The organism is Exiguobacterium sp. s7 (assembly GCF_018618195.1).
Taxonomy (GTDB): domain Bacteria; phylum Bacillota; class Bacilli; order Exiguobacteriales; family Exiguobacteriaceae; genus Exiguobacterium; species Exiguobacterium mexicanum_A.
The window spans coordinates 1-115,343 of sequence record NZ_JACSLO010000002.1; the positions used below are offsets into that span (position 1 = coordinate 1).

The following is a 115,343-nucleotide window of genomic DNA, read 5'->3' on the forward strand; positions in this document are numbered from 1 at the left end:
ACGCATGCGTTGTCGAAACACTAAAACCCAGCTGGCAAAGTTCTGTACTTTTCGTTGCATTATTGTGCACATTTGTATTGCAAAATACACCAAGTATCAAGACGGTAAAAAACCGGCTGTTTCGAACAAAAAAGATAAGCTCAATCAGCTTCGAGAAGCATATTTGCAGAAGAAAAATGAGAAGAAACAAGCTGGTGAATGCTAAGGATCATTGTAGAGAAAGGATTATTGAGTGTTTGCTCAATAATCCTTTCTTTGTGAATGTACGATTCCATTATTTGGTTTTTTGAATGGTGTCAAAGGATTGAATATTACTTTGTTGAATATAAACTATGAGCTATTTTAAAAATTGTCACGAGAATATATAACCATCATAGGAGGAATCATCATGTCAAAAAAATCTACGGAATTAATTATAAATGGAGTCAAGAAGTATGGTCCGGCAGTAGGAAAGTTTGCACTTGAACATAAAAAAGAAATTGTTGGAGCAATTGGTGCACTCGGTGTAAAGGAACGACTTAGTAAGCGTACGAATAAAGAATCAAATCCTAAAAAACCAAAAGACAAAATCATGCATCCTCGAAAGAAGAGATATCAATATTATTTAGCTGAGGTTGTTCCCGCATTAAACACTCAAAATCGAGATGAACTGTTCCAGTATAAGATGGAAGTGGAGCAATGCATTCAACAAATCAAATTCGAGCAGGCGCAGGACATCGTCATCAAAAAACAGATTCATGAGAGTCGGATAAAAGAGTGGGATGCAATCCTGTCTCAAATCGTGAGCCAGATGACCGTGAAAGATTATATGGAATATCTGAAGCTCTTTAACAACCCGGAATATCAAAGCGAGTACTTCAAAGGCTTTGAAGGCGATGTTGAGAAATTTAAAAAGCTAAATACTGTGGAACAGCATGATACGTTAGTCAATTATATTCATGAAAAAACAAATATCGATATAGAACAAATCAAAAAAGAGTTTTCGGCTCCTGTTTGATTCACCTTGATCCGTTCTTGTTCCTCATTCGTTATAATCGATGATGTAACGAATGAGTGGGGTGAGGTCATTGGGGTGGGATTTAAGTGTTGCTGAGGCAAAAGACGTCTACTTAACAGAAACTGACTTATGGCGCTATACACAACAATTTTTAATGAATGCGACACATACGACGACGTACAAGCATATGCTTATGAAGGCGTTGCTCGAATGTACGACCGAACTAAGTGATTCCGGTGTAGTGACGTTCGAGCAAATTTCAAGACACGTGACGAAGATGTATTGGAATTTGATTGTGAAACACGGATTGCGACAAGTGAATCAACTTGAGAAATTGAGCTCGGTCGAAAAAACGATGCTCACGTTTCAAGCGACACATGAAATTCCGTCCACTTGGAACTTTGATTGTCTGCCGGTTCAGCAGCAACAACAATTGATTCGAAACGTGAATCAGTTCTATAAGAAGTACGTGTACGGATCGTTCTATGCCTCGTTCGAGGGGACCGTCTATTCATTCAATCGGAAAGAAGAGTGGGTCAAACTTGTGCCGAGCTACGTCATCTTTTTTGAAAAATATAAACGGGTATTGATGAATGTTACGAATTATCAACTCGCCGTCTTTCTGGAAAAATACAATACACGCGAAGCGATGGAGCGAATCTTGAACAAAATCGAATTCGTCTCGGCTCGTCAATCGCTCGACGAGTTCAAACAGATTTTACTGAGTCACGGTCATTCCGTCTGTTTTTATTGCATGAAGCCGCTCAAACAGATCCATGTCGACCATTTTATCCCGTGGTCTTACATACAGAATGATGTTCTATGGAATTTTGTCCTCGCTTGTCCGACTTGTAATACGAGCAAGAACAATCGGATGGCGAAGGTTGATTATCTTTACGCGCTCGTGGAACGAAACCATGAGTTGCGAGTGGCAGAGCAGATGGAGACATACAAAGACGAAATTAATTCACCTGTATGACTATGCGGTGCAAAATGGGTTTGAAGCCAATTGGATGCCGAAGTAATTAACATGAGTCGAACCTGATGAGTAAGGTTCGATTCATGTTAATTTTTTGATTATTCCTTCTTACATAAATCTTTTTCAGAACACGTCGAAAAGGATACAGAGATTGGATGAGTATTTAATCCGATAAATTTCCCATAAATTGTATGATAAACTGAAGAGAAGAAGATTGTGAGGGGAAGCTGATGGCTATTCACTTTGAAAAGATGGACGAAAGAGAACTTACTTCTTATTTGACGTGGTTGATTGATGATTATGCGAACGACGTCGCCTGCAATTATCAATTACCTGCTACACTGGCGCAAGAAGAGTCGACGCAATTGATTCGTAGCCTGTTTCCAGACAATCAACCGACTGAGGGACAAACAGTCGTCCATGTGATGGACGGTGCGACGCGAGTCGGAATTTTATGGTACGCCTTTCAGGAAGAATCAAAACGTGTCTTCATTTATCATGTTTGGATGCACGAAGCCTATCGCGGACGCGGATATGCGACGGCGGCATTGCAACTACTTGAGACGATTACAGCGCACGAACTTGGGGCGACTTCGATTGGGCTGAGTGTATTTGGCTCAAATCCGGATGCTCAGCGACTTTATGCACGCCTCGGATTCCAACAAGCTTCGATTGCGATGAATAAGCGTTTGGGAGAGGTGTCGAGGTGAGGCGCTTTTGGAAATGGACATTAATTGCGATTGGGGTGCTTGCCGTAGGGATGGGAGGACTCGCTTTTATGTTCAATCAGTCGATGCAGTCCGATCCCGATGAAGAAGCAAAAGCAATCCAACTCGCTGAGCCGTATGTAGCGGAGCGTTTCGACAATGCCGAATTGACGACAGAGGTCACGTTCGACAACATGGGAAATTTCCCGTTCGAATATGCGGCGACTGCAGTTGATTCCGTGACTGGGACCGAGTTTTTCGTCTATGCGGATGAGACGACAGGGGAAGTCGTCGACACGTTTCTCGCATCGAAATGGGAAGACGACGTGACGGATGCCATCGAAGATTCGGTCATGACGGCGTTTGGTCACGACGTCACGTACGACGTTTTTTACGATGAAGTAGCCGTGCGACAACTCGACGCCTCGGCGGCGAACCCGCTCGCCTATAAAACAGCCGACGTCGTACCGACAATCTTGGTGACGATTCATCGGGAGCCAGCATCAGGAGACGAGGCACTCGTTCGGACTTGGATGGCGGCGCTAAAAGAGAGCGACATGTTACGCCATGCGGAAGTTCATGTCGACTATGTCGCTAAAAACGGAGAAATCCTCAATGACGGGACCCCGTTAATTCTATCGTTCTAATGAAAAAACACTTTCTGCGAGCAGGAAGTGTTTTTTGTTCAGTTCATAGTCACCATAAGTTAAACAAATCCGCCACAATCGCATCACTGCCGTCTTGGAACATGAACAAGCCGAGTGCGATCAACATCCCTCCAATGACGAGTGTGCCGAACCGCATCAGTCCGCTCGTGTTCTTTTTGAATAGGCCGCGAATCACGAGCCCTCCACCGATCAATAGCATCAAGAAATACCAAAACCCCATAGCCATTCCTCCTCTGCCTGTAGTTGAGTCTAGTTTACATATATTTTCCAATACATACTGTAGGACGTGAGACTGATTTAATCTAAGCCCAAGACGGGTACAGTACCTTTATGTGCAAATAAAGGGGAGAGTGACCACTATGCGGAAAACCATCGTCATCGCGGGCGCGAGCGGCTATATCGGCTCGAACGTGATGGACCATTTAAAAGAAGAGTATGACATCATCGCCTTATCCCGCTCGACGAAAAACAAGGAAGACGAGGACCACATCACGTGGCGGTCGTGCGATTTGTTCTCGTATGAACAGACGCGTGAGGCGTGCGAGGGGGCGGACTACGCCATGTTCCTCGTCCACTCGATGATTCCGGACGGTGGGTTGACGCAGGCAACGTTCGAAGACATGGACGCGCTCATCGCCGACAACTTCGCCCGGGCGACGAAAGCGAACGACATCGAACAAATCGTCTACTTGAGCGGCATCATTCCGAAAGAGTCGAAGACGTTGTCACGTCACTTGAAGAGCCGGCTCGAAGTCGAACGGATTCTCGGCGGGCAAGGCGTGCCGGTGACGACGATTCGAGCCGGGCTCATCATCGGTCCAGAAGGCTCGTCGTTCCCGATTCTCGCGAAGCTCGTCAAACGGTTGCCGGTCATGATTCTCCCGAACTGGACGAAGACGGAGACGCATCCGATCGATTTGCGCGAAGCGGTGCAGGCGCTCATCTCGGTCGTTGGGGCCGAGGCGCTGTACGACCATCATATCGATATTGGTGGACCGGAAGTGATGACGTATCGGAAGATGATTGAAGATACGGCTGACGTCATGGGCAAACGCCGCGTCATGATCGACTTCCCGTTCCCGACGATCAAATTGTCCCGCCTTTGGGTCATGGCCGTGACGGGTGAACCGAAAGACACGGTCTATCCGCTCGTCGAGAGCATGGGCCACGCCATGGTCGCGAAAGACACGACCGGCGTCAAACAAGGGGAGATTCCGTTCAAGGAAGCGGTCGAGCACGCGCTCGAGGAAGAAGAGAAACAGAAGTCGGGCGGCAACAAGAAGAAAAAAGCACCGCAACAGTACACCGTCCGCTCGATTCAACGCTTCGGTCTGCCAGATGACAAATCGGCAGCCTGGATGGCCGACGAATACTTCGAATGGCTCGGGCGGGTCGCGTATCCGCTCATCCAGACGACAAAAGAAAACGATGACTGGGAGATTTCGTTGCTTCGTCCGTCATTCGTCGCGCTTCATCTGTCGCTCGAAGACGAGGCGACGGACGATATGGCCTCTTATGAAATCGATGGCGGCTTGTTCGCGAAGTTGAGTGAAGACGACAAGACAGGCCGACTCGAGTTCAGACGGCTCCCCGAGTCGGACGAAGGGCTCGTCGCCATCCATGAGTTCGTACCGGCGCTGCCGTGGTGGTTCTATACGAAGACGCAGGCGAAAGCCCACCTCGTCGTCATGTGGCTGTTCGGCCGTCACGTCCGTCTGCTCGGGGAAGATGCGGACGAGGGCGACCAAGTCGTCGAAGCACCAGCGAACTAACGAAGACGCATCCATCGCGATGCGTCTTTTTGTTTTGTCGATTATGTTAACGTTTCGCCAGAGTCGTTTACAAAGGGCAGGGACAGGCGTACACTGAACTCGTTTTCGACTGAATAGAAAGAAGGAATGCAAGAATGGACAACCTCATGACATCACGCCAAGGATGGCAAAAAGACATCTCGGCCGGGATCACCGTTGGGGTCGTCGCCGTGCCACTCGCGATGGCGTTCGCGATCGCCTCCGGTGTCGGACCGGTGTACGGTCTGTACACGGCCATCATCGCCGGGATTATCGTCAGCCTGTTCGGGGGCTCGACGTTCCAAATCGCCGGACCGACCGGCGCCTTCATCCCGATCGTCTCGGGCGTCATGCTCGCGCATGGCTATGAAGGGTTGCTCGTGACGACGTTCCTCGCCGGGGTCCTGTTGTTCCTCATGAGCGTGCTCCGTGTCGGACGACTGATCCGCTTCATGCCGCGCGCTGTCACGATTGGGTTCACGGCCGGGATCGCCGTCGTCATCTTCGTCGACCAACTCGACGAACTGTTCGGCATCACGTTTGAGAAGGCGCCGCACTTCCACGAGAACTTCCTTCAGCTCGTGACGTCGTTACATGAAGCGAGCTTATGGCCTGTCTTCATTGCCGCCATCGGTTTCTTGACGCTCTGGCTCGTACCGAAACTGCCCGTGAAATTGCCGCTGTTATTGATGGCGATGCTCGTGCCGACGTTCGTCAGTCTCGTCGTCCCAGGAGAAGTCGCGACAATCGGCAGCGCCTATGGCGGTATCCCGAGCGGACTGCCTGAGTTCAACTGGCTCGCAATCGACCTCGATTTGATTGCGACGCTGCTCCCGTCGGCGTTCGCGATCGCTTTCCTCGGGGCGCTCGAATCGCTGTTGTCGGGTGCGGTCGCGGATGGCATGGCCGGCACGAAGATGAACCCCGACAAGGAACTGTTCGGGCAAGGACTCGCCAACGTCGTCGTTCCGTTCTTCGGCGGCATTCCGGCGACCGGCGCCATCGCCCGGACGGCGACGAACATTCAAGCCGGGGCCGTCAGCCGCCGTTCCGGTGTCATCCACGGGTTGACGGTGCTCCTCGCCGTGCTCGTGTTGGCACCGCTCGCGAGTTACGTCCCACTGGCCGCACTCGCCCCGATCTTGATGCGCGTCGCCTGGAACATGTCGGAGCGGCACCACGTCTTCGAGATGCTCAAACATCGGTCGGCCGAATCGCTCGTCCTGCTGATCACGCTCGGGCTGACCGTGTTCGTCGACCTCGTCGTCGCCGTCGAAGTTGGGGTCATCTGTGCGCTCGCCTTGTTCGCGAAACGGATGGCCGATACGATCGACGTCCGCGAACAGACGGAGCGGTACGTGACACGGGACGGCCAAGTCGTCTTCAGCGTCGAGGGGCCGCTCTTCTTCGGGGCAATCGAGATGTTCGAGCACGTTCTGCATCATATCCATGACGAGCCTGACGTGTTCATCTTCAACTTCCATCGCTGTCCGGTCATCGATGTGACGGCCGTCGAAGAGATTCGTCGCGTCGTCCGGGAATTGAAAGCGGCCGACCGCCGTGTCGTCTTCGCGCACTTGTCGACGCCCGTGCGCCAGACGCTCACGCATTACGGCGTGCTCGACCACGTCGACACGTTCGAGACGACGCAGGAAGCGATTGACGCGTCTTAACGGACGGACAGAATCTGACCGAACGGGATGCGGCGCACGTCCGTATCGAACAACTCGACTTCACGCTCGGCGTAATAGATGGCGTGGACATAACCGCGCATGACGTGGGTCATACCGTTGTCGAACAGCGTCAGCTCGACGGCATCACCTTCCCGGATGGCGCGTTCGAGCTCGGTCTGCCACAGATAGAGCAACTGCTCATCCAAGTCAGGCAGCTCGATTTTTTGGACGTGGGCGTAATATTTCTTTAGCAGCGCCACGTGCTCGGGCATGAGGAACGGGATCCATTTCAATTCACCGCGGTCTTTGTAGCGGGTTTGGCTCATGACGATTCACCTCCTTGTTTATGTCCGCCGATGAGGCGTTGCCGCGTCCGGAGCGGACTGTCTTTCAGTAAACTCGACGCCGGCCGGATCGTCCCGCGGCCGAAGCGGACGTTCAAGCGATCGACGAGGTCGAGGAAGTCGAACCGGCGCGCCCGGGCCCACTCGTCCTCGAAGAAGGAGAGCTGAACGTGGTCGCTCCTTGGCTCGAGCTTGCCGAGGGCGACCGAGACGTAACGGACGGCCTCCGTCTCGTCCCAGGCGTCGAGGAAGAGCGTCAACAATACCGGCAAGAACTCGCGCTCGTCCGCTGTGAAGCGGGCGAGTTTTTTTTGTTTGCTGAACCCGCGCCGCTCGCTCGTCCGGGTGTAACGGACACCAAGATGGACGCTCCCGCCGACGAGACCGGCCTGCCGCGTCCGCATGCCGACCTCGACGGCAATCGCCTGCAGGACGAGCCGGATGGCCGCGTACGTCGCATAGTCCTTCATGAGCGTGATGCCGTGGCCAATCGTCCGGGGCCGCTGCCGTTTCGCCCCGAACAGGGAGCTCGGCGGGAGGATCGTCGGCGATTCGTCGATGCCCCAGGCGTGATGCCACAGCTCGGCGCCGATGACGCCGAACTTCTCATGGAGCGTCTCGAGCGGATAGCGGGCGAGGTCACCGATCGTCTCGATGCCGAGCCGCCGGAGATGGACTTCCATCTTCGCCCCGACGCCCCACATCTTGCCGATCGGGGCCGGGTGGATCAACTTCTCGACGTCGTGGAGGAAACAGCTGGCGACACCCGTCTTTTTCCCATGTAGGTCGAGGACGAGCTTGGCGAGGACATTGTTCGGCCCGATGCCGATTGTGACCGGGATGCCGGTATAGCGGAACACGGTCGAGCGGATGAGGCGGGCGACGTGCGCATCGTTCCCGAACAGCCGCTCCGTCCCGGTCAAGTCGACGAGCGTCTCGTCGACCGAGTAGACGCGGATCGCCTCAGGCGGTGCGAACTGATGCAAGATGTGGACGATTTGGACGGACACGTTCAAATAATGACTCATCCGGGCCTCGGCGTAGATGACGTGCCGTCGCTCGTGCCACGGCAACCGATCGATGTGGAACCGTCTAGAGCCGGTCTTGATGCCGAGCTGCTTCATCGGCGGCGTCGCGGCGAGGACGAGGGCACCGTGGTCCTGCAGGTTCGATAAGACGACGAGCTTTGTCTTGTATGGGTTTAACTTGCGGGCGGCGCACTCGCAACTGGCGTAGAACGAGACGCTGTCGATACAAAAAATCCGACGTCGCATAGCCACCTCTCCTTTTTTACGAACAAGCGTTCTGTTTTTTCTCATCGTATCACGGTCTCACGCCGTCTCAAATAGAAAAATGAAAACAAATTTTGAAAAGAGTTAAAAAAAGGATAGATGGTGAATGAAATTCCATCTTTTTGGAATTTACCGAAATAATAAAGCGAGGCGGAAACAAAATCCGTTATAATGAGAGGGTAGCTAGACAAATATGGTTTCGGACGATGGAGGCTATCCTGTGATTGATTTTGTGAAGCAATTGACCAATGATCAGGCACGACGATTGAAAACCTATAAGAAACAAGTCGAACGCATCAACGCGTACGAAGAAACGATGCGCGCCTTAGACGATGAGGCGCTTCGCCAGTACGCGCTCGAACTGAAACAGCGGCTCACGGACGGTGCGGACGTCCGCGCCATCACGGAGGAAGGGTTCGCCCTCGTCCGTGAGGCATCCGTCCGGACGATCGGGCTCCGTCATTATGACGTCCAGCTCATCGGCGGTCTCGCGCTGCTCGAAGGAAATATCGCCGAGATGCCGACCGGGGAAGGGAAGACGCTCGTCGCGGCTCTCCCGGCGTTCGTCAAGGCGCTCGAAGGGAAAGGCGTCCATGTCATCACGGTAAACGACTATTTGGCGATGCGTGACGCCGAACAGATCGGCAAGATCCATACGTTTCTCGGGCTCACGGTCGGACTGAACGTCCCGGAGATGGAGCTTGCTGACAAACAGGCGGCGTATGCGGCCGACATTACATACGGGGTCGGGACCGAGTTCGGGTTCGACTATCTTCGGGACCACTTGGTCGGCTCGCCGGAAGAACGGGTCCAGCGTCCGTTCCATTTCGCGCTGCTCGATGAAGTCGACAGCGTCTTGATCGACGAGGCGAAGACGCCGCTCATCATCGCCCAGAAGGACGAGTCGCACGTCCGCTTGAAACGTCTCGCCCAAACCGTGTTCGGCCAATTGACGGAAGACGACTATACGGTCGACCTCGAGGCGCGCGCCGTCATGTTCTCGGACAAAGGTATCGAGAGAATCGAGGCGTTGTTCTCGGTCGATAACTTGTTTTCCGCCGAGCACCACGTCCTGTATCACTACATGATGCAGGCGCTCCGGGCGAACGTGTTGTTCGAGCGGGACGTCGACTATATCGTCCAAGAAGGCAAAATCGAGTTGATCGACTTGTTCACGGGTCGGGTCATGGAAGGCAGGAGCTTGTCGGAAGGCCTCCATCAGGCGCTCGAGGCGAAAGAACAGATCGACATCACCGAAGAGAACAAGACGACGGCCGAGATCACGATTCAACACTATTTCCGGATGTACCCGCTCCTCGGCGGCATGACCGGGACGGCGCAGACGTCACGTGAAGAGTTCATGAAGACGTATCAGATGGACGTCGTTCAAGTGCCGACGAACCGGCCGAAGCAGCGCCAAGACCTGCCGGACCGCGTCTTTGATACGATTGCCCATAAATATGCGGCGGTCGGCCAAGAAGTCGCGGCCATCCACGCGACGGGACAGCCAATCTTGATCGGGACGACCTCGATCGCCCAGTCGGAGGCCGTCAGTGAACAGCTCGAGCGACAAGGCATCGCGCACGAACTGTTGAACGCGAAGACGGTCGCCCAAGAAGCCGAGATTATCGCTGAGGCGGGACGGCTCGGTCACGTGACGATCGCGACGAACATGGCCGGACGCGGGACCGACATCGTCTTAGACGAGACGGCACGCGAACTGGGCGGCTTGTATGTCATCGGGACGGAACGGCATGAGTCGCTCCGCGTCGACAATCAGCTCCGCGGACGGTCGGGCCGTCAAGGCGACCCGGGCATGTCACGTTTCTTCGTCTCGCTCGAGGATGATCTCGTCAAACGTTACGCCGCCGAGCGGTTGAAACGTGTCGAGCACAAACTGACGCCGGACGAACACGGGGAAGTCCGCCATAAAGAAGCGGGCGACATCATCGAATACGCCCAGACGACGATCGAAGGCGTCGGCGTGTCGGTCCGCGACTACATGTTCAAGCTCGACGACGTCTTGAACGAGCAGCGCCGCATCATCTATACGATTCGCGACGAGGCGGTCGACGCCAATGCGACGGCCATCTTGAACAACGTGCTCGCGATGATGCGCCTCGCGCTCAACGAGACGCTCGACCGTCATATCGCGGCCGATCTCGTCCCGGAAGAGTGGGCGACGGACGCGCTCATCGAGGACTATCTCTATTTGACGCAACAGGCGCCGACGTGGGATGACACGGTCGGGGACAAAGAAGAGTTGAAACAAGCGGTCGCGCCATGGATCGACGGAATCGTCGCGACGGCAGAACAGCGCATCGAGGGCTACCCGGAAGTCATCGCCTTCGCGCGGCAACAACTGCTCAACCATCTCGATATTCGCTGGACGAACCATTTGACGACGATGAACGCCTTGAAGGAAGGCATCGGGCTCCGCAGTTATGGCCAGGAAGACCCGAGCCGTCAGTTCGGCAAGGAAGGGCTCGAGATTTTCCAAGAGACGTATCTCGATATCGCCCGCGACGTGACGATTCAACTGTGCCAGCTAGATTTATACTTTGCGCAACGGGAAGAGGAGGGGCTGTGACATGTTCGGACTGTTGAAACGAAAGAAAGTCGAGACGATCATCCGCCAAGACGACGAGCGGGCGCTCCGCCTCGTGTTCGATGAAGGGATGGACATCTCGAAAGAAGATGAGTACGTGTTCCGCTATCATGCGACGACGTTGCCGCCGCTCGCGGACAACCAGTTGTCGATCGAATTGCTCAGTGCGACGAAGAACCCGGGCGGCCTGTCCGTGGTCGCCTTGTTCCGCAACACGGTCGCGACCGAGTTCTCGCTCGACGAGATCCCGGTGCTCTTGTTGAACGAGCGCCGCGAACCGCTCGGCCAGAAGATGCTGAGCCGGATGGATTTGCCGTCGTTCGAGGCGATGACGAGTAAGCCCGTCTATCTCGACTTCTTCGAGGAGGAACTGTTCACCGATGTCGACGCTCTCGACACCGAGTCGCTCCAACTCGCCTTCCAAATGAACCCGACGGCACCGCTCCAAGACATCTCCGACGCCGAACGGGACGCGTTCCCTGACGTGGCGTGGCACCGCCTGAAGCGGATGAACGTCCTCAGCCGTCCGGTCGCCGAAGGCCAGTTTGATCTATTGCTCGTCCATCTCGACGTGACCGACACGGAAATCGGTGCCTCGCTCCTCGTCCGGAACGGGTACCTCGAGCAGGCTCTCCAAATCCCGCGCCTCCCGCTCGAGTTGATGCAGCGGGACGAGGTCGTCGGCCGAGCCGACGCAACGCTCAACGAACCGATTTTACCGAAACATGATTATCCGCTCCACGTCCGCTTCAAGCGGCCGGAAGGAGACAGCGACGGACCGATCTCGATTCGCATCCGTTCGTGACGAAATGACCATCCCTGACACGCGTCGGGGATGGTTTTTTAGGTCTAATGGACTGCTTGTGCGAAGTCTAGCCACTGAACAAGTCGGGCTAAAAAACCGCTTGAAGTGAAGTCGTCTGTTCCGGTAAATCATACCGTTTCATACCTTTTCCATGTTCTCGGAAAGTCGTCTACAACCAGACCTTTCTTTACCAAATTTTTAAGGAAATAGGACATAGGATTCATTAAAATGAGAGTCCGGCTATGGTATATTTAGTCCGCAATGCACACCACATGAATGGGGAGAAAAATCATGTCTAAATTTACGAAGATGGCCATTGCTACGTCGCTCATCGTCCCAACGCTCATCCCGCTCCAACACGCATCAGCTGCTGACGAGGATGTCGTCAAACTGCGCTTCTTGGAGACGACCGACTTACATACGAACATCACGAACTACGACTACTTCCAGGACAAGATTGACAACACGATCGGCTTGACGAAAGTGGCGACGTTGATTCAGCAACATCGCATGGAAGCCGGCAAACCGAACACGTTCCTATTCGATAACGGGGATACGATTCAAGGGACACCGTTCGGGGATTACGTCCGTGAACAGCATCAACAAACACCGGGCACGTTCGAGCATCCGATGTACAAAGCGATGTCGGCGCTCGAGTTCGATGCGGTCACACTCGGGAACCACGAGTTCAACTTCGGGCTCCAATTCTTGTATGACGCGATGCAAGGCTCAAAAGGCAAGCTCCGCTTCGTCAACTCAAACGTGAAAGACTTGTCGGGTGAGCCGATCGTCTCGAAATATAACGAGGACGGACAAGAAGTCCAAATCATCGAACGCCAAGTCGTCGACGCGGACGGCGAGACGCACACGATCAAAGTCGGTGTCTTCGGGGTCGTCCCGCCGAAAATCATGTCGTGGGACTCAGGCAACCTCCAAGGCAAGGTGACAGCGGATGATATCATCCCGTCGGCACGTGAGGCGGTCGCGAAATTGAAAGAGCAAGGCGCGGACGTCGTTGTCGCGCTCGCGCACTCAGGCATCGGGGAAAGTGCGAAGCTCGCCGATCAACAAGAAGACGGGGAAGAGAACGTCGGCTACGCGCTCACGAAAATCGAAGGGCTCGACATGGTCATGACCGGTCACCAACACGGCCGCTTCCCGGACGCGAAAGGCATGTTCGCCACGTTCCCGAACGTGAACATGGATAAAGGGACGATCAACGGCAAGCCGGTAGTCATGGCGAACAATCAAGGGAAAGACCTCGGGGTCATCGACCTCGACCTCGAGCTCGTCGATGGCAACTGGCAAGTACTCGATGCGAACGCGAAACTCGATACGGTCACGGCCGACACACCGGTCGATGCGACGATTCAGGCGCTCATCGATACGGAGCATAAGGCGACGATCGAATACATCAATCGTTCGGTCGGGGAGATTCAAGACGATATCCAAAGCTACTTCGCGCTCGTCCGTGACGATTCGTCGGTCCAGTTCGTGACGAACGCGCAGAAATGGTACGTCGAGAAAGAACTCGCGACAAACCCGGAACTCGCGGCGTATAAAGAACTCCCGCTTCTCTCGGCCGGAGCACCGTTCAAAGCCGGTAACCGTCAATTGACGGACGCCAGCTATTACACGAACATCCCGAAAGGCTCGATCGCGTTGAAAAACGTGGCCGACTTGTACGTCTATCCGAACACGCTCGAAGTCGTCAAAGTGACGGGCGCGGACGTGATGGACTGGCTCGAGATGTCAGCCGGGGCGTACAAACAAGTCTCAGACGAGAACGACGAGTTGCTCAACTTGGAGTTCCGCAGCTATAACTTCGATATCCTTGACGGCCTCACGTATGAGATCGATGTCACGGGTCCGGCCAAGTTCGATGCGGGCGGTACGGTGATCAACGACAAGGCGAACCGCGTCAAGAACGTCGAGTATAACGGCAAACCGATCACGCTCGACCAGGAGTTCCTCGTCGCGACGAACAACTATCGCGCCGGCTCGACGTCGTTCCCGGGTCTCGGTGGTGGGAAGAACATCGTCTACCGTTCGGCGTACGAGACACGGAACGTGATCTCGGACTATATCGTCAACAGCGCTGGCAGCGTCGACTACAAAGCGGACGACAACTGGAAGATTGTCGCCGATGCGAAACGAATCGCGAAATTCGAGACGGCCGACGCCGGCAAACAGTACGTCGACTTGTATGAAGGCATCGAAGCGACCGAGACGACACGTCCGGACGCGGCGAACCGCTTATTCCGCACGTACACGATCGAGCTCGATCAAGCGGCAGTTGAGATCGCTCTCACGGTGAACACGATCAAACCGGGTGCGAAAGTAGTGACTGGTACGACGACACCGAACGCGACGGTCACGTTGAAAGACGGTGACAAAGTGCTCGCGACAGCGAAAGCGGACAAAGACGGCGCGTATACGCTCGTGACGAAACCGCTCAAACTTCGTCAGTCACTTACCATCGTCTCTGAACTCGATGGTGCGACCGTGACGGAAACGAAAGTCGTCGGAGCTGGCTTCGTCGGCACACCGGCCCTCGCCTCGAAGTTGACGTACGCCAACACGAACGTCATCTCTGGGAAAGTGACACCGGAGACGAAGTTGACGCTCAAGCGTGATGGCAAGACGATCGCCTACGCGACGTCGGACAAAAACGGATCGTTCGAATTCACGAAACGCGCCGGCTTCATCTACGGGGACTATGAAGTCATCGCTAAAGATGTGACCGGAAAAGTCGTCAAAGCGAAGACGTTCACGTTCAAGAAAGCGGCCATCGCGACACCGAAGAACACGAAAGGCGTGAAGGTCGGAACGAAAGCGCTCATCGGGAAAACGACACCGGGTGCCGTCGTCGTCTTGAAAGACGCGAAAGGCAAACAAGTCGCCAAAGTGAAAGCGAGCTGGGCCGGAACGTATACGTTCACATTCAAAAAAGGTCTTGCTAAAGGAAGCTACGCGGTCATCGCGAGCGACTACACAGGCGCAGGTGCGAAACAAGCGAAGTTCGCATTGAAATAAGCGATTCAACCGAGACGGCGTCCCAACAGGGCGCCGTTTTTGCGCGCTCGAAAAAGTGTCAAAAAAGTGAACGAAACCTCTTACGAAAAAAGGGGAACTGCTGTATAATCAATCACGTAAGCGTTTACATTATATGTGTAAAACAACGGGATTCATTTTTTCGGGGCCGGTGGGGACCGGCTACATACGTTCAAAAGGGGACAGCACACATGATTACATTCTTTATCGCCTTGGCGATTCTATTCGTCGGGTACAAAGTGTACGGCAGCTACGTCGAGAAGACGTTCGGCATCAAGGAAGAGCGGACGACACCTGCCTACGCGTCACAGGACGGCATCGACTACGTGCCGATGGGGAAAAAACGGAACTCGATGATTCAACTGTTGAACATCGCCGGAGTCGGCCCGATCTTTGGCCCGATCATGGGGGCGCTCTACGGACCGGTCGCGTTCCTGTGGATCGTCTTCGGATCGATTTTCGCGGGCGCTGTGCACGACTATTTGACGGGCATGATCTCACTTCGGAACAACGGGGCGCACTTGCCGCAACTCGCCGAGAAGTTCCTCGGCCGCTCGCTCCGCCACGTCGTCAACGGTTTTGCCCTGCTTCTTTTGCTCTTGGTCGGGACGGTGTTCGTCACGTCGCCGAGTAACATGATCAACAACTTGTTCGACGGCAACGCGACGACGCTCACGATCGTCATCTTCGCCGTGTTCGCCTACTACATCTTGGCGACATTGCTCCCGGTCGATAAAATCATCGGGCGCATCTACCCGTTCTTTGGGGCGCTTCTCATGATCAGCGCCATCGGGATCGCCGTCAGCCTGTTCGCGCAAGGCTACAAGATTCCAGAGATGACACTCACGAACATGCATCCGGACGGCTTGCCGATCTGGCCGCTCCTCTTCTTCACGATCTCGTGTGGAGCGCTCTCAGGCTTCCACGCCACGCAGTCGCCAATCATCTCGCGGACGACGATGAAAGAGAGCAACGGCCGTGAAATCTTCTACGGCATGATGATTGTCGAAGCGGTCATCGCCATGATTTGGGCCGGGGCCGCCATGGCCATCTTCGAGCCAGGCGAATTGCTCGGATTGATTCAAACGGGTACGCCGGCACTTGTCGTCCAAGAAGTGGCGACACTCATGCTCGGCAGCATCGGCGGCACGCTCGCCATCCTCGGCGTCATCGTCTTGCCGATCACGTCAGGCGACACGGCGTTCCGTAGCGCTCGGATGATCATCGCCGACTATATGAAAGTCGCGCAGAAGAAGTTCTCGTCACGCCTGTGGATCGCGCTCCCGCTCTTCGCGATCTCATACGTGCTCACGAACATGGACTTCCAGATGCTCTGGCAATACTTCAACTGGGCCAACCAGACGACGGCTGTCATCGCCTTGTTCGTCGGGGCGATGTACCTCTACATCAAAGGGCGCAACCACTATATCGCGCTCATCCCGGGCACGTTCATGTTGTACGCCGTCTGGTTCTACATTTTGACGGCACCGATCGGCTTCAAGATGGATGGGGTCATCCCGTACGTCATCGCCACGATTGGGACGATCACGCTGCTCGTCTTGTTCCACATGCGCGCCAAAGCGATGCGGGCACAAAATATGGAATGTGACGTTCCAGTGAAGGAAGTCGCATAATCCACAGACATGGGTCGCTTCGGCCCATGTTTTTGTTTGCAACAAAATCGGGAAATGACCATACTAGAGGAATAGATTTGAAAGGTGGGACCTGAATGGATCAAGAGAAGCTAAAAGACATGCTCCATGCCGACACGCTCGGGGAAGAGATTGCGAGCGCCATCACCCATGGCCTCGGGGTCATCTTCAGCATCGTCGCGCTCGTCTTGCTCGTGAACACGGCGACCGAGACGGGGAGCACGTGGAACGTCATCGCCGTGAGCGTGTTCGGGGTATCGATGATTTTGCTGTACCTCTTCTCGACGCTCATGCATGCGATTCCGCATCCACGGGCGAAGCGCGTGCTCCAAGTGTTCGACCATGCCGGGATCTACTTCTTGATTGCGGGTAGCTATACGCCGTTCGCGCTCGTATCACTCCACGGGAAGCTCGGCTGGATGTTGTTCGGAATCGTCTGGGGTGTCGCGATTCTCGGTATCATCTGGAAGCTGTTCTCGACCGGGAAGTACATGTGGGTATCGAACGTGACGTATCTCGCGCTAGGCTGGATTTGTATCATCGTCGTGCGCCCGCTGTACGAATCCATCGGACATAACGGGTTCATGTTGCTCCTCGCCGGAGGAATCGCCTATTCGGTCGGGATCGTCTTTTACATGTGGCAGAAACTGCCGTTCAACCACGCGATTTGGCATATGTTCGTCCTAGCTGGAAGTGTGCTCGTTTTCCTCAGTATTTTGCTCTATGTGGCACCGAATACGAGCCTGTAAAACAGACGTCCCACGGGGCGTCTGTTTTTTTCTAAATCTAAGGAAATGAATCGGTGAAAACGATTACAAAATTACAGACGAATGGACGTTTGTATGTCATAATAATTTCAGACATCGTCATAGAGATAGATGGGTGTAAACGTAAGGGGGAAAATCAGATGGAAAAAGTGTTGCGCGATGGATTTATCTACATGTCTCAAAACAAAACACTCAACAGTTTGGCTAAAAAATACGGGCTTCGATTCGGGGCTTCGCGCTTTGTGGCGGGGGAAGATTTCAAGACGTCGGTGCCGACGATTCGTGAGTTGAACGCGAAAGGATTATCGGTCACGGTCGACCACTTAGGGGAATTCATCACGACGGTCGCAGAAGCGAACGAAAACCGGGATGAAATCGTTCGTGCCATCGAAATCATGGCGGAAGAGAAGCTTGACGCGTACATGTCGCTCAAGCTGACGTCGCTCGGATTCGATATCTCGGACGAGTTGATCGAAGACAATATGCGTCAAATCTTGACGACGGCGAAAGAAGTCGGTGTGTTCGTTGCCATCGATATGGAAGACGAGGCACGCTGCGAGAAAACGCTCGACTTGTTCAAGAAATTGAAAACGGACTTTGAGGGCCTGGGGACGGTCATCCAGTCATACTTGTACCGCTCGGAAGATGACATCAATCATCTCGCGCCGCTCAAACCGAATCTTCGTATCGTCAAAGGGGCTTACAAGGAACCGGCGACGGTCGCTTTCCCGGAGAAAGAAGACGTCGACCACAACTACTTGAAGCTCGTCAAACTCCATCTGGCGAACGGGAACTACGCCTCTATCGCAACACATGACGACCACATGATCGATGCGGTCATCGAACATGTGAAACTGAACAACATCCCACTCGACCAGTTCGAGTTCCAAATGCTGTACGGCATCCGGGTCGAGCGTCAACTCGAGCTCGTCCGTCAAGGCTATAAAGTCCGTGTCTACGTGCCATACGGCCGTGACTGGTACGGCTACTTCATGCGCCGCCTCGCAGAACGTCCGGCGAACGTCGCGTTCGTCTTAAAAGGGATGGTCAAGAAATGAAACAAGCACACGAGTTCAACGTGAACTCGTGTGCTTTTCTGTGTTCATATGTTTGTCGAGGATTCGCTCGATTTCACTTTGTTCGACTTCCGTGACTCCGTCTTTCACCTTCGGGATGATTAACGCCTCATCCTCTTCGTAATAGAGGAAGCGATGCGTCTCGTTCTCGTTCACTTTGAGAATGGATGTCCATGGGACTTGCGTCGTTCGGTGGACGTTGCCACGAACGGCCTGCATCTCGACGGTCGTGTCAGAAAGCTGGAGCGTGACGTCTTTTGGCCAAGTGTCCTGTTTGTTGAGGGCACGACGGGTTTGCCAAAGGGCGAGCGGGGCATGCAAGTCCTTTAGCAGCGGTCTAAGTAATAGCGCGAACAATAGCCCGATTCCGACTGTGATGAGTAAAGATAAGCCGATCGACTCGGGGTGCGGTACGAGGAAGAATGCAGCCGCATACCCGAGAGCGAATAGCGGGAGATTCATATATTTCAACCATACGCCGCGAGCTCGTTTATATTGATTGGAATGGTGAATCATGTCGTTTTGGAAAGCTAAAAAATCGTCAAGCGTCAGTTGATAGGTGGTGACCATTGCATCCACTCCTTTGAGATTCGTCATAAATACGTGCTGATTGAAGAAGAACTTTGTCGCTTAGAGTGTGATGCCTAAGTGTTTTTGTAGCAGATCATTCATTCGAATTCGCTCCGTCTCGTTGAGCATCTGGTTTTGTTTCGGGACGATAATCGCTTCCGCCGCTTCAATAAATATATAGTGATGGGTCTCGTCCTCGTTCACTCGTTCAATCGCTTCCCACGCGACTTGAACCCGTTTGTTGACGGCATTGTGGAGCGAATTGACTTCAATCCCGTTCTCATGGATTGACAAAGTGACATCACGTGGCCATTTCGAGTCCTGTCGAAGTATGGATCGCAACTGTCTCAACCTCATCGTGAAATACACTTTCTTGAAGAGCGGGAATAAGAGCAGCGCCGGGACCACAGCGGCACTGGCGGCGAGTGCGAGGATGACAGGGACGGAGAGCGTTTGCGGTAACAAGACAATCGCGAGGGCAAATCCGTAAAAGGCGGTCAGTAACATGAGTATGAGCGTGACAAGTATAGATTTTCGTTTATCGGGAACCGAGTTTTTGATGAAGTTCTTTTGTAACGTGAAAAAATCATCTTGTGTCAATCGATAATGAATCATCCATCATTGGCTCCTTTCTTTCGTCTAAATGACAGGTTGACGCATGCAATAACGCTAGCATAGGATGGATTATTTTTCCAACAAAAAGACCCAGTGACTGAACACTGGGCCATCTTACAAAATCATCCGTTGATGACCGTCCCACCGTTGACGTGCATGACCTGTCCGCTGACGTACGTCGAGTCGTCACTTGCGAGATAGACGTAAGCCGGGGCGAGTTCCGCTGGTTGGCCCGGACGTTTCATCTCAGCCGAGTCACCGAACGAGGCGACTTTTTCCGCTGAGAACGTCGCTGGGATGAGCGGTGTCCAAATCGGACCTGGTGCGACGCCATTGACGCGAATCTTCTTCTCGGCCAAATTCTTGGCGAGCGAACGCGTGAACGCTGTGATTGCACCTTTCGTCGATGCGTAGTCGATCAATTGATCGTTACCTTCGTACGCTGTGATCGACGTCGTGTTGATGATGCTTGCGCCTTCGTTCAAGTATGGAAGGGCGGCTTTCGTCAAATAGAACATGCTGAAGATGTTCGTCCGGAACGTCTGCTCGAGCTGGTCGTCCGAGATATCGAGGAGCGACTCCTGCGGATGTTGCTCGGCTGCGTTATTGACGAGGATGTCCAAATGGCCGAACGTCTCGAGCGTCTGTTTGACGACGTCTTGGCAGAAAGCCGAGTCGCCGAGGTCACCTTGCAGCAATAGACAAGCTTGACCGAGTTCTTCGATGCGTTCTTTCGTCGCCTCGGCGTCCTCGAGCTCGTTTTGGTCTTTATAGACGATGACCGTATTCGCGCCTTCGTGGGCGAAGAAGATGGCGACCGATTTCCCGATGCCGGAGTCACCGCCCGTGATGATGGCGACTTTATCTTTCAGTTTATCGCTTCCTTTATATCCTTTACGTTCATAGATCGGGTACGGCTCCATCTTCGAATCGATTCCCGGTTGATGGGCTTGTTCTTGGCCGTCTTTCTTGAACGATTCAAAATCCTGTCGGTTCCCCATTGTGTTTAAACGATTGTCACTCATGAATACATTCCCCTTTCTAAAATTGACTCTTTGTGTCTATACCACAGTCACCGAAAAATAAATCGTCCTCGGTGAAATTGGAACGAATTTGAAAAATGAACGCTTGCGAATGAATTGTCATTCATTTATGATAGAAGAGTAAACACGATGGTGATTGCGATTTTTTTTACGCTTGAAATGAATCACTATTCATTCTCATTGAGGGGGGAACAATATGACGAGTCACATCGAACAATCAGCCGACCTCCGTTTGACGAGCAACATTCGTTTTGCGGTCGTCATCGGTTCAGGAGTAATGGGGGCGGGGATTGCGGCTCACTTGGCGAACGCGGGGATTCGTTCGCTCATGCTCGACATCGTACCACGTGAATTGACGGCGAAAGAAGAAGCGAAAGGGCTCACGCTCGAGTCGCCACAAGTACGGAACCGCATCGCTTCTGAGAACCGTCAAAGGCTATTGAAACAAAACCCGGCACCGCTCGCGACAGCGGAGCACTTGAACTTCATCGACGTGGGGAACTTAGAAGATGATCTCGAGCGCTTGAAGGAAGCGGACTGGGTCATCGAAGTCGTCGTCGAACGGCTCGATGTGAAGCAGCAACTGTTCGAAAAAATCGCACCTTACATCCGTGAAGACGCGATTCTCAGCTCGAACACGTCGGGTATCTCGATCGAGGCGATGGCGAGCGTATTGCCGGAAGGCTTGAAGGCACGTTTCCTCGGGACACACTTCTTCAACCCGCCGCGCTATTTGAAACTGCTCGAACTTATCCCGACGGAGAAGACGGCACGCCCGGTCATCGATTTCATGGCCCGCTTTGCTGAGGACCGTCTCGGGAAAGGCGTCGTCGAAGCGAAAGACACACCGAACTTCATCGGGAACCGCATCGGCACGTACGGACTCCTCGTCACGTTCGAAGAGATGCTCAAGCAGAACGCCTCGATCGGCGAGATGGACTCGATCACCGGACCGCTCATCGGCCGGCCAAAATCGGCGACATTCCGCACGCTCGACGTCGTCGGCATCGACACGTTCGTCCACGTCGCCGGAAACGTCTATGAGACGCTCGACGCAGGTGAAGAGAAGGATACGTTCGACGTCCCTGCTGAAATGAAGACGCTCGTCGAGAAGGGTTGGATTGGTCAAAAGGCCGGACAAGGCTTCTATAAGAAAGACGGAAAAGTCATCCAGGAACTGAATCTCGAGACGTTCGAATACGAACAATTGAAAGCGATTACAGGACCGGAGCTCGACCAAATCAAATCGCTCCCAGGCTCAAAAGCGAAGCTGAAAGGTGCCATCTTGAACAAGGGACGCGTCGGACAATTGCTCTGGCCGGTCACGGCGAAGACGCTCGTCTACTCGGCTCGTCTCACAGGCGAGATCAGTGACTCGATCGTCGCCATCGATGACGCGATGAAGTGGGGCTTCGGCTGGAAGTTCGGACCGTTCGAGACATGGGACGCACTCGGTGTCGAGAAATCGGTCGCCCGCATGAAAGCGGAAGGCTATGACGTCCCGGCGTGGATCGATGAGATGCTCGCTGCCGGACACACATCCTTCTATAAGGGAGACCAGTATTACGACCAAGCGTCACAGACGTACGTTGAGAAGACCGTCAACCCGAAAGAAGTGAAACTCGCCCCGCTCGCCAAGTCGAACGGGATCGTGCTCGAGAACGGTGGGGCCCGCCTCATCGATATCGGAGACGACGTCGTCGCCCTCGAGTTCACGTCACCGAACAATGCGATCGGTGTCGACATCATGCAGATGATTGAACAGTCGATCGACCTCGTCGAGACCGACTTCAAAGGACTCGTCCTCGCCAACGATGGTAAGAACTTCTGTGTCGGTGCCAACCTCGCGATGATGCTCATGGAAGCGGAAGACGAGAACTGGTACGAGCTCGATTGGATCATCAACAAGTTCCAACAAGTCGTCCAGAAGATTCGCTACGCGGGTCGCCCGGTCGTCGTCGCACCTTACGGCATGACGCTCGGCGGCGGGACAGAAATCAGCTTGCCGGCCGCACGCATGCAGGCGGCGCTCGAGACGTATATGGGTCTCGTCGAAGTCGGCGTCGGCCTCATCCCAGGTGGGGGCGGAAACCTCAACACGTACCGTCGTCTCCTCGAGCAGACACCGAAGTCGATGCAAAACATCGAGAAAGCGGCGCAACAGACGTTCGAGAATATCGCCATGGCGAAAGTATCGAAGTCGGCCTATGACGCGAAAGCGCTCGGCTATCACCGTCCGGTCGACGGCATCTCGATGAACCGCGACCACTTGACGTTCGACGCGAAACAGACGGTGCTCGGTCTCGCTGACGGCTACACAGCACCGGTTCGTGAGAAGTTGCCGGTCGTCGGTCAAACGGGGAAAGCGACACTCGAACTCGCGGCGTACGAGATGTTCTACGGTGGCTATATCTCTGAACACGATTTGAAGATTGCGAAAAAACTTGCCCACGTCATCAGCGGCGGCGATTTGGCATACGGCACGATGGTCGACGAGCAGTACTTCCTCGACATCGAGCGCGAGGCGTTCCTAAGCCTCATCGGGGAACCGAAATCGCAGCAACGGATGCAACATATGCTCGTCAAAGGCAAGCCACTTCGGAACTGACAAAAGGGGGACTTAACAGATGAGAGAAGCAGTCATCGTGGCCGGCGCACGGACGCCGGTCGGAAAAGCAAAACGCGGTTCGTTCCGAAACGTTCGCTCGGACGAACTCGCGGGTCACGCGATTAAAGCGACGCTCGAGCGGTCTGGCTACACGGGACCAATCGACGACGTCATCATGGGGTGCGCCATGCCGGAAGCGGAACAAGGGATGAACATCGCCCGCTACGCGGCCGTACGAGGTGGCTTGTCGCACGAAGTACCGGCCATCACGATCAACCGATATTGCTCGTCCGGCCTTCAAGCGATCGCCGACGCGGCAGCGAAAATCATGATCGGTCAAGCGACGGCGGTCATCGCCGGCGGTATGGAATCGATGAGCCTCGTCCCAATGGGCGGCCACGTCATCCGTCCGAACCCGACAATCATGGAGACGGCTCCGGAATACTATATGAGCATGGGCCACACGGCAGAACGTGTCGCGGCCGAATATAACATCTCGCGCGAAGACCAAGACCTGTTCGCCATCGACAGCCACCAAAAAGCGGCGGCAGCGATCGCGGGCGGCAAGTTCGAAGAAGAGATCGTCCCGGTCACGGTCGTCGAGCACGTGCTCGGCGAGGACGGGAAAGTCGCGGAACGTGAACTCGTCGTCAAACATGACGAAGGCGTCCGTGCCGACTCGACACTCGAGGCGCTCGGTAAACTGCGCCCGGCATTCAAAATCAAGGGCTCGGTGACGGCGGGGAACGCGTCACAAGTGTCCGATGGCGCGGCAGCCGTGCTCGTCATGGAGCGTGAAGAAGCCGAACGCCAAGGCTTGAAACCGATGGCAAAATTCCTCTCGTTCGCGGTCGGCGGTGTCCGTCCGGAAGTGATGGGCATCGGCCCGGTCGTCGCCATCCCGAAAGCGCTCGAGATGGCCGGCGTGAAGTTGGAAGAAGTCGGATTGTTCGAACTGAACGAGGCGTTCGCGAGCCAATCGCTCGGCGTCATCCGTGAACTCGGCATCGACCCGTCGAGAGTGAACGTCAACGGCGGCGCGATCGCTCTCGGGCATCCGCTCGGTTGCACGGGCGCGAAACTCGCGGTCTCGATCTTGCATGAGATGAAACGACGCAATGAAAAGTATGGGGTTGTGACGATGTGCATCGGTGGCGGTATGGGTGCTGCTGGCGTCTTCGAATTACTATAAGGGGGAATTGACAATGGAACGTACAGAACATGAATTGATTAAAGGCGGTAGCTTCGTCATCGACGCACTCGACGCGGATCGTTTGTTCACACCGGAAGACTTCTCGGACGAGCACAAGATGATTGGCGACACGACGGCGAGCTTCGTCGACGACCGTGTCATGCCAGTCCTTGGACGCATCGAGAAACATGAGTTCGATCTCTCGGTCGAACTGTTGAAAGAAGCGGGCGAGCTCGGCCTCCTCGGCGCGGACGTACCGGAAGAGTACGGCGGTTATCAGCTTGATAAGATCTCGTCATCGATCATCACGGAGCGGTTCGCCAAGGCACGTTCATTCGCCCTCAGCTACGGCGCCCACGTTGGGATCGGGACACTCCCGATCGTCTTCTTCGGAACGGAAGAGCAAAAGCATAAGTACTTGCCGAAGCTCGCGACCGGCGAATGGATCGCGGCGTACGCCCTCACAGAGCCAGGCTCAGGCTCGGACGCGCTCGGTGCGAAAGCGACGGCCGTCTTGAACGAGGCCGGCACGCACTACGTGTTGAACGGCGAGAAGCAATGGATCACGAACGCCGGTTTCGCGAACGTGTTCGTCGTCTACGCGAAAATCGACGGCGACAAGTTCAGCGCCTTCATCGTCGAGCGTGACTTCAACGGGGTCTCGACAGGGGCCGAAGAACAGAAGATGGGCATCAAAGGCTCATCGACACGGACGCTCATCTTAGAAGACGTCGAAGTCCCAGTCGACAACCTCCTCGGAGAAATCGGCAAAGGGCACGTCATCGCCTTCAACATCTTGAACGTCGGTCGTTACAAACTCGCGGTCGGTGCGGTCGGTTCGTCGAAACGTGCGTTCGATCTCTCGGTCCAGTACGCGAACGAACGTAAACAGTTCAAGACGCCGATCAGCCAGTTCCCGCTCATCCAAGAAAAACTCGCGACGATGGCTGCGAACATCTATGCGATGGAGAGCTCGGTCTACCGGACGGGCGGTCTGTTCCAAGACAGCCTCGACGCCCTCGGCGACGACAACATGCGTGACGGCTCGAAAGTCGCCCAAGCGATCGCTGAGTATGCGATTGAATGTTCATTGAACAAGGTGTTCGCCTCGGAGACGTTCGACTACGTCGTCGACGAAGCGGTCCAAATCCACGGCGGCTACGGCTTCATGACCGAATATGAAGTCGAGAACTTGTACCGTGACTCACGCATCAACCGGATCTTCGAAGGAACGAACGAGATCAACCGCTTGATCGTGCCGGGCACGCTCCTCAAGAAAGCGATGAAAGGCGACTTGCCACTCCTCGCCGAAGCACAGAAACTCCAAAAAGAGCTCATGAGCTACATGCCGCAAGAGCTCGACGGCTCACCGCTCGCACGCGAGAAGATGCTTCTGTCGAACATGAAGAAAATCAACTTGATGATCGCCGGAACGGCCGTCCAGAAATATCAGCAAGACCTTCAGAATGAGCAAGAGATTCTCGCGAAGATCGCCGACATCATCAGCGCCATCTACGCGCTTGAAGCGGCCATCGCGCGGACGGATAAAGCCATCGCCCGCACAGGCGCTGAGAAGAACGGACAGAAAGTCCGCTACACCGAAATCTTCGCCGAACAAGTGTTCAAGCAAGTCGAACTCATGGCGAAAGAAGTCTTGTACGCGGCCGCATCGGGCGACGAGCAGCGCATGCTCTTATCGGCGATGAAGAAGTTCAGCCGTTATCAGCCAATCAACGTCATCGGCACGAAACGCGAAGTCGCAGCGAGTCTCATCAAAGCGAACAAGTTTATCGTGTAAGCAAGCGAGAGAAAGGGTGGGCCGGACGCGGTCGGCCCTTTCTTTTTGCCTTGCCGACACCGTACAATGGACGGGAGGAGGCGAAGTAGATGAGACGTAAGGCATTGTTAGAACGGATGGGTGCGATTGGCCGCTCAGTCGCAGAGCATGATGGGACACTCATGCTCCTCGCGCTCGGTTCGATCGGGCTCGAGACGGATCGGCTCGACGACTATTCGGACCTCGATTTCTTCTTGATCGTCGAGGATGGGCATAAGGCCCGCTTTATCGACAATTTGGATTGGCTCGCCGTCGAGCCGCTGGCGTACCAGTTCCAAAACACGAAAGACGGACATAAGGTCATGTATGAGGACGGCATTTACGCCGAGTTCGCCGTGTTTGAAGTCGTTGAGATGCCTGGCATCGCCTACACGCCAGGCCGTGTCGTCTGGGAGCGGGACGAGGCGCTCCACGCCTTCGTAACGCCTAACGTCGTCACAGACGTCCCTGACGCCGCATATTGCTATGAAGAGGCGCTGACGAACCTATACGTCGGATTGCTCCGGGAACGACGTGGCGAGCGACTTGCGGGCTTTGAACTCATTCAAGTCGCGGCAATCAATAACGTGCTGAAGGCACATGGAGAGATGAGTGACCCGTTCAATCCGACGCGACGCGTCGAGACGAAGCATCCTGACGTGACTAGGCTCCTTGAGCAAGGGGTATTAGGCTATGGGCGTTCCGTCGAGGCGGCAGCTGCGATTCTCGGTTATATCGAGGCGCGTCATCCGGTGAACGCATCGTTGAAGCGAGAGATTGAGCGTTTGCTTGAAGCGTGAATGGTCGATTCGGAATGTGCTACATTTATAGAAGAGGTGATGAACATGGTGACACTATATGGCTATCCGCCATGCAGTACGTGTAAAAAAGCAGAGAAGTGGTTGAAAGAGAACGACGTCGAGTATACATACGTCCATATCGTCGAGGCGACACCGTCGAAAGATGAACTGGCCGAACTATGGAAACAGTCGGGTCTCCCGCTCAAAAAATTCTTCAATACGAGCGGCCAAGTATATCGAAACGAAGGCATCAAAGATCAACTGCCAAATTTATCAGAAGACGAACAACTCGAGCTTCTCGCGAGCAATGGTATGCTTTTAAAGCGTCCAATCGTGACAGATGGTCAAAAATCAACTGTCGGATTTTCAGAAAAGTCGTTTACAGACGTTTGGGGCGAAGTGCTATAATACTCGTGTGAGTCTAATTCATTTGAGGGGGAAGTTAAGATGAGCAAAGTACCTGCCAATCTACGTTATTCAAAAGAGCACGAATGGGTTGAAGTGAACGGAAGCGTGGCCCGCATCGGGATCACGGATTTCGCACAAAGCGAACTAGGGGATATCGTCTTTGTCGAACTTCCTGAAGTCGGCGGCACGATTTTACTCGATGAGCCGTTCGGTTCGGTCGAGTCGGTCAAAACCGTATCAGAGTTGTACGCTCCAATCTCTGGAAAAATCACAGCGGTGAACGAATCACTCGCCGATTCACCAGAACTCGTCAACGAGGCACCGTTCGAAGGCGCTTGGATGATCGAAGTCGAGTTGAACGATGCGTCAGACGTCGACAAACTCATGTCAGCCGAAGAATACGAAGCGATGATTCAAGGCTAAACAAAACCCGGTTTCTCTTCACGAGAAGCCGGGCTTTTTTGTTCATTCGAAATCGAGGCGGTAATGATCAGGCTGGATGAGCGACGTCCGGTTGAACAGGCGGTAGAAGATGATTCCGAGCGTTATCGGGATGAGTCCGAACAAGACGATGACGAGCATGACGTTCCAGAGCGCGAACCCTCCCGGCATCAAATGCAAGGCGTTGATTGGCCCGATGAGGCCGGAGACGCCGAAACCGGCACTGATCGGCGTGCCTTCGATCCGAAGGATGCCTGCGAGCGCTCCGAGGATGGCCGCATTGGCGAGTACGGGCAACATCATGATCGGACGACGGACGAAGTTCGCCATTTGAATCTTCGGTGACCCGAGGAAGTGGGCGATCGACGTTCCCGTCGCGTTCATCTGCCAGCCGGCGATGGCGAGACCGAAGCCGGCGGCGACGACCCCTAAGTTGGCGGCCCCGGCCGCGACACCAGACAGACTGATCGCTGTGGCGATGCCGACCGTCGAGATTGGCGAGACGATGATGAGCGAGAACGCCATCGCGATCAACATACCCATCACAATCGGCTGCAGTTCCGTCATCGTCATAATGATCGTCCCGACGTATGTGGTGATTTGTGAGATGTAAGTGAGCAGGAACGCCCCGATTCCTCCGGCGACGACGATGACCGTCATCGGTAAGACGAGTACCGTGTATGTCTTCAAGCGTGGCGACAACTGCATGACGAGGAACGTCGCGAGAGCGGCCGTCACACCGGCCGTGATGACGTCACCGATTCCAGCCATGAGGAACGCCCCTTCTTCGATGCGGATGGCGCCGCTCCCGACTTGGGTCGCGATGCCGATCGTGCCGGCCTCGAGTGCCGAGCGTCCGAACTGCATGGCGACGGCGACACCGATGATGACCGGTAAGAGACGCATCGCGATTGTCGTCGCATCTAAGATGAACTGCAGTGACGGAACATAAGGTAAGATGGCTTTCGTTAATTCACCGAGCAAGGCGCTCGGGATGAGGGCGATGAGGATGGCAAGACTGAGGCCGTTCAAGACGTTCATCAAAAACTGTTTTCTGGTAAGCTTCTCTTCCGTCATTGGGGATTCACCTGTCCTTTTCTACTGGTATGCTGTTATGTACAAAAGCAATAAAGTTAATGACCATACTATGCCTCTTTCTAGCAAGCGTCAATATAAAATGTTGAAATGTTCAGAATTTTCCATTTGAGCACAACTTTTGAACCGACCGGTCCGGATTCATATACTTAGAGGAGAGGTGAGAACAATGATTACTGACGGATTCTTATATATATACGCCCCGATGTGCGGTACATGCGCCGTGGCCGAGCGGATGCTCTCGGTCGTCGAGGCCGTCGACCCCGAACTCCAGATTGAAAAGCGCGATGCCAACTTTATCCCGAACGAGCTCGAGGTGTATCAAGTCATGAGCGTCCCGGCGCTATTGAAGCTGGAAAATGGCCAAGTTCGCGATCGTTTGTATGCGTTTCAAAACGTCCAGCACGTCCTATCTTTCGTCAAATGAGATAGGATGATTAGAATAATCTGAAAATTTTAAATAATCAGTTGACACAGAAAGTTCACGAATGATATATTCATTACAACATCTTACTTGAACACAACATAGGTCGAGATTTTCCCGTCAGCAAGACGTTTTCGAACAACCGTTGCATGAGCTTACGCGATTTCAGGTGGACCTTCCCTTCGATTGTCCCCCAAAAAAATCAAGCGTCGGGGCACCGGTCGCGTAATTGCATGGTCCGTTCGAAGACCGAGTGATGATCGGGTAAAAATCCCCCATATAAGGATGAATGCTCTGATCGGGCAAAAGAGGTTCATCTATGGGTTGTCCTTCAGTGACTCAAGTTGCTACGTTCTGTGTCATCCTCGGATGGCACCTTTTTTAATTTGTCTGAAAAAAATAGTTTGACATGAAAATAATGTGTCGCTATGATAAAGCTAATCAAATACGCAACCACTCTTATCAAGAGAGGCTGAGGGACTGGCCCTATGACGCCCAGCAACCGCGGAGCAATCCGAAATGGTGCTAATTCCAGCAAGGTGTAAACCTTGGAAGATGAGAGCAATCGTTGTCCGTACCGATAAAGTACGCACGTTTGCTCAAACGTGCGTACTTTTTTTGTTGTCAGGAGGGAAATGGATTGATTCAACTACGCAATGTGGCCAAATGGTTCGATACGAAAAACGGTCGGGTCCAGGCGGTCGATGATGTGTCGCTTACCATCGAAAGCGGCGAAATTTTTGGAATAATCGGATATTCAGGGGCGGGGAAGTCGACGCTCATCCGCTTGCTCAACCGACTCGAGGCACCGTCTAGCGGTGAAATCGTGGTCGCCGGCAGCGAGCTGACGAAGCTCACGCCTAAGGAACTACGCGGGGTACGTAAAAACGTCTCGATGGTGTTCCAACACTTCAACCTATTATGGTCGCGCACGGTCGCTGAGAACATCAGCTTCCCGCTCGAGCTCATCGGGGTACCGGCCAGCGAACGCAAACGCCGCGTCCAAGAACTTGTCGAACTCGTCGGCTTAGGCGGACGGGAAGACAGCTATCCGTCGCAACTATCGGGCGGTCAAAAGCAGCGAGTCGGGATAGCCCGTGCGCTCGCTACGAATCCAGAAGTGCTCCTCTGCGATGAAGCGACGAGCGCACTCGACCCGAAGACGACCGATTCGATTCTCGAACTGCTCGTCAGCATCAATAAAAAGCTCGGATTGACGATCGTCCTCATCACCCATGAGATGCACGTCATCCAAAAGATTTGCCACCGCGTCGCCGTCATGGAGGCCGGGAAGGTCGTCGAGACCGGACAAGTCGCCGAGGTGTTCCAACATCCGGAACAGCCGATCACGAAAGAGTTCGTCAAACAGATCGGCGCGGTCGAAGACATGTCGCTCACGTTCGAGCACTTGAAAGCGCGTTATCCGAGCGGTCAAATCGTCAAGCTCAAATTCTTGAACGAGACGGCCGAGCAACCGATTCTGTCAGAAGTGTTGAAGCAACATGACATCGGCTTCAACATCATCGGCGGGAACGTGACGCAGTCACAAGTCGGTGCCCTCGGGACATTATTCATCCAATTGATCGGAGAGCCGGCTGAAGTCGAGCGGGCCATCGCCTCAATCCGGTCGCAGGCAGTGGAAGTGGAGGTAGAAAGCGATGTTTCCTAATGTAGATTGGCAAGTCATGCTCGAGCAAACGTGGGAGACGCTCTATATGACGCTCGTCGCCGGAGCCGCGACGTTCGTCATCGGTCTCGCCCTCGGGATGCTCTTATACGTCACGAACGAACCGCTCATGATGAAAAACCGTCCGATTTACACGGTCATCAGCGCAATCGTCAACGTGTTCCGGTCGATCCCGTTCATCATTTTGATCATCTTGCTCATCCCGTTCACGTTACTCGTCGTCGGGACGATGCTCGGATCGACGGCAGCGTTGCCGGCGCTCATCATCGGTGCGGCTCCGTTCTATGCGCGGATGGTCGAGCTCGCCCTTCGTGAAGTCGACCGCGGCGTCATCGAGGCGGCTGAATCGATGGGTGCGACAAAATGGCAAATCGTCTATAAAGTGTTGTTCCCAGAAGCATTGCCGGCCATCGTGTCAGGCATCACGGTCACGATCGTCGCGATCGTCGGTTATACGGCGATGGCAGGGGTCGTTGGGGGCGGGGGACTCGGGAACTTGGCGTTCCTCGAAGGGTTCCAGCGCTCACAGAGTGACGTCACGTTCGTCGCGACCGTCTTAATCTTGGTTATCGTCTTCGTCATCCAGTTCATCGGCGATCGACTCGTATCAGTAATTGACAAGCGTTCCGCTTGATCTAAATAGAAAATTTGGAGGGGTTTTATAATGAAATCATGGAAAACAGTACTCGGATTGACAGCAGCTTCAGCACTCACGATTCTCGCGGCTTGCGGCGGAGATTCAGAATCAGGTTCGGGCGATGACAAGACGCTCGTCGTCGGTGCGTCAAACGTCCCGCACGCTGAGATTTTAGAGCACATTCAAGACGACTACGAAGAGAAGGGCTATACGCTCGAAATCAAGAAGTTCCAAGACTACGTCCTCCCGAACAAAACGCTCGCGGACGGCGAACTCGACGCGAACTACTTCCAACACGAGCCGTACCTCGAGTCGCAAATGGCTGAGAACAAAGACTACAAATTCGCATCAGCCGGCGGCGTCCACATCGAGCCGATCGGTGTCTACTCACAAGACTACAAATCACTCGATGAGCTGCCAGAAGGCGCTGAAATCATCATGAGTTCGTCAGTCGCTGACCACGGACGAATCCTCACGATGCTCCAATCAGAAGGCTTACTCACGCTCGCAGAAGGCAAGACGACGGACGCGACGGTTTCAGACATCGTCGACAATCCGAAAAACTTGGAGTTCAAGACGGACGTTGAAGCGGCACTTCTCCCGCAAGCGTTCAACAACGGTGAAGGGGACGCGGTCCTCATCAACACGAACTACGCGATCGATGCCGGCCTCAACCCGCTCGAAGACGCGATCGCCCTCGAAGGCGAAGACTCACCTTACGTCAACTTGATCGTCACACGTGAAGGCGACGAAGACGACGAGCGCGTCAAGGCACTCCTTGAAGTTCTCACGTCAGAAGAGACACAACAGTGGATCTTGGACGAATACAAAGGTGCAGTCGTACCGGTCAAACAATAATTGTCGTCAAGGCTCGGGACATCCCGGGCCTTTTTTGTTTGGAGTAGTTTTGACGCACCAATAGAAGTACACTACATATATGTAGAAAAAGGGGGGATCCGGATGAACATACGACACATTCATCCGCTGACGCTGGGTGTCTTATTTGGTACATTTTTTGCCCGGCTGTCGACATTTTTTGTTATGCCGTTTTTTGCGATTTATCTTGCGACGCTTGGCTTCTCGGCGAGTGTCATCGGGACGGTGTTCGCCATCTCGGCGCTATCGGGGTTGTTCATGAGCTTTTTCGGGGGCACGCTGTCTGACCGCTATGGGCGCAAACAGTTGATGCTCATCGGGATCGCCTTGAACGCGATCACGTTCAGCGGGTTCGCGCTCGTGACGGAATTATTTTGGTTTTACATGTTCTCGGTACTTATGGGCGTGTCGCGGTCGTTCCTCGAACCGGCGTCCCGCGCGCTCATCAGCGACACGACGCAACCGGACCAGCGCGTCATCGTCTACAATGTCCGCTACTTTTTAATCAATATCGCGGCGGCGATCGGTCCGTTGCTCGCGGTCGTGTTGTCGCTCACCGGGGCGAAGAGCGCCTTCTTCGTCGTCACGGGCGTCTATGTGTTATACGGTCTCGTCATCTCGACGCTGTTCCGGAAATATCCGTTCGAGGAAGGGGACGGCGTCAAAGTCCGGCCGCGCTTGACGGAGACGTTCCGTGTGTTACAACAAGATAAGACGTTCCGCTACGTCATCATCGGGATGATTTTCGCCATCATCGGCTATAGTCAGTTCAATGCGACGTTGCCGCAGTTCATCGCGTTCCATGACGGCTTCAGTGATGGCTCACGTTTGTTCGCCTATCTGTTGACGGTCAATGCGATCACCGTCCTCGTCGTCCAATATCCGATCATGCGCTTCGGGATTCGCGTGTCGCCGATCAAGTCACTCTTTTTCGGCGTCGGGACGCTGTCGACGGGGCTCCTGCTCATCGGTTTTGCGACCGAGACGTGGGTGTTGTTCATCGCGATGGTCATCTTCACAATCGGTGAGGTGCTTATGTTCACGATGACGGACGTATTGACGGACGAATTGGCACCGGCTCATCTGCGCGGGACGTATTTCGGGGCGATGGGGTTGACGGCGCTCGGTCAGACGATCGGCCCCGTCATCGGTGGGGTGTTGCTCGATGGGTTTGATAACGCCGCGTTGCCAGTGTTTGGAAGCTTGGCCGTGTTGACGGCTTGCGGCGCCTTCTTCTTCGCCGGCGCCTTGAAAGAACGGAAAGCAAGTTTGGCCTTAATCGAGGAAAAAGTTGGATTAAGTCTTGATTTCCCGATATTCTCATTCTCAACATTTAAGTTTTATTGAGAATGAATAATAAGGTGAGTCGCTTGAAATAAAAAATTGCCTAGATTAAGATTAGAATATATCTAATCTACGCCAAAAATGGCGAGAAAACGGAAGGGGTATCCGAATGTCTAACGTACCACACATGAAAATTGATGACCTCCGCGTCTCAATCGAAGGAAAAGAGATCGTCAAAGGTCTTAATCTTGAAATTAAAGGTGGCGAAATTCACGCCATCATGGGTCCTAACGGGACGGGTAAATCTACACTCGCATCGGCACTTATGGGACATCCATTGTATGAAGTAACAGGCGGAAGCGTCGATTTGAACGGCGAAGACGTACTCGACATGGAAGTTGACGAGCGCGCGCAAGCCGGAATGTTCCTCGCGATGCAGTATCCTGCTGAAATCAGTGGTGTCACGAATGCCGATTTCTTGCGTTCAGCAATCAACTCACGCCGCGAAGAAGGACAAGAAATCTCACTCATGAAGTTCATCCGTGAACTCGATGCGAAAATGGACGTCCTCGAGATCCCTTCAGCAATGGCACACCGCTATTTGAACGAAGGCTTCTCAGGCGGAGAGAAAAAACGTAACGAGATTCTTCAAATGATGATGATTAAACCGAACATCGCCATCCTCGATGAAATTGACTCAGGTCTCGACATCGATGCGCTCAAAGTCGTCGCCAAAGGCGTCAACGAAATGCGCAACGAAGAGTTCGGCTGCTTGATCATCACGCACTATCAACGTCTCCTTAACTACATCGAGCCAGACTTTGTTCACATCATGATGGACGGTAAAATCGTCATGTCAGGTGGCAAAGAGCTTGCACAACGACTCGAAGCAGAAGGTTACGACTGGGTGAAGCAAGATCTTGGAATGACAGTAGACACAGAAGCGTAAGGAGGCTGTACGATGACCGTACAATTTGAATTGGATGCACAAGCAGTAGCGGCACGTGCAGAGGCGCTCGGTGGACCGGCATTTATGGTCAACCGTCGCAAAGAAGCAGCAGAACTTGCGCCGACTCTCGCCTTGCCAAAAGTTGAAAAGATCAAGATTGATAAATGGGACTTCGTCTCTGGAGACGTCGAGCTCACGAAGCACGACGGCTTGACGCCTGAAATCGAAGCACTTCTTGGAGACCACCGTACAAACGTGCTCGTTGAACGCAACGGTCATGTGGTCTACAACGAACTCGTGACGCCAGAAGGTGTCCTCTTCATGGGTATCAACGAAGCGATGGAACAACATCCGGACCTCGTCGAGAAGTACTTCATGACGGAAGGTGTCCGCGTGGACGAAGAACGTTTGTCTGCGTTGAACGCTGCCCTCATGAACGGTGGTGCGTTCCTATACGTACCGAAGAACGTCCAGTTGAAAGACCCGCTCCAAGCCATCTTCACGATGGAACAAGCGAACGGCGCGCTCTATCACCACACGATCATCGTCGCGGACGAAGGCAGTGAAGTGACGTATGTCGAGAGCTTCCTCTCGAACACGAACGAGCCGCACACGGTCAACGCCGTGACAGAAGTGTTCGCAGCCGCGAACGCGAAAGTCGTCTTCGGTGGCGTCGATCAGCTTGCTGAGTCGGCCCTCTCGTTCATGAACCGCCGTGGTGTCGTCTATGAGAACGCACGCCTTGAATGGGCGCTCGGTCACATGAATGACGGCAACTCGCTCGTCGAGACGAAGACACACCTCGTCGGAGACAACACGTTCTCAGACACGAAAGCCGTCACGGTCGGTCGTGGCGCACAGAAACAAAACTTCAACATCCGGACGGACCATTTCGGGAAGTCGTCAGAAGGGTTCATTTTGATTCACGGTGTCCAAAAAGACTCGGCCACGGCCATCTTCAGCGGGACATCGATGATTCACCATGGCGCTTCGAAATCGAACGGCGTTCAAACGGAACGTGTCCTCATGTTGTCTGAAAAGGCACGTGGCGACGCGAACCCGATTCTCCTCATCGATGAGGACGACGTCATGGCCGGTCACGCCGCTTCGGTCGGACGCGTCGACGACGTGCAGCTCTACTACTTGATGAGCCGCGGTCTGTCGCGTAAAGAAGCCGAACGTTTGATCATTCACGGATTCTTGAACCCGGTCGTCGAGCAACTCGCGATCGAGTCGGTCAAAGACCGTCTCCGTGAAGTCATCGAAGGGAAAGTACGTTAAGATGATCGATGCCTCGATTCGTAAACAGTTCCCGATTTTAGATCAGGAAATCAACGGTCATCCGCTCGTCTATCTCGACAGCGCGGCGAGCTCCCAAAAACCGCTTGCTGTCATCGAGGCGATCGAGGATTACTATCGCCGCATCCACTCGAACGTGCACCGGGGCGTCCATACGCTCGGGACGCACGCGACGGATGCGTATGAAGGGGCGCGGGAGCGCGTCCGTTCATTCATCAACGCCGCCGTCCCGGAAGAGATCATCTTCACACGCGGGACGACGACGGCGATTAACCTCGTCGCGTCAAGCTACGGGGATGCCAACGTCGAAGCGGGGGACGAGATCGTCCTCACGCCGATGGAGCATCACGCCAATTTGATTCCGTGGCAACAGCTCGCCAAGCGTAAAGGGGCCAAACTCCGTTACGTCGAATTGACGCCGGACGGTCGAGTCACGCTCGACGCGGTCCGTGCCGTCTTGTCGGACCGGACGAAAATCGTCGCCATGAGTCACGTCTCGAACGTGCTCGGTACGATCAACCCGATTGCCGACGTGGCGAAGCTCGCCCACGAGAAAGGCGCGGTCATGGTCGTCGATGCGGCGCAAAGCGCACCGCACCGTAAACTTGACGTGCAAGCACTCGACTGCGACTTCCTCGCCTTCTCAGGCCATAAGATGCTCGGTCCGACCGGGATTGGGGTCTTATACGGGAAGAAACAGTTGCTTAAAAACATGGAGCCGGTCGAATTCGGTGGCGAGATGATCGATTATGTCGACTTGTATGAGTCGACATGGAAAGACATCCCGTACCGGTTCGAAGCAGGGACGCCGATCATCGCCGGCGCCGTCGGTTTGGCAGCGGCCATCGACTTTTTAGAAGACCTCGGTCTCGAGAACGTCGAAGCCCACGAACGGGCGCTTGCGACGTACGCCATCGAACAGATGCGGACAATCGAAGGTATCCAAATCTTCGGGCCAGAGGAACGGGTCGGACTCGTCACGTTCAACTTAGGTGACGTGCACGCCCACGACTTAGCGACCGTCTTGGATATGCAAGGCATTGCGGTCCGGGCCGGCCACCATTGTGCTCAGCCGCTCATGCGTCTCCTGAAGCAATCATCGACAGCCCGAGCGAGCTTCTACTTGTACAATACGAAAGAAGAAGTCGACCGCTTCATCGAAGGGCTACGTCAAACGAAGGAGTATTTCAATTATGAGTTTTAACAATCTCGACATGTTGTACCGACAGGTCATCATGGATCATTATAAAAACCCAAGAAACCGTGGCGTCATCGAAGATGGCGTGACGATCGACTTGAACAACCCGACATGCGGGGATTCACTCCGACTCCAACTCCAAGTCGAGGATGGAATCGTGAAAGATGCCAAGTTTGAAGGGGAAGGCTGTTCGATCAGTCTCGCCTCGGCATCGATGATGACTCAAATCGTGAAGGGCAAGTCTGTTGACGAGGCACTCCAATTGGCCAACATCTTCTCGGAGATGGTCCAAGGGAAAGACTACGATACAGACACGTTCGACCTAGGCGACATCGAAGCGTTGTCTGGCGTCTCAAAGTTTCCGGCTCGCATCAAGTGCGCCACGCTCGCGTGGAAAGCGCTTGAAAAGGGAGTCGACGAGGAAGCGTAAGTAGAAGGAGGAGACCGATATGGCGAAAAACATGCCTGACATTGGCGATTATAAATATGGCTTCCATGACCGAGACATCTCGATTTTCCGTTCAGGCCGCGGCTTGACGAACGAAATCGTAGAGACGATCTCGCGCATGAAAGAAGAACCGGCATGGATGCTCGAGTTCCGTTTGAAATCACTCGAACAGTTCCGCAAAATGCCGATGCCGACATGGGGCGGCGATCTCACGGCACTCGATTTCGATGAGATCACGTATTATGTCAAACCGTCTGAAAAGACAGAGCACTCGTGGGACGAGGTTCCTGAAGAAATCAAACGTACGTTTGACAAGCTCGGAATCCCGGAAGCGGAGCAAAAATACTTGGCAGGCGTTTCGGCTCAGTATGAGTCTGAAGTCGTCTATCACAGCATGCAAGAAGACTTCGAAGCGAAAGGTGTCGTCTTCAAAGATACAGACACGGCGCTTAAAGAAAATGAAGACCTCTTCCGTGAGTATTTCGGAAAATTGATTCCGCCGACGGACAACAAGTTCTCGGCACTCAACTCGGCTGTTTGGTCAGGTGGCTCGTTCATCTACGTACCAAAAGGCGTGAAGCTCGAGCAACCGCTCCAAGCTTACTTCCGCATCAACTCGGAGAACATGGGTCAGTTCGAGCGGACGCTCATCATCGTCGACGAGGGCGCATCTGTCCATTACGTCGAAGGATGTACAGCACCGGTCTACACGACGAACTCACTTCACTCAGCGGTCGTTGAGATTTTCGTCAACAAAGACGCGTATTGCCGTTATACGACGATTCAAAACTGGGCGAACAACGTCTACAACTTGGTCACGAAGCGTGCCGTCTGTGAAGCGGGTGGATCGATGGAGTGGATCGATGGTAACATCGGTTCGAAACTCACGATGAAATACCCGGCCGTCATCTTAAAAGGTGAAGGCTCACGCGGTATGACGCTCTCAATCGCCCTCGGCGGTAAAGGGCAGCACCAAGATGCCGGCGCGAAAATGATTCACCTCGCACCGAACACGTCATCTTCAATCGTCTCGAAGTCGATTTCGAAACAAGGCGGAAAAGTCTCGTATCGCGGTATCGTCCACTTCGGCCGTAAAGCGAAAGGCGCACGTTCGAATATCGAATGTGACACGCTCATCATGGACAACGAGTCGACGTCGGACACGATCCCGTACAACGAGATCTTGAACGATCAAGTCTCACTCGAGCACGAAGCGAAAGTCTCTAAAGTGTCAGAAGAGCAACTCTTCTACCTCATGAGCCGTGGAATCTCGGAAGAAGAAGCGACGGAAATGATCGTCATGGGCTTCATCGAGCCGTTCACGAAAGAATTGCCAATGGAATATGCCGTCGAAATGAACCGTCTCATCAAGTTCGAGATGGAAGGATCAATCGGGTAATCTATTCATGTAACCAGCGAAGCGTAGCTTCGCTGGTTTTTTGTATAATCAAATGAGGAGGTGCGTGTCGAGTGAAGCGATTTCAGTTAAAGAGCAAAACATTAATGGCGTTCATGCATCAGATTCTTGTGCGGTGTCCTCGATGTGAGCAGCGCGCCGACATAATCGTTCATGAAGAGGTACGTCTTAGTTGTCTGGCCTGTGGGTACGTACGGATGTATTCGGATCAAGGCATACGGGTAGAAAGAGGCGCCTACGATCCTTTCTTTAGACTTCCACTTTATTTACAGACGAACTGCTGTGGTCATATCCTATGGGCTTATAACCAGGAGCACCTCGCGTATATGAGACAGTACGTGGAAGCAGATATTCGGACGAGCGACGGCGCGAACCGAAGTATGGAGAGTCGCTTGCCCAAGTGGATGAAGCAAAAACATAATCGAGAAGACGTGTCGCGGGCAATCAAGCGCTTAGAGATCGTATATGAGAAGGGATGAACCGGGATGGACCGACAAAAACGGCTACATGAAATTGAAAAGCGGCAATTGACATCCGTGATGAACAAGACGAAGTGGGAGGAACTGAGACGAGCGGTGGCACCTGAATGCTTATCTGAAGCGCCTTATCAAATCAAATATGTATTAGAAGACACACCAAGTCCTGAATTTTTATCGAAGACGGCTGATCTCTCAAGTGATTGGGATGATGGCTTTCCTTATCCGACCGCTTCAATCGAATGGATGCGGATTCTACCTATCGTCAAAGAAGCTCGTGGTTCTATCATGGAACCAGAGATTCATGATGTAACCGATAAATTTCATCACATATTGAGACGACTAAAGATACCTTTTGTAATGGAAGGTGAGATTATTTGTATTTTTGGTTATGTTCGAGATACGGGGATTTTCGAAAGAGAGGAGAATTAAAACATGTATGAAGATATAGGTGGCGGACGAGTCGAAATCACGGACCGGTTAACGGAGTCAGAAGTACTTGAACTCATACAGTTGGAAACCCTGCACACGATTCAATTCTCTGATGTTGTATCACAAGAAACGTTTATGTTATTAGAAGCGCATCTCTTTTCAAAACGTGATGACATCGTGTTGCGTGCACATAGCTTTGATTTTGCACGGTGCGACTTATCTAATCTTGCGTATGTCCCGTCAGTAAGAAGGTTATATGTTGACGTTGATCGTAGAATAACGAATTTAAACGTCATTCATCAGCTTCGTTCGTTAACTGAACTCGTGTTACACGTCTATCGATTAGAAAGTTTAGACATTTTAGACGGTGTGACAGAGCACCTGATTGACCTCTCGATCGGGGCGACGAAGTCGACGAAGCCCGATTTATCGGTGATTAGTCGATTCTCGAGACTAAAACGTTTGCGCATAGAAGGACATACGAAAGGCATCGATGTGTTGAGGAGACTCCCTCAATTAGAAGAGCTGACGTTACGGTCGGTACGATTACATAACTTTTCTTGTTTAGGCGGTCTTGAAAAACTGACAACACTGAACATCCTATTAGGCGGGACACGCGATTTGACGGCACTTTCCTCATTAAAAGCGCTACAACATTTGGGGTTGCGGCACATTCGGGGATTAGAAGATTTATCCGTCATTTCTGAATTGCTCGAGTTGCGAACACTTCATTTACAGTCGCTTCGTCGTGTTCAACAATTACCTGATGTTAGTAAACTTTATCACTTGAAAAGAATAGAAATCGAACATTTACAAGGCCTGATCAATCTTTCAAGCTTAGGTGAAGCACCCTCGTTACGACAATTTTTCCCATTTTTCTGCGAAGCATATGCAATTCAAAGATTATGTACCTCTTTTAGAAAACCCGATTGTGGAGGAAGTAGTGGTCGATTTTGGTAGCGTGCGTCGGAATGACGAATTTACAGAAATGATGAACCAGTACGGGAAGGTTGAGATCAGTGATTGGGATTAACGCATTCTAGCATATGGCGAGTACGAGAGGATTCAAAAATATGGTATATTTGAATAAAATTGAACACATACATTCAAAGAAAGTCAGGTGAAGCCATGCAACTCTCCATCCGAGCTACAGGCGAACACGTAGAAGTCTTGTCCTATTTGCTTGCTAAAAATCCAAACAATATATATGAACGCACTGAAAACGGTCATCTCGTCCGGATGTTCTTTAACCGCTTTGAGGCTGAACATGTAGACGTCACATTTTTCGTAACGCCCGACCCAATCGAACTTTCACGTAACAATGCTGGCCAATACGATATTACTTCATACATAAATGACCGAGAATTTGCCGTCAGCAGTATTTTTTGCTCGTTATTACGAACGGCCCTCGGCACGGCGCTCAACGGTAAACCAAAACCAGAATATGCGGAATGGGTCAATCATTCGTTTCCGTTACACATTTCTGTTGGGCCGATTGCGAGTGCATTAAGTGATGGAGCCATTCGTGAGTTGTTCGAACCACTCGGTTATCAGGTGGAGTTCGTCTATAGCGAGACAACCGACGATTTAGATTTAACGAAGAAACACTCTGCCCGAATGCTACAATTGTCAGGCATGACGACACTTCAATCGGCATTGCGACAATTGTATGTTTTGATTCCTGTCATGGACAATTATAAGCATTATTTTATCGATGAGAAAGAAATTGAAAAACTCAAACGTTACGGGGAAGGATGGTTAGATTCTCATCCACAACGTACATATATTTTGAAACAAGCATTGCGCTTCAAAGACGTATATCGTCTCTTAGAAGAGGAGCCGGTAGCTAAAGTACAAAAAGCGGATCACCAGCGGTTGAACGACCTGCGTTATGAGGCAATCATCGGAAAAGTGAGCGCCTTACCAGAGCGTCGTGTCGTCATTGATATGGGTGCCGGAGAAGGGAAGCTTGCGAGCAAACTTGGTTTTGTGCCTGGGATTGAACTGATTTATGCGGTCGAACCGTCTGAGCGTGAGCGACTCAAGGCATTAAAACGTTATGAAAAAAATGCCGAAGATAAAACATTTAATCAACCGGTGTCGATGTTCGGTTCGCTGTTTTATGTGGATGACCGATTACGCGGAGCGGACGTCTTCATTCTTTGTGAGGTCATCGAACATATCGATGAAGATCGTATTCCTAAGATGATGGCCACACTTCTCGATACGTACCGACCGAAGTCACTCTTCGTGACGACACCAAATCGAGAGTATAACAAGGTGTATGGGCTCGATTCGTCATATCGACACCCGGATCACCGCTTCGAGTGGACGAGGTCAGAGTTCATGTCTTTTTGTGAGACGCAAGCAGCGCTGTTCGGTTACTCGTGTACGTTCAGTGGGATAGGCGAAAACCATCCGACGTTTGGAGAGCCGACTCAACTCGCCGAGTTTACAAGAAAGCAGGTGTTATAATGCGGATTCAACTTCCTTATGCGGGAATTGTATTATTGGTCGGACCGTCTAATAGCGGAAAGTCGACATGGCTCAAACAATTAATCGAAGACGAAACGATTCGTCCGAGCGAAGTCGTCAGTTCGGATGATTACCGGAAACTTGTCGGGGATGTCGAGCATATCGATTGGAAAGGACATCCGCCGGACGAAGCTGACACGCTTTATGAAGCGTATCAAGACATATCCACAGAGGCGTTTGCGCTGATGACTTCACTCATCGAAGCAAGGGCGCGACTCAATAAACTGACGATAATCGACGCGACACACCTCTATGCGTCTGACCGTAAAACTTATATCGAATTGGCACGACGGTTGCATCAACCTATCTACGCGCTAGTCTTAGACGTCGAACAACACACATTACTTGAGCGTGATCAACAACGCGATTTCCCTCGTGGGGGGCGACGTGTAAAACAACAAGTTCAAGTGTTCAATCGGGAAAAGCGCTCGATGAAACGCGAAGGATTCGACCAACTTCACATCGTTGCAGACGTTGAGAAAGTCGAACTTGTGCGCCAAATGAATAATCCTCTCCATATATCGGCGGATCATGGGATTGATGTGATTGGGGACATTCACGGATGTTTCGATGAGTTCATCGAGTTGCTCGGACGCTTAGGATACATCCAAAACGAAGAAGGGTTATACGTACATCCAGAAGGACGCACCTTCTTGTCACTTGGAGATATTACGAGTCGCGGTCCGAAGTCACTTGACACCATTTTGTTCTTCATTCGGCACGTCGAAGCGGGTGTTGCGAAAATGATTGATAGTAATCATGGCTGGAAAGTGTTGCGCTGGCTCGAAGGACGAAACGTTACGATGAAGCATGGGGATGAGCTATTTGTGGAAGAACTCCATGCATTCGAAGAGGAGAATGGCGCAGAATTAACGGAGGCGTTAAAGTCTTCAATGAAGCGCCTGCTAAAACATGCACCCTCTCACTATGTTCTGACCAAGCACGATATTCCGACAGCAGTCTGTGTCCATGCCGGTATTCGAGACGAGTTCATTGGTAAGTCCTCTCGAGAGATTAGTGATTTTTGTCGCTACGGTGACAATGATGGATTTGATGACGCAGGTAAGCCGATTCGAAAAGATTGGACGGTGCATCATCGCTCGAACAAGTTAATCATTTGGGGACACGATCCGCGTCCACGTCCACTACGTCTCAATCAAACCATTAATATCGATCAAGGTGTGGTTTTTGGTGGGCGCTTGACGGCATTTCGTTATCCGGAACAAACCATCGTTCAAGTGGAAGCAAAGCAAGATTATGCACAAGTCGATGACAATCCGCTCGCGATGCTAGAAGCGAAACGATTAGACCCACCAAATATCGGGAAGTTTATGAATGGCTATACGGTAGAAACGGAAGCCATCGGTGCAGTAAAGGTCTCGAAAGAAACAGCATTACCGTCCATTGATCTCGTATCACATCATACCGTCCCGCTTGAAGAGTTGGTTTACATTCCACCGACGATGAGCCCGACACCGAAGCCAGCTGCTGAGGAGGGTTATCTCGAGCACCCAAACGAAGCGATTGCCTATTATCGAGAACTTGGGATTACGCGACTGATCGCTGAGAAAAAGCATATGGGGAGTCGTGCAATTCTACTTCTATTTAAGAATGAGGATGCTGCAGAGCAAGCGATTGGCCGACGAACGAAGGGGATCATTTATACGCGTTCAGGTAGACGGTTCTTTGAATCTGAGCAAGAGCTTGAAGTCGTTACGCGACTTCATCAGTCGTTGACATCAAACGATTACTTCGCGTCGCATCAAACAGAGTTTGTCTTACTTGATGCCGAAATCCTGCCTTGGAATTTGAAAGCGAGAGAGTTGATTCGTCATCAGTATGCTCACGTCGCTGAGCAAGCGTTACTCGATCGAGAGCAATTAAAACGTTCGCTCGAGTCAGCTGTAGACCGCGTGGATGGCGTTCGTGAATGGTATAGAGAAGTGAGTCAAAAGCTGGAACAAGCCGAGACATTTAAACAGGCGTTTCAAACGTATTGTTGGGACGTTGAAGATCTTAACGCGATTAAGATTGCACCTTTCCATGTGTTGGCACATAGCGAAGAAACGTTTTTTGATAAGACGCATGAATGGCATATGACCATGAATCAGAGATTTTCAGAAATGGATGAACTGTTTTTAGCGACCGATTATAGAATCATTGAAGATGCCGAGACTGAAACTGATGTGATTGAATGGTGGAAAACGATGACTGAAGACGGTCACGAGGGAATCGTCATCAAACCAGAGCGGTTTTTGACGCAAGTTGAAGGGAAACTGATTCAACCTGCGATCAAAGTACGTGGTCGGAAGTACTTATCCATCATCTATGGAATGGATTATTTAGAACCTAACAACTTGAAGCGATTAAAAAAACGGAACGTCTCGAAGAAACAAAAGCTCGCCTTGCGTGAATTTGCACTTGGGATAGAAGGTGTGAAACGTTTTGTGGAGCGAGAATCGCTCGAAAGGTATCATGAATGCGTTCTGGCGACACTTGCGATGGAAGCCGAGCCAGTTGATCCAAGACTATAAAGATTAGGGAGGAATGATTGAATGGAAACGATTGATCCAAAAGACATCACCCGCATCGCCGTCGTCGGCGCCGGCTGGGTCGGTATCAGTTTCGCCTATCAACTGTCGATGGCGGCGCTCTGTGAAGAGCTCGTCTTGATCGACTCGAACCACGCCAAGGCCGAAGGGGAGGCGATGGACCTCAACCATGGCATCTCGTTCGCCCCGAGCCCGGTCCGCATTTGGGCGGGGGAGTACGCGGACTGCCGTGACGCCGATATCGTCGTCATCACGGCCGGTGCTGCTCAAAAGCTCGGTCAGACCCAGATGGACCTGGCTGCACAAAACGCGGTCGTCGTCCGTGACGTCACGAAACAAGTCATGGCGAGCGGATTCGACGGCATCATCGTCGTTGCGACGAACCCGGTTAACGTCATGGCGCACGTCGCCTGGAAGGCGTCCGGCTTGCCAAAGCACCGCGTCATCGGTTCGGGTACGGTGCTTGACACGGCCCGTCTTCGTTATAAGGTCGGTGAGTACTTCGACTTGTCTTCACGGAACTGCCACGTCTATTACATGGGCGAGCATGGCGCCGGGGGATTCGTCGCCTGGGACAATGCCCGCATTTATGGGAAGTCGATGAAGCAGTTACTTGAGGAGAATGAATCGTACCGCCAAGAAGATTTGGACGCCATCTATCAAGACGTCCGCGATGCGGCGAATCAAATTATCGAATATAAGAGCGCGGCGTACTACGCGATTGGGCTCGGTCTCCTCCGGATCGTTCGCGCCATCGTCCGGAACGAGAACTCCGTCGTGACGATCGGTGCTCATCTCGACGGAGAATACGGTGCCTCTGGGCTCCATATCGGCGTACCGGCCTTGATCGATCGGACCGGTATCCGCCAAATCGTCGAGATCGAACTGACGAACGAGGAACAACAACAGTTCGACGCCTCGGTCGGACGGATTCGTCAAGCGATCGACAAGATTGAATCGAGTTCATAAAAAAGGCCCGGCTGCGATTGCAGCCGGGTTTGTCGTTACGAAGCCTTCTTCTCGGCGACGTCTTTCTTATAATATTTCTCGGACGTGAAGAACTCGGTCGTCAAGCGCTTCACTTCACCGCTCAACATCAAGACGGCGATCATGTTCGGGATGAGGATCATCGCGAGCATGAAGTCGAGGAAGTTCCAAATCATTTGGGCGCCGCCGATCGCACCGATGACGATTGAGGCGATATAGACGACTTTCATCAAGAATCCGGCCTTCAACCCGAACAAGTACTCGGCTTGGCGCGACCCGTAAAAGATGATGACGATGATCGTCGACAAGACGAAGAAGATGAGCGAGATCGTGACGAGCAGGCTACCCGTGTAACCGAAGTACTGTTGGAATGCGATCGTCGTCAGAGCGGCCGGGTCGTTCATGGCGCCGGCCTCTGTCCATACACCGGAAGACAAGACGACGAACGCCGTCGTGCTACAGATGATGAGCGTATCGATGACAATCCCGATCACGGCCCAGAAGCCTTGACGAACCGGATGATCCGTTTGGGCGGCCGCGTGGGCGATTGGTGCCGTCCCGAGTCCAGCCTCGTTCGAATACAGACCGCGGGCGAAGCCCCAACGAATCGTCTCAGCAATCGCGGCACCGGCGAAACCGCCAAGGGCAGCCATCGGTTGGAATGCGTACGAGAAGATGAGCCCGAGTACTTCCGGGATTTGCGAGAAGTTCATCAAGACGATGATGAACCCGGCACCGACATAGACGAGCGCCATCGCCGGGACGATAACCTCCGTCACTTTGGCGATCCGCTTCACTCCGCCGAAGACGACGAGCGCGACGAGGCCCGCGACGATGAGTCCGGTCACGAGCGTATTGCCGTCGAACGTCTCGCGGACGGCCGAACTGACGGCGTTGCCTTGGACCATGATACTCGGAATGAGTTCAATCATGAGGGCGAAGGCGAACCAGGAAGCGAGCCATTTCAACTTCAAGCCTTTGGCCATATAGTAGACGGGACCGCCGACAAATTCCCCGGCCTCGTTTTTCTCGCGGTAACGGACAGCGAGGACGCTCTCCGAGAACTTGATGGCCATCCCGACGACGGCGATGACCCACATCCAGAAGATGGCACCGGGACCACCGAACATGATGGCAGCCGGGACCCCGATGATGTTGGCGGCACCGATTGTCGACGACAAGGCCGACGTGAGTGCTTGGCGGGGACTGATGTCGCCTTCGCCTTTTGGTTTTTTAAAGACACTGCCTAACGTTTGTTGCAATATGTATATCGGGTATCGAAATTGGAAGAACCCTAGACGAATCGTCAAATAAAGTCCAGACAAGACAAGTAATGAGATGATTGGCACTCCCCATAGCCAATCCGAAAACGTCGTCACCATATTCACAAGTTGTTCCACATCACCACTCCTATCCATTATTTTACTTAAATATTATTTCCTAACTGTAGCGTCATTAAACCTGTTATTTCACATACAAGGAGGAATACATGCATGAAACAAGCACAACATCTCATCGTATCGGGTCGTGTCCAAGGGGTCGGTTTCCGCTACTTCGCTCAAGCGACAGCGCTTGAATACGGCATCACGGGTTGGGTTCGGAACTTGAATGACGGGACGGTCGAACTTCAAATCGAAGGAGACGCGGAGAGACTCGAATCTTATAAACGTGCTTTATATGACGGCAATCGTTTTGTCGGGGTCGAACGCATCGAAGCCGAAGAGGCGACGATCGAATCCTTCCGGAAATTCGATATCCGTTATTGACCATTTCTCTCATAAAGAGCAATCCTTCCTCATTTACTCGCCGATAATTTGTAAAATGAGGGAACGGTTCCATATGAAAAATCCACATTTCAAAAAAATAAACATCATTTTTAAGGATAGGGTGGTCAAAAAAATGAAAGTGTGTATAATGAAATAGACCAAGCGCTTTATTGTCAGAAAATTTAGTCATTTGATTCATTGGGTAACACGGAAGGTATTACATGTATGTGGAGGTAGTTGTATGAAAAAATCGACATTATTCCCGTTAGCGTTCACGATTTTCGCATTATTCTTCGGGGCCGGGAACTTGCTGTTCCCACCGATGCTAGGTGCGATGGCAGGACAGAACCTCGTCCCAGCCCTAGTCGGCTTCGTCATTACCGGCGTCGGGCTACCATTACTCGCGCTCTTCGCAGTCGCGCGGGTCGGCGGTGGGTCTGACCAAATCGCTCGGTATATTCCGAAGCGTCTTGCTCTCGTCTTGACGGGATTAATGTACGTGGCAATCGGGCCGTTCTTCGGGATTCCTCGGACGGCAGCCGTCACGTATGAGATGGGAGTCGTACCGTTCCTCGGTGCGCCATCTACGCTCACGCTCGCAATCAGTTCAACTGTCTTCTTCGGATTAACGTTCTTCTTGACGTTACGCGCTCAAAAATTGATTGAAATCATCGGACGCATCATCACACCAATCCTCTTGCTCTTGCTTGCGGCAATCGGAATCACGAACCTCGTGGCTCCACTCGGGAAGCCGGTCGCACCAGCAGAAGGATATGAGACATGGATCGGTGCGCTCGGGGAAGGTTTCAAACAAGGTTACTTGACGATGGACGTCTTCGGCGCACTCGTCTTCGGTGCCATCGTGCTCGTCACGCTCAAAGCGAACGGTATGACAGACCAAAAAGAAGCGTCTTCGCTTCTCCGCTCGTCAGGCTTACTTGCCGTCACATGTTTGATGCTCGTCTATATCTCGCTCGGATCGATCGGAGCGAATATGACGGGTCAAACGGGGACGACAGATGGCGCAAGCTTGCTTCAAGCGTTCGCCGGTTCTTCATTCGGACAAGTCGGAATGCTCGCACTTGGGGCAGCAGTCTTCCTCGCTTGTTTGACGACAGCGGTCGGGCTCATCACTGAGTTCTCACGCTTCATCAGCAACACGTTCGAATCACTCAAGTATTATCAGGTCGTTATCGCGACGACGTTGTTCGGCTATCTCATCTCACTCGTCGGACTCGGTACGTTGATTCAAATCGCGGTACCGCTTCTCACGCTCTTGTATCCGGTCATGATCGCACTCGTTCTCGTGTCGATCACGGAACGGATTCAACGCAACCCTCACGTCGCCATGAAGGCGACAGTGTATACGGCCCTCGTGCTCTCGCTCTTTGAGACGACACACGGTTTGGCGCCGTCTGCTGCAACCGAATGGATCACGAACTTGCCGATGGCTGAGATCGGGCTCGCCTGGGCGGTTCCAACGTTGATCGTGTATGTGATCACGCTTTTCTTACCGAAACAACGTTCCAATCAATCACTCGCTCAATCACGTATCTCATAAGCAAGTGAACGAACACCCATCCTCTGGTCAAGGATGGGTGTTTTGCTGTCTTATCGTTTGCTCATTCCATTCATCAACAAGTAAAATGAAAGGATGAAAAGGAAGTGACATACATTGACGACTAAACAAAAGAAACAATTGGCGATTCTCATGTTGAACATGTTCATCGCTGTAGCAGGATTCGGGATCATCATTCCGATCATTCCTGATTATTTGAAGATGATCGGAGAAGGCGGCACTGCTGCCGGTCTCATGATCTCAGTCTTCGCAGGGGCCCAGTTGCTCATGTCGCCGATCGCCGGGAAATGGGCGGATGTTTACGGGCGCCGTCTAATGATTATTTTAGGTCTGATCGGCTTTACCGTCTCGATGGGCGTCTTTTACTTATCTGACAACCTGACCGTCCTCTTGATTTCACGGGCGATCGGCGGCGTCGGGGCCGCGCTATTGATTCCGGCGATTTTCGCCTACGTGGCCGACATCACCACGCTCAAGCAACGGGCGAAAGGGAACAGTTATATTTCCGCGGCAATGTCGCTCGGGATCGTTATTGGACCGGGGATCGGTGGCTTCTTCGCTGAGTTCGGTTTGAAGGCGCCGCTTCTCTTGTCAGCGATTGTCTCGTTCGTCGCCGTCATCTCGTCGATCATTCTATTGAAGGAACCGGATCGAGAACCATACGTTCAAACGAGCGAGAGCGAGTCGTTGCCGCGCCAACTCGTGTCGTCGACACGGAAGCCGTATTTCTTCGTGCTCGTCATCAACTTGGTCATGGCGTTCGGTTTGATGGCGTATGAATCTGTCCTCGGCTTGTTCGTCAGTGAGACGTTCAGCGCGACACCGCAACAAATCGCGGTCATGATCACCGGGACAGGCATCGTCAGTGTCATCGTGCAGCTGTTCGCCGTCGACCGTCTCGTTTCATTGCTCGGTGAGATCAAAGTCGTGCTCATCTTCATCATGCTCGCCGCGCTCGGCTTCTTGTTCTCGCTGTTCGCCGGGTCTTACACGATTTTCTTCGCCGTCACGTTGATTATCTTCTTGTCGACGTCGATTTTACGACCGGTGTTGAATACGCTCGTGTCGAAAATGGCCGATAAGGAACAAGGGTTTGCGATGGGGATGAACAACGCCTATATGAGCATCGGCAATATCGTCGGGCCGACGCTCGCCGGGATTGCGTTTGATATCGATATGCGCTATCCGTTCGTGATGGGACTCGTCCTGTTGCTCGTGACGTTCGCCGGAACGTTGAACTGGTCGAAGCGGAAAGCGACGGCCACGTTCGAACAATGATGTAAGGAGGGAACATGATGATTTATGTCGGTGTGACGGGATGGGGCGACCACGATTTGCTCTATACGAACCCGGAAGAACGTAAACATAAACTGTCGACCTACGCGGGGCATTTTCCGACTGTCGAGATCGATTCCTCGTTTTATGCGATTCAACCTGTGAAGAACTATGAGAAGTGGAACCAGGAGACACCGGAAACGTTCCAGTTCGTCGTCAAAGTTTCCAGGGAAATGAGCGGACATGACCGCGAACCGAAATTACCGCTCGCCGAACTGTTCGAACGGTACCGGACCTCGGTCGAACCGTTGAAGCAGGCCGGAAAACTCCGGGCCGTGCTCGTCCAGCTGCCGCCGTGGTTTGACGTCTCAAAGCCGCATCTCGATTATTTGCGGACGATTCGCGACGAGTTGAAGGACTATGACATCGCGATCGAGTTCCGCAACCCGACTTGGTTCTCCGAGGCGTTCCGGGAGCGGACGCTCGCTTTCTTGACGGAACTTCGGTTCATCAACACGATCTGTGATGAGCCGCAGACGAAAGAGAGCAGCATCCCGTTCGTGCCGGTCGTGACCAATCCGGAAGTGGCCGTCGTTCGCTTACACGGGCGCAACACGGCTGGCTGGCTTAGAAAACCAGGAATGACGAGCCAAGAGTGGCGTCATGTGCGTTGTCTGTATCGCTATAGTGAAGACGAACTGCAAGAGCTCGCGGCGGCGCTTAAACAAGTCGACGCAGCGGCGAAGTCGGTGTACGTCTACTTCAACAACAACTCGGCCGGAGACGCGGTACCGAACGCCAAACGGTTGATCGAGATCCTCGGTGCCGAATATGAGCTCGCCCCGAGCCAAATCAGCCTGTTCTAGGAAGGGGAATCGTCTTGAGAACGATCACGATGTATCATTATAATGACTTACATTCGAAATTTCATAACTGGCCGCGTCTCGTCTCGTTTTTGAACGAGCACCGGACAGAAGAGACGCTCGTCTTCGATCTCGGCGACCATGCCGATCGGACCCATCCGGCGACGGAAGTGACGCGAGGACAAGTGAACGTCCGCCTGCTCAATCGCGTCCAACCGACGGCGGTCACGATTGGGAACAACGAAGGCATCACGTTCCCGCATGACTGGCTCGTCCATCTATACGAAGAAGCGGAGTTCCCGGTGTTGCTCGCGAACGTCTATCAGGCGGATGGCACGAGACCCGATTGGGCGACGGAGACGCTCGTCGTCGAACGAGACGGACTCCGCATCGGGCTGTTCGGCGTGACGGCACCGTATGAAGAACTTTATCCGGAACTCGGTTGGGCCATCGAAGCGCCACATGAGGCGACGAAACGTGCGCTTGAAACACTCCGAGATTGTGATGTCGTCATCGCCCTCAGCCACCTCGGTTTTTACGCCGATGAACGGCTCGCCGAAGCGTTTCCGGAAATCGATGTTATTCTCGGGGCCCATACCCATCACGTGCTCGATGATGGGGTCGTCACGAACGGCGTCCTGATCGCCCAGGCCGGCAAATACGGGCAATACGTCGGGGAAGTGGAACTCACCCTCGATGGGAACCGAATCATCGAGAAGCGGGCCAGTTTGCATGACTTAACGGAACGAGAGACAGATGAAGCGACGGTTTCGACCTTACAAGAAGAATACAGCCAAGCCGAGCGGCTGCTCGACGTGACCATCGCTGACACGCCGGGTTATCCGAGCGACTGGTTCGGCCCATCTGCCCTCGGTGAACTGTTGGCAGGCGGGCTGGCGGACTGGTGTGACGCTGAAGTGAGCGTGATCCCGGCAGGCGTCCTATTGGAAGGGTTATTGCCGGGGCACGTCACGCTCAATATGCTTCACCGCATCTGTCCGCATCCGATCAATCCTTGTCTGCTCTCGCTGGACGGAGCCACGCTGATTCGTTTTTTAAACGATGTCCAAGAAGAAGCGTTCACGACGATGCATGTCCGTGGCCTCGGATTTCGCGGAACGGTGCTTGGTGCCCCGATTGTCCACGGTCTCGAGTTGAGGCATGGTCGCTATTACGTCCACGGTCAGGAAGTCGAGCTCGATGAGATGTATCGCGTCGCCACGGTCGACATGTTCACGTTCGGTCCGCTCCTTCCTTACTTGGCCGACCAGACGAAGCGTTACTTCATGCCAGAACTGCTCCGTGATGTGTTGCGGGAAACGATTGTGACACGCCATAATGCCATCCGAAAAGGATAGGGGCGGGGCCGGTCGGCATGATATGATAGGAGAGTGGAGGTGTGAAACATGATTAGAGTGAATCGCCACGGCTATACCGTCATCGAAGAAAAACGGGACGGTTTTGACGAGGAGGCATTCATCGCACGCTATAGCGACGTGCTCGATAAGTATGATTATATCGTCGGGGACTGGGGTCACGGACAACTTCGGTTGAAAGGATTTTATGAGACAAAATCCAAATTCGCGACATATGACAACCGGATCGACCATGTGATGGATTACGTGTATGAATACTGTAACTTTGGGTGCCCGTTCTTCGTGCTCAAGAAAGAGACGGAAATCGATGAGGCGGAAGACGGTCCGGTCTTCGGCGGCACGAAACAACCGCTCAAACTGAAACGCAAATTCAATAAATCGGAAGAAGCTGAGCCTTCGACCGGCACATGACGCGCTGATGACATCAGCGCTTTTTTGTTACATTTATTTTCCAAATGTTTCTTTTAGGTGAAAAGACGGTGTGACAGGTTTAGGGGTGGGAAAATTGTGATAACTTATATTTATAGCAATTGTTTCTGTTCGGGTTTTGGAAGTGAGGTGGAAGTATGCAACACGTACAAATGGCGACCGTCGGTGACCGCGATGACGTCCACAACCGAATTCATAACTTCGGTCTGGGCTTACTTGCGATGTTGTTCTTCGGGTTAGGGAGTATCATGACGTTTTACTTCACGGCCGCAGTCCTTCTCTATGAGGTTGTCCACGTATTGCTGATCCGCCGCTTTGAATATCGTCAGGCGTTTCTGAGAAGCCGTCTATTTAAAATCATTTCGTTGGCGGCAGTGGCCACAGGTGTGCTCTTATTTATTTTATCGATGTCACAGTTTTTCATGGGCAATGTGATGTATTGAGGGGGAGGGAAAAAACCTTTTCCCTTTTTTCGTGGTTTTTTGAAACTTTTCTGGGGGCGATGACGTACACTTAGGAAAGACCTCACAAAAAGGATGATGAAAAATGACTGCACAGTTAAAACAACATGCACAAAAAATGTTAACCGGAAAGCGTTGGCTGATGGCCGGGCTATTAATTTTATTCGTCGTCTTGAACGGGATTCCACAATCGTTCGCGCCGCCTGTCCCTGTAGACCCAGAGGCGATACCGACAGCGGCTGACACGGGACTTACGTTCTTGTCGCTTCTTCTCACTTTGTTGATTGCACCGCTCACGATCGGCTGGGCGTGGCTCGTCCTTTCCGTTTCACGCGGCGAGCGGCCAGGCGTCTCAAAGTTGTTCGAGCCATTTAAAACGGGCTACGTCAAGCACGTGCTCGCCCCGTTCTTCATGGGATTGTTCATTTTCTTATGGACGTTGCTCCTCGTGATCCCGGGAATCATCAAAGGGTTCTCGTACTCACTGACGTACTACATTTTACGGGACCAACCGGAACTATCGGCCCTTGAGGCGATCACGGAATCACGCCGCATGATGGATGGGCATAAGATGGACGCGTTCAAACTCGTCCTCTCGTTCATCGGTTGGTTCTTCGTCGGGGTGTTCACGCTCGGAATCGGATTCTTGTACGTCTACCCGTACTTCACGACGACGTACGCGACGTTCTACGACTCGATTCGTCAAGCGGAACGACCACAGACAAACCATGCCGGCACGGATTTCGAACAAGGATTCTAAACGAAAACCTCCGCTCAATCGAGAGCGGAGGTTTTATTATGCGTTGATTTCTTGTTTTTGGAGGTATGGCTTGAGTGACAACGTGTGCTCGGCGACGACTTTACGAATCGTCTTCGTTTTCGAGCGCATGACGAGCGACGTCGTTTCGACGATATCATCCGTCAAGAATTTGACGCCGTCGAGCAATTCGCCTGACGTGACGCCTGTCGCCGCAAAGATGCAGTCATCGCTCTTGACGAGGTCGTCGATTGTGAGCAATTGGAGCGGGTCTTCGATGCCCATCGAGATGACGCGCGCCGTTTCTTCTTCGTTCATCGGGTGAAGGCGTGCCTGCATGTCGCCTCCGAGCGCTTTGACGGCCGCTGCCGTGATGACGCCTTCCGGGGCGCCGCCCGTGCTGATAAAGATGTCAATCGGATTTGATTTGACGGCTGCCGCGATTCCCGCCGAGACGTCTCCGTCTTCGAACAGCTTGACGCGAGCGCCCATGTTCATCGCCGCTTGACGCAAGTGCTCATGGCGATCACGGTCTTGCATGATGACCGTGACTTCTTCGATACGCTTGCCGTTATAGAGGGCTGCCTTCTCGATGATCGATTCGAGCGGTTCGTCGAGCGAGACTTTGCCTTTCAAATTCGGCCCGACGACGAGTTTATCCATATACATATCCGGTGCGTGGAGGAGGGCGCCCTTATCGGCGACCGCGATGACGACCATGGCATCGCCGAGCCCTTTGGCGACGATGGACGTCCCTTCGAGCGGGTCGACCGCGATGTCGACTTCCGGCCCAAACGTCGTACCGAGACGTTCGCCGATATAGAGCATCGGTGCCTCATCGAGCTCGCCTTCACCAATCACGACGGTGGCGTCCATATTGACCGTACCGAGGACTTCACGCATTGCTGACGTGGCTGCGTCGTCTGCTTCGTTCTTTTGACCACGACCGATCCATTTTGACGAAGCAAGTGCTGCTGCCTCAGTTGCTCGTACGATCTCTAGCGCTAATTCTCGTTCCATAGTGTTGTACCCTCCACGTGATGTCTATTTAATGTGTCATACTATTCATTGTGTTAATCCGTGGATTAGTGTATCACAATCGGATAAATGATGTAAATAGGTGAGATTCTTTTCTCGAACGAGAAAAAGGATTACTATAGGAGGCAGGGGGGATTCCGATGTATTTTGTGAACAGAGAAAAGATTAGCGAGACGTTGGCCCATATGGAGACGATGCTCGGTCGACTTGATCAACTAGAGGGGGACGCCTTCACGGTCGAACTGGCGAAACAGCGGTTGGCCGTCCATTTGATGGAAGGCGTGATTGATGTCGGCAATTCGATGATTGATGGCTTCATCATGCGCGACCCGGGCAGTTATGAGGACATCGTCGATATTTTGCTCGATGAACGCGTGCTCGATGCCGAGACGGCAGTAGCCGCAAAAGCGCTCGTGGCGCTGCGGGCTCATTACGTCCGGGAGTTCGTCACGGCAGACTCGGATCGATTCGACGCTTGGGTCGAGCGCTATAGAGCGACGTTCGAGGCATTCCCAGAGCAGGTCCGGCATTATATCGAAGTGGAACTTGGACCTGTATCAGCATTTCTACCAGAAAGCGAGTGATTGGATGGATTCGATTAAAGGATACTTATTTGATTTAGACGGCACGATTTATGCGGGGACAGCCCCGATTCAAGCAGCGGTCGATTTCGTGAATCGACTCGAAGCAACGGGCTTCCCGTACTTGTTCGTGACGAACAACGCGTCGATGACGCCGAAACAAGTGGCAGATAAGCTCGTCTCGATGGGTGTACATGTCACACCGGAGCACGTATTGACGAGCGCGATGGCGACGGCCCGTTACATCGAGAAGATGACGCCGGGCGCGACGGTTTACATGATTGGGGAAGACGGCTTGCGTTTAGCGCTTGAAGAACGTGGCTTCCACGTGACGGAAGAGGCGAAGGCGGACTATGTCGTCATCGGGCTCGACCGCCATATCACTTACGAGAAGTTGGCGAAAGGCGCACTCGCGATTCGTTCCGGTGCCCGCTTCATCTCGACGAACGGCGATATCGCCATCCCGACCGAACGTGGCTTTTTGCCTGGGAACGGGGCGCTCACATCCGTCTTGGCTGTGACGACGGAAAAAGACCCATTCTTCATCGGGAAACCGGAACCGGTCATGGTCGATATCGCCCTCGAGATGATCGGTCTCACAAAAGAAGAGGTCGTCATGGTCGGGGATAACTATCATACCGACATCTTGTTCGGGATCAACGGTGGGCTCCGGACGCTTCATGTCAATTCGGGCGTACACGGTCCGGCCTTTATCCAAGAACAAGAAAAGCTCCCGACCTATATGGTCGAAAGCTTAGATGAATGGACGCATGCATGAAAAAAAGGGATGACTCACGTCTCCCTTTTTGTTTAGAATACTTGTTCGACTTCAACGATGCCAGGTACTTCTTCGATGAGCGCACGCTCAATCCCGGCTTTCAAAGTGATGGTTGAAGATGGGCAGCTGCCGCATGCACCCATCAAACGAAGTTTGACGATGCCTTCTTCCACGTCTACGAGTTCGACGTCACCGCCGTCGCGAAGCAAGAACGGGCGTAATTTATCGAGTACTTCTTGGACTTGATCAAACATTTCCATGGTATCTACCCCTTTCTGGTTCCCTTTCATTCTAGCAAGTTTGAGATTGTTTCTCAATCATTAACGCTGAGCGTTTTGTGACGATGTCACTTCTTGAATTTTGTATAATAGGAGAGAACAGGGGGAATGGACATGAAAATCACGGTATATGGGGCTGAGGTGCAGTGTGCGAGCTGCGTCGGGGCACCTAGCTCGATCGAGACATATGAATGGTTGCAAAGTGCGCTTGCCCGGAAATATCCGGATCAGGCGTTCGAGTTCGAGTACATCGATTTCGAGACGGCTGACGACGACATCGCTGAGGCGATCAAGCAAGACGAGTGGTTTTATCCGCTTGTCCTCTTGAATGGGGAAGTCGTGGATGAAGGGGTCGTCCAGTTACGAAAAGTCTACTCGGCCATCGAGCAGACGACAGCATGAAAAGAGTCGAGCGACGATTGTCGTTCGACTCTTGTTCGTTACAGAAGGCGGAACGATGACGTCGCCGAACCTGCCGTGTAGCCAGTGAGCGTCGCATCAGCCTTCACTTGGTACGTGCCGCGCTGTGACGAAGAACTTGTCGAGAGCGTGAACGTGATGGCGCCGGTCGAACTTGTCTTGCCTGTCCCTGTGAGCGTCGTGCCGTAAGGTTGTGTGACCGTCACACGGACGTCGGCGTTTGCGACCGGTTGGCCGTTCGCGTCCCGCACCGTCGATGAGATCGATACTTGCTCACCCGCGTAATAAGTCGACTTCGATGTCGATACTGTCGTCGCGAGTGCTTGAACAGGTTGTGACGTCCCACCAGACGTTGGAGCTTGGACGAGTCCGTTTCCGAACCAGGCGTCGCGTCCAACCGCGCCAAGGTCGATCGAGTCTTGTGACAGTTTTGAGCGGAGTTGCGAGCTCGACAACGTCGGGAACGCTTGCTTCATGAGAGCGAGGTTACCAGCGACGTACGGAGTCGCCATCGATGTCCCGCTCATTTGGCCGTATCCGCCAGTTGCGAGTGTCGAGTTAATGCTCACGCCTGGTGCCGCGACTTCGACCGTGCTGCCTGTAGCCGAGAATGAGGCGCGATTGTTGTTGATGTCCGTCGCTGCGACAGCGATGGCCGAGCTGTATCGGGCCGGGTAGTTGACGAGGTCGCCCGATCCGTCGGTGCGTCCGTTGTTACCGGCTGCCGCGACGACGAGGATGCCAGCATTATTGGCACGGTCGACGACTTGTTGGAGCGTTGAGGATGGACTCGTCGTCCCGAGACTCAAGTTGATGACGTCCATATCGTTCGTGATTGACCAATCGATCCCGGCGATAATACTCGATAGGCTACCGCTACCGTTCGCCTCGAGTGCCTTGACGGCGTAAATGCTCGCCTCGTGGGCAATCCCGACGGTCCCAATGCTGTTGTTACGGGCCCCGATGATACCAGCGACGTGCGTCCCGTGACCGTTGTCATCGGCGTACGAGCTCGTGACCGTGCTGAATGAGGCACCGCCCGAAATCGTCAAATCAGGATGCGGCGAGATCCCCGTATCGACGACCGATACTTTCACGCCTTTCCCGGTGTATCCGCTCTGCCAAGCCGATGGGGCTTTCAACTTCGGGATGCCCCAGTCCTGGGTCTGGTTCTCGATTTGTACCGTCTGATCGACTTCCACGTGGGCGACGTGCGGGTTGTTCTTCAGTCCGTTCAGTGCGGCTTTCGGTACTTCAAGCGCTGCGGCTGGAATGTTTTTGTATTGTTGGCGAACTTCCATGCCTTCGATTGAGAGCGGGATGTTCTTCGCTGACTCTTTGAAGACGACGATGACGCGTTCTTTCGATTTGTTGGGAGCAGCTTCCGCGGCTTCCGGGACGGTTGACAAGACGAGCAATGAGGCGAGGACGGTGCTACAGATTTTTTTCAACTTGTTTCCTCCTTCGGGTTATGTAGGCGAGGTGACACGAAGTCGTTCGGCCGTGACCCTAGAGTAACAAGTTTTGCCAACGGGTAGAATATGTCAATCGAATCAATAATCTGAATATTTAGATAAGGATACAGGGGATTCAGATACAAGACTTTTGGCTCAACACGACGGTGGCTGAACGACAAATGGATTGCTTTACATTAAAAAGGATCGACCGAAATGGCCGACCCAGGCATGTTATTTAATGACTTTATGTTTCCAAAGAATTCCGGACTTGAGCAATCGCGCGACTTTTCCGGTAAGCGACTGCTTGCCCATGAAGACGCCGAATCCGGCCTTCTTCCCAAGCGATCCTAACGTGCCTCGGAGTTTGATATCCGGCAAATCCGGATACCCGACACCTTTCCATTTACAGAGTAGCACTTGGACGATCTGTTCGGCCTGCGCTTCTGCGAGCTGACCCGAAGGTGCATACGGCAGGCTGGCGTTGTCCCCGACGACGAAGATATCGGGCTGTTCCGGGACGTAGTGGTGTGGTGTCAATTTGACACGTCCACCCCCATCGAGTTCCCAACCTTGGTTGCGGACGACGGCGACCGGTTGAATCCCGGCGGTCCACACCGTCAAATCGGAAGCGAAGTGCTGTTCATGGTTCCATAACCCATCGGCGTCGACCCGGACGATGTTCGAGTTATTGATGACTTCGACACCATGTTCCTCGAACCAAGACTGGACATACATCGAGACGCGGTTTGATAGGAACGATAGGACGGACGGGCCGCGGTCGAACAAACGGACCGTCAAGTCGGGACGACTCTCGCGCAGCTCGCTGGCGAGCTCGACACCGGACAGGCCGGCACCGACGATCGAGACGACCGATCCCGGAGATAGGCCGTTGATTGCTTGCTGGGTCTTTCGTGATTCTTCTAACGTTTGGATGCTGTACGTGAACTCGGCGGCACCGGGTACGTTATGGTACTTGTCCTCGCAGCCGAGGCCGATGACGAGGTCGTCGTACGGCACTTTTTCCCCGCTCGCGAGCAGGACCATTTTGTCCCCCGTATCGATATCGGTGACTTGGCCGTATATGTAGTCGACCTCTTCTGGAAAATCGATGCGGATGTCACGATCCGACACGGTCCCCGCCGCAAGTGCATAATACTCTGTTTTTAATCCATGGTAAGGTAGACGGTCGATGAGTGTGATCGATACGTCCTTCAGCTGATGGCCGAGGACACGTTCGATTACACGCATACCCCCGTAACCGCCTCCCAAGACGACTAATTTGCGCATAAAAATCCCCCTTTGTTACACTTCAACTGTATCATGTTATAATACGCCGTAGAAGAACCATTTTCCTGCTTTGAAGGAAAGGGGAAGGGTGAATGACATGATGAATCCGATCATTGAGTTCTGTGCCTCCAATTTAGCGATGGGTTCACAAATCGCCCGCGCCAAATTAGAGTCCGATCCAGACTTAGACGTCGTCGAATATGGCTGTACGGGCTACTGCGGCGTCTGTTCGCTTGACTTGTTTTGTCTCGTCGATGGTGAGGTCGTGACCGGGGATACACCGGAACAACTCGTGACGAATGTATATGAAAAAATTGAAGAAATGGCATGGTGAAAAAGTTTGAAGGACCTTCAAACTTTTTTTATTTTGACTGTTTTCACCCGTTGCATTTTTAAAAAGGGTCTGTTATATTCAAAGAGGTTCGAATGTAGGTTGTCTGACGTTTAACAACATAAAAAGAAAGCGTTTCAAACGGTAGGACACATCTCGATTCGGGTATATCACATTATCAGGTTTCCCCAATATGAAAGGAGCACAACACCAATGAATATCATGAGCGTGGTTGGTATTTTGGCACTAATTGGAATCGCTTACATCTTCTCAACCAACCGTAAAGCCATCAAATGGCGCACCGTACTTGCCGCTTTCGCGGTACAGTTTACGTTCGCCTTCCTCGTCCTCTTCACTACAGTAGGACGTAACGCATTAGAATGGATCTCAGGCGGCGTACAAAGCGTCTTGAACACGGCGAACGCCGGGATCAGCTTCGTCTTCGGTACAGCTGTCGGAGAAGGTAACTTCGTCTTCGCGTTCCAAGTGTTGACGATTATCGTCTTCATGTCGTCACTCATCGCACTTCTCTACTATGTAGGTGTCATGCAGTGGGTGATTCGTATCCTCGGTACGGCTCTCGCCAAAGCACTTGGCACGTCACGTAAAGAGTCGCTCTCAGCGACAGCGAACATCTTCGTCGGTCAGACGGAAGCACCGCTCGTCATCAAACCTTACCTTCCAACGATGACGCAATCGGAACTCTTCGCTGTCATGGTCGGTGGTCTCGCCTCGGTTGCCGGTTCAGTTCTTGCTGGATACGCTGCTCTTGGTGTACCGCTCGAGTACTTGCTCGCAGCGAGCTTCATGGCTGCTCCTGCTGGTCTCATGTTCGCGAAAATCATCGTCCCGGAAACAGACGTACCGGATGACGATATCGAAATCGCTGAAGATGAAGAGAACAAGGCAGCGAACTTCGTCGATGCAGCCGCTCGCGGTGCATCTGACGGTCTCTTCCTTGCTTTGAACGTCGGTGCGATGCTTCTCGCCTTCGTTTCATTGATCGCGCTCGTTAACTTGATTCTCGGTGGAATCGGTGGCTTGTTCGGTTTCGACGGCCTCACGCTTCAATTGATTCTTGGTTATGTGTTCGCACCGCTCGCATTCGTGATTGGTGTGCCATGGGCAGATGCTGTTCAATTCGGTAGCTTCCTCGGACAAAAACTCGTGTTGAACGAATTCGTCGCTTTCTCTGAATTCGCACCAATCATCGGTTCTGGTGACCTCTCGGCACGTACGGAAGCTATGATCGCGTTCGCACTCTGTGGATTCGCCAACATCTCATCACTCGCCATCCTTCTCGGTGGTCTTGGTGGAATGGCGCCGAACCGTCGGAACGACATCGCGCGCATGGGTGTCCTCGCGATTCTCGCAGGTACGCTTGCCAACTTGATGTCAGCGACACTCGCTGGTCTTCTTCTCTAATCAAACACGGTATACTCAGAGTGGTCACTTCGGTGGTCACTCTTTTTCGTTGCGACGTTTATGAATGAACAGCAAAAACCGACCGTAAGGCGGTCGGTTTCACTAGTGTTTATCATCCCTGACGAGGTATATCCACTTCTTGGAGTCTCGGCCAAGTGGCTTGCCAATTCTTTTTATTGATCCGGGCTCGATAAACATGATGGTGTGAAGCGTCGTTCGCAAAGTCCGGAGTCGGTCGTAACTGTAGTCTAACTATGTCGTCAATACCGTAAGGGACGGCCAGCTTCAAGCGTCCGCCCGCATCAAGACTGACACCGATGGCCGTGACCGTCTCAGGGAAATGGGCCAAGGCGTCGACCGCAGATTGATACGGTGGCAATTGATTGACCCGATGCATGCGGGCCTGGTTTTTGACCGACCAAGGGACGTTCGGTAACAGGTCGTGCAGTTGTGCCTCATACTGTTTTTCAATCGCCTCGTCGATGTGAGATCGGTCAAAGTAGATGACATCGACGTCCTCGGTAGGCGTCGGTACTTCGTAGCCGTGCGCGTCATCCCATATTTTTGCCCGCACGTATCCGGCACAAATCCACCAATCGGGTAAACCGAGCGAAGCGACGATTGTCAACAGACGCATCAGTTCCACATCAGTCTCTAAAAAATGGGTCTCATCTTCAGTCGTGTTCAATCCATCTCCTCCTATTCTCTCATTAGCATAGCGTACCTATACAAAAAGCACCTAGACCGGGGTCTAGGTGCTTGTCAGTTACGCTTGAAGTTGCATGCGCTGACGTTCGATCCACGGCTTCAATTTGAGGAAGAGTGGGACGAACAAGGCGCTGATCAACAAGGCCTTAATGAAGTTGAACGGCAAGATACCGTATAGGACGAGGTCCGTTTTGACTGCCGGTTGCGCCATCTCGGTCATGCCGAAGAAGAACGCGTAGGCTGGTAAGATGAGCAAATAGTTCAAGATCGCCAAGCTGAGTGCCATCGTGATCGTACCGGCCACGAGGCCTGAAGCGAGCGCTTTATTCGTTTTACGTTTATGGTAGAACCATGCGACCGGATACATGAAGGCGACACCTGCAAAGAAGTTCGCGACTTCACCGACCGGAACGCCGCCACCGTTGAAGACATAGTAGAGGACGTTTTTTAGAGCGACGACCACGACGCCTGCGAGTGGGGAGAACACGATCCCGGCGACGAGCGCGGGAATGTCACTGAAATCCACTTTTAGGAACGGGGGTAGGAAAGGCAGCGGGAAGTTAAAGAGCATGAGGACAAAAGAAATGGCCCCGAGCATCGATAGCGTCACCAGTGTTGTCAATCGTTTGTTGCGCGTTGTTTTCATCAAAATCTCTCCTTTTGTCGCTCCTTGATGAATGGCACCCGTCGCATAGAAAAACCCGATTGTATCAAACAATCGGGAGAGTTTACGCGCATACGAAACAGATGTTCTCATCGGTGTTTAGACCACGCCGAAGAAAACATCCGGATATCGGTCGGATGCCGCCATCTTCTCCCATCCAGACTTTACTGTCGGCTTTCGAATCTCACGAAATCAGCAAGCAACGCCTTGCTCGCTCACGGGCTGAGAAGAACTTGTCTTCAATACCGCCGGTCGGGAATTTCACCCTGCCCCGAAGATGGAACGATTTAATTTTTTTTGTTACAGTTTAGTTATACAAGATATTTCACAAAATCTCAAGTCAGTTGACTTGAAGTTAAGATAACGAAGGAGGAGTTCAGATGATTCATTTGACAGAATCAGCCGCATTACAAGTCATCGATATGATGAAACAGACCGAACGCCCCGACGACCAGTACTTGCGGATCAAAGTGCAAGGGGGCGGGTGTACCGGCCTGTCTTACAGGATGGGGTTTGATGAGGATAAGACAGACAAGGACGTTCAGTTTGACCACTATGGTGTCCGTGTCATCGTCGCGGAAGCCGATCACGGGGTCGTCGACGGTCTCGAGATTGACTATAAGCAGTCGATGCTAGGAGGCGGCTTCACGATTAAAAATCCGAACGCCATCGCCACGTGCGGTTGTGGCTCGAGTTTCCGGACGGCATCGAACGCCGGGACACCTGGGGATTGCTAAACGAAAGGCCAATCATGCCTCATGATTGGCCTTTTTTGTATTCAGTCTGTCTCTTCAATCAGAATTAATCGAATGAGTTTCGAAGCCGCGTCTAACTCGATTTGATGTTGCCAAGGACGAAACGCTGTGATTTTACACGTGTCGTTCGTGATGCGGAATGAACAGACGCTCTCTTCCTCTTGGTCAAGGACCGAGTAACGGCTGAAGTCCGATAAGCTTTGGTAAATGGCATATTGTGTCGGTAATTCACACGACCATCCTTTTTCTAATGTGATCTGATGCATGCGTCTCGCCTCTTTCTTCTCTATATATATAAGAATAACAAAAATATTCAAGGGTGTGGGAGATTAGTCGAGAGGATGCAAGGGAAAATGAAAAGAGATGTCATTTCATGTAGGAGGGGCAGGGACGATGAGAAAAGTATTGATTTTCGGTGGCTCACGCTATTTTGGAAAGCGGTTGGCGCTTCGGTTGGCGGAGGCCGGTGACGATGTGACGATTGTGACGCGTGGACAACTGCAAGTACCCGAGGCGGAGGGCATCCGGTCGATCAGAGGGGACCGACAGTCGGTGGCGACGATGAAAGATTTGTCACGCGACCATTACGACCTCGTCTATGACAATATTTGCTTTAACCCGTACCAGGCAAAGATCGCCTCGGACGCTTTCATGGACCAAGTCGGTAAATATGTGCTCACGTCGACGATGTCGGTTTATGCGCCAGGCGCCGAGTTGAAAGAAAGTGATTTCAATCCGCTCCATCATGACTATCATCTCGAATCCGAACATGATTACGGGCAAGGGAAGCGAGAGGCTGAATCTTATTTCTTCCATCGCGCCTCGTTCCCGGTCGCGACGGTCCGCTTGCCGATCGTGCTCGGACCCGACGACTATACAGACCGTCTCAAGTTTTATATCGACGCCGTCCGACGGGAAGAGCCGATCGTGCTGCATCACCCGGAAGCGAAGATGGGGTTTATCTCAAGCTTTGAGGCGGCCGCCTTTCTAGAATGGGTCGGTCGGGCGAACGTGACCGGACCGTTCAACGCGGCGAGTGAAGGGGTCATCTCGCTCGGGGCACTCATGGAACGGATCGGCCATCACTTAAATAAACCGGTCCAGATCATCAAAGATGGCGAGTCGTCGCCGTACGATACGGACGTCGACTATTATATGTCGATTGCCGAGGCGAAAAAGGCCGGGTTCGTCTTCACCCAACTCGACGACTGGCTCGACCGGGTCATTGTACAAACAATCCGCAAATGAAAAATGGCCCTCATCATCGCGATGAGGGCCACATCGTTATTTCCCGGCAAATACCGAAGTCGAATGTTGTGGGTGACGCGCTGTCGGGTCGACGAGCTGCTTCACTTGGTTGATGGCGATCGGGGCTTCACCGAAGCCTGTCGCAATCAATTTCACTTTTCCTTCATAAGTCGCGATGTCACCACAGGCGAAGATGCCGGCGACCGTCGTCTCCATGCGTGAGTCGACGCGGATCGTGTTCTTCTCGAACTCCATGCCCCAGTTTTTGATTGGGCCGAGCGATGAGACGAAACCGTAGTTACAGATGAGGTCGTCGATTTCGACGAATTTCGATTCGCCGTCTTTGTCCGTCAATTCGACCGACTCGATGTGTGTCTCACCTGAAAGTGACTCAATGTTATATGGCGTCCACATGTTGATCGTCGAGGCCTTCATTTGCTCGACCGTATGCTCGTGGGCACGGAAACGGTCACGGCGGTGAACGATATGGACTTCCTTGGCGATGCCTTCAAGCATGAGCGCCCAGTCGACGGCAGAGTCGCCGCCGCCAGCGATCATGACGCGGCGGTCGCGGAACTTCTCCATGTTGTCGACGAAGTAATGAAGGTTGGCATAATCTTCGCAACCATCGATGCCGAGCGGTCGTGCGGCGAATGCCCCGTTCCCGGCCGTGATGATGATGGCTTTCGTATGGTACTCATCCTTGTTCGTCGTGATCTGGAACGTGCCGTCTTCAAGACGTTCGACCGTCTCGACCGTCTCCCCGAGGCGATAGTCCTGCTCGAACTGATCGGCTTGGGCTTTCAATTGGTCAATCAAATCTTGGGCTTTCACTTTCGGGAAGCCGGCGATGTCGTAAATATATTTTTCTGGATACAGTGTCGATAATTGTCCGCCGAGCTGCGGCAAACTTTCAATCAACGCCGTATCGAGTTGGCGCATACCTGCATAAAATGCGGTGAACAGTCCGACCGGACCGCCACCGATGATGATCACATCTTTCGTCGATTTCATCGAATTCCTCCTCAAAACGTATACATCCATTATAGTGACAATCGTGAATTAAATCCATTCTGTACAAACATCCTATACATTCAAAAAAAATTCAAGAAGATAAGCTTTTCCATTGAGAAAACGAAATAAACAGCGTACAATGAACGAGAAGCAATTGTGAACATTGGTTGAACAAGGTTTAGGCTTTATTGTGAACATTCATGTGAAAAAACACACAACATGATTGTTCAAGAAAACAAAACTATCAAAACAAGGTGGAAATGAACATGAAACGACCTAACATTGTTATTCTTGGCGCAGGTTTCGGTGGACTCATCACAGCGGTGAACCTCCAGAAGACGCTCTCAGCTGGCGACGCGAACATCACGCTCATCAACAAGCATGATTACCATTACCAGACGACATGGCTCCATGAACCAGCGGCCGGAACGATGAAACCGGAGCAAGCTCGTATCTACATCAACGACGTTGTGAACCCGTCACGCGTGAAATTTGTCAAAGGGATCGTCGATCGCGTCGATACTACGGCTAAACAAGTACTACTCGCAGACGGCTCGACTGTTGAATATGATTATGTCGTGTTCGCACTCGGCGGCATTCCGGAAACATTCGGAATCCCAGGCCTCAAAGAGAACGCGATGACAATCAGTTCATTGAACAGCGTCCGTAAAATCAAAGAACATATCGAATACTCATTCGCACAATACAAGACGAACGGGTCGGCTGATCGCTCGTACGTGACAATCGTCGTCGGCGGCGCAGGTTTCACAGGCATCGAGTTCCTCGGTGAGCTCGTCAACCGTGTCCCTGAGCTTTGCAAGCAGTATGACGTGCCACGTGAAGCGGTTCGAATCGTGAACATCGAGGCGGCTCCGACCGTCCTTCCTGGTTTCGACCCAGAACTTACGACGTATGCACAGAAATGGCTCGAGCGTAACGGTGTCGAGATGAAACTCGGCAACGGCATCAAAGGCGTTGAGCCTGGCGTCGTCACGTTCGGTCCGCTTCAAGGCGACACGACGGAGACGATCGCAGCGAACACGATCCTTTGGACAGGTGGCGTGAGCGGTAGCCCGATCATCGAGAAATCTGGTTTTGAAGCGGTCCGTAACCGTGTCATGGTCGAGGCGGACAACCGTGCCCCTGGTCACGACAACGTCTTCATCATCGGTGACTGCTCGGCTGTCATGGATCCGGTCTCAAACCGTCCATACCCGCCGACTGCTCAAATCGCGACGCAACAAGCGCACAACGTAGCGAAAAACATCGCGGCGCTCATCAACGGAAAATCGACTTCGAAATTCACGTATGAGAGCAAAGGGACAGTCGCTTCACTTGGCCATAACGACGGTATCGGCATCGTCATGGGCAAAAAGATCTTCGGTCGCAACGCTTCATTCATGAAGAAAGTGATCGACAACAAACACTTCATCGAATTGAAGAAGTACGGTCTCGTCCTCAAAAAAGGTAAATTCTAAGCAATATGACCAAGTAGCCCGCTCATCCGAACGGGCTACTTTTTTTGATGGCGTCTCATGGTTCACCTTTGACCTAAGAGAGGGCGATTCGGTATAATAGACAACGGGAAAAGGGGGCAATCGCATGCATATCATCCAGGCTGTCATTGGGGCGATTCTTTATTTGGTCATCTTCTTCAGCATCGGCTTCATTTTGAACATGCTACTTAAAAAAACATGGACGCTCGTGTTCATCTATCCGATTTTCGTCATTATGATGATTGATAACGTCAAGCTCTCGAGTTACATCACGGAGACATCGACCGCGCTCGCCAACGTTTACGAACGGGTGCTCGGACTTCAGTTTTTGGATGTGTTCATGCTTGGTTTCGGACTGCTCGGTGCGATTTTGGCCGGCGTCACGATCCGCTACTTGCGTAAGAGTGGTTACTCAATGTTTTAAAGACGGCAGAAATGTTCGTCTTTTTTGTTTTCTGCCTACTTTTTTAGAAGGCGAACCGATATACTAGATGAGATAACGATTTAATTAGTAAGGGATGCGATGAGAATGACATTACCGATGTATACGATCAAGAAAGTGTTGAATAATAGCGTTGTCATTTGCCAACATGATCCGGAACCGGAAGTCATTCTACTCGGGAAAGGGATTGGCTTCGGCAAGAAAGCGGGCGATCTCGTCGACCCGGCCAGTGTCCCGGAGAAAGTGTATCAACTGACAGATAAAGAAGAGCAATCGCAATATCGTGAACTCGTCAAACACGTCGACGAGGACTTTATTGCTTTCATGCAAGAAATCGTCGGCTTTATCGAGAACAACACAGGTAAAAAAGTCGACCAGCATATCCATATCGGTTTGACCGACCACTTGTTCTTCACGATGAAGCGGATCGAACAAGGGATGGAAGTGACAAATCCGTTCTTGCTTGAGACCGAATCGCTCTATCCGAATGAGTACGCCTTGGCTGAACGAATCGTCGATATGATTCACGAGCGGCTCGACGTGCTGTTGCCCGATGCGGAGATCGGATTTATCGCGCTCCATATCCATTCGGCGACGACGTTCAAAAACGTCCTCGAGGTCAACCGGCACAACCAAATCATCGGGCAAATCGTTCAGACGATTGAGAGTCGTTTGAACGTCAAAATGGATCGGAGTTCACTCGATTATAAGCGCTTACTTCGGCACTTAAGGTACGCCGTTGAGCGGGTTGCGACGGGTGAGATGGTGGAAGCCCCACAAAAAATTGAAAAGGTATTGCGCGAAGAATATCCGCTATGCTATAGTACTGCTTGGGAGCTGATGGGCATCATGGAACGCGAATTAAAGCGTCCTGTCCCGCGAGGTGAAGCGACATATTTGACGATGCATCTCCAGCGCCTAACAAGTAGATAACTGATACCACGTATCTTACGTGTTACTGATTCGATCAGGCATGAGTAAGGAGTGGAACGCAACGATGTCTCCATTAGGAGAGGTCTACGTTCTATACCTTATTCATGCCTGTTTCTGTTTTTATAAACGTTTATTATGAAAACGTTTAGATACGTCGGTTGTCTGACATCTACAGTCGTCTTTCCGCACGAAACAATCACAAAAGGAGGATTTATCATGTTTAAGCAGATCTTTGGTGTTCTTCAAAAAGTCGGTAAAGCACTTATGCTTCCTGTAGCGATCTTGCCGGCAGCCGGTCTTCTTCTTGCATTCGGTAACGCGATGCAAAACCCGGCCCTCACATCACGCGCTGGTTGGTTAACGAACGAAGGCGTTGTGAAATTCGCTCAGCTCATGGAGCAAGCGGGTGGCATTATCTTCTCGAACTTAGCACTCTTATTCGCAGTCGGTGTCGCGATCGGTTTAGCAGGGGACGGCGTTGCCGGACTCGCAGCCATCGTCGGATTCCTCATCATGAACAAAGTAATGGGTGTTTGGCTCGAACTCACACCTGAAATCATCGCACAAGGTGACCCGGCTTACGCATCAGTACTTGGGATTCCAACACTCCAAACAGGGGTATTCGGAGGGATCATCGTCGGTCTGATTGCCGCATGGGCATACAATAAGTACTTCAACATCGAATTGCCGCAATTCCTTGGCTTCTTCGCTGGTAAGCGTTTCGTCCCAATCGTTACTGCAGTATTGGCAGTTGTCGCTGGTTTCGTTATGCTTCTCATCTGGCCACCAGTTCAACACGGCTTGAACACGTTCTCAAACTTCATGTTGACTGAAAACCGCACGTTCGCGGCATTCATCTTCGGTTTGATCGAACGTTCATTGATTCCATTTGGTCTTCACCACATCTTCTACTCACCATTCTGGTTCGAGTTCGGCTCGTACACGGATGCAGCGGGTAACATCGTTCGTGGTGACCAAGCGATCTTCTTCGCACAAATTCGTGATGGTGCCGAGCTCACAGCTGGTACGTTCATGACTGGTAAGTACCCGTTCATGATGTTCGGTCTTCCAGCAGCAGCACTTGCTATGTACCATGAAGCACGTCCTGAGCGTAAAGCAGTCGTCGGTGGTCTCTTGGCTTCGGCAGCACTTACATCGTTCTTGACTGGTATCACTGAGCCGATCGAGTTCTCATTCTTGTTCGTTGCTCCACTCTTGTTCGCAGTACACGCAGTCTTCGCTGGCCTTTCGTTCATGGTCATGCACATCTTGAACGTCAAAATCGGGATGACGTTCTCGGGCGGTTTGATCGACTACCTTCTCTTCGGTGTACTTCCTAACCGTACAGACTGGTGGCTCGTCATTCCAGTCGGTCTCGTGTTCGCAGTCGTTTACTACTTCGGATTCCGTTTCGTAATCCGTAAGTTCAACCTTAAAACACCGGGCCGTGAAGATGAAGTCGTTGAGCAATCAACTGCTACAGGTTCGGAACTTGCACAAGATATCCTCGTTGGTTTCGGTGGTTCGCAAAACATCAAACACTTAGACGCATGTATCACACGTCTTCGCGTTGAAGTTAAAGATAAGAGCCAAGTCAACAAAGAAGAATTGAAACGCCTCGGGGCAGCTGGTGTCCTTGAAGTCGGTAACAACATTCAAGCAATCTTCGGACCACGTTCTGATGCGTTGAAATCAGAAATGCAAGCGGTCATCGCTTCAGGTAACGAAAAGAAAGCAAACTGAATGAAGCTATAAGCCAATCCATTATGGATTGGCTTTTTTTGTATGGGTGAAACGGTTTCAGCCTACTGGCAGATGGGGAAAAGTAAGTATTCTGACAAAAGGAGGGAACCATGATGTGGAAGAAAGTGTTTGGTGTTTTGCAGCGAATCGGGAAGGCACTCATGCTTCCGGTTGCGATTCTACCGGCAGCCGGTCTATTACTCGCATTTGGTACCGCATTCCAAAACCCTGATCTCGTTTCGCTCTTACCTTTCTTGGCAAACGATTCACTCGTTCTCGTCTGGCAAGTTATGACAGATGCCGGGGATATCGTGTTTGCCAATCTAGGTCTATTGTTCGCCGTCGGTGTCGCCATCGGGCTAGCCAACGGGGACGGTGTTGCCGGGTTAGCAGCTATCGTTGGTTATTTGATTATGAACAAAGTTATCAGTACGTGGAACGGTATTACCGCGGAAATCGCCCAGGGAGACCCGGCCTATGCATCGGTACTCGGGATCCCGACGCTCCAAATGGGGGTATTCGGGGGTATTATCGCAGGTCTCATTGCCGCATTCGCATACAACAAGTACTTCAACATCAAGTTGCCGGATTTCTTAGGGTTCTTCGCCGGGAAACGGTTCGTGCCGATCGCGACCGCTGCATTCAGCTTATTGATCGGGATTGCGCTCGCCTACATTTGGCCGCCGATCGGTTCAGCGATCAACACGTTCTCGAGCACGATCATTGAAGCGAACGTCGCCGTTTCAGCCTTTGTCTTCGGTTTGGTCGAACGTTCTTTGATTCCGTTCGGTCTGCACCACATCTGGTACTCACCGTTTTGGTTCCAGTTCGGGGAATATACGAACCAGGCGGGAGACCTTGTCCAAGGGGACCAACGGATCTTCTTCGCACAATTACGTGACGGAGTCGAATTTACGGCCGGTACGTATATGACCGGGAAGTTCCCGTTCATGATGTTCGGATTGCCTGCCGCTTGTCTCGCCATGTTCCACACGGTCCCGAAAGAGCGTCGTAAAGACGTCGAAGGACTTTACTTCTCAGCAGCCCTCACCTCATTCTTAACGGGAATCACCGAGCCGGTCGAATTCTCGTTCGTCTTCGTTGCACCTCTACTCTTTGGTATTCATGCCGTCTTTGCGGGACTATCCTTTATGACCATGCACTTGCTCAACGTTAAGATCGGGATGACGTTCTCAGGCGGACTCATCGACTATCTGTTGTTCGGGGTATTGCCGAACCGGACAGCCTGGTGGCTCGTCATTCCAGTCGGCCTCGTCTTCGCGGTCATTTATTACTTCGGGTTCCGCTTCGCCATCACGAAGTTCGATTTGAAAGTGCCGGGACGTGAAACCGTCGCCGAAGGCAAAGGCGCCCGCGCCGTCGTCGGAGACGATTTACCGTACGAAGTGCTCGTCGGTCTCGGCGGACCGGAAAACATCAAACACCTCGACGCCTGTATCACGCGTCTTCGCGTCACCGTGAATGATGTGAAACAAGTCGATAAAGACTTGCTCAAAGATTTGGGAGCGGCCGGAGTACTCGAAGTCGGAGATAATATTCAAGCCATCTTCGGACCGAAATCGGATACGCTCAAATCGCAAATCGCGGCCATCATCGAGGGCGGCGAATACAAGCCGAAAGAAAAAGCCGTCATCACACCGGAAGCGGCCGAACATGCCGATCATCGCTTCCTCGCCCCGATGTCAGGTGTCATCTTGTCACTTGATGACGTTCCGGACCAAGTCTTCTCGGGCCGCATGATGGGTGAAGGATTTGCCATCGAACCGAGTTCAGGACAAGTCGTTGCGCCGGTCACGGGACAAATCACGACGTTCTTCCCGACGAAACATGCGATCGGTCTACTTGCGGACGATGGACGCGAGATTCTTATCCATGTCGGACTCGATACGGTCAATCTGAAAGGCGAAGGTTTCGTCGCCAAAGTGAAAGAAGGCGACCGCGTCGAAGCGGGGGATGTCTTGCTCGACGTTGACCTCAATTTGATTCGCGACAAAGTCCCATCGCTCATCACGCCGATCATTTGGACGAACGGAGACGGCAAAATCGTCGTTGTCCCATTCGGAGAGACGGTCGTCGCCGGTGAAGCGCTCGACTTCAGAACGGATGATAAAGGAGCCGAGTAAACAAAAAAGAAGCTCTCGCAGCTGCGAGAACTTCTTTTTTTGTTACTTCTTAATATCGAATTTTTCACTGAGGAAGTTCACGACTTCTTCAGCTGTATCCATGTTGAGGACGTCGTTGACGATCGCTTCTGTTTCTGACTTCGTCAAACGCTTCACGAGGCTACGTGCGCGAAGGACGCTTGAAGCTGACATCGAGAACTCGTCAAGGCCAAGTCCGAGAAGGATTGGAATCGCGAGCTCTTCTCCAGCCATCTCGCCACACATGCCGACCCATTTGCCAGCTTTATGTGCTTCTGTGATGACGTTGTGGAGAAGGTTCAAGATGGCCGGGTTGAACGGTTGGTACAAGTACGAGACTTTCTCGTTCATGCGGTCCGCTGCCATCGTGTATTGAATCAAGTCGTTCGTGCCGACTGAGAAGAAGTCGACTTCTTTCGCGAATTGCTTCGCCATGACGGCTGTCGATGGGATCTCGACCATCATCCCTGTCTCGTAGTTACCGACAGCGATGCCTTCTGCTTTCAACTTCGCTTCTTCTTCGAGAAGGAGCGCTTTCGCCGCGCGGAACTCTTCAAGTGTCGCGATCATTGGGAACATGATGGCGAGGTCACCGTGCGCTGAGGCACGGAGAAGGGCGCGAAGTTGTGTGCGGAACAAGTCCGTCTCTTCGAGGCAAAGGCGAATTGCGCGATAGCCGAGGAACGGGTTCATTTCTTTTGGAAGGTCGAGGTAAGACAATTCTTTATCTCCACCGATATCGAGCGTACGGATGACGACTTGTTTGCCGTCCATACCTTCGAGTACTGCTTTATAGGCTGTATATTGCTCTTCTTCCGTCGGGAACGTTTCTGAGTCCATGTAGAGGAACTCGGTCCGGTAAAGGCCGATGGCATCAGCGCCGTTTTTCAACACGCCTTCGAGGTCGTTCGGTGTACCGATGTTTGCCGCAAGTTTGACTTTATGGCCGTCGGCTGTGACTGACTCTTCGTTGACGAGCTGTTTCAACTCTTCTTTGTAAGCTTCGAATGAAGCACGTTTTTCAACGTATTCATTGACGAGTTCTTCAGACGGGTTGACGAAGACGTCGCCTTCTGTCCCGTCGATGACGACGAGGTCGCCGTTCTTGATTTCTTCGAGCGCTACTTTTGTTCCGACGACAGCCGGGATTTCGAGTGAGCGAGACATGATCGCCGAGTGAGACGTACGTCCACCAATGTTTGTCGCGAAACCTTTGACGTATTTACGGTTGAGTTGCGCCGTGTCAGACGGTGTCAAATCTTCAGCGATGATGATGACTTCTTCAGAAATCGACGCAGGCGTCATGAATGTGACACCGAGGATATGCGCCATGACGCGTTTCGTGACGTCACGAACGTCGGCAGCGCGTTCACGCATGTACTCGTTATCCATCGATTCAAAGATCATGACCATCATTTGAGCGACTTCATCGAGCGCTTTCGCAGCATTCATGTGTTCGCTTTCAATTTTGTCGTTCACTTGTGAGACGATCTCAGGATCTTCGACGATGAGCAAGTGTGCCGAGAAAATCTCTGCCTTGTCTTCACCGAGTTCACGAAGTGTGATCTCGCGAATTTCTTCGAGTTCTGTCTTCGACTGAGCGATCGCCGCTTGGAAACGGGCTTTCTCAGCTGCTACGTCCTCGATTTTGTTTGTCGGGATGTCAAATGAAGGTGTCTCCATGACGAATGCTTTCGCAACTGCGATTCCTGCAGATGCGCCAATACCTTTAATGTGTGACATAAGCGTAGTCCCTCTCTTCAAAGAAATAGTGGTTTCCAACGTTATCTCGTTAGTTCTTACCCGAAATGAAAAAGGAACTAACGAAAACCTGGAAGATTAAAGTAGCAACGGTCTACTACTAGGGGAAGCCTCGACCGAACAAAATGGCCTCGCCTCAACAGGGAGGGATGCCTGATTGCGTACTTTCTTATCCTATCATAAAATAAATCATCGTCACAACGAGGAGTTAACGCCTGAATTCGAAGATTTATTGACTCTTGCGCATACTGTTTCATTATTTGGCAGAAGTTCGTTATGCTAACCATATATAAAGAAGGGAAGTGGCAAACATGTATCAAGTGAAAGACTTAGATTGGAACGGTTCATATGACACGATCGTCGTGGGGATCGGCGCTGCCGACACGATTGAGGAAGGACTCGATTCATTGTTTAATGGACGCGTCAAAGCATTGATTCAATCGGCGGATATTTCAACGAAAACAGGTGAAGTCTCCATCGTCCCGACGTTTGAGGGAACGGTTAAACGGATCCTATTCGTCGGTCTCGGACAACGGAACGAAAATACGGTTGAAAATGTGCGCAATTGGTTCGGGAAAGTCGCCAAACACATCAAAGCCCGTGCCTTCACGGACGTCGCGGTCGCCCTCGACACGTTCGGACCGAATACGGCGAAACTGTTTGCTGAAGCGTATGAGATGGCGACGTATGAGCATCCTACATACAAATCAGAGCCGAAACCGGCGAAACCGGACGTAACGATCACGTTGCTCGGAGCTGATGCAGAGGAAGAGGCGCTAGCAGGTGCAGCTTACGGACGTGGTGTGAATGTGGCGCGGTCGCTCACGATGATGCCAGCCAATATTTTGACGTCGGAAACGCTCGCGGACTATGCGGTCGAGTTGGCCGAACGTCACGGCTTTGAACATCGCATCATTGAGAAAGAAGAGATGGAAGGGCTCGGAATGGGCGCGCTTCTCGCCGTCAACCAAGGGTCGACGATCCCGCCGAAGTTGATCGTGCTCGAATATCGCGGAGCTGGAGACGAGGCGCCTGTCGCTGTCGTCGGAAAAGGCATCACGTTTGATACGGGCGGTTACTCGATCAAGCCGAAAGACGGCATCGTCGGTATGAAAGGGGATATGGGCGGCGCCGCGACGGTACTTGGTTTATTCGAGACGCTCGCGACGACGAAACCGAACGTGAACGTCATCGGTGTCATCCCATCGACGGACAACATGATCTCAGGGGACGCATTCAAGCCGGACGATGTCATCACGGCGATGAACGGGAAGACGATTGAAGTGCTCAACACGGATGCAGAAGGTCGTCTCGTCCTCGCCGACGCCGTCACTTTTGCCAAGACGTATGAACCGCAAGCCATCATCGATGTGGCCACGCTCACGGGCGGTGTGCTCGTCGCACTCGGTACGGAAGTGACTGGTTGCCTGACGAACGATGCGTCGCTCTACGGCGCCTTAGAAGCTGCGAGCCGTGACACGAACGAACTCGTCTGGCAGATGCCATACTTCGATGTCTTCATCAACCAAGTGCGTAAGTCGGAAGTCGCCGACTTGAACAACTCACCGGGCCGTTACGGTCATATGATTTTCGGCGGCGCTTTCGTCGGTGAGTTCGTCGGGGACACGCCTTGGCTCCATCTCGACATCGCCGGGACGAGCGAACGTTCGTCGGCGAGCGATCTCGGACCAAAAGGACCGACTGGCGTCATGGTGCGCACACTCGCCTCGATGCTCGAAGGATGGAAACGTTGAAAATTGGATTTGTATTGATCGGTTTGGCCGTCGTCTCCGGTTTCGGATACACGGCTTGGCCAAGCCGTTGGTTGTTAGGAGTGACCGTCTTTTGCGCGGTGCTCGGAGTGTTGTTTTTGATGCAGGAGGGACGCCGTGGTCGGAGTAGGAATTGATGGCGCGCGCGGGGGCTGGGTACGAATCACGTACGACAGCATCTCGCTCTGTTTGACCATCTCAGAGAAGTTGGAAGATTTATTGATCGAAGGGGCCGTGCATTTTGTCGATATGCCGAAAGACTTAGGGTCGATCGACAAGCCGGACCGAACGTGTGACGCGTGGATGCGGTCACAACTAAAAGAGCGGAAGTCATCGATCTTCACACCACCGATTCAAGAAGTGGTAACAGAAGCATCGTATGAGACGGCCAACGCGAGAAGTCGCGAACTAGTCGGAAAAGGAATCAGCAAACAAGCGTGGAACCTTGTGCCGCGGATTCGAGAGTTTCAAACGATCGCTGAAACGGACGTCTATGAGTCACATCCGGAAGTGTGCTTCGCCGTCATGACCGGGAACGAGGCGCGTTTCAGCAAGAAGACCGAGGCGGGAGAGCTCGAACGGATCGAGTTGTTGCGCCGCTATTCAAAAAGCTCGCCCTGGAAGTGGAAGATGTCGAACGTACAAGTCGATGATATTATCGACGCCTGTATTTTGGCCGTGGCCGCCTATGAGGCGGGAACGACTGGGATGGTGACGCATCCGGACCAAACTGAAGGAGCGCCGTTCGTGGCGGTACCGAAGACAAAAGAGCGATGACGCGTCATCGCTCTTTTGGTGTCGTCGGCCCGAGGACGAATCTCCACATATAGTGAAACACTTGGGCGTTATAGAGCGCCTTGAGCAGAACGGCCAAGACCGGTCCTAAAATGAAGCCGAGCACCCCGAACAGTTGCAAACCGACAAAAATCGAGATGAGAGCGGCGAGCGGGTCAAGTCCAATGTGAGAACCAACGATTTTCGGTTCAGCCAAGTTACGTTGGACGATGACGACGATATACAAGATGACGAGGCCGATGGCGAGGAACCAGTCGCCGCTCACAGCGGCATAGGCGGCCCATGGCAATAGCAACGTCCCGACGCCGAGGTACGGCAACAAGTCGAAGATGGCCGCTAAAAGAGCGAAAGAGAATGGATTGTCGACCCGCAGGATGAACATGCCGACAAGGACGATCCCGAACGTGATGGAGATAAGCGTCAATTGGGCCCGGACGTAACCGAACAGCGCCGAGCGCAAATTGGTCATGACCAGTTCAAATTCCTTGAAGCCTTTTCGCTCATTCAAGCGCGCGATGGACCGCATGTAGACGTTCCAGTCTTTCGTGATGAAGAACCAGGCGAGCACGATGACGATGAACAAGAGCAAGACAAGCGGTAAGGCGCTGAGGATATCTTGCAGTAAACCGGCGACCCCTCGTGACAAGACGCCGATCGCTGCTCCGAGCTGGACCCCGATCTCGGTGATCCCGCCTTCGAGCGAGTTCGTCTGTCCCGGATTGAGCCGCTGGACGCTGTCATACGCATCATTGACGAACGGGGCAATCTTTTCGTTGAACATGCGTTGTATGTATTCGGTGAACGTTTCAATCTGGTCGGGAAGTTTCTCGGCGGCGATCGTCAAGTAACGGATGAGTTGAGTCACCACGATGGCAATCACACCGCTGACGACACTCATGACGATCAACAAGGAAGCGAGCGTCCCAAGAGCCCGGGGCAATTTGGTCTCGCGCTCGAACCAATTGACGAGCGGGACGGTCAACAAGGATAACAAGAAGGCGAACACGAAAGGATACGTGTACGTAAAGAGGACGCTCAGTCCCCAAATGACGAAGACGAGCCCGATAATGACGAGCAGGAAACGAAGTAACTGCCAAAGCCTGGCTGGCGACACGACACATGGCCCCTTTCCTAACGATTGGATTGAGCATAGTATACCACGCAACCGGTAAATATAGAGGATGGATAGGTGATTAAACATGAAGGAATTACAACGACGAATCGATCGGATGATTATTCATTTAGGCGGCTACTGGCGGCCGCTGTCGGGGTTGGCCCGGCTGTTAGAAGAAGTGGGCGAAGTTGGCGGCGCGCTCTATGCCGACGACCGAGTCGCCCTGCGAGAAGAGCTGATGGACGTCTTCGTTATTTCGACGTGTCTGGCGAATCAATATGCCATCACCCTCACGAATCAAACGACAGACCGTGACGAGACGAAAGAAGAACGTAGCTACTACCGCCTCGTGCGCGAGGCGGGGGAAGTTGGCCGCATATTAAATGCCTACGAAGGCGATAAAAAATTGAAGGCGTCCGCGACGCCGGGATCGTTGCAACGACACATCGAGGCCGTTCAACAGGCGGTCATGGAACTTGCCGACATGAATGGATTTGACCTATTCGCGGAGATCGCCTCGTTGATCGAAGACAAGTCGTCCCGAGACTTCGGACGCTTCGACCATACCCCCGACCCGATTACGGAAGATTCGGTCCGCACGTATCGTTCTTATGTGGAAGGACGGTACTGGGGCGGGGTGAAGGCTAAACCTTTCGAAGAAGTGAGCCGATATAGAGAGCGGGAAGGGCACTTGGCGCGATTTTTAAAGATCGCCGAAGTCGAGGGACTCGATGGGTTTGTCATTCGACAACCTGAGCCGCCTTTCCAAATCGATCGCTCCATCGAGACTGATTTGCAACTAGCGGCCCCTTTCGCCGTCGAGATCGAGCGACATGGCACTGATACGTTTTGGATTGTGCGAAAACAAGGGTAAAAACATTCACCTTTTTTGTAAAAAGTATTCATCATTTTTTCAAATATTTACTTTTTCAATAAAAGCAATGTGCTACTATGAAGGTGTTGTCAGTCGCGATGTGTGTATGAAGAAAGGAATATTTTGGATGAATATGAAGCTTTTTAAACTTGCCCTCATCATGACTATTGTCTTGTTTTCAATCCAAATACCCGCGGTGGAAGCCGCTACTTTGGACGGAGAGACGACAGTCAACTTGAACGTTCGCTCTGCACCAAGCACGAGCGGAAAATTGATACAAACGCTAAAAAAGGGAACAAAAGTAAAATATGTAATTTATAACAAATCGTGGAGTAAGATATATTTAAACGATCGAACGTACTATGCTTCCGCCCAGTACATCAAGCGAATCCCGTCCCAATCCACGACGGTCACGAAGCAAGCTGCCACTTCGACGGGTGTGACGACCGTCAACTTGAACATCCGTGTGTCGGCCCATAGCAAGGCGACCGTGTACCGGACGCTTAAAAAAGGCACGACCGTTCAATATGCCGTGCATAACTCGTCTTGGGCGAAAGTGTACTTGAACGGGAAGACGTATTATGCGGCCAAGGCATATATTGCCCCGAAAGCCGTCGCATCGACACCAGCCCGTGAAACAGGCTATACGAACCGTGATTTGAAGTTGTTCGGCGAACGGAATCAGCGTTCGGCGGTGTTGAAGGTATTGCCGGCTAAGTCAGCGGTCGTCTCGAGCAAATATAACTCGAGCTGGTCGGTTGTCTACGTTGGCAGTAGCACATATTATACGCCGACGGCATGGATCACGCCGGGAACTTTGAAACCGAGCGCGGCAAAAGTAAACGGTCATGCCAACCGTGAGTTGAAGTTGTTTGGCGAGCGCAATCAGCGTTCGAAAGTGTTGAAAGTATTGCCGGTCACGACGGAAGTCGTCTCGAGCAAATATAACTCAAGCTGGTCGGTCGTTTATGTCGGAAGCGAAACGTATTATGCGCCGACGGCTTGGATTACGCCTGGGGCACCGACGATGCCTCCGCCGACGACGAAACCGCCAGTCGTAAAAGTCGATGGTCATGCCAACCGCGAGTTGAAACTGTTCGGCGCGCGCAACCAACGTTCGACGGTGTTGAAAGTGTTGCCGGCCAAGTCGGCGGTCGTCTCGAGCAAATATAACTCGAGTTGGTCGATCGTCTACATCGGCAGCAAAACGTATTACACACCGACGGCATGGATCACACCAGGAGCGCCGCCGGTAACGAAACCGCCGACGACGAAACCGCCGGTCATTCAAAAAGTAACAGGATATGCGAACCGAAATGCCAACCTGTTCAAGAAGACGCTTCAATCATCACCGGTCGCTCGTGTGTTGCCGAAGTATACGCCGGTGACGTACAGCAAACATAACTCGAGCTGGTCGGTCGTCTATATCGGGTCGGACACGTTCTATACCCCGACAGCTTGGTTGTCGGCCGGGAAGGCCCCAGCCGCCCCTGCGGCGACGCCTAAAGGGAAAGTGTACACGAACACACCAGGGGACGTCTTGAACGTCCGGGCGAGCGCCTCGGCGAGCTCGACGATTCTCGGCCGACTCGCCCATGGCACTCAAGTCGACCATTACGGCTCGACGAACGGCTTTTATAAAATCAAGTACAACGGTCGCGACGGCTACATCTCGACGGCTTACGCGATGACGCTCAAGCCGAGCGTGACGAGCAACGCCGTCATCGTCCTCGATGCGGGCCATGGAGGCGGTGACCCTGGAGCGGTGAATGGATCGCTCTATGAGAAGACGATTGTTCTCGATGTGACGAAACGAGTCGAGGCGTATCTTCGTTCGAAGTATGACTACCAAGTCCGGTTGACGCGTTCGACGGATGTCTACTTGACGCTTGACCAACGCGTTCAGACGGCAAAAACGCTTCGCGGCAACTTGTTCGTCAGCTTGCACACGAATGCTGCGACGACTCAGTATGCTAAAGGTGTCGAGACGTTCTATTCGTCTTATTCAGCCCACAGTTCGAAGAGCCGTGTGCTCGCGACGAACATTCAATCCAATTTGATGGGCAAGATGTCCGGGATGACGAACCGCGGTGTGAAGACGGCGAACTATTATGTGATTCGTTATAATACGATGCCATCGGCCCTCGTCGAACTCGGTTTCATCTCTTCGCCGCAAGACGTCACCCACTTACGGAGCAACGCCTCACGCCAACGGATGGCGGAAGGTGTCGCTGAAGGGATCGCTCAGTACGTACGCGCTTATCATTGAATTTTCATCCATTAAAAACGCCCCGACTCACGATGAGTCGGGGCATTTTGTGCTTATAGGTCGTCGAAGCCGTTGGCGTCGGTGACTTTTGCGTACGAGCGTGACTTCTGTTCGAAGAAGTCGGATTTCGTGGCATTCAATGAATCGTCTGAGTACGCACGAATCCACGGCATGACGTCTTCGTTGAACCCTTCATACAGATCGTTCAAGCCGATGACGCGGAGGCGCTTGTTGGCGAGGTATTTGACGTAATCGCGCATCTCGCTGACGTCGAGCCCGTCGAGGTCGCGAAGGACGTATTCGCACCATTCGACCTCGAGGTCGACGGCTTCCGCCATCGTGTCATAGACGAACTGGCTGAAGCTGCCGTCGGCGTCGATCTCCGGGTTTTCCGTCAAGACGGCCCGGAGCAACTGGCTGACGAAATACGAGTGTTGCATCTCGTCACGCTGGATGTAGCTGATCATCGTCGACGTGCCGACCATCTTCTGGTGACGGGCCAAGTTGTAGAAGTAGGCGAAACCGGAATAGAAGTTGATGCCTTCGAGAATAATCGAGGCGACGAGCGACTTGGCGAACGTCTCGGCCGTCTGGTCGGCCCGGAAGTCCTCGTATAAGTCTAAGATGAACTGATTCCGTTTCATGACCATCTCGTCGTCCTTGGCGATATCGAAGATGCGATTTTGCTCGCTGAGCGGGACGAGGCTCGAGAGGACGTAGCTATATGATTGGTTATGGACGACTTCTTGTTGAGCGATGACGGCGAGCACGGCGTGCACCGACGAGTCTGATGAGAACATCGATGACTCGAGGATATAGCGTGTCTGTACCGAGTCGAGGATCGACAACAACCCGATGATCCGTTTGAAGGCGTCTTGTTCACGCTCGCTCAACTGCGGCCATTGCTGCATGTCTTTCGACATCGAGATCTCATCCGGGATCCAAAAGTTTGAGAGCAGTTGTTTATAGATGGTGTAAAACTGCGGATAGGCGATGTCGTTCCAATTGACGATGGAACTCGTCTCGCCCCCGATAATGGCAGTCGCCCGGTTAGGATGTTTGGGCGACAGTAGTTTGATCTTTTGAATGGTCATGGACATATACTCCTTCTTCGGTGTTTCTAGCCAACCGTTCGGCCCAGTGACGGACGTTGTACGGTTGATTGCGCGGTGACTGCTCGATTTTCAATGTCTCACCGGCGAGGGGAATTCCGTATTTCGAAAGGTGGTAGGCCATCTCGTCGACCGCTCGGCAGAAGTGGACGAACATCTTGTCACCTGTCCCAAACACGGCGGCTTGGCGAAGCGGCACATTAAGTTCTTTCAAGACGAGACGGAACGTATCTTTCATCTCGTCCGGCAAGACGCCGTCCGCCCACGTATACGACCCGAAGTAAACGAGGTCGTACGTGGCGAGTGATTGGGCTTCGCGATGGCCAATGCGGTCCGCTTCATATAGGGCGACACGGTCGCCCTGATGGACGTGGGTCGCCTGAATCAGCTCGGCGACCTCTTCTGTATTCCCGCTCATCGAACTATAGACGATTGCGACGTTCATGGTTGGTCCCACCTTTCTTCTAGGTTAAAAATAAACGAGAGTGAAAAGCGATACATTATTGAACAAACCTTATTACTAAGAACCACTCTTATTTCAATAGACTTTTTTGACTAAAGAGTTACTAGCATTTTTTCGAATTAATTCAATTGCATGCTCGCAATCATTTAAATTAATGTAGCCTTCACTATGAGCTAAAATTTTTCCGTTGTTTGCTACAATTCGAAAATAATATTCACCGGTTCTCGTTTTATCAATTTGGAAGTTCAATATTGTGTTGCCTCCTTTTCTGCTATCAATTTGCGATTTAATTTCAAATATTCTTAGTGTTAAAATTTAAAACCTGAGAAGGTAATGATGGAGCAGAAATTTATAATGCTTCATCATTTAAATTGTTTTTGGAAGTATATTATTTTACGAAGCACACGATTCACATTCGTCGACTTCAACAGTCGTCGAACGCGTGTAGTAAATTGATTTCATTCCGAGTGACCAGGCCTCGAGATGCATCGAGAGGAGCTCGGTCGCTTTCACGTCATTTTTGACGTAAAGGTTGAAGCTGATTGCTTGGTCGATGTGACGCTGACGGGCCGCGTTTTGACGGATGCTCCAGAGCTGGTCGACTTCGAACGCTGATTTATAGAACCAGTTCGTCTCCGGGTTGAGGTCAGGGACCGTCACCGGGATCTTATAGTTTTTCTTCTCTTCCGAGTAGACCTTCTTATAGATTGGATCAATCGAGGCGGTGCTGCCGGCGATAATCGCTGTCGACGAGTTCGGTGCGACTGCCATCATGTAGGCGTTGCGGACACCGTTTTGATGAACCGCTTCCGCGAGGCCGTCCCAATCGAGTTCATCGTGTGAGCGGTAGTTACGGCGTTTGAAGTACTCACCCGTATGCCACTCCGATCCTTCGAAGACCCCGAATGCGCCTTTTTCTTTGGCTAATTCCATTGACGCTTGAATCGTGAGGTAAGCAATCTTCTCATATAGCTTTTCCGCGTACTGGACGGCATCGACCGATTCCCAACGGATGCCTTCGAGGGCGAGCAGGTGATGCCAACCGAACGTTCCGAGTCCGACGGCGCGGTATTTTTGGTTTGTGATCATCGCTTGCGGTACTTCAATCGTATTCAAGTCGATGACGTTGTCGAGCATCCGCATTTGAATCGGGATGAGTCGCTCGAGGACATCTGACTTCACGGCCCGGGCGAGGGCGATCGAGCTCAAGTTACAGACGACGAAGTCACCAGGTGTTTTCGTGATGACGATTTTTCCGTCCGCTGTGTACTCTTCGTCGATCGTCGTCGGTGACATGTTTTGCGCGATCTCTGAACAGAGGTTCGAGCTGTAAATCATGCCGGCGTGTTTGTTCGGGTTAGCGCGGTTCACGGCGTCGCGGAAGAACATGTATGGGGTTCCTGTCTCGAGCTGCGAACGCATGTAGCGTTTGACGAGGTCGATGGCCGGTACCGTTACGCGCGAAAGCTCCGGCGTATTGACGCACGCCATGTATTTCTCGGTGAACGAACCACCATTTTCCGTCTCATCGTAGAAGTCTTCAAGGCTGAAGCCCATGACCGTACGAATCTCGTGCGGGTCGAACAAGTGCCAGTCGCCACGTGCTTCGACCGTACGCATGAACAAGTCGGGCAAGCAGACGCCTGTGAACAAGTCATGAGTCCGAAGGCGCTCGTCCCCGTTGTTCAATTTCGCATCGAGGAACTCAAAGATGTCCTTATGCCAAATGTCGAGGTAGACGGCGATCGAGCCTTGGCGCATGCCGAGCTGGTCGACCGAGACGGCCGTGTTGTTCAGTTGCTTCATCCAAGGGAGCGCGCCGCTCGAGACGCCTTTGAAGCCTTTGATGTCGCTGCCGCGTGAGCGGATTTTGCCGAGATAGACGCCGATTCCGCCGCCGCCTTTCGAGAGCGTGGCCACATCTGTGTTCGAGTCGTAGATACCGCGGAGCGAGTCGTCGACCGTGTCGATGAAACATGAGCTGAGCTGCCCGTATGATTTCCCGGCGTTCGAGAGCGTCGGTGTAGCAACCGTCATATAGAGGTTCGATAGTGCCCAATACGCTTCTTCGACGAGTTTCACACGTTGGTCAGCGTTCTCTTTTTGCATGAGCGTCATGGCGATGACCATGAACCGCTCTTGCGGCAACTCGTACAAGTTTTTGACGTGGTCGCGGCCGAGGTAACGGTCTGCTAACGTCCGGAGACCGATGTATGTGAACATGCGGTCACGTGACGGGTCAATCAACGTCTCCAAATAGGCGATGTCTTCTTTCGAGTACGTATCGAGTAGTGCCGAGGTGAAGATGCCTTTTGTCGTGAGCGTCTCAATCATTGGATAGAGAGCGCCGTAACGCATCGAGGCGTCATAACCGCGGTTACGGGCCGCTTCTAAATAGAGGCGGTTTAAGTACATTTCTGTGGCGACGAACGTCCAGTCCGGCTCTTCAGCCTTCAACATATCGAGGGCGTGCATCGTCAAGAGTTCATATACTACATCTTGTGTCAGTGTCTTTCCTTCGAGCGCCCGGACGGCTCGTTCTTCGTATCGTTCGACACTAAGCTGTGGGTAGCGTTGTTTTAATGATTGGATTAATGTCGAGACGTCAGTAAGTGTTGGCGCAGCAGCCAACATCGTCTCGTGATGGATAGGGGATGTCAAAACGATCACTCCTTCTTCGGATGTAGATATTATAAAGGTATAGCGGAACTTGTCCGATTCGACGTCAATGGTGGATGAACGTGATAAATATCCGTTAACTATATATTGACGTTTTCTAGTCTTTTTAATCATAAATCACCTATATTTAGTTTTGCAATCTTGACATTCGGCAAACTGTCGACGCCTAGATTACTTTTACTCAAAAACGGCGCTATCATCCGATTTGAGATGAGATATGAGATAGAAAAAAATTAAATTGACGTTGGCGTGAGAACGCGTGCAATTTTATGTAAGCGGTCAATCATGAACCGGATGTCCAAATAAACGATAAATTCATTGGATTTCGTCCTATCTTCTATTCAATTTATGATTTGAGCGATTACTATATATAGTGACGACTGCTTTTTCAAAACGAGGGAAATTTGAACGCTCACTAGCATCGAACTGAAAAGTGAGGTAGATTGAGGGAGTACGATTTGAAATCAAGGTAAAAAGAAGGGTTTAACAAATGAGAGCAGAAGACTTATTATTAGCATGGGACCCACTCGGTTACGGGCTTGGGTCGTATGGACCAGAGTTTGATGATATCGCCTTGGCGCTCATTCACGTCAATTCGATCGATCAATTGGATGACGTGATTCGACAGATCTTGACAGACGCTTTTGGCGACTGTCCAAGTGAACCAGAAACACGGGCCATGGCGGCACGACTACTCGCGTCTTCAGAATCTTGTCAACTATAAGGGGGAACCACGATGTTACGTATCGATCCAACACCGAATCCAAATGCAATGAAAATTACACTTCCTGAGAACGTCTTCGGCGCGAAAAGCCAAAGCGTGAAAGCCGGCGAAGAGACGGACCAACCGCTTCTCGCGAAACTCGTCGCCATCGAAGGCGTCGAGAGCGTATTCGCCTATGGCGATTTCGTCACGGTATCGAAAGAAAACGGCGTCAGCTGGGAAGCCATCTTGCCGCACGTCGAAACTGCTTACCGCGGATGAACCCGCTCGTTTCCATCGTCATCCCGGTCCATTCGCGGGAGACGGAACTGACGGAACTGCTCGAATGTCTGGTCGTCCAGACGTTCGGGGAGTTTGAAGTACTTGTGATCAATAATGACGGGCCGCCAAAACAGCATCTTTTGGCGCCTTTTTTGAATCGATTATCGATTCGATATATCGAGCTTGGCGAGAATCATCATGTCAAAGCCCGCAATCGCGGCGTACAGGAAGCGAGCGGCGACTATATCCTGTTGCTCGACGATGATGATTTGCTCATGCCGACCCATATCGAACAAGCGCTCGAGGACATCCGTTCGGCCGACCTCGTCTTCACGGACGCGGAACTGTTCCGCTTTACGTGGGAAGATGGGCGCCGTCGTGTCACCGACTGGGAGGCATTCGCCTACGCCCTCGATTTGGAGCGACTTCGCCAAGACTCGACGTTTATCCCGTCCGGTACGCTCTATCGAAAACAGCTCCACGAGACGATTGGATCGTTCGACGAGGACGTTTATAACTACTGGGATTGGGATTTCATTCTACGTGTCAGTGAGGTCGGGACGATTCGTCATCCGGCCCGCGCGACGGTGCTCTATGCGTTCAATGGCACCGACAACTTGTCGGCCAAACAAGACGAGACGCGCCGTCGTTACTTTGATCGGTTCTGTCACAAGCACGGTTTGGTCAATATGGAAATGAAGAACTTCCATATCGTCCAAGCCGAACGACGGGACTATGTGAGACAGACAGAGAGAACGTTCACAGGGGCGTTCCCCGGTAGAACGGAAGGAGAATAACTATGTATACATCGAAAGAACTAGAATTGCTCGAGCTGCTCGAAGAGAAAGGCTACCTCGAGACGAAACTGTTGGCGAACTTGCTCGCGACCGACGAGGCGACTGTCGAGGCGATGCTCGAAAAGTTCAAGGCGGACGGCATCTTGCTCGGCTTCCGGGCGATGGTCAACTGGCAAAAAATCAATCGCCACGATGTCACGGCGTTCATCGACGTCAAAGTTACTCCGAAACGGGGTCGTGGTTTCGATGAGGTCGCGGAACGTATTTATCGCTTCCCGGAAGTGACGGCGCTCTATTTGATGTCAGGGGCTTACGACCTGCAAGTCGTCATTCGGGCGAACTCGCTTCAAGACGTCGCGTCGTTCGTTTCGGACAAATTGTCACCGCTTGACTCGGTCGTCTCGACGACGACGCACTTCAAATTGAAGACATATAAGCATGATGGCATTTTATTCACCCCGCAAGTCGAAGACAAACGGTTGAATATTACGCCATGAAGTCACTATCCCAACAAGTCGTCTCAATGAAGCCGTCCGGCATTCGCCGATTCTTCGATTTGGCGCAAACGATGGAAAACGTCGTCTCTCTCGGGGTGGGAGAGCCGGATTTCATCACGCCGTGGAACGTGCGCGAGGCGAGCTATGCGGCGCTCGAGCAAGGCTACACGGCCTATAGCGCGAACGCCGGTCTCCTCGAGTTACGTCAAGAAATCGCTGGTTACATGGCGGACCGGTTCGGGGCGACATATGACCCGGCCACGGAACTGATCGTCACGACGGGCGCGTCGCAGGCGCTCGATATCGCCTTCCGGGCTCTCCTCAACCCGGGTGACGAGGTCATCGTCGTTGAACCGGCTTTCGTCTCGTACGGGCCGCTCATCGAGCTCGCCGGCGGGACGGTCGTCCCGGTCGCCTGTCGTCCGGAGAACGGGTTCCGTCTGAACCGGGAAGACGTCGAAGCGGCGATCACGGAGCGCACGAAAGCGATGCTCCTCTGCTTCCCGTCAAACCCGACCGGAGCGACGATGACGGGTGAAGAACTCACCGAGATCGCGGAACTCGCGACGAAACATGACCTTTGGGTCGTCAGTGATGAAATTTATGCCGAACTGTCATATGACGAGCCGTTCACAAGCTTTGCGACGCTTCATGATATGCGCGAGCGGACGATCGTCGTCAACGGGTTCTCGAAGGCGTTCGCGATGACAGGCTGGCGGCTCGGGTTCACATGTGCGCCGGAAGTCGTGACACGGGAGATGCTCAAAGTTCATCAGTACGGCATGATGTGTGCCCCGACGCTCGTTCAGTTCGGCGGTCTCGAGGCACTGAAGAGCCGTGACCAGCATGTACCGAAGATGGTGAAGAGCTATCGGCAGCGCCGTAACTACTTCATCCAGGCCCTCAATGATGCCGGGTTACCGACGCACGTACCGGGTGGGGCGTTCTACGCCTTCCCATCGATTCGCCACACTGGATTGACGAGCGAAGAGTTCGCCGAGCGTCTCTTGCTCGAGGAACGGGTCGCGGTCGTGCCGGGCAACGCCTTCGGCGCGAGCGGTGAAGGCTTCGTCCGGGCTAGTTACGCGACGTCGGTCGAACAATTACAAGAAGCGATTCGTCGCATCGATCGGTTCATGAAACAGTTCGAAGTGACGACGACAGTGACAGACTCTCAGCGATGAGGGTCTGTTTTACGTTTTAGTGGTATAATAGATGGGAAAAGACGAGCGAGGTGAGGTCATTGGAACGAGTGGATTTTGTAGCAATCGGATGTGGCCCGTACAATCTCGGCTTGATGGCGCTCAGCGAATCGACCAAATTGACGGGTATATGTTTTGAAGAGCGGGCCGACTTCAATTGGCATGAAGGAATGTTGCTCGAAGCGGCGACGATGCAGACGCATTATTTATATGACCTTGTGACGCTCGCCGACCCGACGAGCCGGCACAGCTATTTGAACTACTTGAAGCAGGTTGGCCGGCTGCAGACGTTCATCGTCCAGGAAAGTCCGACGATTCCCCGGACAGAGTTCAATCGCTATTTGCAGGCGATCGCTGCCTCGCTCGACACAATCAAGTTCTCGCACCGGGTCGTCGACGTCCGTCCGGCACAGGACGGCTTCCTCGTCACGGTCGCGACGCCTAAAGGCGAAGAGACGCTATCGACGCGACACGTCGTCATCGGGACGGGGGCAGAACCGCTCATCCCAGAGGCGTTCCAAGACGTCGTCCATACGAGTTCGTATCGAATGGAGCGGGAACGATTGCTTGAAAAGGACCGCATCGTCGTCATCGGCAGCGGGCAGAGCGCGGCGGAGGTGTATCTCGATTTATTGAGTCGATCCGATAAAACGCGGCAACAAATCGATTGGGTGACGCGCTCGGACGTGTTCGAGTCGCTCGAGAGCGGCAAACTCGGGGAAGAAATCTTCAGCTTGTCGTATGTCGAGTATTTCAATCGATTACCGTACGCGGAACGTGAGCAACTTGGGAAGTCGTTCGAACGATTCCGCAATGGCGTCAACCCAGAGACGCTCCGTGCCATCTATGGGGCGTTATATCATCGGACGGCGGACGGGACGGACCAAGCGACGAACTTGTGTACCCAAATCGAAATCGAGCGCGTATCGCACTCATCGAGCTATATGGTCGAAGGGACTCAGCAGCATAGCGGTGAATCGTTCACGAACGAATATGATGCGGTCGTGGCGGCGACCGGGTATCGACCGCGGATTCCGGAGTGGGTCGAACGATTTGACATCGAATGGGAAGCGGAACGACTATGGCGCGTCAACAACCTCTATCAAATCGCGACGGAGACTAGGTTGACCGGCAGTCTGTTCACCCATACGAACTTGGAACATTCGCACGGGCCGGCGGCAACGAATTTAGGGATGGCCGTATATCGGAACGCGATTATGTTGAATGAAATGGTAGGGGAGACGGTGTTTGAGGTGGCCGCACAGCGACCGTTTACAAGCTTTTGAACAAAAAAAGGGCTAGGCGTTAGCCTAGCGGAATCAGGGGGGAATACTTGAAGTCTTGCTTGATTTGTATTTACCCGACCCGTCGACTTTGAAACACGAAAATAATCCCAAATAATCTTTTTTACTAATTTGTACACTTTATCGAAAAAAGTATGTTATAGTAAGTTGATGAATTTAGCATAGGAGTGTTTGTAATGGCAAAATACGAAAAAGATCAAGTTTTAAAAGGTAAAGTAACAGGAATCCAACCTTTCGGTGCGTTCGTCGCACTCGACGACGAGACTCAAGGTCTCGTCCACATCTCTGAAATCTCACACGACTACGTGAAAGACGTGAACGAGTACGTTCAAGTCGGTCAAGAAGTTGAAGTGAAAATTCTTGATGTTGATGAAGCATCTAAGAAAATCAAGCTTTCAATGAAAGCGACACAAGAAGCTCCAAAACGCGAGAAGTCGGCTAAGCCAGCTCGTCGTGGCGCACCACGCCGCAACGAAGCTTCAAACTTCAAGCAAGAAGAAGCTCCAGGATTCACTGTCCTCAAGGACAAGCTCGAAGACTGGATCAAAAACACGAACTTCAAGAAGTAAGTGATTGAGACGACCTGCCATGTGCAGGTCGTCTTTTTTTGTACAGGAAATGTCCCGCTCGTTCACGAACAGTACAGAAAAGGAGTGAGGACCATGAGAATCGGAATCATCGGTACGGGTGGGATTGCCAAGACTGCCCATATCCCGCAATACATCGCGGCAGGGGCTGACGTCGTCGCCGTCATGAATCGGACCCGTGAGCGCGGGGAAGCGGTGGCTGAACAGTTTGGAATCGAACGGGTGTACGAGACGGTCGAAGAGATGCTCGTCACAGAACAACTCGATGCGGTCAGTGTATGTACGCCGAACGCGCTCCACAAAGCGCAAGTCATCGCCGCACTCGAGGCAGGATGCCACGTCCTCTGTGAGAAGCCGCCGGCCATCTCGGCCCGTGAGGCGAACGAGATGCTAGAAGCGGCCCGGAAGGCAGAGCGGACGCTGCATTACGGATTCCATTATCGGCACCGGTCGGACACACAACTATTGAAACGTATGATCGATGCCGGGGAACTCGGTCACGTCTATGCGGCGACGGCCCTTGCCCTGCGGCGTCGTGGCATCCCGGGATGGGGCGTGTTCACGGATAAGGAACTGCAAGGAGGCGGTGCACTGCTCGATATCGGGGTACATATGCTCGACCTCGCCTTGTATTTGATGGATTATCCGAAGCCGGTCGATGTGATCGGTCACGTCGGTCAATACCTCGGCACACGGCCTGGTGTCGGGCTGATGGGTGATTGGGACGCGGAGGCGTTCTCGGTCGAAGACACGGCCCGGGCGATGGTCACGTTCGACAACGGAGCATCTTTGTTTTTAGACGCGAGTTTCATGGCCAATGTCGAGGCGGCTGACACGATGCGGGTCGAACTACGGGGCACGATGGGCGGGGCGTCGCTCTTTCCTCTCCAACTCCATACGGAAGAGCATGGCGCCTTATTCGATAAATCACCGGCCCATCTGACGCTCCAAGATCCTTACGCCAGTCAGATTCGCACGTTCCTCGAGGCTTGTCGGCACGAGCCATCGTACCTGCAAGCAGAACAGGCGGTGACGCTCCATACGATCATCGACCGTATCTACGCTCAGGCCTGATTGCTTTTCAATCATAAAAAACAGGGTATATAGTGTAGGTGTTACATATTTTCGAAGGAGGATGAAACATGCACAACTTTGAATACAAGAACCCGACGAAACTTATTTTCGGGACACATCAGATTGAAAAACTCGCGAGCGAGTTGAAGGCGCTTGACGCCAAGAAAGTGATGCTCGTCTATGGAGGCGGGAGCATCAAGAAGAACGGCACGTACGATGAAGTCGTGGCGGAACTGAATAACGCCTCGATCGATTTCGTCGACTTCTCAGGCGTCGAGCCGAACCCGCGCATCGAGACGGTACGTCGTGCCGTCAAACAAGCGCGTGAAGAAAACATCGACGCATTGCTCGCAGTCGGCGGCGGTTCGGTCATCGATTGCACGAAACTCATCTCGGCGGCCATCCCGTATGAAGGCGACGCTTGGGACATCGTGCTCCGTGACCACATCCCGACGGAAGCGATCCCGTTCGGTACGGTGCTCACGCTCGCGGCGACCGGTTCTGAGATGAACTCAGGTTCGGTCATCACGAACTGGGAGACACAAGAGAAGTACGGCTGGGGTCACCCGCTCGTCTATCCGACGTTCTCGATCCTCGACCCACGTTACACGGTATCAGTGCCAAAAGACCAAACGATTTACGGCATCGTCGACATGATGAGCCACTGTTTCGAGCAGTACTTCCACCCGAACCATGCGCCGGTTCAAGAGCGGATGACGGAAGGCGTGTTGAAAGCGGTCGTCGAATCGGCACCGAAACTCGTCGACGATTTAGAAAATGTCGACTTGCGCGCCATCATCTTGTTCTCAGGTACGATCGCCTTGAACGGTGTGCTCCAAATGGGTGCCTCGGGCGACTGGGCATCGCACAACATCGAACATGCGGTCTCGGCTGTCCATGACATCCCGCATGCAGGCGGACTCGCAATCCTGTTCCCGCGCTGGATGGAACATGTACTCGATGAAGACAATGCAGCACGTTTCGCACGCTTAGGCACAGAAGTGTTCAACGTCGAACCGGCTGACACGGATTTGGAAACGGCGAAGCGTACGATTGCAGCCGTTCGTGCCTTCTTCGATGAGCTCGGCGCGCCAAGCTCGCTCCGTGACTATGATATCGACGAGTCGACGTTCGACGCCATCTTGGATTCGGCGATGAAACGCGGGGCGTTCGGTCGCTTCCGCACACTCGAACGTGAAGACGTGGCAGCGATTCTTGAGTTGAGCAAATAAGGCGATTTGATGCCTATTTTGCAATAATGATTGAACGAATCCGACGTTTCCGTTTATGATGGGTCATGTATGGCTCATCAAGGAGCGATTTAAAGGAGGAAATGACATGTCAACTGTACGTTTCGATTATTCAAACGCCCTGTCTTTCGTCGGGGAACATGAAGTCGATCAATTGCAAGAAACCGTGAAAGCAATGCATTCGGTCATCCATGACCGCAGCGGGGCAGGTAGCGATTTCCTTGGGTGGGTCGACCTCCCAACAAACTACGATACGGATGAGTTTGCCCGCATCAAAGCGGCCGCGGAACGAATCCGTGAGAACTCGGACGTCCTCGTCGTCGTCGGGATCGGTGGATCATACCTCGGCGCACGCGCGGCCATCGAGATGCTTCAACATTCATTCTTCAACGTATTGTCAAAAGAAGAGCGCAACGCGCCACAAGTCTTCTTCGCCGGTCACAACATCTCGTCTACTTATTTGACGGAGTTGCTCCAGGTGCTCGAAGGCAAAGACGTCTCGGTCAACGTCATCTCGAAATCGGGAACGACGACAGAGCCGGCGATCGCGTTCCGTGTCTTGAAACAATTCATGGAAGAAAAGTATGGTCAAGACGGTGCTCGTGAGCGCATCTATGCGACGACAGACCGTGCCCGTGGCGCCTTGAAGACGCTTGCGGATGCGGAAGGCTACGAAACGTTCGTCATCCCGGATGACGTCGGAGGCCGCTTCTCGGTCCTCACACCGGTCGGACTCCTTCCGATCGCTGCGGCAGGCATCGACATCGATGCCCTCATGGAAGGTGCACGCGACGCACAAAACGCCTATTCGTCACCAGAGCTCTCTGAGAACGAGGCGTACCAATATGCGGTCGTCCGTAACGCCTTGTATGCGAAAGGCAAGTCGATCGAGTTGCTCGTCAACTACGAACCGGCCCTTCACTACGTGTCGGAGTGGTGGAAACAGCTTTACGGCGAATCAGAAGGAAAAGACAACAAAGGGATCTTCCCGGCGGCTGTCGACTTCTCAACCGACCTCCACTCGATGGGACAATACATCCAAGAAGGTCGTCGTGACTTGTTCGAGACAGTCATCCGTGTCACGAACGTCCGTCACGCGATGAACGTGCCAGAAGACGCGCAAGACCTCGACGGCTTGAACTTCCTCGCTGGCGAAACGATCCAATTCGTGAACGACAAAGCGGCTGAAGGAACACTCCTTGCCCACACGGACGGAGAAGTACCGAACCTCGTTGTTGAATTGCCAGAGATGACGCCGTACCACCTCGGTTACTTGTTCTACTTCTTCGAGAAGGCATGCGCGATGAGCGGATACATTCTCGGGGTGAACCCGTTCAACCAACCGGGCGTCGAAGCGTATAAAGCGAACATGTTCGCGTTGCTTGGAAAACCAGGTTACGAAGAACAAAAAGCTGAGCTTGAAAAGCGCTTGAACCAATAATTTCGAGTAGGTCCGCTCCGGCGGGCCTATTTTTTTGTTTGAAACTGGGGGAAGACAAGGTAAAGTGAGAGTAGACAGGGGAAAGAAAGGGATGGACTATGTTGACATTCACGGACTACTATCACAATAAAGTCGAGTTGAGCTTCGCGCACTATCCATTTTCGGATACGCCGCTCCACGTCTGGGTCGTCGCCCGCTATGAGAATCAATGGGTGCTGACGAAGCACAAGCAGCGCGGGCTCGAGTTCCCAGGCGGAAAAGTTGAGCCCGGCGAACATGAGGATGATGCCGCGATTCGGGAAGTGTATGAAGAGACGGGTGGTGTCGTGAAGACGCTGCACTATCTCGGACAATACCGTGTGCTCGGGCGCGGGGACACGGTCATCAAAAATATTTACTTCGCCGAGATCGAGCGCTTCGATGACCATCCGGCCGTTGACGAGACCGACGGCGCGGTTCTCATGAAGGAACTGCCAACGAATCTGCTCCGGAACAACCGGTACAGTTTCATGATGAAAGACCGGGTGCTCCCGGAAACGATGAAGGTGCTCCATGAAAAACGAATGGTTTGACCGGATCGAGGTCCTCCCTCCATATGCCGGTTATGCGGTCCACCGTGGCTGGTACGCTACGCGCGATGGTGAGGATGTCGTCGCCTATACGATCACGCCGACGCGACCGAACGGGCACGTCCTGTTTTATTTGCGCGGCGGAACAGGACGCATCGGGGACGTGCGCTTGCCTCGGTTGATGCAGTTCGCGGCCAAAGGCTTCCACGTCGTGGCGCCTGTTTATCGGGGTAACCATGGGGGGAGCGGGAAAGAGGACTTCGGCGGGGCCGATTTAGAGGATGTCTTGTCCCTCTATGATCGCGTCCATCGAACGGACACGCTCATTCATGCCCTTGGCTTCTCGCGCGGGGGCATGATGGCGTTGTCGCTCGCCGCGGAGCGGCCGCTCACGTCTGTGACGTCATGGGCGGGTGTCACCAATTTGGAATGGACGTACGAAGAGCAACGCTCGATGCGGAAAATGCTCCGCCGTATGACCGGGGGTGACCCGGAAGCGGCTCGTGAGGCGTATGTGGAGCGTTCACCCCTCTACAAGGACTGGGAGGCCCCGACGTTATTGATTCACGGGACAGACGACGAGCAAGTGCGGCTCCGCCATGCGACAGCCGTGGCCGAACGGATGGGGGAGCGGGCCGAACTTTGGATCGTCCCGTTCGCTCATCAACTCCCGTTTTGGGAAAAGTGGAAGACGACCGATGAGGCGATGGACTGGATGTTAGCCGTCGCACCAAAAAATGACTAGCGCCTAAATCAGGCGCTAGTCATTTTTTATTACACGATGATTGGGCCGGCTGCGACGACCGCCTCACTCGCTTTCGTGAATCGTTTGAAGTTGTCTTGGAACTTACGGGCGAGCGCTGCCGCCTCGGCGTCGTAGCGGGCCCCGTCTTTCCATGTGCCCCGTGGGTTGAGCACGTCGTCTGGCACCCCGTCGATGTGGCGTGGAATCTCGACGTTGAAGATGTCATGGCGCGTCGTCTCGACGTCACGGAGTTTCCCGTTGACGGCCGCGTTCACCATCGCCCGTGTATAGGCGAGCTTCATCCGCGATCCTTCGCCGTATGCGCCGCCGGTCCAACCGGTATTGACGAGATAGACGTCGACGTCATGTTTCTCGATCAACGTGCCGAGCATGTCGGCGTAGCGTTCCGGTGCGAGCGGCAAGAACGGTGACCCGAAACATGTCGAGAAGGTCGCCTGCGGCTCCGTCACGCCGCGCTCCGTGCCGGCTAGCTTCGACGTATAGCCTGACAAGAAGTGATACATCGCCTGCTCCTTCGTCAATTTGCTGATTGGAGGCAGGACGCCGTACGCGTCGGCCGTCAAGAAGACGATCGTGTTCGGATGCCCGGCTCGTGACGGAAGCATCGCGTTATCGATAAATTGAATCGGGTAGGCGGCCCGTGTGTTCTCAGTGAGTGAGATGTTCTTGTAGTCTGGTGCCCGTTCCTCGTCCAAGACGACGTTCTCAATCAACGAGCCAAATCGAATGGCATCGTAGATTTGAGGTTCGTTCTCACGCGACAAGTTGATCGTCTTCGCGTAGCAACCGCCTTCAATGTTGAAGACGCCGTCAGGAGACCAACCATGCTCGTCGTCCCCGATTAAATGACGTTCTGTGTCGGCCGATAGCGTCGTCTTTCCGGTACCCGATAGCCCGAAGAAGAGAGCCGTCTCGCCGGCGTCCGATACGTTCGCCGAGCAATGCATCGACAAGACGTGCTGTTCCGGTAACAGGAAGTTCATGACTGAGAAAATCGATTTTTTAATTTCGCCGCCGTATTCTGTTCCCCCGATCAGAATGGTCCGTTTGGCGAATGAGACGAGAATGAACGTTTCGGAGTTCGTCCCGTCGACTTCCGGATCGGCCTTATAGCTCGGTGCATAGATGACCGTGAACGGATCAAAGGCACCTCGTGTCGGCCATTCGCGCAAGAACAACTGTTTCGCGAACAAGTTGTGCCACGCGTATTCTGTGATGGCCCGCACTGGAAGCGTATAATGCTCGTCAGCCCCGGCAGACGCCTCGAGATAGTAGAGCTTGTCTTTCGTCTCGAGATGCGTGAGCACTTTATCGAGCAGTGCCGTGAACTTCTCTTCTGCGATCGGTTGGTTGACCGGACCCCAGTCTACTAAATGATTGCTGACTTCATCTTGCACGACGAATTTGTCTTTCGGTGACCGTCCTGTGAATTTACCTGTACTGACCGATAAAGCCCCGTCTTTCGTCAGTACGCCTTCCCCGTTGCGAATGGCTTCTTCCACCAATTCTGGAACCGTTAAGTTCCGCATCATGTCGGCACCTTTAATTAATTCTTCGATTTTCAGGAGCGTTGTCGCCATCCTGAATCCCACCTTTCCCCTAAATAGATGTGGATGAAATCCGCATACTTCCGCGTTTTATTAGTATGACGTTTTTATTATATGTGACATACTAATCAAAAACAAGCCTTTTTTATCCTTTAAAGTAAGCGCTTTCTTACACTGTCATTCTAACATATTCTGTACCAGGTCATAGTACAAAATCGAAAACCGACAAAAAAATGTTTGATATTTCACAAACATAACTATTGCGAGTTCGTGAAAAGTTTTACGAATTCAGTCGATACGCTTGACAGAACGGGGTGTCATTTATATGATGGTCTTCGTAACGGATACTCTTATTCTGAGCGGTGGAGGGAACAAGGCCCTACGAAGCCCAGCAACCGTCCGATTTGTCATTGTTATTCGGAAAAGGTGCTATCCTGAAGCGAAGCGCAAGCTTCGAACGATAAGAGGGTAAGGAAGAACGATTCAACCTTTCCCATTGAACATGGCGAAAGGTTTTTTTCATTACCGTCCCAAAGCAACGCGTAAGGGGAACGAGTACCGTCCACACATCACCCTTATTATAGGAGGTTTTTCGAAATGGCAAACTTGAACCGTCGACTTTTCACTTCGGAGTCCGTCACGGAAGGACATCCGGATAAAATTTGTGACCAAATCTCAGATGCGATTTTGGATGCGATTTTAGCTGAAGATCCAAACGCCCGCGTTGCGGCTGAGACATCTGTCACGACAGGTCTCGTGCTCGTAGCAGGTGAGATCACAACATCAACTTACGTGGATATCCCGAAAGTTGTTCGTGAAACAGTTCGTGAGATCGGCTACACACGTGCAAAATATGGTTTTGATGCAGAGACTTGTGCTGTCCTCACATCGATTGATGAGCAATCGGTAGACATCGCCCAAGGTGTCGACCAAGCGCTTGAAGCTCGTGAAGGACAAATGACTGAAGAAGAAATCGATGCGATCGGCGCTGGTGACCAAGGTCTCATGTTCGGTTACGCAACAAAAGAGACACCAGAACTCATGCCGCTCCCGATTTCACTCGCACACAAATTGTCACGTCGTTTGGCAGAAGTTCGTAAGAACGGCACGCTCGCTTACCTTCGTCCTGATGGTAAGACACAAGTGACGGTCGAATACGACGAAGCGAACAACCCAGTTCGCATCGACACAATCGTTATCTCGACGCAACACGCCGAAGACATCACACTCGAACAAATCCAAGCTGATTTGAAAGAGCACGTCATCGACGCGGTCATCCCGTCTGAACTCATCGACGCGGATACAAAATACTTCATCAACCCGACTGGCCGTTTCGTCATCGGTGGACCACAAGGGGATGCAGGCCTCACAGGACGTAAGATCATCGTCGATACGTACGGTGGTTACGCTCGCCACGGCGGCGGCGCGTTCTCAGGTAAAGATCCAACCAAAGTTGACCGTTCAGCGGCGTACGCGGCTCGTTACGTAGCGAAAAACCTCGTTGCAGCGGGACTTGCTGACAAAGCAGAAGTTCAACTTGCATACGCGATCGGCGTTGCCCACCCGGTATCGATCGCAGTCGACACGTTCGGCACAGGCAAATTGAGCGAGACTGAGCTCGTCGAACTCATTCGCGAGAACTTCGACCTCCGTCCGGCCGGCATCATCAAGATGCTCGACCTTCGCCGTCCAATCTACAAGCAGACAGCAGCTTACGGCCACTTCGGTCGTACAGACGTTGAACTCCCATGGGAGCAAACGGATAAAGCGGCAGTGCTTGAAGAAGGCGCGAAACGCTTCGCATAAGACAGTAAAAACGACCTTTCTCAGTGAAAGGTCGTTTTTTTGTTAGGCTTGTGTTTTGTTGTCATTCGATGATTCGTTATTGCTTGATGACGTGTCGGATGAAGTTTCTTGCCCGAGCGCCGTATCTTTCGCATCGACGACTTTCTCGCCGATCGATTGAAGATCTGACTTCGCTTCTTGCGCCGTGCCGACGACTTTGTTCACGTCTTCTTTGACCGTGTCGACTTCACCAGCGACTTTCTCGTATACGTTTTGAACGTCAGTGGCAACTTCTTGGATGATTCCAGAAGCCGATTTCACTTGGTCAATGACTTGTGAGGCCTTTCCGGCTGGGTCTTGTTTGACCGTATCGACGAGACCGCCGACCGACGATTTCGCGCTCGAGAACGATTGTTTCGTGTTCTCACGGTTCGACGTGCTAAGTAAGGCAAGCAGACCGCCGACGAGGGCGCCGAGGAGCATCCCGGTCACGACGGTGATTTTAGGGCCACCTGCATTTGCTTGGTCAAACTGACGATTTGGATTGTTGGCTTGCTCTACTTTTGGATCATGTTGTAGTTTCGGTTCCATAGTAACACTCCTTTTTGTAAGTTGGCATTGATACTCTTATACCCGAGTCAAAATGGAAAATAACGTCTTCCTTCATTTCGACATCAAAAAGTAATGAGCGGGCAGGATATTTTTTTGCTGATGGGGAATGATACTACTAGATTGGCCAAAAGGGGGATGCCGTTATGAAGATCAGGGAAGCTGTACCAGAAGATGCCGCCACCATCCGCGATATTGCGCTCGCAACGGTCAGTGAACAAGACGAGGTTCGTTCAAAAGTAATGGAACGGGCTTATCAGCAAGAAGAGATCGTCCGCGCCATCAGTTCAAGCGAGGAAGCGAAAGAGCAGTTGTTCATTGTCGGTGAAGCCGAAGGCGACGTCATCGGGTTCTATCATGCGATCGACCGCGGGGATACGTGGGAAGTGCTCCGACTCTATCTTCATCCGACCCATCACCGACAAGGTCTCGGAACGGCCTTATTGTCTCATCTGCGCGAACGTAAAGTTCAACCGATCGAACTGTACGTCGAGAGTTCGAACGAGCAGGCGATTGCCTTTTTGAACCATGAGGCGTTCATCGAGTTGAATCGGATTCAAGAGGAAGTGTACGACCAACCGATGGAACTGATTCATTTGCGCTATGACCCGAGCTAAGACCCTAGACGGATTTTCTGACAAACATCAGTCTCGGCTGATGTTTTTTGTTAGTATAAAAACATGGACATAATAAAATGAGGTGACAGTATGACATACGAAGAAGAATCACGAAAAGGGGTCATCGTGATCGTCTATCCGCTCCAGTTCACGTCACGCTTGAGCGAGGCGTTTTTAGGACGGTTACGTGACGAATATGAAGTTCTCGTCGTGACCGGACAGACGGTCGGCTTGACGGCGGAAGACCATAAGCTGTTAATCAAGAACACGCTACGCGAGGCGAGCCAGTACAAACTGCCGATTCACGTCATCGCCTTCAGTCTCGGGGCGTTGTTAACGAACCGATTGCTCCAGGAATACGATGTGCCGCTCGGCAGTTTGACATATATCTCACCCTTGTTCGACTGGCATCCGTCCCGCCAAATCGGCGGATTGAAACAAGTCGTCGCGAGTGCGGTCGACCGTTTCCGTCCGGATTTGCCGCTCGGCATGATGACGTTCATGGGTGCAGGCGAAGAGTCGTCCCGCTTTGGTGAGATCACCTACGGGCAATACCGGGAAATCGAGGAAGAAATCGTCGAGCATCAAGAAGAGAAGAAACATTTGCCGCGCCTCCCACTCGCTTGCTTCTATGCGCCGGACGATCGCTTCGCCGATGTGAAGCTGACGCTCAACGTCTGTCGAAAAATCGGCGGCGATCAAGTATACATCCGCCGGCTCGAAGGCTTCCCGCATTTCGGCTATGAACGATTGAACACGAAGTTCGCGGAGACGCTCATCACGTTTTATGAATTGATCCGAGAATGACAAAACAGGCGACTCGCTCGAGTCGCCTGTTTTCATGCACGTTTTTCAATCGCCACGATGAACGGGGGATGATTGATTTGATTGATGAAGCCGTAACGGAGGACGCCGGCCCGCTTTTGGTCGAGTGCCTCGACGTAGGCGAGCACCTCGTCGCGCTCGATTTTGCCGCTATCATGGCCATGATAGATGACGACGACGATGACACCACCGACGGCCATGACGTCGAGCAGTTGCTCGAGGGCGTCGATGGTCGTATTGCCCGTCGTCGTGACCGACTTGTCGCTTCCCGGTAAATAACCGAGGTTGAACACGGCGGCTGTGATCGGGCGGGTCTCGTCCGCTACAATTTCTCGGACGGTGTCATGGCTGTCGTGGATGACAGTGACGCGGTCCGTCAATGCTGCTTCCTCGATGCGAATGCGTGTCGCCTCGACCGCCGCTGCTTGGACATCAAACGCGTAGACGTGTCCCGCCGCCTCGACGAGTTCGGCTAAAAATAATGTATCGTGCCCGTTGCCGGCCGTCATATCGATGGCGACGGCACCAGGTGTGACGTGTTCACGGAGTAGGTACTTCGCGAACGGTAAGACTCTCATTAATCCCATGGCTCTCATCCTTCTTTTTTCCTTGGAAGGAATCACGACGCACTAGTTCGGCATCGATGGCGTTCAAAACGGCCATCTTGTGCCGGCTCCACGTCGGACCGATCAACAGATCCGGTGGCCCGTCACCGGTCAACCGATGGATGACGATCTCGGGCGGTAACGTCTCAAGCTGGTCGCAGACGAGGGAGACGTAAGTCGTCTCGTCCATGAGCTCGAGCAATCCTTTTTCGTACTGACGGGCGAGCGGCGTGTGCTTCAAGACGTGGAGCAAATGGATCTTGATTCCTTGTATGTCCATTTTAGCAACTTCTCGCGCCGTGTCGAGCATCATCTCTGTCGTCTCGCCAGGGAGACCGTTAATGATATGGACAACCACGCTTATATTGCGTCGGCGGAGCTTGGCGAGACCTTCGAGGAACGTCTTATAGTCATGGCCACGATTGATTTTTTTCGCTGTCGCATCGTGAATCGTCTGTAGACCGAGTTCGACCGTGAGGGACGTCCGCTCGTTCAACTCGGCGAGATAGTCGACGACGTCGTCCGGCAGACAGTCCGGTCGGGTCGCGATCGATAGACCGACGACACCTTCCTCTTTAAGGGCAGGCTCGAACAATTCCCGGAGCCGGGCGACGGGGGCATACGTGTTGCTGAACGCTTGGAAGTAAGCGATGTAGCGGGCTTCTTTCCACTTTCGATGCAACCGTGCTTTCACTTCGGCAAATTGGACCGGGATCGGATCGCAGGCGTTGCCGGCAAAATCACCGCTGCCGTCGTCCGAACAGAACGTACAGCCGCCCTTCGAGACGAGCCCGTCCCGGTTCGGACAAGTGAAACCGCCGTCGAGCGGTACCTTGAACACTTTCCCGCCGAACTCACGGCGATATGCTTCATTTAATTTGTGGTATCTGGCGTCACCAAATGGATGTTGCATGAATATCCTCTCCTTCTTTGCTCATGCTATCACAAGCTCTCCTCGTGTTTACTTCATAATAAGTAATTTTTCTTGACAGTTATGGGGCGTTCCGTTAGCTTGGAGAAGGACTTATTCTTGATTCGGCCGTCGTGCCGAATTTTTATCGTTAAACGGGAATGAAAGGAGTAACTGGTATGAACAATAAAATGCCGATTTCGGTATGGATTTTGGTCATTGCGATGGCGCTTAATACAACGGCGGCGTCTTTTTTATGGCCATTTAACACACTCTATATAAATGGATATTTAGGCGAATCGATGACGCTCGCAGGGATTGCCCTCCTCGTCAACTCGGCGCTCGCCATCGCTGGGAACTATATCGGGGGCACGCTGTTTGACCGGATCGGCGGGAAGCGGACGCTCATCCTCGCGGTCGGGCTGTTGCTCGCGAGCTCGCTCGGCTTCTTGTTGTTTCATGCCACATTCCTCGGTTACTTGGGCTGGCTTGGATTGATTGGGTTTTCGGGTGGCCTCGTCTTCCCGACAGTATACGCTTTTGCTGGCTTGATCTGGCCGGAAGGGGGGCGACGATCGTTCAACGCGATTTATGTCGCCCAAAACGTCGGGGTCGCCCTCGGGACAGCGATGAGCGGGCAAATCGCGCGCATCGACATCGAGTGGATCTTTTACGCGAACTTCTTCTTATCGGTCTTGTTCGTCGTCGTCCTCTTGTTCGGGCTCCGTTATTTGAAAGACCCGGCCCGTCCGGTCGTCCAATCGCAGCTTGAGGCTGCGGCGACGACGTTGTCCGGCGCGACGATGAAATCGATGTGGTTCGTCGCCATCGGTTACGCGGCCCTTTGGTTCGTTTACGTGCAGTGGCAAGGCACGATCGCTGTCCATTCGAAAGACCTCGGCGTGACAATCAGCCAGTATTCGCTCCTTTGGACGGTGAACGGCGCCTTGATTGTGTTCGCTCAACCGCTCCTCAACCGGGCCCTTCGTTACTTTGAAGACGATTTGAAGAAGCAACTCATCGTTGGCGCCGTTATTTTCCTCGCCGCCTTCGCGGTCGTTCCGTTCGCGGGGGGCTTTACGATGTTCATGGTCGCGATGGTCGTCATGACGATCGGGGAGATGTTCATTTGGCCGGCCGTTCCGACGATTGCCGCGAAACTCGCACCGCCGGGGAAAGCAGGACAGTTCCAAGGACTCGTCAATATCGCGGCCTCGGTCGGTCGGATGATCGGCCCGACCTTATCGGGCCTCGTCTATGACGTATTCGGCATCGGTGCCGTCTTCACAATGCTATTCTTGCTCACGGCCATCGCGCTCGCGTTCTTCATTTTCATGAAAGACATCCGAGTGCCTGAAAAATCAAGTTGACGCTCTAAAACAGATTGGGCTAAAATGAACGAGTGAGATCATACACATGCGTAGAAGAGGAATAGTATCGTGACGTCTGTATTTGTAGAGAGCCGGTGGGTGGTGTGAACCGGTATATGGACCGCGAGAACTCGCCTTGGAGCAGTTCGCCTGAACGAACAGTAGGGTGAACCGGAGTTACGCCTCGTTACCGGCGTCTCAAGTGGCAGAAATGCAACATGGGTGGTACCGCGGAAAGCTTTCAAGCCTTTCGTCCCATTACCGGGGCGGAAGGCTTTTTATTTATGCAGAGGAGGATGAATTTTGGATTATTTTAAACATCAAGACATCGAGCCGAAATGGCAAAAGCGTTGGGACGAGAAAGATGCGTTCCGGACGACAGAAGACCCGGACAAGGAGTGTTTCTACGTCCTTGACATGTTCCCATATCCATCAGGAGCCGGCCTTCACGTCGGTCACCCGGAAGGTTACACGGCGACGGACATCATCGCCCGCATGAAACGGATGCAAGGCTTCAACGTCCTCCATCCAATGGGGTGGGACGCGTTCGGTCTTCCGGCCGAGCAATATGCCCTCGACACAGGGAATGACCCGCGCGAGTTCACAGAGCGCAACATCGGCACATTCCGCCGCCAGTTGAAAGAGCTCGGTTTCTCATACGATTGGGATCGTGAAATCAGCACGACCGACCCGAAATACTACAAGTGGACGCAATGGATTTTCACACAGCTCCATGACCGCGGACTCGCCTACGTCGATGAAGTCGCCGTCAACTGGTGCCCGGCCCTCGGGACGGTACTCGCCAACGAAGAAGTCATCGACGGCTTGTCAGAGCGCGGCAGCCATCCGGTTTACCGTGTCCCGATGAAGCAGTGGGTGCTCCGCATCACGGAATACGCAGAGCGGTTGCTCGATGATTTAGAAGGGCTTGACTGGCCAGACAGCGTCAAAGAGATGCAACGCAACTGGATCGGCAAGTCGGTCGGGGCCGAAGTCGATTTCAAAGTCGACGGTCACGAAAAAGTCGTCACGGTGTTCACGACACGTCCGGACACACTTTACGGCGCGACATACGTCACGCTCGCACCGGAGCACCCGTTCGTGAAAGCAATCGCGACACCGGAACAAACCGTCGCCATCGAGGCGTACGTCGAAGAAGTCTCGAAAAAGACAGATCTCGAACGGACCGATCTTGCTAAAGAGAAAACAGGCGTGTTTACTGGCGCTTACGCGATCAACCCGGTCAATGGTGAGAAGCTTCCAATCTGGATTGCTGACTACGTGTTGTCAACGTATGGTACAGGTGCGGTCATGGCCGTTCCTGGACATGATGAGCGCGACTATGAGTTCGCGAAGACGTTTGACCTTCCAATCCGTGAAGTCGTCACCGGCGGCAACTTGGATGAGGCGGCTTACGTCGAGGATGGCGTCCACGTCAACTCAGGTAGCTTGGACGGTCTCAATAAAGCCGACGCGATCGCCAAAATCATCGAAGAGCTTGAACTTGCCGGCACTGGCCGTGCGAAGACGACGTATCGTCTCCGCGACTGGTTGTTCAGCCGTCAGCGCTATTGGGGCGAGCCGATTCCAATCGTTCATATGGAAGATGGCACGCTAAAGACGGTCCCGGTCGAAGACCTCCCGCTCGAACTCCCGATCATCGATGAAATCAAACCGTCGGGTACGGGTGAATCGCCGCTTGCGAACGCAGACGAGTGGTTGACGTACACGGATCCAGTGACGGGTGAGAAGGGTCGTCGCGAGACGAACACGATGCCACAATGGGCCGGCAGCTGCTGGTACTACATTCGCTTCATCGATCCGCACAATGAAGACATGATCGCGGACCCAGAGAAGTTGAAGCGTTGGCTTCCGGTCGATTTGTATATCGGTGGTACGGAGCACGCGGTCCTACACTTGCTCTACGCTCGTTTCTGGCACAAAGTGCTCTACGATATCGGCATCGTCCCGACGAAAGAGCCGTTCCAAAAACTCTATAACCAAGGGATGATCCTTGGTGAGAACAACGAGAAGATGTCGAAATCGAAAGGGAACGTCGTCAACCCGGATGACATCATCAAGTCGCACGGAGCCGACACGCTTCGTCTTTACGAGATGTTCATGGGACCACTCGATGCGGCCATCGCTTGGTCGACGAACGGTCTCGACGGCGCTCGTCGCTTCCTTGACCGTGTCTGGCGTTTGTTCGATCAGACAGAGCTTCAAGACGTCGCGCCGACTGCCGACTTCGAACGGACGTACCATCAGACGGTGAAGAAAGTGACAGAAGATTATGAGGCGCTCCGTTTCAACACGGCGATCTCGCAACTCATGGTCTTCATCAACGAAGCGTATAAACAAGACACGCTTCCGAAACAAGAAATGGTCAACTTCGTTAAGATGCTCGCCCCGGTCGCGCCACACTTGGCCGAAGAGTTGTGGGAGCGTCTCGGCATGACGGAAGACTTGACGTATGCGGCATGGCCGAAGTTTGATGAGTCGAAACTCGTCAGCGACACGATTGAAGTCGTCATCCAAGTGAACGGCAAGCTTCGTGCGAAGATGCACGTGGCCCGCGACGCTTCGAAAGAAGCGCTCGAGGCCGATGCGCTCGCGAACGAACGCGTTCAAGAGTTCACGGAAGGGAAGACGGTCCGCAAAGTGATCGTCGTTCCAGGTAAGCTCGTCAATATCGTCGTTGGATAAGTGAAGGAATGTGTGACATTGTCACACGTTCCTTTCTTTTGTATGATGTCGTTTTCTTTTCGGGGCGGGTTTGTTACACTAAAGGGCGATACTGCATGTAAAGGGGACGAAACGTCCATGAAACGTTCTTACGTACTATATACGACGCTGTTTGCCGTCGTCGTCGGCGTGATTTTGTGCTATGTGTTCGTCTTTTCGGACGAGGATATTCAAAGCCAAATCGCCTCGACGTTTGAAAAAATAGAGATTCAAACGAGTCACCAAGCGACATCTGTACCTCCCGTCGAGGCTTCGCCGGACGAGGAGGATATCGATACGACCGATGCCCTCGAACAGATTCAACAGCTCGATGAAGTGTACTATAGTGACACGATCGGGTCATATCTCGTCTTGACGAAAAATAAAGAGTTTTTCGAAGTGAGCGGGAACGCCAATCGCGTGAACGCGTCACTCATCCTCAGCAACGAAGGACAGCCCTACCGGTTCGGCGAGTTCATCGGTATGCGCATGATTTCCGAGGACAAGATTTATGCCGTCACGGCGAATGGGGTTCTCGTGACAATCGAGCGTGAAGAGGGCCGGTGGACGGAACAACGACGCAAATTGATTAAAGGAATCGCCTCGACAGACCGATTGTTCGGCCTCGGTTATGACGAGGAGACGAAACGACTGATCATCATGAGCCGTTTGGCGGACACGCCCGACGTGGAACTGTTATACGTCCAAGAACGGACGCTCGAGGATGAGACGGCCACCGATGCTGAAGCGAAGCCAGAGACAGAAGAAACAGCCGATGCGACCGAGACGGATGCGACGACCGAAGTGGATTCAGACGCCGATACGGCGACCACGGCTGATGAGGCAGACGCCGAAGAAGCGCCAGAGCCTGAGACGGAGTGGGCCATCGAGTCGAGAAAACCGCTCACGACCGAAGGGATGAGCGCCTCGATTCAACAGAAGTTCGAGAACTTCCGCGGTGTCGGCCTCGTCGAACGCCAGGGACGCATTTACGTCCTCGATTCAGAAGAACTCGTCCTCTACACGATCAACCCGGATGAAGGGACGATGAACGGACAGATGGTCACTCCTCGTGTGTACGGGTCGACCGGTATGTTTTTGCAAGACAATGAAATTTTCGCCATCGTGCGACCAGATGTGTTCGACCTTGACGATTTCGTCTCGGTCGACTGATAGGAGAGGATCATATGAGCAAACGCTATTTCTATGAAGAAGTTCGCCAATTCCATGAGACGTTCGGGCACCCGGAAGCGAGTGCACCACAGCCGCTCGAGTTAGACCGGGCCGTCAAACGTTCGGTCTGGACGGCAGAAGAGGCCGTCGTCGAATTTTTACATCAATCGGCACGGAACGAGGAAGAGTTCCTGCAAGCCGTCGCCACGTTCCAACAAGGATTCGAACAGGCTGTTCAGAAATCGCTCCAGGACGCCCCACCGACAAATGACGTCGAGCGACTCGTCGGACAAGGTGATGCGCTCACGGACGCCCTCTATTTCGTGATGGGCAGTTTCGTCGAGCTCGGGCTCGACCCGGTGCCGTTGTTCGAGATCGTGCAGCGCGCCAATATGGCGAAGCTCGGTCCGGATGGTAAGCCGATCCTGCGCGCGTCAGACAATAAGGTCATGAAGCCGGAAGGCTGGTTGCCACCCGAGCCAGAGCTCGAGGCGGAAGTGCGACGCCAACTTGAAGCGAAACAGTGACACCAAAAAGAGAGCCTATCGCGCGCGATAGGCTCTCTTTTTTATACGGTTGTACGTACAGCAAATTCTGCGGCGTGCGACCCGGCACAATGTCCGGTCGTGAAGGCGGCCGTGATGTTATAACCACCTGTATAGCCGTGAATGTCGAGCACCTCGCCGGCGAAGAACAGGCCGTCCGCTTTCTTCGACATCATCGTCTGCGGGGCGATCTCTTTGACAGAGACGCCGCCGCCGGTGACGAACGCTTTGTCGAAATCGAGCGTCCCGGTCGCATGTAGCTCAAACGTCTTCAGTCGTGTCGCAAAATCGATGACCGATTGTTTCTTCAACTGACTCGCGTCTTCTTCACCGAAAGCGAGGTCGGCCAACAACAGGTCGAGCATCCGTTCCGGGATAAACCCTTTCCAGACGTTCTTGACGGCCCGTTTCGGTTGTTCTTGGACTTGGTTCCACAGCTCTTGATACAGCTCGTCACGTGCCATGTCCGGGAACAAGTCGAGCGAGAGGGCGACGACACGCTCTTTGCTGCGTTTGCGCTCTTTGATCGTATATTGGCTGCACCGGAGGGCGATCGGGCCCGAGATGCCGAAGTGCGTGAATATCATATCGCCACGGTGTGTCTTGATCGGTTTGCCTTTTTTGCCGTGGACGGTGAGGGCGACGTCCCGGAGCGACAGCCCTTGAAGCTGTTTCGTGCCGATAAAGGCATCGTTCAACAAAATCGGCACCTCGGTCGGGAACAGTTCCGTGATCGTGTGCCCGGCTTTCTCGGCCCACGGATATCCGTCGCCGGTCGAGCCGGTGTGGGGGACAGATTGTCCGCCGACAGCGATGACACAGGCGCCTGCCTCGATGCGTTCACCGTCCTCCAGTTCGACCGCTTCAAACTCGTTTGCTTCATTAAAATGGAGCGTCTTCACTTTCGCGTTTTTGCGAATCTCGACACCGAGTGCGTCGATGGCGCCGAGGAGCGTGTTGACGACATCTTGCGCTTTGTCCGTCACTGGGAACATCCGGCCGTTGTCTTCTTCTTTTAATGGGATGCCGAACCCGGTGAATAAGTCGATAATCGACTGGTTGTCGAACTGGGCGAGGGCGCTATATAAGAAGCGTCCGTTCCCCGGAATGAACTGAATCAGTTCGTCGACGGGCTTGCGGTTCGTGACGTTACAGCGCCCGCCGCCAGAAATGGCGAGCTTGCGTCCGAGCTTCGAACCTTTATCAATCAGGAGCGTGTTCGCTCCGGCTTTGGCGGCGGCGTATGTCGCCATCAGGCCGCTTGGCCCTCCTCCGATGACGATGACATCTTTCATCATGGTATCCCTCGTTTCTCTTCTCAATCTAAACTTTAACGGTTCGTAACTTTATTATCTGCAACAGTAAGAGTATAATGAGAAACGGTTGTTTTGTAAAACTAGGTACATTAGTTGTGAAAGAATAGATGGAGGTATCTCATGTCATCAAGCGTCAAACAAGATTCAGGACGGGAGTCCTTCGTCAAAGGCACGCTGCTCTTATCAGCCGGAAATTTGATCTCGCGTGCGCTCGGACTGCTCTATACGTTTCCCTTCCAAGCGATGGTCGGGATTGCCGGCGTCACGCTCTATCAGGCGGCCTACACCTATTATGCGCTCATGATCGCCATTTCGACGGCGGGGATTCCTGTCGCCGTCTCAAAATTTATCGCCAAGTATAACGCGCTCGGTGAATATGGCACGAGTCAGCGCTTGTTCCGTCAAGGGATGAAGCTGATGCTCGTGACCGGCGTCGTCGCTTTTTTATTACTGTTTTTCTCAGCACCGTGGTTATCGGAACTCATGGTCCGCAACTCGGATAACAATCAGCAATATATCGACTCGTTGACGCTCGTCACGCGTAGCGTCAGTTTCGCACTCCTGCTCATCCCGGCGATGAGCATGGTGCGCGGCTATTTCCAAGGACATCAGGACATGGCCCCGACGGCCATCTCGCAAGTCATCGAACAAATCGTCCGCATCATGTTCCTGCTCAGCGGAACGATGCTCGTCTTGTTCGTCTTCTCGGACTCGGCACTCATTCGTCCGCTCGCCGACTCGCTCGGTGGGACCGCTGCCGTGGCGACGACCGAGTTGAACGGGTTGAAAGTACTCGCCGTGACGATTGCGACGTTCAGCGCCTTTATCGGGGCAATCGGAAGTATCGTCGTGCTCGCCATGTATTGGCGCAAACGGAAAGACATCCATCTTCAGACGGATAATCCGGCCGGTACGCCGGTCCGTTCGATGAAATCACTCTTGCTCGAGTTGCTCAGTTACTCGATCCCAATCGTCATGGTCGGCTTGTCGACGCCGCTCTATCAGTTCGTCGACCAGTTGACGATGGTCAACACGTTGCTCAACTCGGGGAAGTCAGTCGCTGAAGCGACGTCCGCGTTTGGATTCTTGACCGGGAACGCCCATAAGATCGTCTTGATTCCGGTCTCGATCGCGGCAAGTGTGTCGATGGCGACGATTCCGCTCGTCACGAAATCGTTCACGCACGGCGACATGAATAAAGTCCGTAATCAAGTGAACCACATCTTCCAAGTGTCGTTCTTTGTCACCATCCCGGCCGTCATCGGGTTGGTCGCCCTCTCCGAGCCGTTGTTCGGGACACTGTTCCCGGGTGACCGGGAAGGGTGGGTCTACTTGCTCCACTATGCGCCGAGTGCGTTCTTCCTGGCCTATTACTCGGTGGCAGCGGCCATCCTGCAAGGGATCAATCGTCAGTACTTCACCATCTTCGCGACGGCGATGGGACTATTGACGAAAGCTGCACTCAACGTACCGTTCGTCTATGCGCTCGGCGGCATCGGCGCCGGTTACGCGACGATCGCCGGCTATATTGTCGCGATCATCCTCATGGTGTGGAAAATTCAACGGACGCTCCAGTTCCCGTATAAGCAATTGTTGCGTCGGACGATGCTCATGTTTGCCATGGGTGGGGCGATGTTTATCGCGGTATACGGCTCGTTGTTCGTCACGCTCCGAGATGAGCCGAGCTGGGGGAACGATATATTGGCTACGGTCGTCGGTTTCGGAATCGGCCTCGTCGTATACGGCTATCTCGGCTGGAGAAGTCACTTGGCCGGAAAACTACTAGGGAAACGATTCCAATATCGGAGGAAAGCATAATGCGAATTGATAAATTATTGGCGAACATGGGATATGGTTCGCGTAAAGACGTCAAGATTTTATTGAAACAAGGGGCCGTCCGGATCGATGACCAGCCCGTCAAAGATGCGAAACGACAAATCAACTTAGAGGCGGAACGTGTGACCGTGCACGGGGAAGTCGTCGAGTACAAACCGTTCGTCTATTTGATGATGAACAAGCCGGCTGGTGTCATCAGTGCGACCGAGGACAAAGTCGAGTCGACGGTCGTCGATTTAATCGACCCGGCCTATGCCCATTACGATTTGTTCCCGGTCGGACGCCTCGACAAAGATACGACCGGCCTGTTGCTATTGACGAACGATGGGGCGTTCAATCACGCGCTCATGTCGCCTCGTAAACACGTCGACAAAGTATATATCGCCGAAGTCGATGGGGAGATGACGGCAGATGATGTCCGTCGCTTCGCCGAAGGCGTCGAACTCGAGGACGGCTACACGACGAAACCGGCACGACTTGAACTGCTCAGCAAGTCCGGTCGCCGCTCGACGATTCGCTTGACGCTCTCGGAAGGGAAGTATCATCAAGTGAAACGGATGGTCGCCGCGGTCGGAAAACATGTGGAGCGGCTCGAGCGCGTCCAAATCGGTGGCCTCGAACTCGATCCGACGCTTGAACCTGGTGCATACCGTGAGTTGACAGAAACGGAAGTCGACTTGTTCCTCATATGATTCGGAAGTACGTGTCAATCGGCACGTACTTTTTTGTGCAAAAAAAAGGGACCCGCGTGCGGAATCCCTTGTAACTTGTTATTCAATTTGCCGTCTTGAGCGAACGTTTCGATGACGTCCACGTGCCCCGACTCGGACTTTCAACCAGATTGTTGTATTCAAGAACGTTCAAATCACGCTGTACGGTGCGTGACGTGATCCCAAACTCCTCTACTAGTTCTGAAGTGGTGACGCATTCCCTTTCGTTAATGAACAAATAAATGGACTTGATGCGGGTTAGCATACGATCTGTTGAACCTTTCATTGGATGACCTCCCAATGCGTAGAATGATGAAAGACAAAACCTACGGACGACAAATGAAATATGAAATTGTTATTTTCTAAAATTACACCTTTAGTATACCGCTCTCAAATAGAATTGCAAGCGAAAAGAACGAACAATCGAAATGTAAAGAACATGTTATGAACGTAAATATCGAATGAACATCGTGTAAATGGATAATAAAACTTCTAAAAGACGAACGAAAAAATATTTTCGAAATGAATGTTCGTCTTTCTAACATTTGGATATACTAATAAGGGAGAGAACATTCGCAAAGGGGAGATTGAGATGAATTGGAGACAAGAAGTCGACGCACGAACAGACGCGTTTTTAGAAGATTTAAAAGGGTTGTTACAAATCCCGAGCGTCCTCGATGAAGACAAGGCCGGACCGAACGAGCCGTTTGGTCCTGAAGTCCGCCGTGCCCTCGATTATATGTTTACGTTAGGAGAGCGTGACGGATTCGTGACGAAAGATGTCGGCGGTTACGCTGGCCATTTGGAGTACGGGTCAGGCGAAGAAATCGTTGGGATCCTCTGCCACTTAGACGTGGTGCCGGCCGGAGACGGATGGACGTATGGGGCGTTCAATCCGACGGTCGCGGACGGGAAACTGTTCGCCCGCGGCAGCAATGACGATAAGGGTCCGACGATGGCTGCTTATTACGGGTTGCGCATCGTGAAAGAACTCGGGTTGCCGCTATCGAAACGTGTCCGCCTCATCGCCGGTTGTGACGAGGAGAGCGAATGGCGCTGTGTCCGTGAATATTTTAAGCAGGAAGCGATGCCGACATACGGTTTCGCACCGGATGCTGATTTCCCGATTATTAATGCGGAAAAAGGTTTGTATGACGGTGTCTTGAAGCAACTCCCAATTCAGCGCGTACCCGGCTCGAAACATCACTTGGTCTCGTTCGTGAGCGGAGAACGTCCGAACATGGTCCCGGATTTCGCGACCGCGGTACTTGAGACAGAAGATGTGCTCGAAGAAAAATTTGAGGCCTACCTTGCGAAATATGAGGCCGACGGGACGTGCACATGGGAAGCGGGGACGTATACGTTCACGATGAAAGGTGTCGCCGCCCATGCGATGGAGCCGGATAATGGTGTGAACGCGGCCTACGTACTTGCCGGGTTCCTACTGACGCTTCCACTCGATATTCAAGGGGAGCGCTACATCGAGTTCATCCGCCACGTCTTTGCTGATTCACGCGGGATTTCGCTCGGCATCGAAGCGACCGACGAGACCGGTGACTTGACGATTAACGGTGGCGTGTTCCGCTATCAGGGCGAAGAGCGGACGGCGACGGTCAATATCCGTTATCCGTATACCGCGAAGTTTGAAGAACGATTGCAAAACTTGAAAGAGATCGCCTTGTCGTTCGGGTTCGAGCTGTCGACGCGTCACCATATGCCGCCGCACCACGTGGCCGAAGACCATCCGCTCGTGAAAACGTTGGCGGATGTGTATGAGCGTCAAACCGGCGAATCGGCACACTTGATGGCCATCGGCGGAGGAACGTATGCCCGTTCGCTCGAGGCAGGTGTTGCCTTCGGCGCATTGTTCCCAGGAGCGAAAGATGTCGCACACCAAGTCGATGAATACATGGAAATTGAAGATTTACTTCGCGCCGCCGCCATCTATGCGGAAGCGATTTATGAGCTCGCTAAATAATAATCCGTGAGAGCT

108 protein-coding genes, 2 pseudogenes, 3 riboswitches and 1 other annotated feature are annotated in these 115,343 nt (G+C 52.7%); of the genes and pseudogenes, 82 read left to right on the top strand and 28 right to left on the bottom strand.

Features of this window, described 5'->3' with window-relative positions; genetic code table 11:
* From KNP79_RS02605 to KNP79_RS02625, 5 genes are all read left to right on the top strand, one after another.
* Positions 1–205: hypothetical protein (locus KNP79_RS02605; RefSeq protein ID WP_251132854.1), on the top strand; the 205-nt coding region annotated here is incomplete at its 5' end.
* A gap of 183 nt (positions 206–388) precedes the next feature.
* Positions 389–997: a hypothetical protein gene (locus tag KNP79_RS02610; RefSeq protein WP_034778510.1), complete on the top strand. Its 609-nt coding sequence runs from the start codon at positions 389–391 to the stop codon at positions 995–997.
* Positions 998–1,067: 70 nt separating this feature from the next.
* Positions 1,068–1,976 carry an HNH endonuclease signature motif containing protein gene (locus KNP79_RS02615; protein ID WP_215191213.1) on the top strand — a complete coding sequence of 303 codons (909 nt, stop codon included), beginning with the start codon at positions 1,068–1,070 and terminating at the stop codon, positions 1,974–1,976.
* A 230-nt stretch (positions 1,977–2,206) separates the two neighbouring features.
* Positions 2,207–2,686, top strand: coding sequence for a GNAT family N-acetyltransferase (locus KNP79_RS02620; RefSeq protein WP_215191215.1), 480 nt, complete (start codon positions 2,207–2,209; stop codon positions 2,684–2,686).
* Entirely contained in the window at positions 2,683–3,330 is a 648-nt protein-coding gene (locus KNP79_RS02625; RefSeq protein ID WP_215191216.1) for a type IV pilus modification PilV family protein, read from the top strand. Before KNP79_RS02620 ends, KNP79_RS02625 begins: the two co-directional genes overlap by 4 nt.
* A 49-nt stretch (positions 3,331–3,379) precedes the next feature.
* Here the strand turns inward: KNP79_RS02625 and KNP79_RS02630 are convergent, their stop codons facing one another.
* Positions 3,380–3,571, bottom strand: a complete 192-nt coding sequence (locus tag KNP79_RS02630) for a hypothetical protein (protein WP_215191223.1) — start codon at positions 3,569–3,571, stop codon at positions 3,380–3,382.
* A 139-nt stretch (positions 3,572–3,710) separates the two neighbouring features.
* Between KNP79_RS02630 and KNP79_RS02635 the strand changes: the two genes are divergently transcribed.
* Both KNP79_RS02635 and KNP79_RS02640 read left to right on the top strand, forming a co-directional pair.
* Entirely contained in the window at positions 3,711–5,123 is a 1,413-nt protein-coding gene (locus KNP79_RS02635) for an NAD-dependent epimerase/dehydratase family protein (protein WP_215191225.1), read from the top strand.
* A gap of 146 nt (positions 5,124–5,269) precedes the next feature.
* Positions 5,270–6,814 (top strand): SulP family inorganic anion transporter, encoded by a 1,545-nt coding sequence (locus KNP79_RS02640; protein WP_251132855.1) that lies wholly within the window; start codon positions 5,270–5,272, stop codon positions 6,812–6,814.
* Here KNP79_RS02640 and KNP79_RS02645 read toward each other — a convergent pair.
* Complete coding sequence (locus KNP79_RS02645; RefSeq protein ID WP_215189911.1) at positions 6,811–7,140, bottom strand: YolD-like family protein; 330 nt, start codon at positions 7,138–7,140, stop codon at positions 6,811–6,813. The two genes, KNP79_RS02640 and KNP79_RS02645, sit on opposite strands and share 4 nt — an antisense overlap.
* Entirely contained in the window at positions 7,137–8,432 is a 1,296-nt protein-coding gene (locus KNP79_RS02650; RefSeq protein WP_214752962.1) for a Y-family DNA polymerase, read from the bottom strand. The genes KNP79_RS02645 and KNP79_RS02650 overlap by 4 nt, the downstream gene beginning before the upstream one ends.
* A 238-nt stretch (positions 8,433–8,670) precedes the next feature.
* On the opposite strand from KNP79_RS02650, the gene secA2 reads away from it, so the two are divergent.
* The 6 genes from secA2 to KNP79_RS02680 all read left to right on the top strand — a co-directional run bounded on the left by secA2 (position 8,671) and on the right by KNP79_RS02680 (position 18,394).
* Complete coding sequence (secA2, locus tag KNP79_RS02655; protein ID WP_215191229.1) at positions 8,671–11,040, top strand: accessory Sec system translocase SecA2; 2,370 nt, start codon at positions 8,671–8,673, stop codon at positions 11,038–11,040.
* Position 11,041: 1 nt separating this feature from the next.
* A complete protein-coding gene (locus KNP79_RS02660; RefSeq protein ID WP_214793429.1) occupies positions 11,042–11,863 on the top strand; it encodes an SLAP domain-containing protein in 822 nt (273 codons plus the stop codon).
* Positions 11,864–12,154: 291 nt separating this feature from the next.
* Positions 12,155–14,899 carry a bifunctional 2',3'-cyclic-nucleotide 2'-phosphodiesterase/3'-nucleotidase gene (locus KNP79_RS02665; protein ID WP_215191231.1) on the top strand — a complete coding sequence of 915 codons (2,745 nt, stop codon included), beginning with the start codon at positions 12,155–12,157 and terminating at the stop codon, positions 14,897–14,899.
* A 209-nt stretch (positions 14,900–15,108) separates the two neighbouring features.
* Complete coding sequence (locus KNP79_RS02670) at positions 15,109–16,551, top strand: carbon starvation CstA family protein (protein WP_034778488.1); 1,443 nt, start codon at positions 15,109–15,111, stop codon at positions 16,549–16,551.
* A 95-nt stretch (positions 16,552–16,646) separates the two neighbouring features.
* Positions 16,647–17,318, top strand: a complete 672-nt coding sequence (trhA, locus tag KNP79_RS02675; protein WP_034778486.1) for a PAQR family membrane homeostasis protein TrhA — start codon at positions 16,647–16,649, stop codon at positions 17,316–17,318.
* Positions 17,319–17,476: 158 nt separating this feature from the next.
* The gene (locus KNP79_RS02680) at positions 17,477–18,394 is read left to right on the top strand and encodes a proline dehydrogenase family protein (protein WP_215191233.1); all 918 of its coding nucleotides are present in this window, start codon (positions 17,477–17,479) and stop codon (positions 18,392–18,394) included.
* 15 nt (positions 18,395–18,409) lie between these two features.
* Here the strand turns inward: KNP79_RS02680 and KNP79_RS02685 are convergent, their stop codons facing one another.
* The 3 genes from KNP79_RS02685 to KNP79_RS02695 form a co-directional block, all read right to left on the bottom strand.
* A complete protein-coding gene (locus tag KNP79_RS02685; RefSeq protein WP_214752967.1) occupies positions 18,410–18,982 on the bottom strand; it encodes a YcxB family protein in 573 nt (190 codons plus the stop codon).
* A gap of 60 nt (positions 18,983–19,042) precedes the next feature.
* Positions 19,043–19,597 (bottom strand): YcxB family protein, encoded by a 555-nt coding sequence (locus KNP79_RS02690; protein ID WP_214752969.1) that lies wholly within the window; start codon positions 19,595–19,597, stop codon positions 19,043–19,045.
* Between the two features lie 122 nt (positions 19,598–19,719).
* Entirely contained in the window at positions 19,720–20,622 is a 903-nt protein-coding gene (locus KNP79_RS02695) for an SDR family oxidoreductase (RefSeq protein ID WP_371743398.1), read from the bottom strand.
* Positions 20,623–20,836: 214 nt separating this feature from the next.
* Between KNP79_RS02695 and KNP79_RS02700 the strand changes: the two genes are divergently transcribed.
* The 6 genes from KNP79_RS02700 to gcvH all read left to right on the top strand — a co-directional run bounded on the left by KNP79_RS02700 (position 20,837) and on the right by gcvH (position 27,887).
* The gene (locus KNP79_RS02700; RefSeq protein ID WP_215191235.1) at positions 20,837–23,248 is read left to right on the top strand and encodes a 3-hydroxyacyl-CoA dehydrogenase/enoyl-CoA hydratase family protein; all 2,412 of its coding nucleotides are present in this window, start codon (positions 20,837–20,839) and stop codon (positions 23,246–23,248) included.
* A 19-nt stretch (positions 23,249–23,267) separates the two neighbouring features.
* Entirely contained in the window at positions 23,268–24,440 is a 1,173-nt protein-coding gene (locus KNP79_RS02705) for an acetyl-CoA C-acetyltransferase (RefSeq protein ID WP_214707315.1), read from the top strand.
* 13 nt (positions 24,441–24,453) lie between these two features.
* A complete protein-coding gene (locus tag KNP79_RS02710) occupies positions 24,454–26,238 on the top strand; it encodes an acyl-CoA dehydrogenase family protein (RefSeq protein WP_215191236.1) in 1,785 nt (594 codons plus the stop codon).
* Between the two features lie 89 nt (positions 26,239–26,327).
* Complete coding sequence (locus tag KNP79_RS02715; RefSeq protein WP_214752974.1) at positions 26,328–27,056, top strand: hypothetical protein; 729 nt, start codon at positions 26,328–26,330, stop codon at positions 27,054–27,056.
* Positions 27,057–27,101: 45 nt separating this feature from the next.
* Positions 27,102–27,464 carry an arsenate reductase family protein gene (locus tag KNP79_RS02720; protein WP_034778464.1) on the top strand — a complete coding sequence of 121 codons (363 nt, stop codon included), beginning with the start codon at positions 27,102–27,104 and terminating at the stop codon, positions 27,462–27,464.
* Positions 27,465–27,503: 39 nt separating this feature from the next.
* Positions 27,504–27,887, top strand: coding sequence for a glycine cleavage system protein GcvH (gene gcvH, locus KNP79_RS02725; protein WP_021065488.1), 384 nt, complete (start codon positions 27,504–27,506; stop codon positions 27,885–27,887).
* A 42-nt stretch (positions 27,888–27,929) separates the two neighbouring features.
* Here gcvH and KNP79_RS02730 read toward each other — a convergent pair whose 3' ends face one another.
* The gene (locus KNP79_RS02730) at positions 27,930–28,946 is read right to left on the bottom strand and encodes a PTS sugar transporter subunit IIC (RefSeq protein WP_251132857.1); all 1,017 of its coding nucleotides are present in this window, start codon (positions 28,944–28,946) and stop codon (positions 27,930–27,932) included.
* Positions 28,947–29,169: 223 nt separating this feature from the next.
* Between KNP79_RS02730 and KNP79_RS02735 the strand changes: the two genes are divergently transcribed.
* The 16 genes from KNP79_RS02735 to KNP79_RS02810 all read left to right on the top strand — a co-directional run bounded on the left by KNP79_RS02735 (position 29,170) and on the right by KNP79_RS02810 (position 46,183).
* Positions 29,170–29,427, top strand: a complete 258-nt coding sequence (locus KNP79_RS02735) for a thioredoxin family protein (RefSeq protein ID WP_214752978.1) — start codon at positions 29,170–29,172, stop codon at positions 29,425–29,427.
* A gap of 453 nt (positions 29,428–29,880) precedes the next feature.
* Positions 29,881–29,986, top strand: a riboswitch (SAM riboswitch).
* Positions 29,987–30,064: 78 nt separating this feature from the next.
* Positions 30,065–31,093, top strand: a complete 1,029-nt coding sequence (locus KNP79_RS02740) for a methionine ABC transporter ATP-binding protein (RefSeq protein ID WP_034778457.1) — start codon at positions 30,065–30,067, stop codon at positions 31,091–31,093.
* Positions 31,083–31,745 (top strand): methionine ABC transporter permease, encoded by a 663-nt coding sequence (locus KNP79_RS02745; protein WP_034778455.1) that lies wholly within the window; start codon positions 31,083–31,085, stop codon positions 31,743–31,745. Before KNP79_RS02740 ends, KNP79_RS02745 begins: the two co-directional genes overlap by 11 nt.
* Positions 31,746–31,775: 30 nt before the next feature.
* Positions 31,776–32,606 (top strand): MetQ/NlpA family ABC transporter substrate-binding protein, encoded by an 831-nt coding sequence (locus tag KNP79_RS02750; protein ID WP_214752980.1) that lies wholly within the window; start codon positions 31,776–31,778, stop codon positions 32,604–32,606.
* 102 nt (positions 32,607–32,708) lie between these two features.
* Entirely contained in the window at positions 32,709–33,971 is a 1,263-nt protein-coding gene (locus tag KNP79_RS02755) for an MDR family MFS transporter (protein WP_215191237.1), read from the top strand.
* A gap of 124 nt (positions 33,972–34,095) precedes the next feature.
* Positions 34,096–34,857 (top strand): Fe-S cluster assembly ATPase SufC, encoded by a 762-nt coding sequence (sufC, locus tag KNP79_RS02760; protein ID WP_215191238.1) that lies wholly within the window; start codon positions 34,096–34,098, stop codon positions 34,855–34,857.
* A 12-nt stretch (positions 34,858–34,869) separates the two neighbouring features.
* Positions 34,870–36,138: a Fe-S cluster assembly protein SufD gene (gene sufD, locus KNP79_RS02765; protein ID WP_215191239.1), complete on the top strand. Its 1,269-nt coding sequence runs from the start codon at positions 34,870–34,872 to the stop codon at positions 36,136–36,138.
* 1 nt (position 36,139) lies between these two features.
* Positions 36,140–37,360: a cysteine desulfurase gene (locus KNP79_RS02770; protein ID WP_034778443.1), complete on the top strand. Its 1,221-nt coding sequence runs from the start codon at positions 36,140–36,142 to the stop codon at positions 37,358–37,360.
* Positions 37,350–37,784: a Fe-S cluster assembly sulfur transfer protein SufU gene (sufU, locus tag KNP79_RS02775; RefSeq protein WP_034778441.1), complete on the top strand. Its 435-nt coding sequence runs from the start codon at positions 37,350–37,352 to the stop codon at positions 37,782–37,784. The genes KNP79_RS02770 and sufU overlap by 11 nt, the downstream gene beginning before the upstream one ends.
* A 19-nt stretch (positions 37,785–37,803) precedes the next feature.
* Positions 37,804–39,201, top strand: coding sequence for a Fe-S cluster assembly protein SufB (sufB, locus tag KNP79_RS02780; RefSeq protein ID WP_034778439.1), 1,398 nt, complete (start codon positions 37,804–37,806; stop codon positions 39,199–39,201).
* A 344-nt stretch (positions 39,202–39,545) separates the two neighbouring features.
* On the top strand, positions 39,546–39,698 hold the full coding sequence (locus tag KNP79_RS02785) for a hypothetical protein (RefSeq protein ID WP_214752984.1): 153 nt from the start codon (positions 39,546–39,548) through the stop codon (positions 39,696–39,698).
* A gap of 6 nt (positions 39,699–39,704) precedes the next feature.
* Entirely contained in the window at positions 39,705–40,127 is a 423-nt protein-coding gene (locus tag KNP79_RS02790) for a DUF6678 family protein (RefSeq protein WP_214752986.1), read from the top strand.
* A gap of 3 nt (positions 40,128–40,130) precedes the next feature.
* A complete protein-coding gene (locus KNP79_RS02795) occupies positions 40,131–41,087 on the top strand; it encodes a leucine-rich repeat domain-containing protein (protein ID WP_214752988.1) in 957 nt (318 codons plus the stop codon).
* A gap of 168 nt (positions 41,088–41,255) precedes the next feature.
* Positions 41,256–42,602 (top strand): 3' terminal RNA ribose 2'-O-methyltransferase Hen1, encoded by a 1,347-nt coding sequence (locus KNP79_RS02800; RefSeq protein ID WP_214752990.1) that lies wholly within the window; start codon positions 41,256–41,258, stop codon positions 42,600–42,602.
* On the top strand, positions 42,602–45,196 hold the full coding sequence (locus KNP79_RS02805) for a polynucleotide kinase-phosphatase (protein ID WP_214796980.1): 2,595 nt from the start codon (positions 42,602–42,604) through the stop codon (positions 45,194–45,196). The genes KNP79_RS02800 and KNP79_RS02805 overlap by 1 nt, the downstream gene beginning before the upstream one ends.
* A 21-nt stretch (positions 45,197–45,217) precedes the next feature.
* Positions 45,218–46,183: an L-lactate dehydrogenase gene (locus KNP79_RS02810; protein ID WP_214752994.1), complete on the top strand. Its 966-nt coding sequence runs from the start codon at positions 45,218–45,220 to the stop codon at positions 46,181–46,183.
* A 35-nt stretch (positions 46,184–46,218) separates the two neighbouring features.
* On the opposite strand, the gene KNP79_RS02815 is transcribed toward KNP79_RS02810, so the two are convergent.
* Positions 46,219–47,583, bottom strand: coding sequence for an alanine/glycine:cation symporter family protein (locus tag KNP79_RS02815; RefSeq protein ID WP_251132873.1), 1,365 nt, complete (start codon positions 47,581–47,583; stop codon positions 46,219–46,221).
* Positions 47,584–47,694: 111 nt separating this feature from the next.
* On the opposite strand from KNP79_RS02815, the gene KNP79_RS02820 reads away from it, so the two are divergent.
* The 8 genes from KNP79_RS02820 to KNP79_RS02855 all read left to right on the top strand — a co-directional run bounded on the left by KNP79_RS02820 (position 47,695) and on the right by KNP79_RS02855 (position 54,710).
* A complete protein-coding gene (locus tag KNP79_RS02820) occupies positions 47,695–47,967 on the top strand; it encodes an acylphosphatase (protein WP_034778432.1) in 273 nt (90 codons plus the stop codon).
* Positions 47,968–48,208: 241 nt separating this feature from the next.
* Positions 48,209–49,528, top strand: coding sequence for a branched-chain amino acid transport system II carrier protein (gene brnQ / locus KNP79_RS02825; RefSeq protein ID WP_034778429.1), 1,320 nt, complete (start codon positions 48,209–48,211; stop codon positions 49,526–49,528).
* Between the two features lie 114 nt (positions 49,529–49,642).
* A complete protein-coding gene (locus KNP79_RS02830; protein ID WP_034778427.1) occupies positions 49,643–50,824 on the top strand; it encodes an MFS transporter in 1,182 nt (393 codons plus the stop codon).
* 17 nt (positions 50,825–50,841) lie between these two features.
* Positions 50,842–51,687: a DUF72 domain-containing protein gene (locus KNP79_RS02835; RefSeq protein WP_215191241.1), complete on the top strand. Its 846-nt coding sequence runs from the start codon at positions 50,842–50,844 to the stop codon at positions 51,685–51,687.
* A 14-nt stretch (positions 51,688–51,701) separates the two neighbouring features.
* A complete protein-coding gene (locus KNP79_RS02840) occupies positions 51,702–53,042 on the top strand; it encodes a bifunctional metallophosphatase/5'-nucleotidase (RefSeq protein WP_251132858.1) in 1,341 nt (446 codons plus the stop codon).
* A 48-nt stretch (positions 53,043–53,090) separates the two neighbouring features.
* Positions 53,091–53,471 carry a YutD family protein gene (locus KNP79_RS02845; RefSeq protein WP_021065508.1) on the top strand — a complete coding sequence of 127 codons (381 nt, stop codon included), beginning with the start codon at positions 53,091–53,093 and terminating at the stop codon, positions 53,469–53,471.
* Between the two features lie 155 nt (positions 53,472–53,626).
* Complete coding sequence (locus KNP79_RS02850) at positions 53,627–53,932, top strand: hypothetical protein (RefSeq protein WP_215191242.1); 306 nt, start codon at positions 53,627–53,629, stop codon at positions 53,930–53,932.
* Positions 53,933–54,035: 103 nt separating this feature from the next.
* Complete coding sequence (locus tag KNP79_RS02855; RefSeq protein ID WP_034778418.1) at positions 54,036–54,710, top strand: DUF975 family protein; 675 nt, start codon at positions 54,036–54,038, stop codon at positions 54,708–54,710.
* Between the two features lie 36 nt (positions 54,711–54,746).
* Here KNP79_RS02855 and glpX read toward each other — a convergent pair whose 3' ends face one another.
* On the bottom strand, positions 54,747–55,727 hold the full coding sequence (gene glpX, locus KNP79_RS02860) for a class II fructose-bisphosphatase (RefSeq protein ID WP_214753000.1): 981 nt from the start codon (positions 55,725–55,727) through the stop codon (positions 54,747–54,749).
* A 158-nt stretch (positions 55,728–55,885) separates the two neighbouring features.
* On the opposite strand from glpX, the gene KNP79_RS02865 reads away from it, so the two are divergent.
* Both KNP79_RS02865 and KNP79_RS02870 read left to right on the top strand, forming a co-directional pair.
* A complete protein-coding gene (locus tag KNP79_RS02865) occupies positions 55,886–56,329 on the top strand; it encodes a DUF86 domain-containing protein (RefSeq protein WP_214797322.1) in 444 nt (147 codons plus the stop codon).
* 4 nt (positions 56,330–56,333) lie between these two features.
* Positions 56,334–57,104, top strand: coding sequence for a TIGR01457 family HAD-type hydrolase (locus KNP79_RS02870; protein WP_214706604.1), 771 nt, complete (start codon positions 56,334–56,336; stop codon positions 57,102–57,104).
* Between the two features lie 32 nt (positions 57,105–57,136).
* On the opposite strand, the gene KNP79_RS02875 is transcribed toward KNP79_RS02870, so the two are convergent.
* Positions 57,137–57,394, bottom strand: a complete 258-nt coding sequence (locus tag KNP79_RS02875; RefSeq protein WP_232819607.1) for a NifU family protein — start codon at positions 57,392–57,394, stop codon at positions 57,137–57,139.
* Between the two features lie 96 nt (positions 57,395–57,490).
* Here KNP79_RS02875 and KNP79_RS02880 point away from each other — a divergent pair, with 96 nt between their 5' ends.
* Complete coding sequence (locus tag KNP79_RS02880) at positions 57,491–57,784, top strand: DUF1462 family protein (protein ID WP_138859124.1); 294 nt, start codon at positions 57,491–57,493, stop codon at positions 57,782–57,784.
* A gap of 38 nt (positions 57,785–57,822) precedes the next feature.
* Here the strand turns inward: KNP79_RS02880 and KNP79_RS02885 are convergent, their stop codons facing one another.
* On the bottom strand, positions 57,823–59,253 hold the full coding sequence (locus KNP79_RS02885) for a S8 family serine peptidase (protein ID WP_215191243.1): 1,431 nt from the start codon (positions 59,251–59,253) through the stop codon (positions 57,823–57,825).
* 237 nt (positions 59,254–59,490) lie between these two features.
* Positions 59,491–60,546, bottom strand: a complete 1,056-nt coding sequence (locus KNP79_RS02890) for an NAD(P)/FAD-dependent oxidoreductase (protein WP_034778394.1) — start codon at positions 60,544–60,546, stop codon at positions 59,491–59,493.
* A gap of 97 nt (positions 60,547–60,643) precedes the next feature.
* Here KNP79_RS02890 and KNP79_RS02895 point away from each other — a divergent pair, with 97 nt between their 5' ends.
* Positions 60,644–60,880 carry a YuzB family protein gene (locus tag KNP79_RS02895; protein WP_021065517.1) on the top strand — a complete coding sequence of 79 codons (237 nt, stop codon included), beginning with the start codon at positions 60,644–60,646 and terminating at the stop codon, positions 60,878–60,880.
* Between the two features lie 210 nt (positions 60,881–61,090).
* Complete coding sequence (locus KNP79_RS02900; RefSeq protein WP_215191244.1) at positions 61,091–62,302, top strand: NupC/NupG family nucleoside CNT transporter; 1,212 nt, start codon at positions 61,091–61,093, stop codon at positions 62,300–62,302.
* A gap of 112 nt (positions 62,303–62,414) precedes the next feature.
* On the opposite strand, the gene KNP79_RS02905 is transcribed toward KNP79_RS02900, so the two are convergent.
* A complete protein-coding gene (locus KNP79_RS02905; protein ID WP_215191426.1) occupies positions 62,415–62,939 on the bottom strand; it encodes a nucleotidyltransferase family protein in 525 nt (174 codons plus the stop codon).
* A 129-nt stretch (positions 62,940–63,068) separates the two neighbouring features.
* Complete coding sequence (locus tag KNP79_RS02910; RefSeq protein WP_029595118.1) at positions 63,069–63,656, bottom strand: ECF transporter S component; 588 nt, start codon at positions 63,654–63,656, stop codon at positions 63,069–63,071.
* A 159-nt stretch (positions 63,657–63,815) separates the two neighbouring features.
* Positions 63,816–63,957: riboswitch (FMN riboswitch) on the bottom strand.
* Positions 63,958–64,054: 97 nt separating this feature from the next.
* Here KNP79_RS02910 and KNP79_RS02915 point away from each other — a divergent pair.
* Complete coding sequence (locus KNP79_RS02915) at positions 64,055–64,411, top strand: HesB/IscA family protein (protein ID WP_215191245.1); 357 nt, start codon at positions 64,055–64,057, stop codon at positions 64,409–64,411.
* Positions 64,412–64,452: 41 nt separating this feature from the next.
* Here the strand turns inward: KNP79_RS02915 and KNP79_RS02920 are convergent, their stop codons facing one another.
* Positions 64,453–64,695 (bottom strand): hypothetical protein, encoded by a 243-nt coding sequence (locus KNP79_RS02920; protein ID WP_029595120.1) that lies wholly within the window; start codon positions 64,693–64,695, stop codon positions 64,453–64,455.
* 127 nt (positions 64,696–64,822) lie between these two features.
* Between KNP79_RS02920 and KNP79_RS02925 the strand changes: the two genes are divergently transcribed.
* Positions 64,823–65,677 (top strand): NAD-dependent epimerase/dehydratase family protein, encoded by an 855-nt coding sequence (locus KNP79_RS02925; RefSeq protein ID WP_214706587.1) that lies wholly within the window; start codon positions 64,823–64,825, stop codon positions 65,675–65,677.
* Between the two features lie 36 nt (positions 65,678–65,713).
* Here KNP79_RS02925 and KNP79_RS02930 read toward each other — a convergent pair whose 3' ends face one another.
* Entirely contained in the window at positions 65,714–66,691 is a 978-nt protein-coding gene (locus KNP79_RS02930; protein ID WP_215191246.1) for an NAD(P)/FAD-dependent oxidoreductase, read from the bottom strand.
* A 266-nt stretch (positions 66,692–66,957) separates the two neighbouring features.
* On the opposite strand from KNP79_RS02930, the gene KNP79_RS02935 reads away from it, so the two are divergent.
* The 5 genes and pseudogenes from KNP79_RS02935 to ptsG (KNP79_RS02955) all read left to right on the top strand — a co-directional run.
* Positions 66,958–68,169 (top strand): NAD(P)/FAD-dependent oxidoreductase, encoded by a 1,212-nt coding sequence (locus tag KNP79_RS02935; protein WP_214706576.1) that lies wholly within the window; start codon positions 66,958–66,960, stop codon positions 68,167–68,169.
* Positions 68,170–68,293: 124 nt separating this feature from the next.
* Positions 68,294–68,611 carry a YuiB family protein gene (locus tag KNP79_RS02940; protein ID WP_021065526.1) on the top strand — a complete coding sequence of 106 codons (318 nt, stop codon included), beginning with the start codon at positions 68,294–68,296 and terminating at the stop codon, positions 68,609–68,611.
* Between the two features lie 105 nt (positions 68,612–68,716).
* Positions 68,717–69,562 carry a glucose PTS transporter transcription antiterminator GlcT gene (gene glcT, locus KNP79_RS02945; protein WP_021065527.1) on the top strand — a complete coding sequence of 282 codons (846 nt, stop codon included), beginning with the start codon at positions 68,717–68,719 and terminating at the stop codon, positions 69,560–69,562.
* Between the two features lie 216 nt (positions 69,563–69,778).
* Positions 69,779–71,278, top strand: a pseudogene (gene ptsG, locus KNP79_RS02950) (glucose-specific PTS transporter subunit IIBC); the annotation flags it as partial.
* 140 nt (positions 71,279–71,418) lie between these two features.
* A pseudogene (gene ptsG, locus KNP79_RS02955) lies at positions 71,419–73,356 on the top strand (glucose-specific PTS transporter subunit IIBC); the annotation flags it as partial.
* A 135-nt stretch (positions 73,357–73,491) separates the two neighbouring features.
* Here the strand turns inward: ptsG (KNP79_RS02955) and ptsP are convergent.
* Positions 73,492–75,210 carry a phosphoenolpyruvate--protein phosphotransferase gene (gene ptsP, locus KNP79_RS02960; RefSeq protein ID WP_138859133.1) on the bottom strand — a complete coding sequence of 573 codons (1,719 nt, stop codon included), beginning with the start codon at positions 75,208–75,210 and terminating at the stop codon, positions 73,492–73,494.
* Positions 75,211–75,539: 329 nt separating this feature from the next.
* Between ptsP and KNP79_RS02965 the strand changes: the two genes are divergently transcribed.
* The 3 genes from KNP79_RS02965 to KNP79_RS02975 are packed head-to-tail and all read left to right on the top strand — an operon-like array spanning position 75,540 to position 77,777.
* Positions 75,540–76,982, top strand: coding sequence for a leucyl aminopeptidase (locus KNP79_RS02965; RefSeq protein ID WP_034778358.1), 1,443 nt, complete (start codon positions 75,540–75,542; stop codon positions 76,980–76,982).
* Positions 76,979–77,137 (top strand): hypothetical protein, encoded by a 159-nt coding sequence (locus tag KNP79_RS02970; protein WP_161787546.1) that lies wholly within the window; start codon positions 76,979–76,981, stop codon positions 77,135–77,137. Before KNP79_RS02965 ends, KNP79_RS02970 begins: the two co-directional genes overlap by 4 nt.
* Positions 77,118–77,777, top strand: a complete 660-nt coding sequence (locus tag KNP79_RS02975) for a DUF429 domain-containing protein (RefSeq protein ID WP_214711847.1) — start codon at positions 77,118–77,120, stop codon at positions 77,775–77,777. The genes KNP79_RS02970 and KNP79_RS02975 overlap by 20 nt, the downstream gene beginning before the upstream one ends.
* 4 nt (positions 77,778–77,781) lie before the next feature.
* On the opposite strand, the gene ytvI is transcribed toward KNP79_RS02975, so the two are convergent.
* Positions 77,782–78,909 carry a sporulation integral membrane protein YtvI gene (ytvI, locus tag KNP79_RS02980; RefSeq protein ID WP_034778354.1) on the bottom strand — a complete coding sequence of 376 codons (1,128 nt, stop codon included), beginning with the start codon at positions 78,907–78,909 and terminating at the stop codon, positions 77,782–77,784.
* 85 nt (positions 78,910–78,994) lie between these two features.
* Between ytvI and KNP79_RS02985 the strand changes: the two genes are divergently transcribed.
* Both KNP79_RS02985 and KNP79_RS02990 read left to right on the top strand, forming a co-directional pair.
* The gene (locus tag KNP79_RS02985; protein ID WP_034778353.1) at positions 78,995–79,783 is read left to right on the top strand and encodes a MazG nucleotide pyrophosphohydrolase domain-containing protein; all 789 of its coding nucleotides are present in this window, start codon (positions 78,995–78,997) and stop codon (positions 79,781–79,783) included.
* A gap of 127 nt (positions 79,784–79,910) precedes the next feature.
* On the top strand, positions 79,911–82,052 hold the full coding sequence (locus tag KNP79_RS02990; RefSeq protein WP_215191250.1) for an N-acetylmuramoyl-L-alanine amidase: 2,142 nt from the start codon (positions 79,911–79,913) through the stop codon (positions 82,050–82,052).
* A gap of 53 nt (positions 82,053–82,105) precedes the next feature.
* Here the strand turns inward: KNP79_RS02990 and KNP79_RS02995 are convergent, their stop codons facing one another.
* The 4 genes from KNP79_RS02995 to KNP79_RS03010 all read right to left on the bottom strand — a co-directional run bounded on the left by KNP79_RS02995 (position 82,106) and on the right by KNP79_RS03010 (position 86,288).
* On the bottom strand, positions 82,106–83,146 hold the full coding sequence (locus tag KNP79_RS02995; RefSeq protein ID WP_034778351.1) for a ribonucleotide-diphosphate reductase subunit beta: 1,041 nt from the start codon (positions 83,144–83,146) through the stop codon (positions 82,106–82,108).
* The gene (locus KNP79_RS03000) at positions 83,103–83,609 is read right to left on the bottom strand and encodes a flavodoxin domain-containing protein (RefSeq protein WP_215191251.1); all 507 of its coding nucleotides are present in this window, start codon (positions 83,607–83,609) and stop codon (positions 83,103–83,105) included. The genes KNP79_RS02995 and KNP79_RS03000 overlap by 44 nt, the downstream gene beginning before the upstream one ends.
* A 93-nt stretch (positions 83,610–83,702) precedes the next feature.
* Complete coding sequence (locus tag KNP79_RS15845) at positions 83,703–83,876, bottom strand: YegP family protein (RefSeq protein ID WP_215191253.1); 174 nt, start codon at positions 83,874–83,876, stop codon at positions 83,703–83,705.
* Between the two features lie 144 nt (positions 83,877–84,020).
* A complete protein-coding gene (locus KNP79_RS03010) occupies positions 84,021–86,288 on the bottom strand; it encodes a ribonucleoside-diphosphate reductase subunit alpha (RefSeq protein ID WP_256443859.1) in 2,268 nt (755 codons plus the stop codon).
* Between the two features lie 508 nt (positions 86,289–86,796).
* Between KNP79_RS03010 and KNP79_RS03015 the strand changes: the two genes are divergently transcribed.
* The 12 genes from KNP79_RS03015 (at position 86,797) to KNP79_RS03070 (ending at position 96,757) form a co-directional block, all read left to right on the top strand.
* The gene (locus tag KNP79_RS03015) at positions 86,797–87,030 is read left to right on the top strand and encodes a DUF1871 family protein (protein ID WP_215191257.1); all 234 of its coding nucleotides are present in this window, start codon (positions 86,797–86,799) and stop codon (positions 87,028–87,030) included.
* Between the two features lie 12 nt (positions 87,031–87,042).
* The gene (locus tag KNP79_RS03020) at positions 87,043–87,291 is read left to right on the top strand and encodes a NifU N-terminal domain-containing protein (protein WP_034778343.1); all 249 of its coding nucleotides are present in this window, start codon (positions 87,043–87,045) and stop codon (positions 87,289–87,291) included.
* Positions 87,288–88,088, top strand: coding sequence for a glycosyltransferase family 2 protein (locus KNP79_RS03025; RefSeq protein WP_138859140.1), 801 nt, complete (start codon positions 87,288–87,290; stop codon positions 88,086–88,088). Before KNP79_RS03020 ends, KNP79_RS03025 begins: the two co-directional genes overlap by 4 nt.
* Positions 88,089–88,090: 2 nt before the next feature.
* Entirely contained in the window at positions 88,091–88,585 is a 495-nt protein-coding gene (locus KNP79_RS03030; RefSeq protein WP_021065542.1) for an Lrp/AsnC family transcriptional regulator, read from the top strand.
* A complete protein-coding gene (locus KNP79_RS03035; protein ID WP_138859141.1) occupies positions 88,582–89,769 on the top strand; it encodes an aminotransferase in 1,188 nt (395 codons plus the stop codon). The genes KNP79_RS03030 and KNP79_RS03035 overlap by 4 nt, the downstream gene beginning before the upstream one ends.
* Before the next feature lie 68 nt (positions 89,770–89,837).
* Positions 89,838–91,073, top strand: a complete 1,236-nt coding sequence (locus KNP79_RS03040; RefSeq protein WP_371743413.1) for a lysine N(6)-hydroxylase/L-ornithine N(5)-oxygenase family protein — start codon at positions 89,838–89,840, stop codon at positions 91,071–91,073.
* A 194-nt stretch (positions 91,074–91,267) separates the two neighbouring features.
* Positions 91,268–91,660, top strand: a complete 393-nt coding sequence (gene yugI / locus KNP79_RS03045; RefSeq protein ID WP_016509788.1) for a S1 domain-containing post-transcriptional regulator GSP13 — start codon at positions 91,268–91,270, stop codon at positions 91,658–91,660.
* Positions 91,661–91,753: 93 nt separating this feature from the next.
* Positions 91,754–92,752: a Gfo/Idh/MocA family protein gene (locus tag KNP79_RS03050; protein ID WP_215191261.1), complete on the top strand. Its 999-nt coding sequence runs from the start codon at positions 91,754–91,756 to the stop codon at positions 92,750–92,752.
* Between the two features lie 68 nt (positions 92,753–92,820).
* Positions 92,821–93,984 (top strand): iron-containing alcohol dehydrogenase, encoded by a 1,164-nt coding sequence (locus KNP79_RS03055; protein WP_034778331.1) that lies wholly within the window; start codon positions 92,821–92,823, stop codon positions 93,982–93,984.
* A gap of 106 nt (positions 93,985–94,090) precedes the next feature.
* Entirely contained in the window at positions 94,091–95,443 is a 1,353-nt protein-coding gene (locus KNP79_RS03060) for a glucose-6-phosphate isomerase (protein WP_215191262.1), read from the top strand.
* Positions 95,444–95,541: 98 nt separating this feature from the next.
* Entirely contained in the window at positions 95,542–96,015 is a 474-nt protein-coding gene (ytkD, locus tag KNP79_RS03065) for an RNA deprotection pyrophosphohydrolase (protein WP_034778327.1), read from the top strand.
* Positions 95,996–96,757, top strand: coding sequence for an alpha/beta hydrolase family protein (locus tag KNP79_RS03070; RefSeq protein ID WP_214788836.1), 762 nt, complete (start codon positions 95,996–95,998; stop codon positions 96,755–96,757). Before ytkD ends, KNP79_RS03070 begins: the two co-directional genes overlap by 20 nt.
* A gap of 29 nt (positions 96,758–96,786) precedes the next feature.
* Here the strand turns inward: KNP79_RS03070 and pckA are convergent, their stop codons facing one another.
* On the bottom strand, positions 96,787–98,358 hold the full coding sequence (gene pckA / locus KNP79_RS03075) for a phosphoenolpyruvate carboxykinase (ATP) (protein WP_215191264.1): 1,572 nt from the start codon (positions 98,356–98,358) through the stop codon (positions 96,787–96,789).
* Between the two features lie 314 nt (positions 98,359–98,672).
* A riboswitch (SAM riboswitch) is annotated at positions 98,673–98,792 on the top strand.
* 130 nt (positions 98,793–98,922) lie between these two features.
* On the opposite strand from pckA, the gene metK reads away from it, so the two are divergent.
* Positions 98,923–100,131, top strand: coding sequence for a methionine adenosyltransferase (gene metK, locus KNP79_RS03080; RefSeq protein ID WP_034778319.1), 1,209 nt, complete (start codon positions 98,923–98,925; stop codon positions 100,129–100,131).
* Positions 100,132–100,173: 42 nt separating this feature from the next.
* Here metK and KNP79_RS03085 read toward each other — a convergent pair whose 3' ends face one another.
* The gene (locus KNP79_RS03085; protein ID WP_215191266.1) at positions 100,174–100,701 is read right to left on the bottom strand and encodes a hypothetical protein; all 528 of its coding nucleotides are present in this window, start codon (positions 100,699–100,701) and stop codon (positions 100,174–100,176) included.
* A gap of 164 nt (positions 100,702–100,865) precedes the next feature.
* Here KNP79_RS03085 and KNP79_RS03090 point away from each other — a divergent pair, with 164 nt between their 5' ends.
* Both KNP79_RS03090 and KNP79_RS03095 read left to right on the top strand, forming a co-directional pair.
* Complete coding sequence (locus KNP79_RS03090; RefSeq protein ID WP_034778317.1) at positions 100,866–101,336, top strand: GNAT family N-acetyltransferase; 471 nt, start codon at positions 100,866–100,868, stop codon at positions 101,334–101,336.
* A 90-nt stretch (positions 101,337–101,426) separates the two neighbouring features.
* Positions 101,427–102,143 carry an alpha/beta fold hydrolase gene (locus tag KNP79_RS03095; protein ID WP_034778316.1) on the top strand — a complete coding sequence of 239 codons (717 nt, stop codon included), beginning with the start codon at positions 101,427–101,429 and terminating at the stop codon, positions 102,141–102,143.
* Positions 102,144–102,175: 32 nt separating this feature from the next.
* On the opposite strand, the gene mnmM is transcribed toward KNP79_RS03095, so the two are convergent.
* Positions 102,176–102,748 carry a tRNA 5-(aminomethyl)-2-thiouridylate-methyltransferase MnmM gene (mnmM, locus tag KNP79_RS03100; RefSeq protein WP_215191267.1) on the bottom strand — a complete coding sequence of 191 codons (573 nt, stop codon included), beginning with the start codon at positions 102,746–102,748 and terminating at the stop codon, positions 102,176–102,178.
* On the bottom strand, positions 102,702–103,679 hold the full coding sequence (mnmL, locus tag KNP79_RS03105; protein WP_215191269.1) for a tRNA modification radical SAM protein MnmL/YtqA: 978 nt from the start codon (positions 103,677–103,679) through the stop codon (positions 102,702–102,704). The genes mnmM and mnmL overlap by 47 nt, the downstream gene beginning before the upstream one ends.
* Before the next feature lie 176 nt (positions 103,680–103,855).
* Here mnmL and KNP79_RS03110 point away from each other — a divergent pair, with 176 nt between their 5' ends.
* The 4 genes from KNP79_RS03110 to KNP79_RS03125 all read left to right on the top strand — a co-directional run bounded on the left by KNP79_RS03110 (position 103,856) and on the right by KNP79_RS03125 (position 109,470).
* Positions 103,856–105,046, top strand: coding sequence for an MDR family MFS transporter (locus KNP79_RS03110; protein ID WP_214797304.1), 1,191 nt, complete (start codon positions 103,856–103,858; stop codon positions 105,044–105,046).
* Positions 105,047–105,088: 42 nt separating this feature from the next.
* Positions 105,089–105,307 (top strand) — a binding site (T-box leader).
* A 42-nt stretch (positions 105,308–105,349) separates the two neighbouring features.
* Positions 105,350–107,752, top strand: coding sequence for a leucine--tRNA ligase (gene leuS, locus KNP79_RS03115; protein ID WP_214797303.1), 2,403 nt, complete (start codon positions 105,350–105,352; stop codon positions 107,750–107,752).
* 117 nt (positions 107,753–107,869) lie between these two features.
* A complete protein-coding gene (locus tag KNP79_RS03120; protein WP_215191271.1) occupies positions 107,870–108,943 on the top strand; it encodes a hypothetical protein in 1,074 nt (357 codons plus the stop codon).
* A 14-nt stretch (positions 108,944–108,957) separates the two neighbouring features.
* Positions 108,958–109,470 carry a pyrophosphohydrolase domain-containing protein gene (locus tag KNP79_RS03125; RefSeq protein WP_034778307.1) on the top strand — a complete coding sequence of 171 codons (513 nt, stop codon included), beginning with the start codon at positions 108,958–108,960 and terminating at the stop codon, positions 109,468–109,470.
* Between the two features lie 41 nt (positions 109,471–109,511).
* On the opposite strand, the gene KNP79_RS03130 is transcribed toward KNP79_RS03125, so the two are convergent.
* Positions 109,512–110,786 (bottom strand): BaiN/RdsA family NAD(P)/FAD-dependent oxidoreductase, encoded by a 1,275-nt coding sequence (locus tag KNP79_RS03130; RefSeq protein ID WP_034778302.1) that lies wholly within the window; start codon positions 110,784–110,786, stop codon positions 109,512–109,514.
* 138 nt (positions 110,787–110,924) lie between these two features.
* Here KNP79_RS03130 and KNP79_RS03135 point away from each other — a divergent pair, with 138 nt between their 5' ends.
* Both KNP79_RS03135 and KNP79_RS03140 read left to right on the top strand, forming a co-directional pair.
* Complete coding sequence (locus KNP79_RS03135; RefSeq protein ID WP_215191272.1) at positions 110,925–112,622, top strand: putative polysaccharide biosynthesis protein; 1,698 nt, start codon at positions 110,925–110,927, stop codon at positions 112,620–112,622.
* Positions 112,622–113,332, top strand: coding sequence for a pseudouridine synthase (locus KNP79_RS03140; protein ID WP_034778298.1), 711 nt, complete (start codon positions 112,622–112,624; stop codon positions 113,330–113,332). The genes KNP79_RS03135 and KNP79_RS03140 overlap by 1 nt, the downstream gene beginning before the upstream one ends.
* Before the next feature lie 82 nt (positions 113,333–113,414).
* Here the strand turns inward: KNP79_RS03140 and KNP79_RS03145 are convergent, their stop codons facing one another.
* The gene (locus KNP79_RS03145) at positions 113,415–113,636 is read right to left on the bottom strand and encodes a DeoR family transcriptional regulator (RefSeq protein WP_081637897.1); all 222 of its coding nucleotides are present in this window, start codon (positions 113,634–113,636) and stop codon (positions 113,415–113,417) included.
* A gap of 306 nt (positions 113,637–113,942) precedes the next feature.
* Here KNP79_RS03145 and pepV point away from each other — a divergent pair, with 306 nt between their 5' ends.
* On the top strand, positions 113,943–115,328 hold the full coding sequence (pepV, locus tag KNP79_RS03150) for a dipeptidase PepV (protein ID WP_215191274.1): 1,386 nt from the start codon (positions 113,943–113,945) through the stop codon (positions 115,326–115,328).
* The last annotated feature ends 15 nt before the right edge of the window (positions 115,329–115,343 follow it).

Coding starts and splice junctions, on each gene's coding strand:
- KNP79_RS03135 (WP_215191272.1), top strand. CDS start 110,925: ATGTCATCAAGCGTCAAACAAGATTCAGGACGGGAGTCCTTCGTCAAA.
- KNP79_RS02630 (WP_215191223.1), bottom strand. CDS start 3,571: ATGGGGTTTTGGTATTTCTTGATGCTATTGATCGGTGGAGGGCTCGTG.
- KNP79_RS02940 (WP_021065526.1), top strand. CDS start 68,294: ATGCATATCATCCAGGCTGTCATTGGGGCGATTCTTTATTTGGTCATC.
- KNP79_RS03120 (WP_215191271.1), top strand. CDS start 107,870: ATGAAACGTTCTTACGTACTATATACGACGCTGTTTGCCGTCGTCGTC.
- KNP79_RS02910 (WP_029595118.1), bottom strand. CDS start 63,656: ATGAAAACAACGCGCAACAAACGATTGACAACACTGGTGACGCTATCG.
- KNP79_RS03050 (WP_215191261.1), top strand. CDS start 91,754: ATGAGAATCGGAATCATCGGTACGGGTGGGATTGCCAAGACTGCCCAT.
- sufD (WP_215191239.1), top strand. CDS start 34,870: ATGACCGTACAATTTGAATTGGATGCACAAGCAGTAGCGGCACGTGCA.
- KNP79_RS02670 (WP_034778488.1), top strand. CDS start 15,109: ATGATTACATTCTTTATCGCCTTGGCGATTCTATTCGTCGGGTACAAA.
- KNP79_RS03030 (WP_021065542.1), top strand. CDS start 88,091: ATGTATACATCGAAAGAACTAGAATTGCTCGAGCTGCTCGAAGAGAAA.
- KNP79_RS02870 (WP_214706604.1), top strand. CDS start 56,334: ATGGATTCGATTAAAGGATACTTATTTGATTTAGACGGCACGATTTAT.
- KNP79_RS02820 (WP_034778432.1), top strand. CDS start 47,695: ATGAAACAAGCACAACATCTCATCGTATCGGGTCGTGTCCAAGGGGTC.
- KNP79_RS02800 (WP_214752990.1), top strand. CDS start 41,256: ATGCAACTCTCCATCCGAGCTACAGGCGAACACGTAGAAGTCTTGTCC.
- ptsP (WP_138859133.1), bottom strand. CDS start 75,210: ATGTCACACATTAAAGGTATTGGCGCATCTGCAGGAATCGCAGTTGCG.
- KNP79_RS02865 (WP_214797322.1), top strand. CDS start 55,886: ATGTATTTTGTGAACAGAGAAAAGATTAGCGAGACGTTGGCCCATATG.
- KNP79_RS02835 (WP_215191241.1), top strand. CDS start 50,842: ATGATTTATGTCGGTGTGACGGGATGGGGCGACCACGATTTGCTCTAT.
- KNP79_RS02705 (WP_214707315.1), top strand. CDS start 23,268: ATGAGAGAAGCAGTCATCGTGGCCGGCGCACGGACGCCGGTCGGAAAA.
- KNP79_RS02990 (WP_215191250.1), top strand. CDS start 79,911: ATGAATATGAAGCTTTTTAAACTTGCCCTCATCATGACTATTGTCTTG.
- KNP79_RS03110 (WP_214797304.1), top strand. CDS start 103,856: ATGAACAATAAAATGCCGATTTCGGTATGGATTTTGGTCATTGCGATG.
- ytkD (WP_034778327.1), top strand. CDS start 95,542: ATGTTGACATTCACGGACTACTATCACAATAAAGTCGAGTTGAGCTTC.
- KNP79_RS02645 (WP_215189911.1), bottom strand. CDS start 7,140: ATGAGCCAAACCCGCTACAAAGACCGCGGTGAATTGAAATGGATCCCG.
- yugI (WP_016509788.1), top strand. CDS start 91,268: ATGGCAAAATACGAAAAAGATCAAGTTTTAAAAGGTAAAGTAACAGGA.
- KNP79_RS02755 (WP_215191237.1), top strand. CDS start 32,709: ATGAACATACGACACATTCATCCGCTGACGCTGGGTGTCTTATTTGGT.
- KNP79_RS02635 (WP_215191225.1), top strand. CDS start 3,711: ATGCGGAAAACCATCGTCATCGCGGGCGCGAGCGGCTATATCGGCTCG.
- KNP79_RS02610 (WP_034778510.1), top strand. CDS start 389: ATGTCAAAAAAATCTACGGAATTAATTATAAATGGAGTCAAGAAGTAT.
- KNP79_RS02850 (WP_215191242.1), top strand. CDS start 53,627: ATGCAACACGTACAAATGGCGACCGTCGGTGACCGCGATGACGTCCAC.
- KNP79_RS02810 (WP_214752994.1), top strand. CDS start 45,218: ATGGAAACGATTGATCCAAAAGACATCACCCGCATCGCCGTCGTCGGC.
- sufU (WP_034778441.1), top strand. CDS start 37,350: ATGAGTTTTAACAATCTCGACATGTTGTACCGACAGGTCATCATGGAT.
- KNP79_RS02680 (WP_215191233.1), top strand. CDS start 17,477: ATGGAAAAAGTGTTGCGCGATGGATTTATCTACATGTCTCAAAACAAA.
- KNP79_RS02715 (WP_214752974.1), top strand. CDS start 26,328: ATGAGACGTAAGGCATTGTTAGAACGGATGGGTGCGATTGGCCGCTCA.
- KNP79_RS03035 (WP_138859141.1), top strand. CDS start 88,582: ATGAAGTCACTATCCCAACAAGTCGTCTCAATGAAGCCGTCCGGCATT.
- KNP79_RS02930 (WP_215191246.1), bottom strand. CDS start 66,691: ATGAAATCGACGAAAGATGTGATCATCATCGGTGGCGGTCCGGTCGGA.
- glcT (WP_021065527.1), top strand. CDS start 68,717: ATGACATTACCGATGTATACGATCAAGAAAGTGTTGAATAATAGCGTT.
- mnmM (WP_215191267.1), bottom strand. CDS start 102,748: ATGGGATTAATGAGAGTCTTACCGTTCGCGAAGTACCTACTCCGTGAA.
- KNP79_RS03085 (WP_215191266.1), bottom strand. CDS start 100,701: ATGGAACCGAAACTACAACATGATCCAAAAGTAGAGCAAGCCAACAAT.
- glpX (WP_214753000.1), bottom strand. CDS start 55,727: ATGGAACGAGAATTAGCGCTAGAGATCGTACGAGCAACTGAGGCAGCA.
- KNP79_RS03090 (WP_034778317.1), top strand. CDS start 100,866: ATGAAGATCAGGGAAGCTGTACCAGAAGATGCCGCCACCATCCGCGAT.
- KNP79_RS02895 (WP_021065517.1), top strand. CDS start 60,644: ATGATGAATCCGATCATTGAGTTCTGTGCCTCCAATTTAGCGATGGGT.
- KNP79_RS02695 (WP_371743398.1), bottom strand. CDS start 20,622: ATGAGTGACAATCGTTTAAACACAATGGGGAACCGACAGGATTTTGAA.
- KNP79_RS02685 (WP_214752967.1), bottom strand. CDS start 18,982: ATGGTCACCACCTATCAACTGACGCTTGACGATTTTTTAGCTTTCCAA.
- KNP79_RS02965 (WP_034778358.1), top strand. CDS start 75,540: ATGTATCAAGTGAAAGACTTAGATTGGAACGGTTCATATGACACGATC.
- KNP79_RS02785 (WP_214752984.1), top strand. CDS start 39,546: ATGAGACAGTACGTGGAAGCAGATATTCGGACGAGCGACGGCGCGAAC.
- KNP79_RS02875 (WP_232819607.1), bottom strand. CDS start 57,394: ATGAAAGGGAACCAGAAAGGGGTAGATACCATGGAAATGTTTGATCAA.
- KNP79_RS02805 (WP_214796980.1), top strand. CDS start 42,602: ATGCGGATTCAACTTCCTTATGCGGGAATTGTATTATTGGTCGGACCG.
- KNP79_RS03020 (WP_034778343.1), top strand. CDS start 87,043: ATGTTACGTATCGATCCAACACCGAATCCAAATGCAATGAAAATTACA.
- KNP79_RS02750 (WP_214752980.1), top strand. CDS start 31,776: ATGAAATCATGGAAAACAGTACTCGGATTGACAGCAGCTTCAGCACTC.
- KNP79_RS02855 (WP_034778418.1), top strand. CDS start 54,036: ATGACTGCACAGTTAAAACAACATGCACAAAAAATGTTAACCGGAAAG.
- KNP79_RS02900 (WP_215191244.1), top strand. CDS start 61,091: ATGAATATCATGAGCGTGGTTGGTATTTTGGCACTAATTGGAATCGCT.
- KNP79_RS02650 (WP_214752962.1), bottom strand. CDS start 8,432: ATGCGACGTCGGATTTTTTGTATCGACAGCGTCTCGTTCTACGCCAGT.
- gcvH (WP_021065488.1), top strand. CDS start 27,504: ATGAGCAAAGTACCTGCCAATCTACGTTATTCAAAAGAGCACGAATGG.
- KNP79_RS02905 (WP_215191426.1), bottom strand. CDS start 62,939: ATGCGTCTGTTGACAATCGTCGCTTCGCTCGGTTTACCCGATTGGTGG.
- KNP79_RS02660 (WP_214793429.1), top strand. CDS start 11,042: ATGTTCGGACTGTTGAAACGAAAGAAAGTCGAGACGATCATCCGCCAA.
- KNP79_RS02790 (WP_214752986.1), top strand. CDS start 39,705: ATGGACCGACAAAAACGGCTACATGAAATTGAAAAGCGGCAATTGACA.
- KNP79_RS02925 (WP_214706587.1), top strand. CDS start 64,823: ATGAGAAAAGTATTGATTTTCGGTGGCTCACGCTATTTTGGAAAGCGG.
- KNP79_RS03015 (WP_215191257.1), top strand. CDS start 86,797: ATGAGAGCAGAAGACTTATTATTAGCATGGGACCCACTCGGTTACGGG.
- sufB (WP_034778439.1), top strand. CDS start 37,804: ATGGCGAAAAACATGCCTGACATTGGCGATTATAAATATGGCTTCCAT.
- KNP79_RS02920 (WP_029595120.1), bottom strand. CDS start 64,695: ATGCATCAGATCACATTAGAAAAAGGATGGTCGTGTGAATTACCGACA.
- KNP79_RS02770 (WP_034778443.1), top strand. CDS start 36,140: ATGATCGATGCCTCGATTCGTAAACAGTTCCCGATTTTAGATCAGGAA.
- KNP79_RS02690 (WP_214752969.1), bottom strand. CDS start 19,597: ATGATTCATTATCGATTGACACAAGATGATTTTTTCACGTTACAAAAG.
- KNP79_RS02620 (WP_215191215.1), top strand. CDS start 2,207: ATGGCTATTCACTTTGAAAAGATGGACGAAAGAGAACTTACTTCTTAT.
- KNP79_RS02745 (WP_034778455.1), top strand. CDS start 31,083: ATGTTTCCTAATGTAGATTGGCAAGTCATGCTCGAGCAAACGTGGGAG.
- KNP79_RS02915 (WP_215191245.1), top strand. CDS start 64,055: ATGATTCATTTGACAGAATCAGCCGCATTACAAGTCATCGATATGATG.
- KNP79_RS02640 (WP_251132855.1), top strand. CDS start 5,270: ATGACATCACGCCAAGGATGGCAAAAAGACATCTCGGCCGGGATCACC.
- metK (WP_034778319.1), top strand. CDS start 98,923: ATGGCAAACTTGAACCGTCGACTTTTCACTTCGGAGTCCGTCACGGAA.
- KNP79_RS03055 (WP_034778331.1), top strand. CDS start 92,821: ATGCACAACTTTGAATACAAGAACCCGACGAAACTTATTTTCGGGACA.
- KNP79_RS03095 (WP_034778316.1), top strand. CDS start 101,427: ATGACATACGAAGAAGAATCACGAAAAGGGGTCATCGTGATCGTCTAT.
- KNP79_RS02845 (WP_021065508.1), top strand. CDS start 53,091: ATGATTAGAGTGAATCGCCACGGCTATACCGTCATCGAAGAAAAACGG.
- mnmL (WP_215191269.1), bottom strand. CDS start 103,679: ATGCAACATCCATTTGGTGACGCCAGATACCACAAATTAAATGAAGCA.
- pepV (WP_215191274.1), top strand. CDS start 113,943: ATGAATTGGAGACAAGAAGTCGACGCACGAACAGACGCGTTTTTAGAA.
- sufC (WP_215191238.1), top strand. CDS start 34,096: ATGAAAATTGATGACCTCCGCGTCTCAATCGAAGGAAAAGAGATCGTC.
- KNP79_RS02935 (WP_214706576.1), top strand. CDS start 66,958: ATGAAACGACCTAACATTGTTATTCTTGGCGCAGGTTTCGGTGGACTC.
- trhA (WP_034778486.1), top strand. CDS start 16,647: ATGGATCAAGAGAAGCTAAAAGACATGCTCCATGCCGACACGCTCGGG.
- KNP79_RS02890 (WP_034778394.1), bottom strand. CDS start 60,546: ATGCGCAAATTAGTCGTCTTGGGAGGCGGTTACGGGGGTATGCGTGTA.
- KNP79_RS02710 (WP_215191236.1), top strand. CDS start 24,454: ATGGAACGTACAGAACATGAATTGATTAAAGGCGGTAGCTTCGTCATC.
- KNP79_RS02730 (WP_251132857.1), bottom strand. CDS start 28,946: ATGAACGTCTTGAACGGCCTCAGTCTTGCCATCCTCATCGCCCTCATC.
- pckA (WP_215191264.1), bottom strand. CDS start 98,358: ATGGCGACAACGCTCCTGAAAATCGAAGAATTAATTAAAGGTGCCGAC.
- KNP79_RS03070 (WP_214788836.1), top strand. CDS start 95,996: ATGAAAAACGAATGGTTTGACCGGATCGAGGTCCTCCCTCCATATGCC.
- KNP79_RS03130 (WP_034778302.1), bottom strand. CDS start 110,786: ATGATGAAAGATGTCATCGTCATCGGAGGAGGGCCAAGCGGCCTGATG.
- KNP79_RS02700 (WP_215191235.1), top strand. CDS start 20,837: ATGACGAGTCACATCGAACAATCAGCCGACCTCCGTTTGACGAGCAAC.
- brnQ (WP_034778429.1), top strand. CDS start 48,209: ATGAAAAAATCGACATTATTCCCGTTAGCGTTCACGATTTTCGCATTA.
- KNP79_RS03060 (WP_215191262.1), top strand. CDS start 94,091: ATGTCAACTGTACGTTTCGATTATTCAAACGCCCTGTCTTTCGTCGGG.
- KNP79_RS02815 (WP_251132873.1), bottom strand. CDS start 47,583: ATGGTGACGACGTTTTCGGATTGGCTATGGGGAGTGCCAATCATCTCA.
- KNP79_RS03025 (WP_138859140.1), top strand. CDS start 87,288: ATGAACCCGCTCGTTTCCATCGTCATCCCGGTCCATTCGCGGGAGACG.
- KNP79_RS02985 (WP_034778353.1), top strand. CDS start 78,995: ATGAAGGAATTACAACGACGAATCGATCGGATGATTATTCATTTAGGC.
- KNP79_RS03125 (WP_034778307.1), top strand. CDS start 108,958: ATGAGCAAACGCTATTTCTATGAAGAAGTTCGCCAATTCCATGAGACG.
- KNP79_RS03000 (WP_215191251.1), bottom strand. CDS start 83,609: ATGAACGTCGCAATCGTCTATAGTTCGATGAGCGGGAATACAGAAGAG.
- KNP79_RS03145 (WP_081637897.1), bottom strand. CDS start 113,636: ATGAAAGGTTCAACAGATCGTATGCTAACCCGCATCAAGTCCATTTAT.
- KNP79_RS03140 (WP_034778298.1), top strand. CDS start 112,622: ATGCGAATTGATAAATTATTGGCGAACATGGGATATGGTTCGCGTAAA.
- KNP79_RS02720 (WP_034778464.1), top strand. CDS start 27,102: ATGGTGACACTATATGGCTATCCGCCATGCAGTACGTGTAAAAAAGCA.
- KNP79_RS02665 (WP_215191231.1), top strand. CDS start 12,155: ATGTCTAAATTTACGAAGATGGCCATTGCTACGTCGCTCATCGTCCCA.
- KNP79_RS02795 (WP_214752988.1), top strand. CDS start 40,131: ATGTATGAAGATATAGGTGGCGGACGAGTCGAAATCACGGACCGGTTA.
- KNP79_RS02735 (WP_214752978.1), top strand. CDS start 29,170: ATGATTACTGACGGATTCTTATATATATACGCCCCGATGTGCGGTACA.
- KNP79_RS02995 (WP_034778351.1), bottom strand. CDS start 83,146: ATGACCATTCAAAAGATCAAACTACTGTCGCCCAAACATCCTAACCGG.
- KNP79_RS02880 (WP_138859124.1), top strand. CDS start 57,491: ATGGACATGAAAATCACGGTATATGGGGCTGAGGTGCAGTGTGCGAGC.